This window comes from Pseudomonas sp. MWU12-3088 (assembly GCF_023242405.1).
In the GTDB taxonomy this organism is placed as follows: Bacteria; Pseudomonadota; Gammaproteobacteria; order Pseudomonadales; family Pseudomonadaceae; genus Aquipseudomonas; species Aquipseudomonas kribbensis.
In genome coordinates, this window is sequence record NZ_JALJEA010000013.1 from 1 (window position 1) to 113,946 (window position 113,946).

Below are 113,946 nucleotides of genomic sequence, written 5' to 3' on the forward strand. Positions count from 1 at the left end.
AAAGCTATATCAAGGACCGTGCCAGGTTTTCCAAAGTCTCCGTGATACGGGGGTGAAACTGCTGTTTAGTGCATGTTTCAAGATGTTTCATGCCAAATTAAGCCCAAAAGTGCGCAACTTCTTGCGCAGTGGTGTGCAAGAAGTTGCGCACTTGGCTACAGGCGACGGAACCCGGGGGCTGTAGCGAAATCAGGCGGCGATTTTGCGAAACAAGTGCGCAAGAAGTTGCGCACCATGGCACATGGCTATGTCGGTGCCAGACCTCTCCGTTGCAGAAATGGCCAATCCATCGCCCCTTTTTGCCATTGCGCCACTGGCACGTTGCCCCGCGATTCCTTGAAAGTCCTTATCCAGAGCCCGTCACGTTTACGCTCGGGCGGCGCGAGCGCGGCAAACCGTCTTATAAATGAAACACCGCCCTCAGCTATACTCCCCCGCAATTTCGATCTGGCCCCGAGGACTGACTGTGAAGAACTGGACGTTGCGCCAACGCATTTTGGCGAGCTTTGCGGTGATTATCGCCATCATGCTGTTGATGGTGGTCGTCTCGTATTCACGGTTGTTGAAGATCGAAGCCGGCGAGCAGAGCGTGCGTCAGGACGCGGTGCCGGGTGTGTATTTCAGCTCGATGATTCGCAGTGCCTGGGTCGACAGCTATCTGCAGACTCAAGAGTTGCTGGGCCTGAAAAAAGGCCAGGGCATCAGTGCCGAAGACGCTGCGGACTTCAAGTCTTTCGAGGCGCGTCTCAACGAGCAGATGGGCAACTACGAAAGCACCGTCACCACTGCAGAAGACCGGGCCGAGTACACCGTGTTCAAGCAGGACGTGCTCAACTACAACAAGATTCAGGCGCAGGTGCTCGACCTGCATGTGCGCAACCAGGAGGACGCGGCCGCGAAGTTGTTCAATGAACAGCTGACCCCGGCCTGGACCGCCGGCCGCATGAAACTCAACGACATCATTCGTGAGAACAAGGCCGTTGCCGATGAAGCCATGAACAACATCGACGACGCGGTCGCGGCGGCGAAAGTCAGCATGGGCATCTCCCTGCTGGTGGCCGTGCTGGCCGCCGGCCTGTGCGGTCTTCTGCTGATGCGCGCGATCATGGCCCCGATGAACCTGCTCGTGCGGATTCTCGACACCATGCGCACCGGCGATCTGAGTTCGCGCCTGAACCTGGGCCGCAAGGACGAATTCAACGCCGTGGAAACCGGCTTCAACGACATGATGACCGAGCTCACCTCGCTGGTGTCCCAGGCCCAGCGCTCGTCGGTGCAGGTCACCACCTCGGTGACCGAGATTGCCGCTACCTCCAAACAACAGCAGGCCACCGCCACCGAAACTGCCGCCACCACCACTGAAATCGGCGCGACGTCCCGAGAGATTGCGGCGACCTCCCGTGACCTCGTACGCACCATGACCGAAGTTTCCACCGCCGCCGATCAGGCCTCGGTGCTGGCCGGTTCCGGGCAACAAGGCCTGGCGCGCATGGAAGACACCATGCACTCGGTGATGGGCGCAGCGGATCTGGTCAACGCCAAACTGGCGATCCTCAACGAGAAGGCCGGCAACATCAATCAGGTCGTCGTGACCATCGTCAAGGTCGCCGACCAGACCAACCTGCTGTCCCTGAACGCGGCGATCGAAGCGGAGAAGGCCGGGGAGTACGGTCGCGGTTTTGCCGTGGTCGCCACCGAAGTGCGGCGTCTGGCGGATCAGACCGCTGTCGCCACTTACGACATCGAACAGATGGTCCGCGAGATTCAGTCGGCGGTGTCCGCCGGGGTGATGGGCATGGACAAGTTCTCCGAAGAAGTGCGTCGCGGCATGGCCGAAGTGCAGCAGGTCGGCGAGCAACTGTCGCAGATCATCCATCAGGTGCAGGCGCTGGCGCCGCGAGTGTTGATGGTCAACGAAGGCATGCAGGCCCAGGCCACCGGTGCCGAGCAGATCAACCACGCGCTGGTGCAACTGGGTGATGCCAGCAGCCAGACGGTCGAGTCGTTGCGTCAGGCCAGTTTCGCCATCGACGAACTGAGCCAGGTGGCCGTGGGCCTGCGCAGCGGCGTTTCGCGATTCAAAGTCTGATGAGCGAAATCATCGCCAAACGCAGCGCTGCACCGGCGGCGAAGCAGGCGTTGTTCCTGCTGTTTCGCATCGGCAGCGAACGCTACGCTCTGCGCGCTACGGAGGTGGCGGAAGTGCTGCCACGCCTGCCGCTGAAACCGATTGCCCGGGCGCCGCACTGGGTGGCGGGGGTGTTCGCCTATCGCGGTTCGGTGGTGCCGGTGATCGACCTCAGTGCCCTGACGTTCGGCCAGCCTGCCGAAGCGCGCACCAGCACACGACTGGTGCTGGTGCATTACCGTGCCGACGACTCGCAACCCTCGCAATGGCTCGGGCTGATCCTCGAACAGGCCACCGACACCCTGCGTTGCAACCCGGAAGAATTCCAGCCTTACGGCCTCGACAATCGTCAGGCGCCGTACCTTGGGCCAGTGCGCGAAGACGCTCGCGGGCTGGTGCAATGGGTTCGGGTCAATGACCTGCTGGACGAAACGGTGCGCCCGCTGTTGTTCCCGACGCCGCCGCTGGACCCGGCGCGGCTTGAGGAGCAGCCATGAGCAGCGACCAGCGCTTCTTCGATTTCCTCAAGGAACGCATCGGGCTCGACGTCGCTTCGGTAGGGCCGGCAATCATCGAGCGGGCGGTGCGCCAGCGGATCATCCTGGCGCAAATGGTCACGGCCGATGAATATTGGCAAACGCTGCAAGGCTCACGGGACGAACAGCAGGCGCTGATCGAGGCGGTGATCGTCCCCGAAACCTGGTTTTTCCGTTACCCGGAATCCTTCGCCACCCTCGGGAAACTGGCGCGCAAACGCCTGGCCGAGCTGAACAACATGCGGGCGCTGCGCATCCTCAGCCTGCCGTGTTCCACCGGTGAAGAACCCTATTCGATTGCCATGGCGTTGCTCGATGCGGGCCTCAAGCCCCATCAGTTCAAGGTCGACGGCATGGACGTCAGCCCTTTGTCGGTGGAGAAGGCGCGGCGGGCGTTGTACGGCAAGAACTCGTTTCGCGGCCAGGAGCTGGACTTTCGCGAGCGGCATTTTTTCGCCGAGAACGAGGGTTATCGGGTGAATGAAATCGTCCGCGAGCAGGTGCGTCTGCAGGTCGGCAACGTGCTCGATCCCGCGTTGCTGGTCAACGAGCCGCCGTTCGATTTCGTGTTCTGCCGCAACCTGTTGATCTATTTCGATCAGCCGACCCAGCAGCAGGTGTTCGCCGTGCTCAAGCGCCTGACCCATGTCGACGGCGTGCTGTTCATCGGCCCGGCTGAGGGCAGTCTGCTCGGAAGGCTGGGCATGCGTTCGATCGGGATTCCGCAGTCTTTCGCGTTCAGTCGCCACAGCGATCCGCAGCCCGAACCGCTGCCGATGCCGGTCGCTCTCCCGACCCCGTTGCCCGTGCGCCAACCGGTGCGCAGCACGCCACCGCCGCCGGTGCGCAATCGCCCGTTTGCCGCTGTGACGCCGTTGCCCGCCACTGCCAAAAGCCCGAATCCCGACGCGGCGACCCTGCTGGCCAACATCGCCGCCCTGGCCAACGAAGGCAAAAGCGCCGAGGCCCGTGCCGCGTGCGAACAGTATTTGCGCAGTCATGAACCGGTGGCCCAGGTGTTTTACTGGCTCGGGCTGCTCAGTGATGTCGCCGGCTCTGCTCTCGAAGCCCAGAGCTACTATCGCAAAGCCTTGTACCTCGAACCGCAACACCCCGAAGCCTTGATGCACCTGGCCGCACTGCTGCAGGCCCAGGGCGACACGGCCGGTGCCAGACGATTGCAGGAGCGCGCCGCCCGCAGCGGCCGCATCGCCGACAGTGAGCGTAAACGATGATCCCGTCCGACACCTTGAACGTCACCCACGAAGACGCCCGGGCCATCGACGATTGCTGGAACCGCATCGGCATCCACGGCGACAAGTCTTGCCCGCTGCTGGAAGAACACATTCATTGCCGCAATTGCTCGGTGTATTCCGCCGCTGCCACGCGCCTGCTCGACCGTTATGCGTTGCAGCAGGACGAGCGCGACCCGGTGGCGACCCAGGCCGAAGCCGAGCTGAAAACCCGTTCGCTGCTGATGTTCCGTCTTGGCGAAGAATGGCTCGGCCTGGCCACCCGCAGTCTGGTGGAGGTCGCACCGTTGCAGGCGATTCACTCCTTGCCGCACCAGCGCTCCCGGGCCTTGCTCGGCGTGGCGAACGTGCGCGGAGCGCTGGTGGCGTGCCTGTCGCTGGTCGAACTGCTCGATCTCGACGGTAACGCCGCCCCGGCGACCGGCGCGCGGATCATGCCGCGCATGCTGATCATCGCGGCCAAGGGCGGGCCGGTGGTGGTGCCGGTGGACGAAGTCGACGGGATTCACGCCATCGACGAACGAATTCTCGATGCCGCGTCGCGTTCCGGGGCGCAGGCCAGTGTCAAATACACCCGAGGCGTGTTGCCATTCAAAGGTCGCAGCCTGCGTTGGCTGGATGAAGAACAGCTGTTGTCCGCCGTGTCCCGGAGCCTTACATGACCCCCGAGCAAATGCGCGACGCCTCCCTGCTGGAGCTGTTCAGCCTTGAAGCCGAAGCCCAGACCCAGGTCCTGAGTGCCGGGCTGCTGGCGCTGGAACGCAATCCGACCCAGGCCGATCAGCTTGAGTCGTGCATGCGGGCGGCGCACTCGTTGAAAGGCGCGGCGCGGATCGTCGGCATCGACAGCGGCGTCAGCGTTGCCCACGTGATGGAAGATTGTCTGGTCAGTGCGCAGGAAGGGCGGCTGTTCCTGCGCCCCGAGCATATCGACGCGTTGTTGCAGGGCACCGATTTGCTGATGCGAATCGCCACCCCGGCCAATGGCCCGCAACCGGCGGATATCGAGGCTTACGTGGCGTTGATGGGTGGTTTGCTCGATCCGGCGGCGCCGGCCGTGGTGGCCACCGCTCCGAGCGCGCCACCGATGGCCGAGTTGCAGCTTCAGCCACCGCCAGTGGTTGAGCCGGCACCCGTTGAAACCCCCGTCGAGGTGGCCGAGCCGGAGCCTGCGCCGCGCAAGAGCAAACGCACCACCGAAGGTGGCGAGCGGGTGCTGCGGGTCACCGCCGAGCGCCTGAACAGCCTGCTCGATCTGTCGAGCAAATCCCTGGTGGAAACCCAGCGTCTCAAACCGCACCTGGCCACCATGCAGCGCCTCAAGCGCATGCAGAACAACGGTCTACGGGCGCTGGAAAGTCTCAATGTGCATCTCAAGGAACATGCCCTGAGCCTCGAAGCTCAAGAAGCGCTGGAAGATGCGCGGCGCCTGCTCGCGGAATCCCAACAATTGCTGGCGGAGAAAAACGCCGAACTCGACGAGTTTGCCTGGCAAGCGAGTCAGCGTGCGCAGGTGCTCTATGACACCGCTCTGGCCTGCCGCATGCGGCCGTTCGCCGACGTGCTGTCCGGTCAGGTGCGGATGGTGCGCGACCTCGGTCGCAGCCTCGGCAAGCAGGTGCGACTGGAGGTCGAGGGCGAGAAAACCCAGGTCGACCGCGATGTGCTGGAAAAGCTCGAAGCACCGCTAACGCACCTGCTGCGTAACGCGGTCGATCACGGCATCGAAACGCCGGAAGAGCGCCTGCTCAAAGGCAAGCCCGAAGAAGGTCTGATCCGTCTGCGCGCTTCACACCAGGCTGGATTGCTGGTGCTTGAGTTGAGCGATGACGGCAATGGCGTGGATCTGGAAAAAGTCCGCCGCAGCATTGTCGAGCGCCAATTGTCGCCAGCGGAAACCGCCGCGCAATTGAGTGAAGAAGAACTGCTGACGTTCCTGTTCCTGCCGGGTTTCAGCCTGCGAGACAAAGTTACTGAAGTCTCCGGTCGCGGTGTCGGCCTTGATGCGGTGCAGCACATGGTGCGTCAGCTGCGCGGCGCAGTGGTGCTGGAGCAGACGGCAGGCGAGGGCAGCCGCTTCCATCTCGAAGTGCCGCTGACCCTGTCGGTGGTGCGCAGTCTGGTGGTGGAAGTCGGCGACGAGGCCTACGCCTTCCCGCTGGCGCACATCGAGCGCATGTGCGATCTGGCGCCGGAGGACATCGTGCAGGTCGAAGGCCGCCAGCACTTCTGGCACGAGGGCCGGCATGTCGGTCTGGTTGCGGCCAGCCAATTGCTGCAGCGCCCGGCGAGCCAGAACAGCGGCGACACGCTCAAGGTCGTGGTGATCCGCGAGCGCGATGCGATTTACGGCGTGGCGGTCGAACGCTTCATCGGCGAGCGCACGCTGGTGGTGTTGCCGCTGGACGAGCGGCTGGGCAAGGTGCAGGACATTTCTGCCGGGGCTTTGCTCGACGACGGTTCGGTGGTGTTGATCGTCGACGTCGAAGACATGCTGCGCTCGGTGGACAAGTTGCTGAACACCGGGCGTCTGGAACGCATCGCCCGCCATGGCAATCAGGCCGCAGAAGCCGCGCGCAAACGGATTCTGGTGGTCGATGACTCGCTCACCGTGCGCGAGCTGCAACGCAAGTTGCTGCTCAATCGCGGCTACGACGTCGCCGTCGCGGTTGACGGCATGGACGGCTGGAACGCGTTGCGCTCCGAGGATTTCGATCTATTGATCACCGACATCGACATGCCGCGCATGGACGGCATCGAACTGGTGACGCTGTTGCGCCGCGACAATCGCCTGCAATCGCTGCCGGTGATGGTGGTGTCCTACAAGGATCGCGAAGAAGATCGTCGCCGTGGACTGGATGCCGGGGCGGACTATTATCTGGCCAAGGCCAGTTTTCATGACGATGCCCTGCTCGACGCAGTGGTTGAGCTCATCGGAGGAGCGCGGGCATGAAGATCGCAATCGTCAACGACATGCCCCTGGCGGTGGAGGCCCTGCGCCGGGCGCTGGCCTTCGAGCCGGCGCATCAGGTGGTATGGGTCGCCAACAACGGCGCTGAAGCGGTGCGCCTGTGCGCGGAGAACACCCCGGACCTGATCCTGATGGACCTGATCATGCCGGTGATGGATGGCGTCGAGGCCACCCGCCGAATCATGGCCGAGAGCCCCTGCGCCATCGTCATCGTCACGGTCGACCGCCAGCAGAACGTGCACCGCGTGTTCGAAGCCATGGGCCACGGCGCGCTGGACGTGGTCGACACTCCGGCCCTTGGCGCCGGCAATGCCCAGCAGGCGGCCGCGCCACTGTTGCGCAAGATTCTGAATATCGGCTGGCTGATTGGCGAGAAAACCGCTCGCGCCCGCCCGGCCCAGACAACGCCGCGCAGTTCGGCGTCGTGCCAGCGGCTGGTGGCGATCGGCTCGTCAGCGGGTGGTCCGGCGGCGCTGGAGGTTTTGCTCAAAGGCCTGCCACGCAACTTTTCTGCGGCCATCGTGCTGGTGCAGCATGTCGATCAGGTGTTCGCCGCCGGCATGGCCGAATGGCTCGCCAGCGCCAGTGGCCTCGATGTGCGTCTGGCCCGGGAAGGCGAGCCGCCGCAGGCCGGCGCGGTGTTGCTGGCCGGCACCAATCATCACATTCGATTACTCAAGAACGGCACGCTGGCCTACACCGCCGAGCCGGTCAACGAGATCTACCGCCCCTCGATCGACGTGTTTTTCGAAAGCGTCGCCAATTACTGGAACGGTGACGCGGTAGGGGTTTTATTGACCGGGATGGGACGCGACGGGGCGCAAGGGCTTAAGCTCATGCGCCAACAGGGTTACCTGACCATCGCGCAGGATCAGCAAAGCAGTGCGGTGTACGGCATGCCCAAGGCCGCCGCGGCCATCGATGCAGCCGTAGAAATCCGTCCACTGGAAAAGATAGCGCCACGATTGCTGGAGATTTTCCCCAAATGAACGCATTACTCCGCAATCCAGGCCCCCGCAGCACTCAGGTGACCGCCCATGAATGACTTACAGATCGATGACATCAAAACCGACGAGAACGCCGCCATGGTGTTGTTGGTGGACGATCAGGCGATGATCGGCGAAGCCGTGCGCCGCGGGCTGTCGAATGAAGAGAACATCGACTTTCACTTCTGCTCCGACCCGCATCAGGCCGTGGCCCACGCCGTGCGGATCAAGCCGACGGTGATCCTGCAGGATCTGGTGATGCCCGGCCTCGACGGCCTGAGCCTGGTGCGCGAATACCGCAATCATCCGGCGACCAAGGACATTCCGATCATCGTCCTCTCGACCAAGGAAGACCCGCTGATCAAGAGCGCGGCGTTCTCGGCCGGGGCCAACGATTACCTGGTGAAACTGCCGGACAACATCGAACTGGTGGCGCGCATCCGTTATCACTCGCGCTCCTACATGACCCTGCTGCAACGGGACGCGGCCTATCGCGCGTTGCGGGTCAGCCAGCAGCAATTGCTCGACACCAATCTCGTCCTGCAGCGGCTGATGAACTCCGATGGCCTGACCGGGCTGTCCAATCGCCGGCACTTCGACGAGTACCTGGAACTGGAATGGCGCCGCTCGCTGCGTGACCAGAGCCAGTTGTCGTTGCTGATGATCGACGTCGATTACTTCAAGTCCTACAACGACACCTTCGGTCACGTCGAAGGCGACGAGGCCCTGCGCAAGGTCGCCACGGCGATCCGCGAGGCCAGCGCCCGACCGTCCGACCTGCCGGCGCGTTATGGCGGCGAAGAATTTGCGCTGGTGCTGCCCAACACCTCGCCGGGCGGTGCGCGGCTGGTGGCGGAGAAGCTGCGCCAGACGGTTGCGGCGCTGAAGATTCCGCACAATGCTCCGGCCGAAGGGGCGAGCCTGACCATCAGCATCGGCCTGGCAACCATGGTGCCGGAGGCGGGCAGCGACTGCCGGTTGCTGATCTCGGCGGCGGACCGTGGCCTGTATCTGGCGAAGAACAACGGGCGCAACCAGGTGGGAATCGAGTGAACCATCGGGTTCATTCGCCTCAAGAGCCGCCAGACGGGCTGCCGTGACAGCTTGATTACGTTATACTCGCCGGCTTTCAAAAGTTCGCCAACGAGTGCTGCCCGTCATGGAAATCAACCCGATCCTGAACACCATCAAGGACCTGTCCGAGCGCTCCGAATCTATTCGGGGGTATCTTTGACTACGATCAAAAGCATGAGCGTCTGATCGAGGTCAATCGCGAGCTTGAAGATCCTGCAGTCTGGAACAAACCTGAATACGCCCAGGAACTGGGCCGCGAGCGCTCGGCGCTGGCGCAGATCGTCGACACTCTGGACGAGCTGGCCACCGGCCTGGCCGACTCCCGCGAGCTGCTCGACATGGCCGTCGAAGAGAACGATGAAGGCGCCGTGAACGACGTCGTCGAAGTCCTTCAAGGTCTCGAAGAGTCCCTGGCCAAACTGGAATTCCGTCGCATGTTCAGCGGCGAGATGGACCCGAACAACGCCTACCTGGACATCCAGGCCGGTTCCGGCGGCACCGAAGCCCAGGACTGGGCCAACATCCTGCTGCGCATGTACCTGCGCTGGGCCGACAAACGCGGTTTCGATGCGACCATCATGGAACTGTCGGCCGGTGAAGTCGCCGGTATCAAGGGCGCGACCGTGCACATCAAGGGCGAATACGCCTTTGGCTGGCTGCGCACCGAGATCGGCGTGCACCGTCTGGTGCGCAAGAGCCCGTTCGACTCCGGCAACCGTCGCCACACCTCGTTCTCCGCTGTTTTCGTCTCGCCAGAGATCGACGACAAGGTGGAAATCGAAATCAACCCGGCAGACCTGCGGATCGACACCTATCGTTCCTCCGGTGCCGGTGGTCAGCACGTAAACACCACCGACTCGGCCGTACGTATCACCCACGTACCGACCAACACCGTGGTGAGCTGCCAGAACGAACGTTCCCAGCACGCCAACAAGGACACCGCCATGAAAATGCTGCGGGCCAAGTTGTACGAGCAGGAAATGCAGAAGCGCAACGCGGCGTCCCAGGCGCTGGAAGACACCAAGTCGGATATCGGCTGGGGTCACCAGATCCGTTCGTACGTGCTCGATGCCTCGCGGATCAAGGATCTGCGTACCAACATCGAACGCAGCGACTGCGACAAGGTGCTCGACGGCGACATCGACGAATACCTGGAAGCCAGCCTGAAATCGGGGCTGTAAGCTTTCACCCGACCTCAAGTCCCCCGCCATCGGCGGGGGCAACGAACCTGTGATGGAATATTTAAAGACATGAGCGACCAACAACTCGACCCGCAAGCCCTGCAACAGGAAGAAAACTCCCTGATCGCCCTGCGCAAGGAAAAGCTTGCTGCCGAGCGCGCCAAGGGCAATGCCTTCCCGAACGACTTCCGCCGCGACAACTACTGCGAAGCACTGCAGAAACAGTACGCGGATAAGACCAAGGAAGAGCTGGCAGAGGCTGCGATCCCGGTCAAGGTTGCAGGTCGCATCATGCTCAACCGTGGCTCGTTCATGGTGATCCAGGACATGACCGGTCGCATCCAGGTCTACGTCAACCGCAAGACCCTGTCCGAAGAAACCCTGGCCGCGGTGAAAACCTGGGACATGGGCGACATCATCGCCGCCGAAGGTACCCTGGCCCGTTCCGGCAAGGGCGACCTGTACGTCGAGATGACCAGCGTGCGCCTGCTGACCAAATCCCTGCGCCCGCTGCCGGACAAGCACCACGGCCTGACCGACACCGAACAGCGCTACCGTCAGCGTTACGTTGACCTGATCGTCAACGAAGACGTGCGTCAGACCTTCCGCGTGCGTTCGCAAGTGATCGCGCACATCCGCAGCTTCCTGATGAAGCGCGACTTCCTCGAAGTCGAAACGCCGATGCTGCAGACCATTCCTGGCGGCGCCGCAGCCAAGCCGTTCGAAACCCACCACAACGCGCTGGACATGGAAATGTTCCTGCGTATCGCCCCGGAGCTGTACCTCAAGCGTCTGGTGGTTGGCGGCTTCGAAAAAGTGTTCGAGATCAACCGCAACTTCCGTAACGAAGGCGTTTCGACTCGTCACAACCCTGAATTCACCATGTTGGAGTTCTACCAGGCTTACGCCGACTACGAAGACAACATGGATCTGACCGAAGAACTGTTCCGTGAACTGGCGCAGCTGGTTCTGGGCAGCACCGACGTGCCGTACGGCGACAAGGTGTTCCACTTCGGCGAGCCGTTCGTGCGCCTGTCGGTGTTCGACTCGATCCTCAAGTACAACCCTGAGCTGACCGCCGATGACCTGAACGACATCGACAAGGCGCGCGACATCGCCAAGAAGGCCGGCGCCAAGGTGCTGGGCTTCGAAGGCCTGGGCAAGCTGCAGGTGATGATTTTCGAAGAGCTGGTCGAACACAAGCTGGAACAGCCGCACTTCATCACTCAGTACCCGTTCGAAGTGTCGCCGCTGGCCCGTCGCAACGACGACAACCCGAACGTCACCGACCGCTTCGAGCTGTTCATCGGCGGCCGTGAAATCGCCAACGCCTACTCCGAGCTGAACGACGCTGAAGACCAGGCCGAGCGCTTCATGGCCCAGGTGGCCGACAAGGACGCCGGCGACGACGAAGCCATGCACTACGACGCCGACTTCGTTCGCGCGCTGGAGTACGGCATGCCGCCAACGGCCGGTGAAGGTATCGGTATCGACCGTCTGGTGATGTTGCTGACCAACTCGCCGTCGATCCGCGACGTGATCCTGTTCCCGCACATGCGGCCGCAAGCGTAAGTGTTTCAATAAAAAAGCCGCCTGAAATGGGCGGCTTTTTATTGCCTGTCTGGTACAAACGTATCAAATGGTTACTTTTGAAAAAAACAACAGAGGAAGTCCTGTCGTGATCGGTGCAATGGCTCAAGAGGGTGCAGCGGGTATCGCCACTGCGGTCGCTGAAAGTGTTCAGTACCAGGGCCGCAAGGCCAGCCGACAGGGCAGCGAGCAGCGTCGGCAGGACATTCTCGATGCGGCGATGCGCATTGTCGTGCGCGACGGCGTGCGCGCGGTGCGCCACCGGGCTGTGGCGGCCGAGGCCGGTGTGCCGTTGTCGGCCACCACTTATTACTTCAAGGACATCGATGACCTGCTCACCGATACCTTCGCCCAATACGTCGAACGCAGCGCGGCCTACATGGCCAAGTTGTGGATCAACAACGAAGGCCTGCTGCGGGAAATGGTGGTCAGCGGCGACGGCAGCCCGGAATCTCGCTCGCAACTGGCCGACGATATCGCCCGGCTGATGGCCGACTACGTGCACCGGCAACTGGTCAACCGCCGCGAGCATTTGATGGCCGAACAGGCGTTCCGCCAGGAAGCGCTGCTCAACCCGCGTCTGGCGGAACTGGTGCGTTCCCACCAGCAGATTCTGTTGCAGGGCACCTGCCAGTTGTTCCAGGTGCTGGGCTCCCGCGAGCCGCAGCAGGATGCCAAGGTGTTGACGGCGATTATCGGACGGATGGAATATCAGGGCCTGCTCAACGACGCCGAGCCTTTGGCCGAAGAGGACATGCTCGGCATTCTGACGCGTTATATGCATCTGGTACTTGCGTCGGTGTAACACCAAACCCTGTGGGAGCGAGCCTGCTCGCGAATGCGGTCTGGCATTCAACATCTTTGTTGCCTGACACCCCGCTTTCGCGAGCAGGCTCGCTCCCACAAGGGATCATGGCGATTTTCAGGGCCGTGTATTCATAGGGAGTGTTGAATGAAAGCCTGGCGTGGCGCGTTGATCGCGCTGTCGTTCCTGCTGCTCAGCGGTTGTCTGGTGACCTTCAAGGATCCGCTGCCCGCCCGTGAGCCGGCGCCCAGGGGCTTGCTCGGCGAATGGGCGAGCACCAATGCCTGGGGCGAGCCGATGAACCTGGAACTCACGCGCCTGGGCAATGACCGCTATCAGGCGGTCACTTGGTTCAAGGCCCATCCCCATGAGCGGGAAGCTTATCCGTTCACCGTGTCGCGCCACGGCAACCGCTGGTATCTGTCGGCGAAGGTGCCGGCGCAGTATGGCGGGCACTTCACTATCGCCGGTTTCGAGATCACCGATAAGCACGAACTGGTGATCTACAACCTCGATCTCGAACAGATCAACCAGGCCATCGCCCAGAAAAGCCTCGACGGCCAGGGCTTCCCGACCGATGACGGTCAGGGCGTGCAGGTCGACAGTCCGCTGGATAAGGTCTTTGCTTACCTCGACGACCCGGCCAACTCAGACGTTTTCGTCGAAGCGGCGCGCTACCAGCATCAGGCCAAGGCCAAGGCCAAATAATCCAGTACGTCATGTTTTCTACAGGAGTTTCGGGTGGACGATTACCAGCAGACGATACGCACGCTGTCCGATCGCATTGTGCTGGCGCAGACGCCGATTCGCGTGCTCGATGCGGTCAAGTGGGACGAGAACATCCGCAAGGGGTTCCTCAAGGCCAAGGGCAAGGAATTGCCGGCGGTGGATCGCGACTACTACCTCAACCGGCCGCTGTCCTTCGATTCGAGCAAGGTCAAGCTGGAGTTCCAGAACATCGAACGGGACATCACCCGCCAGCTCGGCCAGTTCAACCCGGTCGGCCAGATCATGCGGCGCATGTGCAAGGAATACCGGATGGTGGTGCGCATGCTCGAAGCGCGCGGCACCGAGGATTTCGGCCTGATTTCTCAGGAACTGTACGGCGCCGCGTCCGACGCGTTTCACGCCGGTGACCCGACGCTGGCCGACCTCGGCCTGATGATGTCGGACTACCTGAACAACATCGACGGCCGTGGCGACCTGAAGGATGAACCGAAGATCCTCACCGCCAAGGATGCCGTGCACCTGCTGCAAACCCGTCTGAACAAGGTGTTCGGCGAGGCCGAGGAAACCATCCGCGTGTTCGAGTCCGACGGCATCGTCGCCGACGCGGCAGCGGGCGCCGACTACATCAAGATCCGCACCGACGCGATGTTCAACGACCGCGACGTGCGCGCGCTGGAAGTCCACGAAGGCCTGGTGCACGTCGGCACCACGCTCAACGGTCTGAACCAGCCTATCTGCACTTTCCTGTCCAAGGGCCCGCCCTCGTCGACGGTGACTCAGGAAGGTCTGGCGATCCTGATGGAAATCATCACCTTCGCCTCCTACCCGAGCCGCCTGCGCAAACTGACCAACCGCACCCGCGCCATTCATATGGTGGAGGAGGGCGCGGACTTCCTGCAGATTTTCGAGTTCTTCCGCGAGCAGGGCTTCGAAATGGCGGAAAGCTACGGCAACGCCAGTCGGGTTTTCCGTGGATCGACGCCGACCGGTCTGCCATTCACCAAAGACTTGTCCTACCTCAAGGGCTTCATCATGGTTTACAACTACATTCAGTTGGCCGTGCGCAAGGGCAAGCTCGAGCAGGTCCCGCTGTTGTTCTGCGGCAAGACCACGCTGGAGGACATGCGAACCCTGCGGCAGCTGGTGGATGAAGGCCTGGTGGTGCCGCCGAAGTATCTGCCGGACCAGTTTCGTGACATGAACGCGTTGTCGGCGTGGATGTGCTTCTCCAACTTCCTCAATCACTTGAGCCTGGACCGGATCGAGGCCGATTACTCCAACATCCTGTAGGCCCATTGATCATTCCCGCGCTGAGCGCGGGAATCCGAACCTTGCGAGGTTTCACCGGATGAGAATCCTCGGCATCCTCTGCCTGCTCCTGACCCTCGGCGGTTGCAGCTCTTTGCTGTTCTATCCAGAGCCGGGCCAGATATTCACCCCGGAAAAGGCCAAACTTGAATACCGCACCGTCACCCTGACCACCGCCGATGGCCTCAAGTTGAACGCCTGGTGGCTGCCGGCCAAACCCGGGGTCGAGGTCAAGGGCACGGTGCTGCACCTGCACGGCAACGGCGGCAACCTGCCGATGCACTTGGGCGGCAGCTGGTGGTTGCCGAAAAACGGCTATCAGGTGCTGCTGGTGGACTATCGCGGTTACGGCCTGTCCGAAGGCAAGCCGAGCCTGCCGGCGATCTATCAGGACATCGACGCCGCATTTGCCTGGCTGGACAAGGCGCCGGAAGTCAAAGGCAAACCGCTGATCCTGCTCGGCCAGAGTCTCGGCGGCTCGATGGCGGTGCATTGGCTGGTGCAACATCCGGAAAGACAAAAACAGCTCAAGGCCTTTGTGCTCGACGGGGTTCCGGCCAGTTACCGCAGCGTCGGCCAATATGCCCTCAGCACATCGTGGATGACCTGGCCATTCCAAGTGCCGCTGTCGTGGCTGGTGCCCGACAGCGACAGTGCGATCAACTCGATGCCGCAGCTCAAAGGCGTGCCGAAACTGATCTTCCACAGCATCGACGATCCGCTGGTGCCCCTTTCCAACGGCATCCGCCTGTATCAAGCTGCGCCGCCACCGCGCGTGCTGCAACTGACTCGCGGCGGCCATGTGCAGACCTTCGGCGATCCGGTGTGGCGTCAGGTCATGCTGCGTTACCTTGACGATCCCGAGCATTTCAATGGTCTGCGCCGCCTCGGCGAAGTCCCGAATTACCCGCCACCTCCGAATTCTGAAAACGAGAGTCCGCAATGAGTGAAGAACGCAACGCCATCCCGCTGATCATCACCGGTATCTGCAGCATCCTCGGCACCGTCGGCGCCCTGTGGTACTACGGCTACCTGCACTTCGCCAAACCCGAGGATGCGCTGCTGCTCAACGAATTCACCATGCTCAAGACCATTCCCGGCGAAGACTACAAGGTCTCCCTGGACCCGGCGCCGCAAGTGGCGCAGTGCATCGATGGCGTGCTGGTACTGTTCGACACCGAACAGAAAGGCCTGACCGGGGTGCTGATCAACGCGCAGAAAAAGGCTGTGCGCTGCATGGGGCAGGAGACGCCGCAGAAGCTGGAAGAGTAAACCTGCGACAAACAAAAGCCCCGCCTGATCAAATCAGGCGGGGCTTTTTCGTTAACGCGTGAAGCTTAGTTCGAGCTGACTGCCGAACGTGGCATCACCGGCTGGTTGTCGTTGGAAATGGTCACTTCCACCCGACGGTTCATCGCACGGCCCGAGACGCTGCCGTTATCCGCGACCGGGTATTCCTTGCCATAACCCTGTACCACGATGCGCGACGGATCGACGCCCATCTTGATCAGCGCAACCTGCACCGAGGTCGCACGACGCTCGGACAGCGACTGGTTGTACGAAGCGGCGCCGGTGCTGTCGGTGTAGCCCTCGACGATCACCTTGCGGTCCGGGTTTTCCTGGAGGAACTGCGCCAGTTTGTTGATGTTCACCAGACCGCTGGATTTCAGGTCGGCCTTGTTGGTGGCGAACAGCACGTCACCGAAGGTCACCAGGGTACCGCGATCGGTCTGCTTGGCATTGAGGCTGTCCTGCAGCTGTTTGATCTGTTGATCGCGGGCATCCAGACGGGCCTGGGCACGTTGGGCAGCGGCGTTCTTCAGGTTGTTTTCAGCGGTGCGCAGGGCGATGGTCTGCTTGGCCACTTCCACACGCTGGTTGGTCAGGTACGCCAATTGATCGACTTTGGACGCGTTTTCCTTGTCCAGATAGGCCTTGTCAGCCTTGTCCAGGTAATCGCTGGCGTCCTTTGTTTCCAATGCTGCAACCTTGCTCGCCTGCGGGTTGGCCTGCAGGCCGGCGTAGTTGGTGCGCGCCTGTTCCAGGTTCGGGTTCGGCGGCGTCGAGCAGGCAGCCAGGGCAACGCTTGCGGCCAGGAGAGCGGGGATCATCAGTTGTTTACGCATAATCGTTCGTCCTTTCTATCGATAAGAGATTCAGCCTTGCGGTCGGGATGCGCGCTTATTGCACGGTGCGCTGACTTTCCTGACGCAGTTCCTGAACACCTTTCTGGGAATCCTTCACAGCCTGTTCGGCCTTCATCGCCTGAGCCTTGCGTTCGGCAACGCGGGCGTCCCACTCGGCTTGCTCGGCGAGCGTGCGAGCCTCGTCATACTTTTTGTCGTGCATGGCGATTTCGGCTTGTTTGAGCTTGTCCTGCGCCTGCTTCATTTCCACGGCGGCGAACTCGGTACCGCCGGCGCTGACCGCGCTGTTGACGGCCGATTGAGTCACCGCGTATTGCTCGGTCGGTGGATTGCCGGCACAACCGGCCAGCACGAAGCTGGTGCCGATGGCCAGGGCGGCCAGTTTCAGACCGCGCAGGTGGGAGAACGAGGTTTGGGTCTTCATGGTCTTCAACTCCATTGGTTAACTCCTTGGAAGCTTCGAAATCCATCCTGGTAGCGGAGCCGCAACCGTCATGTGCAAGTGCGTTTTGAAACGCTCGTTCCAGGCGTGGTTACCTGTTCCGACCGAAGGCTTTTTTTAAAAGTTCAGAAAAGATGGCTCATCGCCAAAAAATATTCTGACCGAATGGACAGGGCTCTAAACCGGGAACTTTGGCGGGGGAGAGTGGTACGCGCGGGGGTAATAAGGCGTGTGATTTTTGAATTTGAATACAGTCAATGTGGGAGCGAGCTTGCTCGCGATAGCGTCGGATCAGTCACCACTACAGTGCCTGACAAACCGCTTTCGCGAGCAAGCTCGCTCCCACGTTTCGATTTATGTTGTGTCAGTGTTTTTGCTTGCCGGCAGCCGTCGACAGGTCCTGCAGATGCCGACGCGACAACGCGAGAAAACGCGGCGTCGGGCCAACGTCTTCATACAGCGGATCACCTTCTTCATCGGTGGCAACCACGGTCGAACCTTTCACATACGGCAGGCTCGCCTCGAACTCTTCAAGCGCCGCGCCGATCAATTCGCCGAGCAGTTCTTCGGCATGCCGTTTGGGGTACATCTCGGCAATCGCCGCAAGGCGCGCGGCAGCTTCCACATCCAGATGAATCGTGTAGCCGGTATCGGTCAGGCGACCCTTGGCGGTTTCTTCCCAATGCTGGGCGAGTTCACGGATTTTCATGATGACCTCATGTCGTACCTGCTCGTGGCAGGTCTGGGTGAGTGTCCGCCGTCAGCCGGCGGCAAGCCGTTGTGGGGCTTACTGTTGAGACTAGCTTCAGGGCGCAAGGTTTAAAGTCCCTTCGTCGTCTGCTTGTAAGAAGCGTTGCAGAGCGGCACTCTCTGTTCATCCACTCACTTGCGATCCGTTACCGATTACTGCTGGAGAGATGCTGATGACCGATATTGATGCACGCTTGCGCGAAGACGTTCACCTGCTCGGTGAGCTGTTGGGCAACACCATCCGTGACCAGTACGGCGAGGCGTTTCTCGACAAGATCGAGCAGATCCGCAAGGGCGCCAAGGCCGACCGACGCGGCTCGATGGACGCCGAACTCAGCGCCAGCCTCAATCAGTTGAGCGAAGACGAATTGCTCCCGGTGGCGCGTGCGTTCAACCAATTTCTCAACCTGGCGAACATCGCCGAGCAGTACCAGCTCATTCATCGCCGCGAAGAGTCGCAAGCCGCGCCGTTCGAATCCCGCGTGCTGCCGGAATTGCTCGCCCGTTTGCGCGAGGAAGGGCACAGCGCCGACTCCCTCGCCCGGCAGTTATCACGACTGGAAATCGAACTGGTGTTGACCGCGCACCCGACCGAAGTGGCCCGGCGCACGCTGATCCAGAAGTACGACGCGATCGCCGCGCAACTGGCGGCCCAGGATCACCGCGACCTGACCAGCGCCGAGCGCGAGCAGATCCACAACACCCTGCAACGCTTGATCGCCGAAGCCTGGCACACCGAAGAAATCCGCCGCACCCGCCCGACCCCGGTGGACGAAGCCAAGTGGGGTTTTGCGGTGATCGAACATTCGCTGTGGCAGGCGATTCCCAACCATATGCGCAAAGCCGATCAGGCACTGTTCGCCGCCACCGGTTTGCGCGTGCCACTGGAAGCCGCACCGATCCGCTTCGCTTCGTGGATGGGCGGCGACCGCGACGGCAACCCGAACGTGACCGCTGCCGTGACCCGCGAAGTGCTGTTGCTGGCGCGCTGGATGGCGGCAGATCTGTACCTGCGGGATGTCGATCACCTGGCCGCCGAACTGTCGATGCAGCAGGCCAGCGAGGCGCTCAAGGCCAAGGCCGGCGACAGCGCCGAACCCTATCGCGCGGTGCTCAAGCAATTGCGTGAACGCCTGCGCGCCACGCGCAACTGGGCTCATGCTTCCTTGACCGCAACCACCCCGGCACCGGCCGATGTGTTGCACAACAACCGTGATCTGCTTGATCCGCTGGAGCTGTGCTACCACTCGCTGCACGAGTGCGGCATGGGCGTGATCGCCGACGGACCGTTGCTCGATTGCCTGCGTCGTGCCGTGACCTTCGGCCTGTTCCTGGTGCGCCTCGATGTGCGTCAGGACTCGTCGCGGCACACCGCCGCCATGACCGAAATCACCGACTACCTCGGCCTCGGTCGTTATGAAGACTGGGACGAAGAACAGCGCATCAGCTTCCTGACTCGCGAACTGCAAAACCGCCGGCCGTTGCTGCCGGCGCATTTCAAGCCATCGGCCGACACCGCCGAAGTGCTCGCCACCTGCAAGGAAATCGCCGCCGCGCCGGGGGCTTCGCTGGGTTCCTATGTGATCTCCATGGCCGGTGCCGCCTCCGATGTCCTCGCGGTGCAACTGCTGTTGAAGGACTCTGGTGTGCTGCGGCCGATGCGCGTAGTGCCGCTGTTCGAAACCCTGGCCGACCTCGACAACGCCGGCCCGGTGATCGAGCGCCTGTTGCTGCTGCCGGGTTACCGCGCACGTCTGCAAGGCCCGCAGGAAGTGATGATCGGTTATTCCGACTCGGCCAAGGACGCGGGCACCACGGCGGCGGCCTGGGCGCAATACCGGGCTCAGGAGCGGCTGGTGGAAATCTGCCGCGAGCAGCAAGTCGAACTGCTGCTGTTCCATGGTCGCGGTGGCACCGTGGGCCGTGGCGGCGGCCCGGCTCACGCGGCGATCCTGTCGCAGCCGCCGGGTTCGGTGGCCGGACGCTTCCGCACCACCGAGCAGGGGGAAATGATTCGATTCAAATTCGGCCTGCCGGACATCGCCGAGCAAAACCTCAATCTCTATCTCGCTGCCGTGCTCGAAGCGACCCTGCTGCCACCGCCGCCACCGACGCCGGAGTGGCGGCATCTGATGGACGAACTGGCCGCCGACGGTGTGGCTGCTTACCGCGCCGTGGTGCGGGAAAATCCGCAGTTCGTCGAGTATTTCCGCCAGTCGACACCCGAGCAGGAGCTGGGACGTTTGCCGTTGGGCAGCCGTCCAGCCAAGCGTCGCGCCGGTGGCATAGAAAGTCTGCGGGCGATTCCATGGATCTTCGGCTGGACCCAGACGCGTTTGATGCTGCCGGCCTGGCTCGGCTGGGAAACTGCACTGAGCAAGGCGCTGGAGCGCGGCGAAGGCGAGCTGCTGGGGCAGATGCGCGAGCAGTGGCCGTTCTTCCGCACCCGCATCGACATGCTGGAAATGGTCCTGGCCAAGGCCGACGCCGACATTGCGCTGTCCTACGATGAGCGACTGGTTGAGTCGGACTTGTTACCTTTGGGTGTGCACTTACGCGACCTATTGTCGCAGGCATGTTCCGTGGTCCTCGGCCTGACCGGTCAGTCGCAACTGCTGGCACATAGCCCGGACACCCTGGAATTCATCCGTCTGCGCAACACCTATCTCGACCCGCTGCATCTATTGCAGGCCGAACTGCTGGCGCGTTCGCGACAGCCGAACGTCGAGCAGGACAGCCCGGTAGAACAGGCGTTGCTGGTGTCTGTGGCGGGGATTGCCGCCGGTTTGCGAAATACCGGCTAAGGTTTTCTGCGTGGGGCGGGGCACCCGGGGCAAACGTCGGGTGCCGTTTATCGAGCGTGGGAAAAATGCGGGCAAGCGACAGTTAATGATGGGGTTGCGACTTGGGGAACCGCGTCGCAAGGTCGCGGCAGGCGCCGGTTTCTCCGACTTTTGGCGTCTTGTGTGGGCGCAGCCTGCTGTGTATCTTGGTCAGCCTCTGGCCGTTTGGGCGGTCACGACCCTATTTCCAGGATTTCGCCCCATGAGGCGAATCCGTTGTTTTGCAAAAGCTTTTTATAAAAAAATTGAGGAGCACATCTAATGCGCGTCATTCTGCTGGGAGCTCCCGGGGCCGGTAAAGGTACTCAGGCTAAGTTCATCACCGAGAAATTCGGCATTCCGCAAATCTCCACCGGCGACATGCTGCGTGCTGCGGTCAAGGCCGGCACCGAACTGGGCATCAAGGCCAAGAGCATCATGGATGCCGGCGGCCTGGTGTCGGATGACCTGATCATCGCACTGGTAAAAGACCGCATCGCTCAGGCTGACTGCGCCAACGGTTTTCTGTTCGACGGTTTCCCGCGCACCATTCCTCAGGCTGAAGCGCTGGTGACTGCCGGTGTCGAGCTGGATGCCGTGGTTGAAATCGCCGTTGAAGACGAAGAAATCGTTCAGCGTATCGCTGGCCGTCGCGTTCACGAGGCCAGCGGCCGCGTGTACCACATCGTCTACAACCCGCCGAAAATTGCCGGCAAAGACGACATCACCGGTGAAGAGCTGGTGCAGCGCAAGGACGACACCGAAGAAACCGTGCGTCATCGCCTGTCGGTCTACCACTCGCAGACCAAGCCGCTGGTGGATTTCTACCAGAAGCTGTCGGCTGCCAACGGCAAGCCGAAGTACAGCCACATCCCGGGTGTCGGTTCGGTTGAAGCGATCACCGCCAAGGTTCTTGAAGCGCTGAGCTGAAAAACCTGATCCGCTGCATCATCCACGGCCCGCTTGCGGGCCGTAGTTGTTTATACTGGCGCACTTTTCCCCACCTGATTTACGGACACATCGATGAGCACCTTGCTGGCCCTGGACACCGCGACTGAAGCTTGCTCCGTTGCCTTGCTGCATGACGGCAAGGTCACGAGCCATTACGAGGTGATCCCGCGCCTGCATGCGCAGAAGCTGCTGCCGATGATCCAGCAACTGCTGGCCGACGCCGGCACCACGCTGCAAGCGGTGGACGCGATTGCCTTCGGTCGCGGCCCGGGTGCTTTCACCGGTGTGCGCATCGCCATCGGCGTGGTGCAAGGCCTGGCGTTCGCGCTGGATCGTCCGGTATTGCCGGTGTCGAACCTGGCGGTGCTGGCGCAACGCGCTTATCGCGAACACGGCGTGAGCCAGGTCGCGGCGGCCATCGATGCGCGCATGGATGAAGTGTATTGGGGCTGCTATCGCGAGACGGCCGGGGAGATGCGTCTGGTCGGCACCGAGGCGGTGTTGCCGCCGGAAGTCGCTGCGCTGCCGGACGACGCGTCTGGCGACTGGTTCGGTGCCGGCACCGGTTGGGGCTACGGCGAGCGCATCGCTGTCAACCTGAGCGGTTCCGACGCAGGCATGCTGCCCCACGCCGAAGATCTGCTGACGCTGGCGCGATTCGCCTGGGAACGTGGCGAGTCGATTCCGGCCGACGATGCCCAGCCGGTTTACCTGCGCGATAAAGTCGCCACGCCGAAAGTCCGCTGAAGACAATCACCCTGTGGCATCCGCCACAGGGTCCCGCCAGTTCCTGCCAATCGTCAGTTTCCAACGCCCCGCTTTAAACCTTTTGTCTTTTATGTGTTCTAGTTATCACTCGGCGATTTGCTAAGTCGGTCAGGTGCCGCTAAATTGCCATCATCGATACCGAGCATGACTTTATGCGTATAGACGGCGTTTCCACTCATTCCTACCCCATCAAGCGCAAGCCTCGCAAAGGCAATCCGGCGCTGGATGAATCCGTCGAGGATATTGAAGGCGAGCTGGAATTCCCCACCGAAGCGCAACTGGCTGCCCGCGCCGCCAAGGCCTCCGCGCAACGCCTGAGCAATCTGCCCGCCCGCCAACAAGACATGATTTATCACCGTGCGATGAAGAAAAGCGTGGCCATGGCCCTGGCCAGCTACCTGAGCACCGCCGGTTTTGTCGATTGGGACGCAGACGTGCTGGGCCTCGACCTGTACATCTGATGGATCTGCCTTACTACCTCGGTTGCCCGTCCTGGAGTGAAAACGCCTGGCGCGAGTATCTGTATCCGGTAGACGCCAAGACCTCCGATTTCCTCGGTCTGTATTCGCAAGTGTTCAACGCGGTGGAAGGCAACACCACTTTCTACGCCAGCCCGTCGCCGGCCACCGTGCAGCGTTGGGCCGAGGTCATGCCCGAGCACTTTCGTTTCACCGCCAAATTCCCCGGCGACATCAGCCACGGCGGTGACCTGCGCGATCAACTGACCGCCGCCGAAACCTTCATCCAGTTGCTTGGCCCGCTCGGCGAACGCGTATCGCCACTGTGGCTGCAACTGTCGAAAAGCTTCACTCCGCAACGTTTGCCAGAGCTCGCAGCCTTCATCGACGCGTTTGATCGCCCGCTGGCGGTGGAAGTGCGCCATGAGCAGTTCTTCGCCAAGGGCGAGAGTGAACGCCTGCTCAATCGCCTGTTGTTGGATCGCGGTGTGGAGCGCATCTGCCTCGACCCGCGCGCGTTGTTCAGTTGCCTGTCCACCGAGTCTTCGGTGATTCACGCGCAATCGAAAAAGCCCCGGGTGCCAACCCGCCCGGCAGCGTTCACCCAATTCCCGCAGGTGCGTTTCATCGGCCATCCCGAGCTTGAGGCCAACGATCCGTTTCTGGTGCCGTGGGTGGCGAAGATTGCCGAGTGGATCGAAGAGGGCCGCACGCCGTACATCTTCCTGCACACCGCCGATAACATTCTCGCGGCGAAGCTGGCGCAACGTTTTCACGCACAACTGATGCAACGTTTGCCTGGCCTGCCATCGCTGCCTGAGCTATACAGAGAACCCGCCGCCGAGCAACTTGGCTTGCTCTGAGGCGGTTTTTTTCTGCCCAGGAGCCTGCCGATGGACGCCCAAGCCCGCAAAGAACAAGTCCGTAAAGCCGAAGTCTTCAAAGCCTTGCATGAGCGTCCCGGGATTTTCGTGATTCCCAATCCGTGGGATGCCGGTTCCGCGAAGATGCTTGCCAGCCTGGGTTATCAGGCGCTGGCGACCACCAGTGCCGGTTATGCGTTTTCCCAAGGCACGCCCGATGGCGCGCTTGGCCTCGAAGAAACCTTGAACAATGTTCGGGCAATTGCTGCAGCCACGGACTTGCCGGTGGCGGTGGATCTGGAAAACGGTTTTGCCGACGCTCCGGCCGAGTCGGCGCAAAGCCTGCTGCGCGCCGCCGAAGCGGGCGCCGTGGGTGGCTCGATCGAAGATGCCACTGGCCGTCCGGACGCGCCGATCTACTGTTTCGAACATGCCGTGGCACGGATCGAAGCCGCCGTTGCCGCTGTTCGAACCTTATCGTTTCCCTTCACCCTGACGGCCCGCGCGGAAAACTACCTGCACGGCAATCCGGATATCAACGACACCATCCGCCGCCTGCAGGCGTTCGCCGAAGCGGGCGCAGACGTGCTCTATGCTCCGGGCCTGAGGACGGCTGAAGAGGTGTTGGCGGTGGTGCGAGCGGTGGCGCCGAAACCGGTCAACGTGTTGATGTCCGGTGGCCTGAAACTGACCGTGCAGCAACTGGAAGAAATGGGTGTGAAGCGCATCAGTACCGGCTCGGCACTGGCGCTGGCGGCGTTTGGCGAGTTCTTTCGGGCTGCCGAGGAAATCCAGCAATCGGGCACGTTCGGTTTCACCACGCGTTCGATGCCGTACGCGAAGGCCAATCAGTTTTTCAAGGGCTGAAGCAGGGCGGAATCAGGCGGCGATGCGCAGGTTCTGCTGGACGATCGGGCGCACCCAGCCGTTATCGAAGTCCAGGGCTTTCTGCTGTTCGACGATCTCTTCCGGCGGGAACGGCGGGTAAGGCTGCAGCAGATCCAGGTCGAACTCGGCGATCGGCAGGTACAGCGGCTTTTTCTGCGGAGCAGGGCCCGGTTCCGGAATCGGCTGGCCGTTGTTGATCACGACAGGACGAACCCAGCTGCTGTCGAAATCCTGCTGTTTTTGCTGAGTCTTGATGTCTTCCGGCGGGAACGGTGGGTACGGCTCGGCCAGGTTCATGTCGATTTCGGCAATCGGCAGGAACAGCGGTTCGGGTGGGCGTACCTGGGTTTCCACTACATCGCATTCGCGCTGGTCGATGATGTGCGCGTGCAGCTCGCTGCCGATAGTCGGCTCTTCAGGGCTTTCCAGATCGACCGGTGGAAAAGTGCCACAGGCCGGCACCACATCACTCGATTGTTCGGCCAGTGCCTGGGCGAAGAAATCCTGCCACAGGTGGCTGACGCCGCCCAATGCTTGAGTGTTATGACGGCTGAAATCGCCTGTGGGCGAAATGTAGCCAATCGATGTGGGAAGAATGCCTGACATTTTTTTCGGTCGACGCTCAGCTCTGGCAAAATGCGCGTTGATTGGGTTATCGGCGGTTTTTGCCGATCCTTAACTTTTTTGAGCGTGTTTTCCATGATTGATCAACCTGCGGCCTGCCGCATCCATGTCGAAGCCCTCGGCCCGACGTTCGAAGCGCAGGCCGAGCAGTGGGCGCAGCGCCTGAATCTGCCGTTGCAGGTGGCCGACGGCGAGTTTGCCTTGCAAGTCGGCGAGCAGGGCTTGCAACTGCAACAACTGGGGCCGGATGCGCCGGGGCCGGTGCGGGTCGACTTCGTCGAGGGCGGCGCGGCCCACCGTCGGTTGTACGGCGGTGGCAGCGGACAGATGATCGCCAAGGCGGTCGGTATCGCCCAAGGCGTGCGTCCGCGGGTGCTGGATGCCACGGCGGGGCTCGGGAAGGATGCGTTCGTGCTGGCGAGCCTGGGCTGCGAGATGAGCCTGATCGAGCGTCAACCGCTGATCGGCGCGTTGCTGGAGGATGGTCTGGCCCGGGCGGCGGAAGATTTCGAGGTGGCACCGATCGTGGCGCGGATGACCCTGCTCAAGGGCAACTCCATTGAGGTGATGCGCAGCTGGGAAGGCGAGCCGCCGCAGGTGATCTACCTCGACCCGATGTTCCCGCACCGTGAGAAAACCGCCCTGGTGAAGAAGGAAATGCGCCTGTTCCGCCCGCTGGTGGGCGATGATCCGGATGCACCGGCCTTGCTGGAAGCGGCGTTGGCGCTGGCCACGCACCGGGTGGTGGTCAAGCGCCCGCGCAAGGCGCCGTGCATCGAAGGGCCGAAGCCGAGCCATGCGCTGGATGGCAAATCCAGCCGCTACGACATCTACCCGAAGAAAGCGCTCAAGCCCTGAGCCGGCTCATAAGAAAATCCCACGCATGGCGTGGGATTTTTGTTTTCAGGGGCGATAGGCACGCATGAACAGCCCGACCACTTCCTGCACATGGCTTTCCGCCGCCTCGCCGGTCAGTGGTTCGCCGCAGCCATACAGCAACCGGAAATTCCCCGCGCCCTTGATCAGGCAGAAGAAGTGTTCGGCGGCGTTGTGCGGGTTGTCGATGCGCAGCGCGCCAGTCTCATCGACCCGCCGCAAAAGCCGCTCCATGCCTTGCACCATGCGCTGCGGGCCGGCCTCGAAGAAGATCAGCGACAGCTTCGGGTCCTGACTGCCCAGCGCCATGATCAGGCGATGCAGATTCACCGACTCATCGCTGTTGATCAGGTGATGAAAGCCTCTGGCAATGTTCAGCAACACATTTTCCACCGCGATGCCGTCCGGCAATTCGAAGAACAGCGGTGGCAATTGCTCCTCGCATTTGGCCACCACGGCGGCCGAAAACAACGTCTCCTTGTCATTGAAATGGCTGTAGACCGTCAGCTTCGACACGCCAGCCTCGGCGGCCACCGCGTCCATGCTGGTGTTGGCATAGCCGTGACTCAGGAACAGGATTTTCGCCGCTTCGAGAATGGCCTGGCGCTTGGCCGGATCCTTCGGGCGGCCGGGGCCGTTTGGAGCTGAATGATTGTTCGACATTCTTCGCTTTTAATACTGGACTGGTGAGTTTGCTATTAATAACATACCGGCCAGTATAAATATTCCAAGCCTCCTTAGCGAAAGGTCCTTAACCATGTTCCGCCATGCGTTGTCCTTTGCGGTGCCAGTCACTCTGGCGTTTTTATTGTCGGCATGTGGCAAGGAAGAGGTGACGCCAGTCAGCGTGCGACCGGCCATGGTGGTGCAGCCAGAGCCTTCGGCGCAGGCGATGGAAAGTTATCCGGGCGAGGTTCGCGCCCGCTACGAACCGGATCTGGCGTTCCGCATTGGCGGCAAAGTCAGCCGACGACTGGTCGAGGAGGGCCAGCGCGTGAAGGCCGATCAACCCCTGGCGGAACTCGACCCGCAGGACGTACGCCTGCAACTGGAAGCCACCCGCGCCCAGGTCACCGCCGCCGAAGCCAATCTGAATCTGGTGCGCGCCGAGCGTGACCGCTACAAGACCCTGATGGAGCGGCAGATGGTCAGCCGCTCGGCCTACGACAATGCCGAAAACCTCTACCGCTCCGGTGAGGCGCGCCTCAAGCAGATCAAAGCCGAATTTAACGTCTCGACCAACCAGGCCAGTTACGCCGTGTTGCGCGCGCCTCAGGACGGTGTAGTAGCCAAGCGTTCGGTTGAGGTCGGGCAAGTGGTCGCCGCCGGACAGACCGTATTCACCCTCGCCACCGATGGCGAGCGCGAAGTGTCGATCAGCCTGCCGGAGCAAAGCTTCGGCCGGTTCAAGGTCGGCCAGCCTGTGTCCGTGGAGCTGTGGACGCAACCGAACCAGCGCTTCGCCGGCAAAATCCGTGAACTGTCGCCAGCGGCCGATCCGAAATCCCGCACCTTCGCCGCCCGCATTGCCTTCACCGCCGGCAACGTGCCTGTCGAACTCGGCCAGAGCGCCCGGGTGTTCGTGCAGACCGCCGACGTGATTCCGCTGTCGGTGCCGCTCTCGGCCCTGACCGCCGAAAACGGCGCGACCTACGTCTGGGTCGTCAGCGCCAACAACACCTTGAAAAAGACGCCCGTGCGCATCGGCCCGTTCGGCGAGAAAACCGTGCCGGTGCTCGAAGGCCTCAACGCCAGCGACTGGGTCGTTGCCGCCGGCGTGCATGTGCTGCTGGAAGGGCAACAGGTGCGTCCCGTGGATCGCTCCAACCGTGTGGTCAATCTGGCGGACAAGGAGTAAGTCCCGATGCGCTTCAACCTTTCCGAATGGGCGTTGCGTAATCGCCAGATCGTACTGTTCCTGATGCTTCTGCTGGCCATCGTCGGCGCCTTGTCCTACACCAAGCTCGGCCAGAGTGAAGACCCGCCGTTCACCTTCAAGGCCATGGTCATCCAGACCCGCTGGCCCGGCGCCACGGCGCAGGAAGTCTCGCGTCAGGTCACCGAGCGCATCGAAAAGAAACTGATGGAAACCGGCGAGTACGAACGCATCGTTTCGTTCTCCCGTCCCGGCGAATCCCAGGTCACCTTCATCGCCCGCGACTCGATGCATTCGGTGGAGATTCCGGACCTCTGGTATCAGGTGCGCAAGAAGGTCGGTGATATCCGCCAGACCCTGCCACCGGGCATTCAGGGCCCCTTTTTCAACGATGAATTCGGCACCACGTTCGGCAATATCTACGCCCTGACCGGCGACGGTTTCGACTACGCCGTGCTCAAGGATTACGCCGACCGCATCCAGATCCAGCTGCAACGGGTCAAGGACGTGGGCAAGGTCGACTTGCTCGGGCTGCAGGACGAGAAGATCTGGGTCGAGCTGTCCAACGTCAAACTCGCCACCCTCGGCTTGCCGCTGGCGGCCGTCCAGCAGGCGCTGGAAGAGCAGAACGCGGTGTCCACCGCCGGCTTCTTCGAAACCGGCAGTGAGCGATTGCAGCTACGGGTTTCGGGGAATTTTCAGACAGTCGACGAGATCAGAAACTTCCCGATCCGGGTCGGTGATCGTACGTTCCGCATCTCGGATGTCGCCGATGTCCGGCGCGGTTTCAATGACCCGCCGGCGCCGCGCATGCGCTTCATGGGTGAAGACGCGATCGGACTTGCGGTAGCGATGAAGGACGGCGGCGACATTCTGGTGCTGGGCAAGGCCCTGGAAGTCGAATTCTCCCGCCTCCAGAAAAACCTCCCGGCCGGCATGCAACTGCGCAAGGTCTCCGATCAGCCAGCGGCGGTGAAAAGTGGCGTCGGCGAGTTCGTCCAGGTCCTGGTCGAAGCGCTGGCCATCGTGTTGCTGGTGAGCTTCTTCTCCCTCGGCGTGCGCACCGGCATGGTGGTGGCGCTGACCATTCCGCTGGTGCTGGCGATGACGTTCGCCTGCATGTATTACCTCGGGATCGGCCTGCACAAGATTTCCCTCGGCGCGCTGGTGCTGGCGCTGGGCTTGCTGGTGGACGACGCGATCATCGCCGTGGAAATGATGGCGATCAAAATGGAGCAGGGCTTTGACCGGATCAAGGCGGCCAGTTACGCCTGGACCAGCACCGCGTTCCCGATGCTCACCGGTACGCTGATCACCGCAGCAGGTTTCCTGCCGATCGCCACGGCGCAGTCCGGCACCGGTGAATACACCCGCTCGATCTTTCAGGTCGTCACCATCGCGTTGCTCGCTTCGTGGGTGGCGGCGGTGATGTTTGTGCCGTACCTCGGTGAAAAACTCCTGCCGGATCTGGCGAAAATTCACGCGGCCAAACACGGCAGTGGTGACGGTCAGCCGGATCCTTATGCCACACCGTTTTACCAGCGGGTTCGACGCCTGGTGGAGTGGTGCGTGCGTCGGCGTAAAACGGTGATCGTGCTGACGGTGGGGCTGTTCGTCGCCTCGGTGATGCTGTTCAAGTTCGTCCCGCAGCAGTTCTTCCCGGCCTCCAACCGGCTGGAGCTGATGGTCGATTTGAAACTGGCGGAAGGCGCTTCTCTGGCTAACACCACCGCCGAGGTCAAGCGACTGGAAGCGATGCTCAAGGATCATGCCGGCATCGACAATTACGTGGCCTACGTCGGCACCGGCTCGCCGCGTTTCTATCTGCCGCTGGATCAACAACTGCCGGCGGCGAGCTTTGCCCAGTTCGTGGTGTTGGCGAAAACCATCGAGGAACGCGAAGCCCTGCGCACCTGGCTGATCGATACCCTCAACGAACAATTCCCGGCCCTGCGCTCGCGGGTCACGCGTCTGGAGAACGGCCCGCCGGTTGGCTATCCGGTGCAGTTCCGCGTCACCGGTGAACACATCGAGGAAGTCCGTGCGCTTGCCCGGAAAGTCGCGGCCAAGGTGCGTGAGAACCCGCATGTGGTGAACGTGCATCTGGACTGGGAAGAACCGAGCAAGGTCGTGTACCTGAACATCGATCAGGACCGCGCCCGGGCGCTGGGGGTGAGCACGGCGAATCTGGCGAAATTCCTTCAGAGTTCGCTGACCGGTTCCAGTGTCAGCCAGTACCGCGAAGACAACGAGCTGATCGAAATCCTCCTGCGCGGCACCGTGCATGAGCGCACCGAACTGTCGCTGCTGCCGAGTCTGGCGGTGCCGACCGACAACGGTCGCAGCGTTGCGTTGTCGCAGATTGCCACGCTGGAATATGGCTTCGAGGAAGGCATCATCTGGCATCGCAACCGACTGCCGACCGTGACGGTGCGGGCCGATATCTATGGCAAGGAGCAACCGGCAACGCTGGTGAAACAGATTCAGCCGACCCTCGATCCGATCCGTGCCGAATTGCCTGACGGTTATCTGCTGGACGTCGGCGGCACCGTAGAAGATTCCGAGCGCGGGCAGAAGTCGGTGAACGCCGGCGTGCCGATGTTCATTGTTGTAGTGCTGACGTTACTGATGGTGCAGCTGCGCAGTTTCTCGCGCACGGCGATGGTGTTTCTGACGGCGCCACTGGGGTTGATCGGCGTGACGCTGTTTCTGCTGGTGTTCCGTCAACCGTTCGGGTTTGTGGCGATGCTCGGGACGATTGCGCTGTCGGGGATGATCATGCGCAACTCGGTGATTCTGGTGGATCAGATCGAGCAGGATATTGCGGCGGGGCTCAAGCCCTGGCAGGCGATCATCGAGGCGACTGTGCGCCGGTTCCGGCCGATTGTGTTGACGGCGCTGGCGGCGGTGCTGGCGATGATTCCGCTTTCACGCAGTGTGTTTTTCGGGCCGATGGCGGTGGCGATCATGGGGGGGTTGATTGTGGCGACGGCGCTGACGCTTTTGTTTTTGCCGGCGTTGTATGCGGCCTGGTTCCGGGTGCGTAAGGAGGCTTGATTGGGTTTGGTGAGCGTGGCGGCCTTCGGGCCGGCCAGGCTCCTGGGGTTTGGGTGAATATCCGTTTTTGCGGGTGCTGCGGCTGGCGGTTCCGCTCTTACAGCGGGTCACTTTTGACAAACGCCTCAAAAGTAACCAAAAAGTCTTGCCCCAACGTTCGGCGCCTCGCTGTGGCTCGGCGTCCCTTCGCTCCGGGATTCATCCGGGGGCATCGCCTACGGTTTGCTTCGCTGCACCTCCTCTCGATGTGTTTGGCTTCGCCAAACGGCGCTTCGCGCCCACCCCCGGATAAATCCCTCCACTCAGCCTCTCAACGGGGCCGGTACGTCAAAAGCTTTACTCGAGCTAACGCTCATCGTGTTTTATGGGTTATGGGTTATGCGTTATGGGCTGTGGTGTCTCCTACAGCTTTTTCAGAATTCTCTGATATTGAGGCTGTCTGGTCTGGAGTGTTGTACTCGGTTCTCTGTTTTTATGAGTGATCGAGAGGTTTTTGTGAAGAAGCCGCCAGTGTTGAAAGGACGGTCCGATCCGGTGTTCGACTTGTTGGCGCGGGCGCCGCACAAGCAGCATCTGGAGGATTATCTGGCGCTGCTCAAGCCTCTCGATGATCGGGGGCGTTATTTGCCTTTTGAGGATTTGCGCTATCGCTGGGCGCCGGGGCTGGATGCTCGTTTGTGTTGGGCGCTGGTGAAGAGGGCGAGGGCTGCGCAGTACATCAATCTCCTGCCATTGGGGGAGCCGCCGCAGTGGGGCAAGTATTTGCTGACACCCTCGGCACGGAAAACCCTTTCGGCCGTCGATCTGCAGACGACTTCCGCTTCGCTGGAATGCATGACCGGGCAGATCGGCGAACGGTCGCATTTCAGTTATTTGCTCAATGATCTGATCGAAGACGAAGTGATCGCCAGCAGCCAGTTGGAAGGTGCGGCAACGACCACGCGAGTTGCCAAGGACATGCTCAAATATCAACGGCAGCCGCGCACGCCGGATGAGCGCATGGTCATGGGCAATTACAGGATGATGAATTTCGCCTGGGAAAACCGTTACCAACCCTTGAGCGTCGACTTGATCGCGGCAATGCATCGGGTGGGCGTCGAGGGGATCGATGACGCGCAATATAGTCCCGGTTTGTTCAGGACGAACGATGAAGTGGTGGTACAGGATGGCGAGGGCAACACGGTGCATACACCGCCGCCCGCTGTCGGGCTGGTAATGCGTTTGCAGAGGCTCGTGCGCTGGATCAATCAGCCACTCGGTTCACCTCAGGAAAAGGACTACCTGCACCCGTTGATCAAGGCGATCACGCTGCATTTTTCTCTGGGCTACGAACATCCGTTTCGCGATGGCAACGGACGGGTTGCGAGGGCGTTGTTCTACTGGTTCATGTTCAAGCACGAGTTTTCGGCATTTCGCTACATTGCGATCAGTCCTTTGCTGCGCAATGCGCCGGTGAAGTACGGGCGGTCGTATTTGCATAGCGAGGCCGATGAACTGGATCTGACGTATTTCATCGAGTTTCAGTGTTCGGTGATTCAGCGTGCGGTCAGTCGCTTCACGGATGTCTACCGCAAAAGCCTGGCGTACGTGGAAGACTTTGAGCGCTGGCTGATGGCGTCGGGTTTTTTCGAGCGGCTGACGCAAAGGCAGCGGGCGCTGTATCAGGTGGCCAAGAGCGGAGTGGCGAAGGAGTTTACGGCGAGCAATGTGAGGGAACACTTGGGTTGTTCTTGCAGCACCGCGATGTCGGCCCTGAATGGACTGGTCGAGTTGCAGGTCTTCGAGAAAAGGAAAATGGGCAGCGGGTGGGTGTTCTTTTTACGCAGTCCAGCCAGTGTGTTGAAGGACGGGAGCGAGTTGCCTCGCTCCCGTGCAGCGTTGGCCTAGAGGCTGCCGAACACCTTCTTCGCCAGACTCGTCGCCGCAGCGGCCGGGTTCTTGCGGATGGTTTCTTCCTGTTTGCCAATCATCTCGAACAGGCCGTTCAGCGCTTGTTCGGTGACGTAGCTTTCGATGTTCGCGCTCTTCGCGTCGACCACGCCCAGTGTCGCAGCCTGGCCGGCGAACGAGTTGTACTTCTGCGCCACGCCTACCTTGTCGGTCGCCTGTTTGACGATTGGCAGGAACTTGGCGCGGATCTGTTCGCGGCTGGATTTGTCCAGGTATTGGGTGGCGGAGTCGCTGCCGCCGCTGAGGATGCCTTTGGCGTCGGCCACGCTCATTTTCTTCACGGCGTCGACCAGGATCGGCTGGGCCTGGGTCACGGCGGTTTCCGCGGCCTTGTTCATGGCGGTTTCCAGTTCATCGACCTGGGCGCCCATGCCGAACGCTTTCATCTTGCCGGCGACTTTGCCGAGTTTGCCCGGCAGTTCGATTTTTACGTCCGGGTTGTTGCTGAAACCACCCGGCGTGCCGAGTTGTTTGACGGCCAGTTGCGCACCCTGGGTCAGGGCATCCTTGAGGCCGCCGGTGGCGTCGCCTTGCGACAGGTCGCTGAGGGACAGGGCCATGGCGCTGGCGGAGATCATCAGGCCCGCGCACAGGCCGGCGAAGCGAAGAGTAGGGCGGAGCATCAAGGCTTCCTTGTTCATAAGAGCGTTAGCGGGCGGCGTCGACGCGGATCTTCAGCGGCTGGGGATCCTTGCCATCAAGCTGCACGGCATGGTTTTCGGTGGTGATGAACATCAGCTCGCCGTTGACCTCGATGCGTGCGCTGACCGAGTAGCGGTGGCCGGGTTTGACCTGGGCCGGATCGTAGCTCAAATGGAACGGCAGCGGCACTTGTCCCTTGATCGGGCCTTTCTGTTCATCGAGCACGACAGCCGGAGCATCGGCCAGCGAAACGTCCTGCAGGCTCACACTCAAGGTCGCGCTTGGTGGCAGGGCGATGCGTTGCAGGTAGAACACTTCGCCGTCGAGGCTCGCTTTACCGCTTGGTGTGGTGGACTGGCAGGCGCTCAACAGAGTGGCGGCGGCGAGAAGAGAAAGTTTTTTCATGGGGACCTCAAAAGACTTGGGCGCCAGAGGGGCGCCCAGAGAAATCTAGCGGATTTTGGAAAGTGAGTCAGTGAACAAACGTAACGGTTCATTCAGCCACTGATCGATTACCCGCAACAGGCGCGATCGAGGCAGACGGGTCGCTGGTACAAGTTCGATAGCTTCAGGGAATACAGAAAGCCGTTGGTGGTATCTGTTTTCTATACCGGTAAGTGCATAGCGTTTGCCCGGCACCACATGTTCCGGATCATATTCAAGATAAAAGGAAGTGGCCGTTTCCTCATCGTGAGAAACGCGCGCCAGTTCGACATCGGGACTTTCGTTTTCATGCAGGCTGATGGTGATTGCCTGTTCGGGGGGAATCATTTCGGGTTCCTGCACTTCAACGTACAAGTAACCGATCGGACTCAGATGCAGTGTCTGACGATGAGGCGCCTGATAAACAATGACGAAGTGATCCTGTTCCAGCAACAAGGGCTGCCCGTTATGAAACAGCTGGATGATGACGCGGTATTTGACGCTCACATCGCTATATCGATGGGGAAAACTGAAATTCCACTGGCCGTCGACAATGGAGGGATGTTTCCAGTGTTTGATGCTTAACGGTTGCCGGTTATTGATCACTTGAACGTCTACAACGGTTTCATTGTCTCCGTCGAGAGGGACACTGAATTCTGCTGGAAGGCTAAACGTTACGGTGATGTTTTGAAGAGACTCGTTTAACAGGCTCATCTCGATTTCCTTATCGATTAAAAAGAGCCCATTAATTCATAAAACAACTAACCGGAAAACAATCCGGTTTGCCGGTTAGTTGTCTTCAAGTTTCAGGAAGTCGGCGAGGTTGCAGTTTCCGCCGCATCCTCACTGCGATGTAGCGCCACCTGACGGATCGACAAACGGATCTCCGCCGGCAACACCCGTTTCGCTGCGCCTTCGGCCAGTTCTCCAAGCAGTTCGTGATAACTCAACTTGCCCGCTTCGTCGCGACGCAGCACGTCAAGATCGAGCATCGTCTGGATGAAGTGGCGGAACAGGCTCTTGTCGAAGAACTCCGGTGCGTTCAGGCCATGCAGGATCGACAGGCGCTGGGCCATGACTGTGCACAGGTCTTCCAGTTCTTCAGCGCTGATGGTGTTCTGGCCGGCGTTTAGCAGCAACGACACGGTCATGTAGAAGCGCTGCAGGGTCTGGGCGATGCTCTTCGACAGCAGGGTCAGCAGCACGAAATGCCGCGAACTCGGCGCCGGGCGCAGGTAGACGTCTTTCTCGAAACGCAGCAGGCCTTGTTCGACGAAAGCCTCCAGCCACTGATCGATCACCGCATCCAGTTCGTCCAGGCTCCAGCGGATGAACAGCTCCGCTTGCAGGTACGGATACAGCGCACGGGTGTAGCGCAGGATCTGCTCGCGGCTCATGCGCGAAGTGCTCTGGAAGAAACTCGCGAGCAACGCCGGCAGGGCGAAGATGTGCAGCACGTTGTTGCGGTAGTAGGTCATCAGGACGGCGTTCTGCTCGTCCAGATAGAGAATCTTGCCCAGTGCGTCGTTCTGCTCGGACAGCAGATCCATGTCCTTCACATGCTCGATCAACGCCCGGCCATCGCCTTCCGGCAATGTGGTGTGCGGCGAGTACGGGACTTTGCGCAACAGCGCCAGATACAGATCCAGCACCCGCGCCATGGCCCGGTCATCCAGTGCCAGACGAGTGGTCGACAGCAGCGCCAGCGCCACCAGGTTGACCGGGTTGATCGCCGCCGCTTCATTCAGGTGCTGCGCGACTTTCTCGCCGAGGCGATTGGTGGTTTCGTTGAGCCACGCCGGTTTGAACTGCGGGCCCAGCTCTTGCTGGCGCCAGCCCGGCTGCTCGCTGTCGAGGAATTCCGCCAGTTTGATCGGCTCGCCGAAGTTCACCGCCACCTGGCCGAAACGCTGTTTGAGCGCGCCGATGACTTTGAAGATGTCGAAGATCGACTCTTTCTTCTTGCTCGCGCCGCGCAGTTCGCCGAGGTAAGTCCGGCCTTCAAGCACGCGCTCGTAACCGATGTACACCGGCACGAACACGATCGGCATCCGCGAGGAACGCAAGAAGCTGCGCATCGTAATCGCGAGCATCCCGGTTTTCGGTTGCAGCATGCGCCCGGTACGCGAGCGGCCGCCTTCGACGAAGTATTCGACCGGGAAACCTTTGGTGAACAGGGTGTGCAGGTATTCGTTGAACACCGAGGTGTACAGCGGATTGCCCTTGAACGTGCGGCGCATGAAGAACGCGCCGCCACGGCGCAGCAGACTGCCGATCACCGGCATGTTGAGGTTGATCCCGGCGGCAATGTGCGGCGGGGTCAGGCCGTTGCGGAACAGCAGATACGACAGCAGCAGATAGTCGATGTGGCTGCGGTGGCACGGCACGTAGATCACTTCGTGACCCTGGGCGACCTTTTGCACGCCTTCGATGTGGTTGACCTTGATCCCGTCGTAGATCTTGTTCCAGAACCAGCTCAGCACCACTTCCAGAAAACGGATCGCGGTGTAGGTGTAGTCCGAGGCGATCTCGTTGCCGTAGCGCAGCGCCTGAGCCTTGGCTTTTTCCGGGGAAATATTTTCGCGCTCGGCTTCGTCGAGGATCGCCTGCCTGACCAGCGGCTGGTTGAGCAGACCTTTGACCAGGTTGCGTCGGTGGGAGATGTCCGGGCCGATCACCGCAGCCTTGAGGTTGCGGAAGTGCACCCGCAGGATTCGCTGGGCCATGCGCACGGTACGCTCGTGGCCCTTGTTGTGCTCGATCAGTTCGCGCAGGTGGATCGGCGCGGAGAACTGCACGCGGGTCTTGCGCCCCAGAATCATGATGCTCAGCAGGCGACGCAGGCGTCCGGTGACGGCCCAGCTGTCGGCGAACAGCAGTTTCCACGGGCTGTTTTCGCTGTCCGGCGACTGGCCCCAGAACACGCTGACCGGAATGATCTGCGCGTCTTCGGCGGCGTTCTGGCTCAGGGCGCTGACCAGTCGGGTCAGGGTCGGCGGTGCGCCGCGCTTGTCCTGGCGGCCGAGCCAGTCCGGGTCCGGCGTCAGATAAAAGAACGCCGCCGGTTCGATCAGCGAACCCACGGACACCGGCAGCACCGGGCGCGGCAGACCGGCCTTGGTGCACTCGGTGTCGACCACCGCCAGATCAGTCAGCGATGGGTTTTGCAGGACGTAGAACACCGGACGACTGCGGTCGAGGTTGAGGGTGAACGACGACTGGTTGATCGTCTCGGAGCGAACCCAGAGATACAACAGTCGGCGCAGGGTGCCAAACACAAGACGGCGGAACGGGGAACGGGTCATACGGCTTCTGCGTGAGTGGATAAACCGAGCGTTTGCTCGGGCGGTCGATAGTGTGCCGGATTCGTGGAAAATCGGCAAAAAAGCGGCGAAGTAATCTCCTGTTGAGAGTTTTGCCGCCTGTCATATACTCGGCGGTCTGTCGCCGGGGCCCTTTTATGGACGTCGGACGCAGGCTGACGTTCCGCAAAGGCTTTCCTGCGAAAAGCCTGTTCAATAATAAAAAAGGAGTATGAACAGATGGCAACACGTGAAACCGGCAACGTGAAGTGGTTCAACGACGCCAAGGGCTACGGCTTCATTCAGCGCGAAGACGGGGTGGACGTGTTCGTGCACTACCGCGCGATCCGCGGCGAAGGCCACCGTTCGCTGACCGAGGGTCAGCAGGTTGAATATGCGGTGGTGGAAGGGCAGAAGGGGTTGCAGGCGGAGGATGTTGTAGGCCTGTAACGCAAATCTTCAGAACACCAAAAACACTGTGGGAGCGAGCTTGCTCGCGATGGGGCCCTTTCAGTCAACATTGATGTTGAATGTCCGACCGCAATCGCGAGCAAGCTCGCTCCCACAGGATTTGTGCATTGTCTGTTACGCAGTTTTCCAGGTGATCTCTTCTTCACCATCGGCGCTGATGCGAATCCAGCGATCGGCCGTTTCCTCACCTTCCTCTTCGACCCACGTCCCCGGCGCGCAGCGCACTTCGACGTTCAGCGCGGCAAACGCTGCGCGGGCGCAGGCGATGTCGTCGTCCCATGGGGTCTGGTCGCTTTCCAGGTACAGGCTGTTCCACTTGCCCACGGCTTTCGGCAGCCAGGTCACCGGGATGTTGCCGGCCTTGCATTTGTAGGTCTGACCTTTCTGTACCCAGTCGCTGCAAGGGCCGAGGGCTGCGCCCAGCCAGGCGGAAATGGCCTTGTGGTCGACGTCGGCGTCTTTCAGGTAAATCTCGATGTCCGGTTGGCGCATGGATATCCTCACTGCGGGTCTGAAAAATCCATTCGCGGATTTAGCCGGCCCCGGGCTGCTTGCCCGAGTCCAAAAGTTATTGAAGAACGAAATAATCGTAGCGCATCGACACGGTGGTCACGAACGGTTCGGCCTGCTCGATCACCGCCGCACGGCGCTCGGCACTGGCGCGCCAGCCGTGAGGTGTCATCGCCAACAGGTTGGCGCGATCCTCGGGCTTGTCCAGCGTCAGTTTGAATTCCAGCGTTTCGCTGTGGGCCAGCGCCATGCCTCCCGGCACCAGGGCCAGGTGCTTGTCGTCGGTGTACTCACGCACTTCGTCGTACAGGCGTTCGCGCAGTTCCATCAGATGGCCGCTGGTCGGACCGACTTTCATCAGACCGCCGCCGACGCTGAGCAGGCGCTTGGCTTCTTCCCAGTCCAGCGGACTGAAGACACTGGCCAGAAACTGGCAACTGCCGGAGGCCAGCGGCACCCGGGCCATGCTGGCGATCAACCACGTCAGCGCCGGATTACGTTTGCAGGCGCGTTTGACCGCTTCCTTCGAGATATCCAGCGCGTAACCGTCAGCATCGGGCAAAGCCTCGGCGATCTGCGCGGTGTAGTAGCCCTCGCCGCATCCGATATCGACCCAACGGGCCGGCGCATAACTGGCCGCCAGTTCCGCCAGACGCTTGGCCACCGGCGCGTAATGGCCGGCGTTCAGGAAGTCGCGGCGGGCCTCGACCATCGCCTGATTGTCGCCGGGATCGCGGCTGTTCTTGTGCTGCACCGGCAGCAGGTTCAGGTAACCCTGACGCGCACGGTCGAAGCGGTGGCCGGCAGGGCAGACCACACCGTTGTCCACCGCGTTCAGCGGTTCACTGCAGATCGGGCACGCAAGCATCAGGCGAGCAACTTGATCAGGGTCTGGTAGTAGATCTCGGTCAGCACGTCGAGATCGGCCGCCAGCACGCGCTCGTTGACCTGGTGGATAGTCGCGTTGACCGGGCCCAGTTCAACAACCTGCGTGCCCATGGTCGCGATGAAACGGCCATCGGAGGTGCCGCCGCTGGTGGACGCCTTGGTCTCGCGGCCGGTGATCTGCTTGATGCTCGACGACACCGCGTCGAGCAGCGCGCCCGGCTCGGTGAGGAACGGCAGACCAGACAATGCCCAGTCGATGTGCCAGTCCAGACCGTGCTTGTCGAGGATGTCGGCGACGCGCTTCTGCAGGCCTTCGACGGTCGATTCGGTGGAGAAACGGAAGTTGAACAACGCCACCAGATCGCCCGGAATCACGTTGGTCGCGCCGGTGCCGGAATTGACGTTGGAAATCTGGAAACTGGTCGGCGGGAAGAAGTCGTTGCCGTGATCCCAATGCTCGGCGGCCAGCTCGGCCAGGGCCGGGGCAGCGAGGTGAATCGGGTTCTTCGCCAGGTGCGGATAAGCCACGTGGCCCTGCACGCCGCGCACGGTCAGTTTGGCGCCGAGGGACCCGCGACGACCGTTCTTCACCACGTCGCCCACCAGCGTGGTGCTCGACGGTTCGCCGACGATGCACCAGTCCAGACGCTCGTTACGGGCTGCCAGACGCTCGACCACAGCCTTGGTGCCGTGATGCGCCGGGCCTTCTTCGTCGCTGGTGATCAGGAACGCGACCTTGCCCTTGTGATCCGGGTAGTCGGCGACGAAGCGCTCGGCTGCCACAGTCATCGAGGCCAGGCTGCCTTTCATGTCCGCCGCACCACGGCCGCAGAGCATGCCGTGCTCGTCGATCACCGCGTTGAACGGGTCGATCTGCCAGGCGGTCACCGGGCCGGTCGGCACCACGTCGGTGTGGCCGGCGAAGCACAGCACCGGGCCGTCGTTTTTGCCGTGAGTCGCCCAGAAGTTATCCACATCTTCGATGCGCATCGGCTCGAGGGTGAAACCGGCATCGCCCAGGCGCTGCATCATCTGCTTCTGGCAATCGGCGTCGACCGGCGTCACGGACGGACGGCGGATCAGGTCGATGGCAAGTTGGAGGGTCGGCGAAAGGTCGGCGTGGGCCGTCATGGAAAACTCCGGATGCTGTAAATGTGGGAGCGAGCTTGCTCGCGATAACGATGTCCTGTTCAACATAAGTGTTGAATGTGACGGACTCATCGCGAGCAAGCTCGCTCCCACAGGTCTGGTGGCAGGCCATCGGGGCCTTGGCCCTGCAAAATGGCGGTTATCTTAAAGCAAAACGGCGACCATTGGCCGCCGTTTAGTGCTTCGTCGAGGAATTAGACGACAGGTGCCGGTTCAGGCGCGGCCGAAGGTTTCGGCAGCGACGACAGGAACGCCATGATCAGCGCCGCCACATATGGCAGCGACTGCACCAGCAGCATTGCCACCCAGAAGCGCATATCGTTGCTCGGAATGCCCTGCACCAGGAAGATTCCCAGCGCCGCGCCCCACAACAGCAGCATGATGAACAGCTCTTCCCGTGCCTCGGAAATCGCCACCCAGAAGCCGTGGTTGTCGGCGTTTTTCGGGGTGCGGAAGAACGGAATGCTGCTGGTAAAGAAGCCGTACAGCACCGCTTTGGCGATGGTGTGCGACAACGCCAGGCCGGCCAGTGCCGCGCAGAACGCATCCTTGAGGTTCACGCCCACGGCGCGACGGTACAGGAAGATGATCTTGCCGACCTTGAACACGAACAGCGCCAGCGGCGGGATCGCGAAGATCAGCAGCGGCGGATCGACCCGCTGCGGCACGATGATCATCGCCGCCGACCACAACAGCGCGCCGACAGTGAAGAAGATGTTCATGCCGTCCGCCACCCACGGCAGCCAGCCCGCGAGGAAGTGGTAACGCTGGCCGCGAGTCAGCTCGGTGTCCTTGCCGCGCAGCAGGCTGCGGGTGTGACGCTTGATGATCTGGATCGCGCCGTAGGCCCAGCGGAAACGCTGCTTCTTGAAGTCGATGAAGGTGTCCGGCATCAGACCCTTGCCGTAACTGTCGTGGTAATACGCCGCCGACAGGCCTTTCTCGAATACGCGCAGACCGAGTTCGGCGTCTTCACAGATACACCAGTCGGCCCAGCCCAGTTCTTCCAGAACCGAGCGACGGGTCATGGTCATGGTGCCGTGCTGGATGATCGCGTCGCGGTCGTTGCGGGTGACCATACCAATGTGGAAGAAGCCTTTGTATTCGGCGTAGCAGAGCTTCTTGAAGGTGCTTTCGTTCTGGTCGCGGTAGTCCTGCGGCGACTGCACCACAGCGATTTTCGGGTCGGCGAAGTGCGGCACCATGTGCTTGAGCCAGTTCGGGTGCACGCAGTAGTCGGAGTCGATGACTGCGATGACTTCGGCGTCCTTGGCGGTGTGCGGGATCAGGTAATTCAGCGCGCCGCCCTTGAAGCCGGCCAGGGGCGAAACGTGGAAGAACTTGAAGCGCGGGCCGAGGGTTTCGCAGTAGTCGCGCACCGGTTCCCAGACCGCCGGATCCTTGGTGTTGTTGTCGATGATCAGGACTTCGAAGTCCGGATAGTCGAGGTTGGCCAGGGCGTTGAGGGTCTGTTTGACCATCTCCGGCGGCTCGTTGTAGCAGGGCACGTGGATCGAGACTTTCGGGCGGTAGTCCGAGTCGCCGACCACCGGCAGGAATTCACGGCGACGCTTGTGAATCCACACGGCTTCGGCCAGTTCGTGGGCCTCGGTCAGCAACACGATGAACACCCCGAGCGCACCGAGCGCCAGCAGGAAGCCCACTGTCAGGCTGAACCACGTGCTGTATTGCTGGCTGTAGTCGTAACCGATCCACACCAGCACCGAACCGCACAGGAACGCGATAAAGGTCAGGAAGGTACGGCCACGCTGGCGCAGGGCCGAGCCGTCGATCATCAGCAGGGTCAGCGACAACAGCGCCAGCACCACCGAACCGATGGCCAGCACGCGCCATTGCGGGATCGCCACCACCGGGCCTTCGAAGTTGAATTTCTGCTGGCGCGCAGCGTTGAACACGCCCCAGTAAGCGCCGACCGAGCCTTCGTCGCTGGCCTTCCACGGCTGGTCAAACGCTTCGATCACGAAGTAGTTGAAGCCCTGGCGGTTGAGTTTGTTGACCAGCGTGCGCAGGTAGATAGCCTGATCCGCCGGCGACGCATCGGCGCCACCGCGCATGCGGCCGTTGCTCGGCCAGCCCACTTCAGACAGCAGCAGCGGCTTTTTCGGGAACATCTTTTTCAGGTCGCGGGCACGGTCGAAAACGAACTGCCCGGCCTTGTCCACCGGAATGAATTCCCAGTAAGGCAGAACGTGCGCGGCGATCAGGTCGACGTGCTTGGCCAGCTCCGGGTGTTCTTCCCAGACGTGCCACTGTTCGGAGGTGGTCACCGGCACTTTCACCGCAGCACGCACGCGGTCGAGCAGCACGCTGAGTTCTTTGGCGGTGATTTCCTTGCGGAAGATCGCTTCGTTACCGACCACCACGCGAACCACGCTGCGTGAGGTGTTGGCCAGTTCGATGGCGCGGGTGATTTCCCGTTCGTTGCGTTCCTGGTCGGGGCTGATCCAGATCCCCAGGGTCACGCGCAGGCCGAACTCTTCAGCCAGTTTCGGGATGTCTTGCAGGGAACCGTCGACCGAGTAGATGCGGATGTTGTCCGTCAGTTTGCTCATGATCTCCAGGTCGCGGCGCATTTCGTCGTCAGTCGGATACTGATCCTTCTGCGGGAACTGTCCTTGCTGGAACGGTGAATAGGAGAAACCGGAGATCTGCTCCGGCCAGTTCGGCGCAGAGACGGGGCGGTTGATCAGCGCCCAGAAACCGGTGAACAGGGCGGCGATTGCCAGAACCACCACCAGGTTGAGTCCAAATTTACGCGATGACATAGCTGTGTCGGGTTCCAAGGTCTGTGGAACGAAGGGTCGGCTGGTTGACGCCTGAGGGCGCGCATCCTACAACGGCAGTTCGCCGAGTCCTACAACAGACAGGGAAATGCCGGACGTTGGGCAATCCAACCCGACTTAAGTTCTTTCGTTTCAGCATGTAAGGCAAATCTTTGTTACGTGCAGCTTTAATTAAAGCAGGCAGGTTCGCCGTTCATAGCGCAAAGGTGCTCTTGGCCGCCGACGGCCCTATAATGCGCGCCGGTTTTTGGGGTAATGGTCATGAGTACAGAAGATCCGCGGTTTGCAGGCATCGCCCGTTTGTATGGCATTGAAGGGATGGAGCGTCTGCGCGCCGCCCACGTGGCGATTGTCGGCGTTGGCGGCGTCGGTTCCTGGGCGGCGGAAGCCATGGCCCGATGCGGGGTGGGCGAGATTTCGCTGTTCGACCTCGACGATGTCTGCGTCAGCAACGCCAACCGCCAGTTGCATGCGCTGGACAGCACGGTCGGCAAACCCAAGGTCGAGGTGATGGCCGAGCGTCTGCGCGGGATCAACCCGGACTGCAAGGTGCACGCCGTGGCGGACTTCGTCACCCGCGACACCATGGCCGAATACATCACGCCGAACATCGACTGCGTGATCGACTGCATCGATGCGGTCAACGCCAAGGCTGCGCTGATCGCCTGGTGCAAGCGCCGCAAGATCCAGATCATCACCACCGGCGGCGCCGGTGGGCAGATCGATCCGACGCTGATTCAGGTCTGCGACCTCAACCGCACCTTCAACGATCCACTGGCCTCGAAAGTACGCTCGACACTGCGCCGCGATTACGGCTTCTCGCGCACTGTGACCCGTCATTACAGCGTGCCGTGCGTGTTCTCCACCGAACAGCTGCGCTATCCGAAACCGGACGGCAGCATTTGCCTGCAGAAGAGTTTTGTCGGCGACGGCGTGAAGCTGGACTGCGCCGGCGGGTTTGGCGCGGTGATGATGGTGACGGCGACGTTCGGCATGGTCGCGGCGACCAAGGCTGTGGACAAGATTGTCGCGGGCGTCCGGCGCCCGGCGGATCGGGTCAAGCCTCAGGCTTGATGTGGCGCCTTAAGGCCTCTTCGCGAGCAGGCTCGCTCCCACATTGGAATGCATTCACATGTGGGAGCGAGCCTGCTCGCGAAAGCGATTAACCAGCCAGCTCGTTCATCCGCTTGAGCACGGCATTCAGGCCATTGCTGCGCGATGGCGACAGCTGCCGCGACAACCCCAGTTGATTGAACCAGTCCGGCAGATCCACCTGCTGCAATTCTTCAGCATTCAAGCCGTTGACCCGTAACAGCAACAACGCCACCAACCCGCGAATCATCCGCGCATCGCTGCTCGCTGCGAACTGCCAGTGGCCGTCGCGCAACTCACCGACCAGCCACACCTGACTTTCACAGCCGTGCACCCGATTGGCCTCGCACTTGTCCCCATCGCTCAACGGCGGCAGGCGATCACCAAACTGCATCAGCAGCCGCGCCCGTTGTTCCCAACCGACGGCGTTCTGAAAGGTTTGCAGGGCTTCGGCGGCCTCGACCGGCAGGCTCATCGCAACAACTCCAGCGCCTGATCCAGCGCTTCAAAGAAACGCTCGAGATCTTCGGAGTCGTTGTATAGCGCCAGCGACACACGAATCGCTCCGGCCAGTTCGAAACGCTTGAGCAACGGCATCGCGCAGTGGTGACCGGCACGCACGGCGATGCCTTGTTCGGTCAGCAAGTGTGCGAGATCGGCGTTATGCACACCTTCGACGACAAAACTGGCCAGCGCCAGTTGCGGCTTGCCCAGCAGGCGAATGCCATTGCGAGCGGCGAGGCCACGCAACAGGTAATCGTGCAGCGCCGCTTCGTGGGCGGACACGGCGTCCAGATCCAGACCGGCGAGGTAGTCGAGGGTCGCGCCGAGGCCGATCACGCTGGCAATCGGCGGCGTTCCTGCTTCGAAGCCCAGCGGAGCAGGGCGGAAACGGGATTCGTGATAGTTGGCTTCCAGTACCATTTCGCCGCCGAACTGCCACGGCCGCAGTCGCTCGAGCGCTTCGTTGCGCCCGAAGAGCACGCCGAGGCCATCGGGGCCGTACAGCTTGTGGCTGGAAAACACATAAAAGTCGCAACCCAGGGCCTGCACATCATGGCGGCCGTGGACCACGCCTTGGGCGCCATCAACTACCGTCAGCGCGTTTTGCGCCTTGGCCATCGCCAGCAGGGCCGGCAAGGGTTGCCAGGCACCGAGCACGTTGGATAATTGGCTGACCGCCAGCAGACGGGTGCGCGGACCTATCAGGTGAACGGCGGCCGCGAGGTCAATCACGCCGTCATCGTCCAGCGGCAGGATCACCAGTTTCAGGTCGCGACGTTGCGCCAGTTGCTGCCACGGCAGCAGATTGGCGTGATGCTCCAGGGCGCTGATGACAATTTCATCGCCCGGATGGAAAAGATGCTCCAGGCCATAAGCCAGGAGATTCAGCGCACTGGTGGCGCCGTGGGTGAAGATGATCTGCCCGCTGTCACCGGCATTCAGCCACTGGGCGACCTTCAGGCGACTGTCCTCGAACGCTTGCGTGGCGTGAGCGCCGGGCAAGTGCTGCGCACGGTGCACGTTGGCCGCGCCGTTGGCGTAGTAATGCGCCAGTGCGTCGAGCAGGGCCTGGGGTTTTTGCGTGGTGGCGGCGTTGTCCAGATAGGTCTGGTCTTGCCGTTGCAGGGCGGCGATGGCCGGGAAATCGGCGCGCCAGGGGGAGGGAATCATCATGCTTTCGAGCCCTGGTGAACTTGGGCGGGTGTACGCCAAATCCTGTTAGGAGCGAGCAGGCCCGCTCCCACAGAAGGATTACGCGGCGCTTAGTTGTGAGCGTGCAGCGCTTCGTTCAGTTCGATCGCCGATTTGTGGGTCTTGCATTCCACGGCACCGGTTTCCGAATTGCGACGGAACAGCAGGTCGGTCTGACCGGCCAGTTCACGGGCCTTGACCACTTTGACCAGATTGTTGTGCTCGTCCAGCAGCGCCACCTTGGTGCCGGCGGTCACGTACAGACCCGACTCGACGGTGTTGCGGTCGCCCAACGGGATACCGATACCGGCGTTGGCGCCGATCAGGCAGCCTTCGCCGACCTTGATCACGATGTTGCCGCCGCCCGACAGGGTGCCCATGGTCGAGCAGCCGCCGCCCAGGTCCGAACCCTTGCCGACGAATACGCCAGCGGAAACGCGGCCTTCGATCATGCCCGGGCCTTCGGTGCCGGCGTTGAAGTTGATGAAACCTTCGTGCATCACGGTGGTGCCTTCACCCACGTAGGCGCCCAGACGCAGACGTGCAGCGTCAGCGATACGCACGCCGGCCGGTACCACGTAGTCGGTCATTTTCGGGAACTTGTCCACCGAGAACACCTCCAGCAGCTCGCCGCGCAGACGGGCTTCGAGTTGCAGCTCGGCCAGTTCGCTCAGGTCGATGGCGCCCTGGCTGGTCCAGGCAACATTCGGCAGCAGCGGGAAGATCCCGGCCAGGCTCACGCCGTGCGGCTTGACCAGACGATGGGACAGCAGGTGCAGCTTCAGATACGCCTCAGGTGTGGAGGTCAGCTGAGCGTCTTCGGCCAGCAGGGTAGCGACCAGCGGCTTGTGGCTTTCGGCCAGACGGGTCAGCAGCTTGCCTTGTACCGCGTCGATGCCTTTCACGGCTTCAGCCAGTTGTGCGGCTTGTGCAGTGGTGAAGGTGATGGCCTGGTTGCCTTCGGTGTAGCCGAGGATCGGCGCAACAGCGGCGACCAGTTCGGCCGAAGGGTTGAGCAGCGGCTGGGCGTAGAACACTTCCAGCCATGCGCCTTGACGGTTCTGGGTGCCGACGCCGAAGGCGATACTGAACAGAGAGTTGGACATGTGAATACCTCTACAAAAAGTGACGGGCTGCTTACTTGAGCGCGGCCGCGTAGATATCTGGCTTGAAGCCAATCAGGGTTCGGTCACCGAGATCGAGCACCGGGCGCTTGATCATCGAGGGTTGAGCGAGCATCAGTTCGATGGCTTTCGACTGGTCGAGATCGGCTTTGCGTTCGTCGTCGAGCTTGCGAAAGGTCGTGCCTGCGCGGTTCAACACCGTTTGCCAGCCGTGTTCGTCACACCATTGGGTCAGGTGTTCACGGTCGATGCCGGCGGTTTTGTAGTCGTGGAAGTCGTAGCTGACAGCGTGTTCATCGAGCCAGGTGCGCGCCTTCTTCATGGTGTCGCAGGCTTTGATGCCGAAAAGGTGCAACGTTTTGCTTGAAACGGTCAAGGAATCGCCCCCTTTACAGGTTGCCGGAAAGAAAAGGTGACGGATTATGCCACGACCGGACGGTTTCGGCGTCGCCGCTGGCCGGGGTTTGTCCCATTGTCACTGGCCGCCGTCCACCGATGTGCGACATAGGTGCAACGGTCAGCCACAGCCTAAGCGGCTAATATGGCAGTTCAACGCTGTCGATTGTCCGGGATTTCCGCTTTATGCAAACCGCTTATACCGTCCTGATCCTGCTGATGCTGGTCAGCGTTTCGCGTCTGGTCGGACGGGTCATCCCGTTGCCGCTGCCACTGGTGCAGATTGCCGCCGGGGCCTTGCTGGCCTGGCCGACTCTTGGCCTGCATGTGGCGCTCGATCCCGAGCTGTTCCTGTTTCTGTTCCTGCCGCCGCTGTTGTTCTCCGATGGCTGGCGCATGCCCAAGCGCGAATTGTGGCGCCTGCGCGGGCCGGTGCTGACGCTGGCGGTCGGGTTGGTGCTGTTTACCGTGGTCGGGGCTGGCTACTTCATTCACTGGTTGTTGCCGACGATTCCATTGCCTGTGGCGTTCGCGCTGGCGGCGGTGCTGTCGCCGACCGACGCCGTGGCGGTGTCGGCGATTTCGCAGAACCGCTTGCCGACGCCGCTGATGCACATGCTGCAAGGCGAAGCGTTGATGAATGATGCTTCGGGCCTGGTGACCTTCAAGTTCGCCCTGGCGGCGGCGGTTACCGGTGCGTTTTCTTTGGCCAACGCCAGTCTGACGTTCGTGCTGGTGGCGGTTGGCGGGCTGGCGGTCGGTGTTGCGCTGAGCTGGCTGGTGGGCCGCTTGCGCGCATGGATGATCGCCCGGGGCTGGGACGATCCGGCGACCCACGTGGTGTTCATGTTGCTGCTGCCGTTTGCCGCTTACGTGCTGGCCGAACGGCTTGGCGCCTCGGGCATTCTCTCAGCGGTGGCGGCGGGGATGATGCAGAGCTGGCTCGACCTGCTGCCGCGCCAGACCAGCACCCGCTTGCTCAATCGCAGTGTCTGGTCGTTGCTGGAGTTTGCCTTCAATGGTTTGATCTTTCTGCTGCTCGGCCTGCAATTGCCGGACATCATCAAGGCTGTCGTCAGCCACGAAACCTCATTGTGGCCGACCCTGTTCTACCGCTGTCTCGACGTGGTGGCGATATTCCTTGCCTTGGTGCTGCTGCGCTTCATCTGGGTGCAAAGCATCTGGCGTCTGTCCGTGCTGCTGCGCCGTTTGCGCGGCAAGGGTGAATTGACTCAAGTGCCGACCGCCCGATCCTGCTGGCTGTTGACGGTCGGCGGGGTGCGCGGTGCGGTGACCCTGGCGGGCGTGATGTCGGTGCCGATGCTGATGGGCAGCGAGGCCTTTCCCGAACGTGATCTGCTGATCTTCATCGCCGCCGGGGTGATCCTGATGTCGCTGGTGGCAGCCTGCATCGCCTTGCCGTTGCTGCTGCGCGGAATCCAGAAAAGCCCCGACGACAAGCGTCGCCAGGAAGTCCGCGATGCCTGGCGCAAGACCGCTGAAGCGGCGATCCACGCGCTGGAGATCGAAGAGGTCAATCCGCAGGATGCAGCGCAAGCGGCACTGTCGGCAGAGCTCAAGGCGCGGATCATGTCCGAGTATCGCCATCAACTGGAGGTGTTCAACGATTCGGCGGAAGCCCAGGCGCTGGCATTCCAGATGGACCTGCTTGAACGCCGCCTGCGTCTCAAGGCGCTGCGCGCGCAACGCCTTGAGTTATACAGCCTGAGCCGTCAGCACCAGATTGGCGATGACGTGTTGCGTGAGGTGTTGGGCGAGCTGGATCTGAGTGAGGCGAATCTGGGGCAGGTCAAATAGAAAAAACGCTACTTGGGATAGAGCAATCGCATCAGTCGTTTGTCTTTCCTGCTGATCTTGCGGTTGATCGGTACCTCCCAGTTGCCCACCGTCAATGTGTTTGCCACCGGATGATGCATGATCGATTTCCGGTCGTAGGAGGTGTAGATCGCGTCCAGCGTGTCGAAAGACGCGAACAGGTTCCTGTCGACCTGCTCCTCGGTGAGCGGGTTCATTTCGCGGTTTTTGTAAAATTCATACACCTTAGGCTTGTCCCACGGAATATTGGCCCTGGGGTGCTGATGTTCGTGCATCGCGCCCAATGCGTGGCCGAATTCGTGAATCACGATTACCTCAAAGTCTTCGTGTTCCGGCTTCACTCCAAGATTCATGGTGGGGTGGTCGGGGTGAATCAATAAAGCGTCGGTGCCCAGCATCGAACTGTTGTTATTGTTTTTTGTTGCAATCCGGATGTCGCCTTTCAAGTCGTCGACAAATTCAAACTTCAGGTTGATGTACGGCAGCCATTGGCTGGCGGCGGCAATTATCTTGTTCTTGTGGTCGATCTCGGGTGCGTCCATGAAAGCCACTTTCAAGGTTCGGCCATTAGCCCATAACTTTGAATAATTAAGAATTGAGCGTTTGCGTCGAGTGCCGGTAGTTTTACCGACATTGGCGGGGTTTTCATTGATGGCTGCCGTATAAGCGGCTTGATCATCGGGCCATTGAATGAGTTGGCAATCCAGCAGATCGTTCATTTGCACTTCTTCCTTGAAGTTTAAGTTTTGAGTTTGTTTGTGCGCAGGGACAGGCGCGGCTCAAGACTAACGTCTGGCCGGAAGGCAGGTGAGATAAATAGTTGGAGGATCTGTAACCCGATGTATGAGGCGCCCGTGCCGGATTGCCCGGCACGGGCGTTCAGGCGTTACTTGTGGCGCAGGACGAAATCGCGGACGCGTTCGGCCGCTTCGACGCATTCAGCCAGCGGCGCAACCAGTGCCATGCGCACGCGGCCGGCCCCCGGGTTGACGCCATCGACATCCCGGGACAGGTACGAGCCCGGCACCACGGTCACGTGCTCTTCGGCAAACAGATCCCGGCAGAACGCGGCGTCGTCACCTTGCACGTTCGGCCACAGGTAGAAGCTGCCATCCGGACGCTGCACATCCATCACTGGGCTCAGGATGGCCAGCACGGCGTCGAACTTCTCGCGATACAGCGCACGGTTGGCGCGCACATGCACTTCATCGTTCCACGCGGCAACGCTGGCCAGTTGTGTCTGAACCGGCATCGCGCAGCCGTGGTAGGTGCGGTACAGCAGGAAGCCCTTGAGGATGTCGGCATCACCGGCAACGAAGCCGGAACGCAGGCCCGGCAGGTTCGAGCGCTTGGACAGACTGTGGAACACCACGCAACGCTTGAAGTCCTTGCGACCCAGTTCGGCGCAGGCGCTGAGCAGGCCTGGCGGTGGCGTCTGTTCGTCGAAGTACAGCTCGCTGTAGCACTCATCGGCGGCGATCACGAAGTCGTACTCGTCGGCCAGGGCGATCAGTTTTTTCAGCACGTCGACCGGAATCAGCGCGCCGGTCGGGTTGCCCGGCGAGCACAGGAACAGGATCTGGCAGCGCTTCCAGATGTCCGGCGATACCGCGTCGAAGTCCGGGTTGAAGCCGTTTTCATCCAGGCATGGCAGGTAGTGCGGCTTGGCGCCGGCGAGGAACGCCGCGCCTTCGTAGATCTGATAGAACGGGTTCGGGCTGACCACCAGTGCGTCGTCGCCACGGTTGACCACGGTCTGGGTAAACGCGAACAGTGCTTCGCGGGTGCCGTTGACCGGCAGCACGTTGCGCGCCGGATCGATCCAGCCGCTCGGCACGTTGAAACGACGCTCGCACCAGGCGGCGATGGCTTCGCGAAGGGCAGGGATGCCGAGAGTGGTCGGGTACACCGCCATCTGATCCAGATTGTTGGCCAGCGCTTCGGCGACAAAGCTTGGCGAACGGTGTTTCGGTTCGCCGATGGACAGCGCAATCGGGCGCTTGTCCGGGTTCGGCGTGACGCTGCCGAGCAGGGCGCGGAGCTTTTCGAACGGGTAGGGCTGCAACTGGGTCAGAGCGTTGTTCATCGGTGCGGGTTCTCGTGCAAAGCGATTTAATCGGGGCGCTCAGTCAGATGCTGATGCGCGACAGTTTGATATCGGGTTCCTGATTGACGCTGAGCTGCTCGACAATGGCATCCTGCAAACGGCTGCACAGCAGCGGATCGGACAGCGGCTGATTGTGGGCGTCGGTGATGAAGAACACGTCTTCCACCCGCTCGCCCAGGGTGGCGATCTTGGCGTTCTGCAGCGACAGATCGAACTCCAGGAAAATCCCGCCGATCCGTGCCAGCAGGCCGGGCCGGTCGGGTGCGGTGAGCTCCAGAACCGTTACCGGACGCTGGGCGTCGTTGTGGATCGTCACCTGTGGTGCGAACGCAAAGTGTTTGAGCTGGCGCGGCACTCGACGCTGGATGATGGTCGGGTAGTCGTCCGGGTTGCGCAGGGCTTCGGTCAGACCGTCGCGGATCTGCTTGATCCGCAGCGGATTGTCGCCGATCGAATCGCCGTCGGTGTCGAGCACGATATAGGTGTCGAGGGTGAACTGGCTGCTGGACGTGATGACCCGGGCGTCGTGAATGTTCAGGTTGAGCTGGTCCATCGCGGCCACGGTCACGGCGAAGAAATCATGCTGGTCCGGGGCATAGATGAAGATCTGCGTGCCGCCTTCGAATTCGCGCTGGGTGGTTTCCTTGATCAGCACCAGCGGGCCGCCGTCGGCCGGCTGCTGGAGAATCGCATCACTGTGCCAGGCCACGTCGCCAGCGGTGTGGCGAAGGAAGTAGTCATCGCCCAGTTGCGCCCACAATTGCTCGACGTCGTCCGGATCGGTGCCACCGCGCACCAGAATGTCCAGCGCTGCACTCTGGGTCTGGCGGATCTGTTCTTCGCGGTCCACCGGGTTTTCCAGGCCGCGACGCAGGGCGCGCTTGGTCTCGGTGTAGAGCTGGCGCAGCAGGCTGGCGCGCCAGGAGTTCCACAGGGTCGGGTTGGTTGCGTTGATGTCGGCCACGGTCAGCACGTACAGGTAGTCGAGGCGGGTTTCGTCGCCGACGATCTGGGCAAAGTCATGGATTACCTGCGGGTCGGACAAGTCCTTGCGCTGGGCGGTGGTCGACATCACCAGATGGTTCTGCACCAGCCAGACGATCAGGCGGCTGTCCCACACCGGCAGTTGATGGCGCTGGCAGAACGCCTCGGCATCCACCGCGCCGATATCCGAGTGGTCGCCGTGCCGGCCCTTGCCGATGTCGTGATACAGGCCCGCCATATAGATCAGTTCGGGTTTCGGCAGCTTGGCCATGAGCTTGGCGGCCAGCGGGAATTTTTCCGACACCTGCGAGTACTGTAACTTGCGCAGGTGTTTGATCAGGTTCAGCGTGTGGGCATCGACCGTATAGATGTGGAACAGGTCGTGCTGCATCTGTCCGACGATGAAACCGAATTCCGGCAGGTAGCGCCCGAGAATGCCGTAGCGGTTCATTCGTCGCAGGTTGCGGTGGATGCCGATCTTGCACTTGAACAGTTCGATGAACAGGCTGGTGTTGCGGATGTCGTTGCGGAAGTTGTCGTCGATCAGGTGACGGTTTTCCCGCAGCAGGCGAATGGTGTCGGCGCGTACGCCTTTGATTTCCGGCTGCTGGGCCATCAGTACGAAGATCTCGAGCATGGCGAACGGCGTGCGGCGGAACACATTGTCGTTGCGGGCTTCGATATAACCGTCGTGCAGCTGGAAGCGCGAGTTGATCGGTTGCGGGGGCGCTTCGTCTTCCGGGGCGAGGATGACTTCCTCGAAGTGCTGGATGATCAGGTCGCTGAGCTGGGCGATGCTCATCACCACGCGGAAGTACTGCTGCATGAAGTTTTCGACGGCCTGCTTGGCGTCGTCACCTTCAAAACCCAGCAGCCCCGCGATGGTGCGCTGGTGATCGAACAGCAGGCGGTCTTCGGAGCGGCCGGCCAGCATGTGCAACGCGTAGCGCACTTTCCACAGGAACTCCTGGGATGACGCCAGCAGGGCGTTTTCGCTCTCGACCAGAAAGCCTTCGCCGGCCAGGGCGCGCAGGTTCAGGGTGCCGTACTGGCGACGGGCGACCCACAAAATCGTCTGAATATCCCGTAGTCCGCCGGGCGAGCCTTTGACGTTGGGCTCCAGGTTGTATTCGGTGTCGTTGTACTTATGGTGGCGGGCCTTCTGCTCGGAGCGTTTTGCCAGGAAGAATTCCTTGCTCGGCCACATGTGGGCGGTGCTGGTGACATCGAGCATGCGCTGGCGCAAACGCTCGGGACCGCAGATGGTGCGGCTTTCCATCAGGTTGGTAACCACCGTCAGGTCGGCGCGGGCCTCTTCGGCACATTCATCCACCGAGCGAACGCTCTGGCCGACCTCCAGGCCGATGTCCCACAACAGCGTCAGAAAACGCTCGATGGAATCACGGAAAATTTCGTGGTCGGCGCTGTCCAGCAGGATCAGCAGGTCGATATCGGAATAGGGGTGCAACTCACCGCGACCGTAGCCGCCGACCGCGACCAGCGCGATGTCGGCGTCTTCGCTCCAGTTGAACTGGTCCCAGGCCTTTTGCAGGATGTTGTCGACGAACCAGGCGCGATCCTCGATCAGTCGCCGGATGTCGCGGCCGCTGCGAAAGCGTGCATCGAGCACTTCGCGGGCCTGGCGGATCGCCTTCTTGAACGCGGCGATGGGACTCGCTTTCAGGGCCAGTTCAGCCTGGAACTGGCCGCGGTCGAAGAGTTCGGGATCCACCTGCGGCATCGATTGGCTTTCCTTCTATAGGCTGGGAACGGTGTCTGGATCAGGCCGAGATGCGCGGGATGGTGTCGTCGCTGCGCAGGGTGAAGATCTCGTAGCCGGTGTCGGTGACAAGCAAAGTATGTTCCCACTGTGCCGACAGCTTGCGGTCCTTGGTGATCGCGGTCCAGCCGTCGCCCAGTACCTTGGTGTCGGCCTTGCCCTGGTTGATCATCGGTTCGATGGTGAAGGTCATGCCGGCCTTCAGTTCCATTCCGGTGCCGGCGCGGCCGTAGTGCAGGATCTGCGGCTCTTCGTGGAACACCTTGCCGATGCCGTGACCGCAGAATTCGCGCACCACGGAGAAACCGTTCTTTTCAGCGTGCTTCTGGATGATCTCGCCGATGTCGCCGAGACGGCAGCCGGGTTTGACGATCTCGATCGCCTTGTACATGCATTCCTGGGTGACCTGGGACAGACGCTCGGCCCAGACCGGCACGGTGCCGACGTGGAACATGCGGCTGGTGTCGCCGTGGTAGCCGTCCTTGATCACCGTGACGTCGATGTTCAGGGTGTCGCCGTTTTTCAGCGGCTTGTCGTTCGGGATGCCGTGGCAGACCACGTGGTTGATCGAGGTGCAGATCGACTTCGGGTAGCCCTTGTAGTTGAGCGGGGCAGGGATGGCTTTCTGCACGTCGACGATATAGTCGTGGCAGATCTGGTTCAGCTCATCGGTGGTTACGCCCGGCTTGACGTGTTCGGCAATCATTTCCAGCACATCGGCGGCCAGTTTGCCGGCGACACGCATGCCAGCGATGTCCTCGGGAGTTTTGAGGGTGACGGTCATACAGGCTCTCTCTGCGCTCGGCGGCGCTTGCTGATACGGACAGGGCGGCGGTTTTCGCCAGATGGCCCTGAAAAACGCGATTCTAACAGACCAAAGGCGCAAATCCGCGCCGGCGTGCATCGCTTCTCTCTATACAATAGTGCGCGCAAGGCCGATTCCAAGGGGCCGGCATCCATGTCCCTGAAGGGATTAAAGATTCCGGGTTCCGTTTGCAGCCTTGCTGTGGTATAAAATGCGCCGCTTTCCGGGGATAGCTCCGGGAGCATTAACCCACACACGTGTCGACACGATGGCCTGGGTGCCTTTGATCCTCGGATCAGGGGTTGGTCATTGGGATACGTGGAGGCCCAACCCGACTTATCAAGGAACTATCATGTCCCAAGTCAATATGCGCGATATGCTGAAGGCCGGTGTGCACTTCGGTCACCAAACCCGTTACTGGAATCCGAAAATGGGTAAATACATTTTCGGCGCGCGTAACAAGATTCACATCATCAACCTTGAAAAAACCCTGCCAATGTTCAACGAAGCTCTGACTTTCGTAGAGCGTCTGGCCCAGGGCAAAAACAAGATTCTGTTCGTCGGCACCAAGCGTTCCGCTGGCAAGATCGTTGCTGAAGAAGCAGCACGTTGCGGTTCGCCGTACGTCGATCACCGCTGGTTGGGCGGCATGCTGACCAACTTCAAGACCATCCGTGCTTCCATCAAGCGTCTGCGTGACCTTGAAGTACAAGCCGAAGACGGTACTTTCGCCAAGCTGACCAAGAAAGAAGCGCTGATGCGCTCCCGTGATCTTGAGAAGCTGGATCGCTCCCTGGGCGGCATCAAGGACATGGGCGGTCTGCCAGACGCACTGTTCGTGATCGACGTTGACCACGAGCGCATCGCGATCACTGAAGCCAACAAGCTGGGCATCCCGGTCATCGGCGTTGTCGATACCAACAGCAGCCCGGAAGGCGTTGACTACATCATCCCAGGCAACGATGACGCAATCCGCGCTATCCAGCTGTACATGGGTTCGATGGCTGACGCAGTTATCCGTGGTCGCAACAATGTTGCTGGCGGTACTGTTGAATTCGCAGCTGAAGAAACTCAGGCTGCAGCTGAGTAATTGACGCCCTGGCGTTGACTCAGTAAGCAAAAAGGGGGCTTGGCCCCCTTTTTGCCACCTCGAAAACCATCTGTCGGCAGCGCAGCTACAGCATCTGTAACGTGCAGCGGCTACAAGGTGGTTCGGGAAGAATTGAACGCCCGTTCGATCGGGTGGAATGGTTGAAAACCTATCCAAGAGGAATTTGAAAATGGCAGCAATTACTGCAGCGTTGGTCAAAGAACTGCGCGAGCGTACCGGCGAAGGCATGATGGATTGCAAGAAAGCCCTGGAAAAGGCTGGCGGCGACATCGAAAAAGCCATTGATGACATGCGTGCTTCGGGCGCGATCAAGGCTGCCAAGAAAGCCGGCAACGTTGCCGCTGAAGGCGCTATCGCTGTCAAGGCTGACGGCAAGTCCGCCGTTCTGCTGGAAGTGAACTCGCAGACCGACTTCCTGGCCCTGCAGGACGACTTCAAGAACTTCGTCAGCGAAAGCCTCGAAGAAGCCTTCGCTCAGAAGCTGACCGACGCGGCTCCGCTGATCGCTTCGCGTGAAGCTGCTCGTGAAGCTCTGGTTGCCAAGTGTGGCGAAAACGTCAACATCCGTCGTCTGGCGCGTGTTGAGGGTGACGTTGTAGGCGCTTACCTGCACGGCAACAAGATTGGTGCAGTGGTTGTTCTGAAGGGCGGCGACGTCGACCTGGCCAAGAACATCGCCATGCACGTTGCAGCTTCGAACCCGGAGTTCCTGGACGCGTCGGAAATCTCCGCCGAGGCCATCGAGCGCGAGAAGAACGTATTCCTGCAGCTGAATGCCGACAAGATCGCCGGCAAGCCGGAAAACATCGTTGAGAACATGATCAACGGTCGTATCACCAAGTTCAAAGCCGAAGCTTCGCTGAAAGAGCAAGCCTTTGTCATGAACCCTGAAGTCAAGGTTGGCGAGCTGGCCAAGAAAGCCGGTGCCGAAATCGTTTCCTTCACCTACTTCAAAGTAGGCGAAGGCATCGAGAAGCCAGTTGATGACTTCGCTGCCGAAGTTGCCGCTCAAGTGGCTGCCGCCAAGCAGTAAGACGGTTTTTCAACTGTCGCCCGAAAGAGGCTGCCCGCTAACGCGCGCAGCCTCTTTTCAGATAGGGTTACCAATTTTTAATTGGTTTCCCCTTGGAACTGACTTACAAAGCCATGTTCCGATGGCGCTGAAGCAGCGCCACGCTAGAGTGAACGCAGCTGCAAACAGCTCGCAAAGAATTTTTAAATACGCCGCAGGAGAGATTCGCAATGGCTCAGCAGGGCAGTGGTTATCAGGCTCGCTATAAACGCATTCTACTCAAGCTTAGCGGCGAGGCCCTGATGGGCTCGGAAGAGTTCGGGATCGATCCGAAAGTGCTGGATCGCATGGCGCTGGAAGTCGGCCAGCTGGTCGGCATCGGCGTTCAGGTCGGTCTGGTGATCGGCGGCGGCAACCTGTTCCGCGGTGAAGCGCTGAGCAAGGCCGGCATGGATCGGGTCACCGGCGACCACATGGGCATGCTGGCCACTGTGATGAACGCCCTGGCCATGCGCGATGCGCTGGAACGTGCCAATATCTCGGCCATCGTGATGTCGGCCATTTCCATGGTCGGTGTGACCGATCACTATGATCGTCGCAAGGCCATGCGCCACCTGAACTCCAAGGACGTGGTGATTTTCGCGGCCGGTACCGGCAATCCGTTCTTTACCACGGATTCGGCAGCCTGCCTGCGTGCCATCGAGATCGACGCGGACGTCGTACTCAAGGCAACCAAGGTCGATGGCGTCTACACCGCCGACCCGTTCAAAGACCCGCATGCCGAGAAGTTCGATCATCTGACTTACGATGAAGTACTGGATCGCAAGCTGGGCGTAATGGATCTGACGGCCATCTGCCTGTGCCGCGACCACAAGATGCCATTGCGCGTATTCAACATGAACAAGCCCGGCGCCCTGCTGAACATCGTGCACGGCGGCGCTGAAGGAACCCTGATCGAGGAAGTTCAACAATGATCAACGAAATCAAGAAAGACGCCCAAGAGCGCATGAAGAAATCGATCGAGTCGCTGAGTCATGCATTCGGCCAGATTCGTACCGGCAAGGCTCACCCAAGCATTCTGGGTAGCGTGATGGTGCCTTACTACGGTGCTGATACCCCTTTGAGTGGTGTCGCGAACGTTACGGTGAAAGACTCCCGGACCCTGCAGGTCGTGCCGTTCGAGCGCAACATGCTCACGGCGGTCGACAAGGCGATCATGAACGCCGGTCTGAACCTCAATCCGACCAACCTTGGCGAGCTGCTGCTGGTTTCCATGCCGGCGCTGACCGAAGAAACCCGTAAGGGCTTCACCAAGCAGGCGCGCGCAGCGGCTGAAGATGCTCGCGTTGCCGTGCGCAACATTCGCCGCGATGCGCTGGGCGACTTGAAGAAGCTGGTCAAGGACAAGGAAATCAGCGAAGACGAAGAGCGCCGTGCGGCGGCTGATATCCAGAAGCTGACCGACAAGGCTGAAGCCGATATCGACGCGGCTACCAAGGAAAAAGAAGCGGATCTGATGGCCGTATAAGGGTCGAGCTTTAAATGGAAAAGACCAAGCAGACTGCGCCGTCCGCGGTGCCGCGCCATGTCGCGATCATCATGGATGGCAACAATCGCTGGGCGAAAAAACGCTTTATGCCGGGTGTTGCCGGGCATAAAGCGGGTGTAGATGCTGTGCGGGCGGTGATCGAGGTGTGTGCCGAGGCCGGTGTCGAGGTGTTGACGCTGTTCGCCTTCTCCAGTGAGAACTGGCAGCGCCCGGCCGATGAGGTCAGTGCCCTGATGGATCTGTTCTTCAAGGCGTTGCGTCGTGAGGCCAAGCGCCTCAATGACAACAACATCAGCCTGCGCATCATTGGTGACCGTTCGCGTTTCCATCCTGAGCTTCAGGCGGCCATGCGTGAAGCTGAAGCGATGACTGCGGGTGCCAATCGCTTCATCCTGCAAATTGCCGCCAACTACGGCGGTCAGTGGGATATCGCGCAAGCTGCGCAGCGCCTGGCTCGTGAAGTTCAGGCCGGGCACCTGCGGCCGGAAGACATCACCCCGGGTCTGCTGCAAACCTGTCTGGCAACCGGCGACCTGCCATTGCCGGACTTGTGCATCCGTACGGGCGGCGAGCACCGCATCAGCAACTTCCTGCTGTGGCAACTGGCCTATGCCGAGTTGTACTTCTCCGACCTGTTCTGGCCGGACTTCAAACACGATGCCATGCGTAATGCACTGGCCGATTTCGCTTCGCGTCAGCGTCGCTTCGGTAAAACGAGCGAGCAGATCGAAGCTGGAGCCCGGGTTTAATGCTTAAACAACGAATCATCACTGCGCTGATCCTGCTGCCGATCGCCCTGGGCGGGTTTTTCCTGCTCGAGGGTTCCGGTTTTGCGCTGTTCATCGGCCTGGTGGTCAGTCTGGGTGCATGGGAATGGGCGCGCCTGGCCGGTTTCACTGCGCAATCGTTTCGCGTTGGTTATGCGGCAGTCGTCGCGCTGATGCTGTTCGTCATGTACATCCTGCCGGGGCTGGCGCCCTGGGTGCTCGGTGCTTCGGTGATCTGGTGGGCAGTAGCGACCTGGCTGGTGCTGACCTATCCGCGCTCCAGCGAGCGCTGGGCCAGTGCCGCCAGCAAGCTGGTGATCGGTCTGCTGATCCTCCTGCCGGCCTGGCAAGGGCTGGTTCAGATCAAGCAATATCCGCTGGGTAACTGGCTGATCATGGCGGTGATGGTGCTGGTCTGGGGCGCCGATATCGGTGCCTACTTTTCCGGTCGTGCATTCGGCAAGCGCAAGCTGGCCCCGCAAGTCAGTCCGGGCAAAAGCTGGGAAGGTGTGTATGGCGGTCTGGCGCTGAGTCTCGTTATCACCACATTGGTCGCTCTGTTTCGTGACTGGACAGTGGCGCAATTGTTCAAAGGCCTGATTGGTGCTGCGCTGATCGTGTTCATCTCGGTGGTGGGCGATCTGACTGAAAGCATGTTCAAGCGTCAGTCCGGTATCAAGGACAGCAGCAATCTGCTGCCGGGTCATGGCGGCATACTGGATCGCATTGACAGCCTGACGGCTGCGATCCCGGTATTCGCCGTGCTGTTGTGGATGGCTGCACCGTGAGCCGGCCGCAACAGATTACCGTTCTGGGGGCAACCGGCTCGATCGGTCTGAGCACTCTGGATGTCATCGCTCGTCACCCTGACCGTTATAAGGTGTTTGCGCTCAGTGGCTTTACGCGTCTGAGCGAGCTGTTTGCCTTGTGCGTACGCCATGTGCCGCAGTTTGCTGTGGTGCCGGAAGTCGCGGCAGCCCGTGGTTTGCAAGACGATTTGCGTGCTGCCGGCCTGTCGACCCGGGTGCTGGTAGGTGAGGAGGGTTTGTGTCAGGTTGCAGCAGCCCCTGAGGTGGATGCCGTGATGGCGGCCATCGTCGGCGCCGCCGGTCTGCGCCCGACCCTCGCCGCTGTCGAGGCGGGCAAGAAAATTCTCCTGGCGAACAAGGAGGCGCTGGTCATGTCCGGCGCCTTGTTCATGGAGGCTGTGCGCAAGAGCGGTTCGGTCCTGCTGCCCATCGACAGTGAGCACAACGCGATTTTCCAGTGCATGCCGCAGGATTTCGCTCGTGGATTGAGCAATGTCGGCGTGCGTCGGATTTTGCTGACGGCCTCGGGTGGTCCTTTCCGGCAGACGCCGATGACCGAACTGGCGCATGTTTCTCCTGATCAGGCCTGTGCCCATCCTAACTGGTCCATGGGTCGCAAGATTTCCGTGGATTCGGCCAGCATGATGAACAAGGGGCTTGAGCTGATCGAAGCCTGCTGGCTGTTCGATGCCCGGCCGTCACAAGTCGAAGTGGTGATTCATCCACAGAGCGTGATTCACTCTCTGGTCGACTACGTAGATGGCTCGGTACTGGCGCAGCTGGGTAACCCCGACATGCGTACGCCGATCGCCAATGCGCTGGCCTGGCCTGAACGCATTGATTCTGGCGTGGCGCCACTGGACCTGTTTGCCATCGCGCGCCTGGACTTCGAGGCGCCCGATGAGGAACGCTTCCCGTGTCTGCGGCTTGCCCGTCAGGCCGCCGAGGCCGGCAACAGTGCACCTGCCATGCTCAATGCCGCGAATGAAGTCGCGGTGGCGGCGTTTCTCGACGGGCGGGTTCGCTATCTCGAAATCGCGAGTATCATCGAGGAAGTGTTGAACCTCGAGCCGGTGGTTGCTCTGAATGATCTCGATGCGGTGTTCACGGCGGACGCGGCAGCACGTGCGCTCGCCGGGCAGTGGCTGACTCGCCACGGTCGATAGACCCTGCGGTACAAGGCTTCACGCGGCATAGAACAGGATTGCGGAGAAAGTAGATGAGCGCGCTCTATATGATTGCCGGCACCCTGATCGCCCTGGGTGTGCTGGTCACCTTTCACGAATTCGGCCACTTCTGGGTCGCGCGTCGCTGTGGCGTCAAGGTTCTGCGCTTTTCCGTGGGCTTCGGCATGCCGTTGCTGCGCTGGCACGACAAGCAGGGGACCGAGTTTGTCGTCGCTGCCATTCCGTTGGGTGGCTACGTCAAGATGCTCGATGAGCGTGAAGGTGAAGTGCCCGCTGATCAGCTTCATTTGTCTTTCAATCGCAAGTCCGTTCGCCAGCGTATTGCTATCGTCGCTGCCGGCCCCGTCGCCAACTTCCTGCTGGCCATGGTGTTTTTCTGGGTACTGGCCATGCTCGGCAGCGAGCAGGTGCGTCCGGTCATCGGTGCTGTCGAGTCCGGCAGTATTGCTGCGAAAGCCGGTCTGAATGCAGGTCAGGAAATCGTCGCCATCGACGGTGAGCCGACTTCGGGCTGGGCGGCGGTCAATCTGCAACTGGTACGTCGCCTGGGGGAAAGCGGTTCCCTGCAGGTATTGGTGCGTGAGCAGGGCTCTACGGCTGATTCGCCGCGTGAGCTTGCGCTGGATCACTGGCTCAAAGGTGCTGACGAGCCGGATCCGATTCGCTCTCTGGGTATTCGCCCATGGCGTCCGGCTCTGCCGCCGATTCTCGCTGAACTCGATCCGAAAGGCCCGGCTCAGGCGGCTGGTCTGAAAACCGGCGACCGTCTGCTGGCGCTGGATGGCAAGGCGCTGGATGACTGGCAGCAAGTGGTCGACACCGTTCGTACGCGTCCTGATACCAAAATCATGCTGCACGTCGAGCGCGACGGTGCTCAAATCGACGTTCCCGTGACGTTGGCCGCGCGCGGTGAAAGCAAGTCGCCAAGTGGTTATCTGGGTGCGGGAGTGAAAGCTGTCGACTGGCCACCGGAGATGATCCGCGAGGTCAGTTATGGTCCTTTGGCCGCGATTGGCGAGGGCGCCCGTCGTACCTGGACCATGAGCGTGCTGACGCTGGATTCACTGAAGAAAATGCTGTTCGGCGAGCTCTCGGTAAAAAACTTGAGTGGACCGATAACCATTGCTAAAGTGGCGGGCGCTTCTGCCCAGTCGGGCGTTGCTGATTTCCTGAATTTCCTTGCTTATCTGAGTATTAGCCTGGGGGTTCTGAATTTGCTGCCTATTCCTGTACTGGATGGGGGGCATTTGTTGTTTTATCTGATCGAGTGGGCGCGTGGTCGTCCCTTGTCGGATCGGGTGCAAGGTTGGGGGATACAGATCGGTATCAGTTTGGTGGTCGGGGTGATGTTGCTTGCTCTGGTCAACGATCTGGGTCGACTGTAACGCTTCGCTGAATTGCGAATCTGCCGCATTTTGCGGCAGTTTGTTTATTGCCAGTTGGAATAAGAAAGGACTTCATGAAACGTCTGCTGCTAACTGCGGTTCTCACCGTATTGATGATCGCCGAAGTTCACGCCGAGTCCTTCACTATCTCTGATATTCGCGTCAATGGCCTCCAGCGGGTCTCCGCGGGTAGCGTCTTTGGTGCCTTGCCGTTGAACGTCGGCGAGCAGGCGGATGATCGTCGCCTGGTGGAATCCACTCGTGCGTTGTTCAAAACCGGTTTCTTTCAAGATATCCAGCTGGGCCGCGAAGGCAACGTTCTGGTGATCACGGTCGTCGAACGTCCATCGGTCGCGAGCATCGAGATCGAAGGCAACAAGGCGATCTCCACCGAAGACCTGATGAAGGGCCTCAAGCAATCCGGTCTGGCCGAAGGCGAGATCTTCCAGCGTGCGACTCTCGAAGGCGTGCGTAACGAGCTGCAACGCCAGTACGTTGCGCAAGGTCGTTACTCGGCCACCGTCGATACCGAAGTGGTATCGCAGCCGCGTAACCGTGTCGGCCTGAAAGTGAAGATCAACGAAGGCACCGTCGCTGCCATTCAGCACATCAACGTGGTGGGCAACACGGTTTTCCCTGAGGAAGACCTGACCGACCTGTTCGAACTGAAGACCACCAACTGGCTGTCGTTCTTCAAGAACGACGACAAGTACGCCCGTGAAAAGCTTTCCGGTGACCTGGAGCGTCTGCGTTCCTACTACCTGGACCGCGGCTATATCAACATGGATATCGCTTCGACCCAGGTGTCCATCACCCCGGACAAGAAGCACGTCTATATCACTGTCAACGTCAACGAAGGCGAGAAGTACACCGTTCGTGACGTCAAGCTCAGCGGTGACCTGAAAGTCCCTGAAGACCAGGTCAAGTCGCTGCTGCTGGTGCAAAAAGGCCAGGTGTTCTCGCGCAAGCTGATGACCACCACCTCGGAACTGATCACCCGTCGTCTGGGTAACGAGGGCTACACCTTCGCCAACGTCAATGGCGTTCCGCAGCCGCACGATGACGACCACACCGTAGACATCCTGTTTGCTGTCGATCCGGGCAAGCGTGCCTATGTCAACCGAATCAACTTCCGTGGCAACACCAAGTCCGAAGACGAAGTGCTGCGCCGTGAAATGCGTCAGATGGAAGGTGGCTGGGCTTCGACCTACCTGATCGACCAGTCCAAGACCCGTCTTGAGCGTCTGGGCTTCTTCAAGGAAGTGAACGTCGAGACTCCGGCTGTTCCGGGCGTCGACGACCAGGTTGACGTGAACTATGCGGTTGAAGAGCAGGCTTCCGGTTCGATCACTGCCAGCGTCGGTTTCGCCCAGAGTGCCGGTCTGATCCTCGGTGGCTCGATCACCCAGAACAACTTCCTCGGTACCGGTAACCGCGTCAGCGTCGGCCTGACCCGTAGCCAATACCAGAGCCGTTACAACTTCGGCTACGTTGACCCCTACTGGACCGCCGATGGTGTGAGCCTGGGCTACAACGCGTTCTATCGCACCACCGACTACAAAGACCTCGACGTCGACGTAGCAAGCTATGCGGTAGACAGCCTGGGCGCTGGTGTGAACGTCGGTTACCCGATCAGCGAGACTTCGCGCCTGACCTTCGGCCTTTCCGCTCAACAGGACAAGATCAAGACCGGTACCTACACCGTTGACGAGATTTTCGACTTCGTTAAGCGCGAAGGCGACCAGTACCTGAACTTCAAGGCATCGGCCGGCTGGTCCGAGTCCACTCTGAACAAAGGCGTGCTGCCAACCCGCGGCCGTTCGCAGAGCCTGACCCTGGAAACGACGATTCCTGGCAGTGACCTGTCGTTCTACAAACTGGATTACCGTGGCCAGCTGTTCCAGCCACTGACCGAAAACTACACCCTGCGTCTGCACACCGAGCTGGGTTATGGCGACGGTTACGGTTCGACGGACGGCTTGCCGTTCTATGAAAACTACTATGCTGGTGGTTTCAACTCGGTACGTGGTTTCAAAGACAGTACCCTGGGTCCGCGCAGTACGCCGAGCCGCGGTCAGGCGGTCACCGGTAATGCCGGTACGCTTGCCGACCCGGATCAGGATCCGCTGCCATTCGGTGGTAACGTGTTGATCCAGGGTGGTGTCGAGGTGCTGTTCCCGCTGCCGTTCGTGAAGGATCAGCGTTCGTTGCGTACATCGGTATTCTGGGACGTCGGTAACGTGTTCGACTCGACTTGCAAGTCGACCACAAACGCCGATGGCTCCAAGGCCAATACACAGTGCAACGACATCAGCCTGAGCAACATGGCCAGTTCCGTCGGTGTCGGCGTGACCTGGGTTACCGCACTGGGTCCTTTGAGCTTCGCGTTGGCCACACCGATCAAGAAACCGGATAACGCTGAAACTCAAGTGTTCCAATTCTCCCTCGGCCAGACGTTCTAAGCGTCTGACCCAAGATAACGACAATGGATTTTGTAGGAGTGCATCGTGCGTAAGTTGACTCAATTGGTTCTCCTGGCCTCCGTACTGGTGGCAGGCCCGGCATTTGCCGACATGAAAATCGCTGTTCTGAACTATCAGATGGCTCTGCTGGAGTCCGATGCGGCCAAGAAGTACGCCGTGGATGCCGAGAAGAAGTTCGGTCCTCAACTGACCAAACTGAAGACGCTGGAAAGCAGCGCCAAGGGTATCCAGGATCGTCTGATGGCTGGCGGCGACAAGATGCAGCAGGGCGAGCGTGAGCGTCTGGAGCTGGAATTCAAGCAAAAGGCCCGTGACTTCCAGTTCCAGTCCAAGGAACTGAATGAAGCCAAAGCTGTTGCTGACCGTGAAATGCTCAAGCAGCTCAAGCCGAAACTGGATAGCGCAGTGGAAGAAGTCATCAAGAAAGGTGGTTTTGACCTGGTGTTCGAGCGTGGCGCAGTGATCGATGTCAAACCTCAGTACGACATCACGCGCCAGGTTATCGAGCGCATGAATCAGCTGAAGTAACCCATGACCGTGACTATCAAACTCGGCCAGTTGGCCGAGTTCCTCGGTGCCACCCTGAGTGGCGATCCCGAGAAGCAAATTACTGGGCTAGCCACCTTGCAGGAGGCTGGCCCAGCTCAGTTGAGCTTTCTGGCAAACCCTCAATACCGCAAATACCTGGCCGGCTCGCAAGCGGCGGCATTGCTGCTCAAGGCGGCTGATGCCGAAGGTTATGCCGGGAATGCGTTGGTGGTGCCGGATCCTTATCTGGCTTACGCACGCATTTCTCACCTGTTCGATCCGAAGCCGAAAGCTGCAGCCGGTATCCATCCGTCGGCAGTGATCGCTCCGGATGCCGTGGTCGATCCGACTGCCAGCATCGGTCCCTTTGTGGTGGTCGAGGCGCAAGCACGGGTCGGTGCGGGCGTGACGCTCGGCGCACATTGCGTTGTCGGTGCCCGCAGCGAAATCGGCGAGGGCGGCTGGCTGGCTCCGCGTGTCACGCTGTATCACGATGTACGCATCGGCAAGCGGGTGGTGATTCAGTCAGGTGCAGTACTTGGTGGTGAGGGCTTCGGCTTTGCCAACGAGAAAGGTATCTGGCAGAAAATCGCCCAGATCGGAGGCGTGACCATCGGCGACGATGTGGAGATTGGCGTGAATACCGCCATCGACCGCGGTGCGTTGGCCGATACCGTGATCGGTAACGGCGTCAAGCTGGACAACCAGATTCAGATCGCCCACAACGTTCAGGTCGGCGATCACACCGCCATGGCCGCGTGCGTGGGGATTTCCGGCAGCACCAAGATCGGCAAGCACTGCATGCTCGCCGGTGGTGTCGGCCTGGTAGGGCACATCGATATTTGCGACAACGTATTCCTGACCGGGATGACCATGGTGACTCACTCGATTACCGAGCCGGGCGCCTATTCTTCCGGTACGGCCATGCAGCCGGCTGCCGAGTGGCGCAAAAGCGCGGCACGCATCCGTCAGCTCGATGACATCGCGCGACGCTTGCGACAGCTGGAAAAGCAGGCAGGGGAAGTGACCCCTGGCGGTAACGCTTCATCTGAAGGCTGATACCATTTCCATATCAAGTGTGCACAGCCTCTGGACTGCCTCCTTGATTTGCTAGAGGAGTGCGCGTCAGTCGCGCTCCCAATCTTTACATAGGCTTCCCCCCGAAATGATGGACATCAACGAGATTCGCGAATACCTGCCTCACCGTTACCCGTTCCTGCTGGTGGACCGGGTGGTGGAACTGGATACGGAAGGCAAGCGCATTCGCGCCTACAAGAATGTCAGCATCAACGAACCGTTCTTCAATGGCCACTTCCCTGCGCACCCGATCATGCCGGGCGTGTTGATCATCGAAGCGATGGCTCAGGCTGCCGGGATCCTCGGTTTCAAGATGCTCGATGTGAAACCGGCCGATGGCACCCTCTACTATTTCGTCGGTTCCGACAAACTGCGTTTCCGTCAGCCAGTGCTGCCGGGTGACCAGTTGATCCTCGAAGCCAAGTTCATCAGCTGCAAGCGTCAGATCTGGAAGTTCGAATGCCAGGCTTCGGTCGATGGCAAGCCGGTCTGCTCCGCTGAAATCATCTGTGCGGAACGCAAGCTATGAGTTTGATTGACCCTCGCGCAATCATCGATCCTTCGGCCGTACTGGCCGAAGGTGTCGAGGTCGGCCCGTGGTCGATCATCGGCGCAGGTGTGGAAATCGGCGAGGGAACAGTGATCGGGCCCCACGTGATCCTCAAAGGTCCGACCCGAATCGGCAAGCACAACCGCATCTATCAGTTTTCCTCGGTAGGCGAAGACACGCCGGATCTCAAGTACAAGGGTGAAGAAACCCGTCTGGTGATCGGTGACCATAACGTTATCCGTGAAGGCGTGACGATTCACCGTGGCACCGTTCAGGATCGCTCGGAAACCACCCTGGGTGATCACAACCTGATCATGGCTTACGCCCACATCGGTCACGACAGTGTCATCGGCAACCACTGCATCCTGGTCAACAACACGGCACTGGCCGGCCACGTACATGTTGAAGATTGGGCGATCCTGTCCGGTTTCACCCTGGTGCACCAGTATTGCCACATCGGCGCCCACAGCTTTTCCGGCATGGGAACGGCCATCGGCAAGGACGTCCCGGCGTTCGTCACGGTGTTCGGCAACCCGGCTGAAGCGCGCAGCATGAATTTTGAAGGCATGCGTCGTCGCGGTTTCAGCGAGGATGCGATTCACGCCCTGCGCCGCGCCTACAAAACCGTTTATCGTCAGGGGCTGACTGTCGAGCAAGCGCTGGCCGAACTGGCCGAGCCTGCCGCCCAGTTCCCGGAAGTCGCGGTGTTCCGTGACTCCATCCAGTCGTCGTCTCGCGGCATCACTCGCTGATCATGGCCAATCTGCGTATTGCGCTGGTGGCGGGTGAGGCCTCCGGCGATATTCTGGGCGCCGGTCTGATGCGTGCCCTCAAGGCACAGCATCCGGCGGTCGAGTTTATCGGCGTCGGCGGCCCCCTGATGCAGGCCGAGGGCCTGAATTCCTACTTCCCCATGGAGCGCTTATCGGTCATGGGGCTGGTGGAGGTTCTCGGTCGGCTGCGTGAGCTGCTCAAGCGCCGCAAGGACCTGATCGCCGCCCTGATCGCCCAGAAGCCGGACGTGTTTATCGGCATCGATGCGCCGGATTTCAACCTCAACATCGAACTCAAGCTGCGTCAGGCCGGGATCAAGACCGTGCACTACGTCAGCCCTTCGGTATGGGCATGGCGGCAGAAGCGGGTGCTGAAGATCCGCGAAGGCTGCGACCTGATGCTCACGCTGCTGCCGTTCGAAGCAAAGTTTTACGAAGAGAAGGGCGTACCGGTGCGATTCGTCGGCCATACGCTGGCCGATACCATTCCACTGGAAGCCGATCGCGCCGCTGCGCGAGCCGAACTGGGTTTGCCTGACGGTCCGCTGGTGGCTTTGATGCCGGGCAGCCGGGGCGGCGAAGTCAGTCGTCTGGGCGCGCTTTTTCTCGATACCGCTGAACGCCTGCGCGCCATGCGTCCGGGTTTGCGCTTCGTCATTCCATGTGCCAACCCGGAGCGTCGAGCCCAGCTTGAAGAGCTGTTGGTCGGCCGTGACCTGCCGGTGACCTTGCTCAATGGCCAGTCCCATCTGGCGCTGGCAGCGTGCAACGCGGTCCTGATCGCGTCGGGCACGGCGACCCTTGAGGCGCTGCTCTACAAGCGCCCGATGGTCGTGGCCTACCGTCTTGCGCCGCTGACGTTCTGGATTCTCAAGCGCATGGTAAAGAGTCCGTACGTCTCCCTGCCGAACCTGCTGGCCCAGCGGTTGCTGGTGCCGGAATTGTTGCAGGATGATGCGACGGTCGAGGCGCTGGCCCAGACCCTGTCGCCGCTGATCGACGGCGGTGAAGAGCAGACTCGCGGCTTCGATGAAATCCACCGCACCCTGCGCCTGGACGCCTCCAATCAGGCGGCTGATGCCGTTCTGAACCTGATCGGTCAAACTCGATGAGCAAGACAAACATGCAAATGGGCCTGGATTTCACCCTGGTCGCCGAAGTCGAAGAGCTGGTGGCTGGCGTAGATGAAGTCGGTCGCGGCCCGTTGTGCGGCGCGGTCGTTACGGCGGCGGTGATCCTCGATCCGAACCGGCCGATTCTTGGTCTCAACGACTCGAAAAAACTCACCGAAGCCAAGCGTGAAAAGCTCTACGACGAAATCTGCGAGAAGGCATTGAGCTGGTGTATCGCCCGCGCCGAAGTCGAAGAGATCGACGAACTGAACATCCTTCACGCCACCATGCTGGCCATGCAGCGCGCCGTCGCGGGTCTGCATATCCAGCCGAAACTGGCGATGATCGACGGCAACCGCTGCCCGAAACTGCCGATGCGTTCCGAAGCGGTGGTCAAGGGTGATAGCAAGGTCCCGGCCATCGCCGCCGCGTCGATTCTGGCCAAGGTCAGTCGCGACCGCGAGATGGCGGCGTTCGAGTTGATCTACCCGGGTTACGGCATCGGCGGTCATAAAGGCTATCCGACGCCCGTTCATCTGGAAGCGCTGGTACGCCTCGGGCCGACGCCGATTCACCGGCGTTCGTTTGCCCCGGTGCGGCAGGCTTACGAGGCGCTGGAAGGTCTCACGCAGGTTTAGCGGCGAGGCTGATGTTTTACTCGGGGCCCGGTACAATCCGGGCCTTGTTGTCTCTATGTAACTGGACAGGATCACTATGCCGGCTTCATTCGTTCATCTACGCCTGCACACTGAATACTCCCTGGTCGACGGGCTGGTGCGGATCAAGCCGCTGGTCAAGGCCTTGACCGGCATGGGCATGCCGGCCGTTGCGGTTACCGACCAGAACAACATGTGTTCGCTGGTCAAATTCTATAAAAACACCATGGGCGCGGGGATCAAGCCGATCTGCGGCGCCGACCTGTGGCTGTCGAACAAGGACCCGGATGGTCCGCTGAGCCGGATCAGCCTGCTGGTCATGAACGCCCTGGGCTATCGCAACCTGACCGAGCTGATTTCCCGTGGCTTCATCGACGGTCAGCGCAACGGCATGATCATCATCGAGCGCGAGTGGGTGGCCGAGGCCAACGAAGGCTTGATCATGTTGTCCGCCGCGAAAGAAGGCGAGATCGGCATGGCCATGATCGGCGGCAATCCTGCCGAGGCCGAAGTCCTGACCCGTGAGTGGATGTCGGTGTTCCCGGATCGTTTCTATCTGGAGATCCAGCGCACCAACCGCCCGAACGACGAAGAACAATTGCACGGCGCCGTGGCCCTGGCCGAGAAGCTTGGCGCGCCGCTGGTCGCCACCAACGATGTGCGCTTCATCAAGCAGGAAGACTTCGCCGCCCACGAAACCCGCGTCTGCATCGGTGAGGGCCGGGCCCTCGACGATCCGCGTCGTTCGAAGAATTACAGCGATCAGCAGTACCTGAAAAGCGCCGAGGAAATGGCCGAGCTGTTCAGTGACCTGCCGGATGCCGTGGAAAACACCGTCGAAATCGCCAAGCGCTGCAACATCGACGTGAAGCTGGGCAAGCACTTCCTGCCGGACTATCCGATTCCCGATGGCATGACCATCGACGAGTATTTCCGCAAAGTGTCGTTCGATGGTCTGGACGAGCGTCTCAGCGTACTGCTGCCCAAGGACACCACCGAGGACTACGAGGCCAAGCGTCAGGTCTATGTCGACCGGCTGAATTTCGAGCTGGATATCATCATCCAGATGGGATTCCCCGGTTACTTCCTGATCGTGATGGACTTTATCCAGTGGGCCAAGAACAACGGCGTGCCGGTGGGCCCGGGCCGGGGGTCGGGTGCCGGATCGCTGGTGGCCTATGTGCAGAAGATCACCGACCTTGATCCGCTGGAATACGACCTTCTTTTCGAACGCTTCCTCAACCCGGAACGGGTATCCATGCCCGACTTCGACGTCGACTTCTGCATGGACGGCCGCGACCGGGTAATCGATTACGTGGCCGAAAAGTACGGCCGCAACGCCGTAAGCCAGATCATCACCTTCGGTTCCATGGCGGCCAAGGCTGTGGTGCGGGACGTGGCGCGGGCCCAGGGCAAGTCGTTCGGTCTGGCGGATCGTCTGTCGAAGATGATTCCGTTCGAAGTCGGGATGACCCTGGAAAAAGCCTACGAGCAGGAAGAAATCCTGCGCGACTTCATCAAGGTCGATGAAGAAGCGGCAGAAATCTGGGAGATGGCGCGCAAACTTGAAGGCGTGGTGCGTAACGTCGGTAAACACGCCGGTGGTGTGGTGATTGCGCCGACCAAGCTGACCGACTTCTCGCCGATCTATTGCGACGAGGCTGGCGACGGTCTGGTAACCCAGTTCGACAAGGATGACGTGGAAGCGGCCGGTCTGGTGAAGTTCGACTTCCTCGGCCTGCGGACCCTGACGATCATCGACTGGGCGCTGAAAACCATCAACCGCGACCGCGCCAAGGTCAACGAGCCGCCGCTGGACATCGCGTTCATCCCGCTGGATGACAAGCCGACCTATCAGCTGCTGCAAAAAGCTGAAACCACTGCGGTGTTCCAGCTTGAATCCCGTGGCATGAAAGAGCTGATCAAAAAGCTCAAGCCCGACTGCCTCGAAGACCTTATTGCACTGGTGGCCCTGTTCCGTCCGGGCCCGTTGCAGTCCGGCATGGTGGATGACTTCATCAACCGCAAGCACGGTCGCGCTGAACTGGCGTATCCGCACCCGGATTACCAGTACGAAGGCTTGCAGCCGGTGCTGGCACCGACGTACGGCATCATCCTGTATCAGGAACAGGTGATGCAGATCGCCCAGGTCATGGCCGGTTACACCCTCGGTGGTGCGGACATGCTGCGTCGGGCGATGGGTAAGAAGAAACCCGAGGAAATGGCCAAGCAGCGCGGCGGTTTCATCGAGGGTTGTGCGTCGAACAATATCGACGCGGATCTGGCCGGTAACATTTTCGACCTGGTAGAGAAATTCGCCGGTTACGGCTTCAACAAATCCCACTCCGCCGCCTACGGCCTGGTGTCGTACCAGACTGCCTGGCTGAAGGCTCACTACCCGGCGCCGTTCATGGCCGCGGTACTGTCGGCGGATATGCACAACACCGACAAGGTCGTGACCTTGATCGAGGAAGTGCGCACGATGAAGCTGCGCCTCGACGCGCCGGACGTGAACACTTCGGAGTTCAAGTTCACGGTGAACGACGAGGGCCGCATCGTGTACGGCCTTGGCGCGATCAAAGGCGTCGGCGAAGGCCCGGTGGAAGCGATCACCGAAGCGCGTCAGGCCGGTCCGTTCAAGGATCTGTTCGACTTCTGCGCCCGGGTCGACCTCAAGCGCATCAACAAGCGTACGCTGGACGGTCTGATCCGCAGCGGCGCGCTGGATCGCCTCGGCCCGTACTTCCATGACGAGCAAAAGGCGTATCAGGCCAACATTGACCGCAACCGCGCCGTGCTGCTGGCGGCGATGGAAGAGGCGATCAAGTCGGCCGAACAGACTGCACGCACCCGCGACAGTGGTCACGCCGATCTGTTCGGCGGGTTGTTTGTTGAGGAGGACGCAGACGTTTACGCGCTGCATCGCAAGGCCAAGGAGCTGACGCTCAAGGAACGCCTGAAGGGTGAAAAAGACACCCTCGGCCTGTACCTGACCGGCCACCCGATCGACGAATACGAAGGCGAAATCCGCCGTTTCGCCCGCCAGCGCATCATCGACCTGAAACCGGCCCGGGACACCCAGACCGTGGCGGGGATGATCATTGCCCTGCGGGTGATGAAGAACAAAAAGGGCGACAAGATGGGTTTCATCACCCTTGACGACCGCTCCGGGCGGATCGAGGCGTCGCTGTTCGCCGATGCGTTCCACTCTGCGCAATCGCTGCTGCAGACCGATGCGATGGTGGTGGTCGAAGGCGAGGTCAGCAACGATGACTTCTCCGGCGGCCTGCGCCTGCGGGTAAAGCGGGTGATGAGCATGGAAGATGCGCGAACCAACCTGGCCGAGAGCCTGCGCCTGAAGCTGCAGACCCAGGACCTGAAAGGTGATCAGCTACGCTGGTTGGGGGATTTGCTCAAGCGTCATCGCGGGGCGTGCCCGATCACCATGGAATACACCAGCCCGGATGCGAAGACCTTGCTGCAGTTTGGCGAGACCTGGCGGATCGACCCGGCGGATGCCTTGATTCAAGCCCTGCGTGACCAGTTCGGGCGAGACAACGTCTTCCTCCAATACCGTTGACCGGCAGGTGAGACCGAACCGCCTGCCCACAACCTGAATTTTTAATCTCGACCTCAGCGCGCCTCTCCCTTAAGGTAGGGCGCGAATAGACAACCGGCCGGCCCCAAGCTCACTTGGGACACGACCCAAGACGGACGCCTATGAACCCGAATTTCCTGGATTTCGAACAGCCGATCGCCGACCTGCAAGCCAAGATCGAAGAGTTGCGCTTGGTCGGTAATGACAATTCGCTGAATATCGGCGATGAGATCTCCCGCCTGCAGGACAAGAGCAAGACGCTCACCGAAGACATCTTCGGCAAACTGACCAGCTGGCAGATCGCACGTCTGGCACGTCACCCGAAACGTCCATACACCCTGGACTACATCGAGCACATCTTCACCGAGTTCGACGAACTGCACGGTGATCGTCACTTCTCCGACGACGCGGCCATTGTGGGCGGCGTGGCACGTCTGGAAGACCAGCCAGTGATGGTGATCGGTCACCAGAAGGGCCGTGAAGTGCGCGAAAAGGTACGCCGCAACTTCGGCATGCCGCGCCCGGAAGGCTATCGCAAGGCCTGCCGCCTGATGGAAATGGCCGAACGTTTCAAGATGCCGATCCTGACCTTCATCGACACCCCGGGTGCCTACCCTGGCATCGACGCCGAAGAGCGCAACCAGAGCGAAGCGATTGCCTGGAACCTGCGCGTCATGGCCCGCCTGAAAACCCCGATCATCGCCACCGTAATTGGTGAGGGTGGTTCCGGCGGTGCGCTGGCGATCGGTGTCTGCGACCAGTTGAACATGCTGCAATACTCGACCTACGCGGTGATCTCGCCGGAAGGTTGCGCTTCGATTCTGTGGAAAACCGCAGAGAAAGCGCCGGATGCTGCTGAAGCGATGGGCATCACCGCCGAGCGTCTGAAAGGCCTGGGCATCGTCGACAAAGTGATCGGCGAGCCTCTGGGCGGCGCCCACCGCGATCCGGCGGCGGCTGCTGCGTCGATCCGTGCAGAGCTGAGCTCGCAACTGGCGATGCTGAAGAAGCTCGACAACGAAGCGCTGCTCAAACGTCGTTACGATCGTCTGATGAGCTACGGTCTCTAAGTCGACTGCGCAATACCCAATGTGGGAGCGAGCCTGCTCGCGATGAGGGGTAACATTCAACCAATGAGTTGGCTGTTGCACCGCTATCGCGAGCAGACTCGCTCCCACATTTGATTTGTGCCAAGGAAAAAAATGGATCAGTCGACGATTGATTTGCCTTCCAGGCTTCTGCGCAATCTCAAGCCCTGGCTCGATGCGGCTCATTGGCGTATCGCTTTGTCGGGCGGCCTCGACTCCACCGTCCTGCTACACCTTCTGGCAACGCTCGCCAAATCCGAATCCCTTCCGGCGTTAAGCGCCATCCATGTCCATCACGGTCTTCAGGTTGCGGCTGACGTGTGGGCGGTGCATTGCCAGGCTGTCTGTGACGCCTTGGGCATTCCATTGCAGATCGTTCACGTGACTGTGCAAAAGGGCGCCAGCCTTGAGCGTGCGGCGCGGGATGCGCGTTACGCGGCATTCACTTCGACGACCCGGATCAATGATGTCTTGATGACGGGCCAGCACCGCGACGACCAGGCAGAAACCCTGTTGTTCCGCTTGCTGCGAGGCGCCGGGGTGCGCGGTCTGTCCGGCATGCCGGCGCAGCGAACGTTGGGGCAGGGCAGTCTGTTTCGGCCGTTGCTCGACATCTCGCGTGCCGAACTGGAAGCCTATGCGCGGGATCATGATCTGCGTTGGGTCGAGGATCCGTCGAATCAGGACCGACAGTTTTCGCGCAACTACCTGCGTCATCAGGTCATGCCGTTGCTGACCGGTCGCTGGCCGCAGGCACACGCCAGCATGGCCCGCAGTGCGGCGCATTTGCGTGAGGCGCAAGGTTTGCTTGATGAGCTGGCGCAGATTGATCTGAGTCAAGCGAGCTTGCCCAGTGAGTTCGAATGGTCGGGATTGCCATCGCTGGAGTTCGCGGCCATCGCCGGGTTGTCCGATGCGCGCCAGCGCAATGCACTCAGTCACTGGCTTGAACCGCTCACCCGACTGCCGGATACCGACCATTGGTCGGGTTGGGTCGATCTGCGCGATGCCGGTAACGATGCCGCTCCGGTCTGGCGTCTGGCGGATGGCGAGTTGCACCGCAGCGCCGGTCGCCTGTGGTGGCTCAGCGGCCATTGGCTGCGTACGCCGGTTGTCAGCGGTGACTGGCGCGAGACGTCGCTGGCGCTACGCTTGCCCGATAACGGGCGTGTCATGTTCAGCGGTCAGACTCCCGCAGGGCCGCTGCAGATCCGCTATCGACAGGGCGGCGAGGTGATGCATCTGGCGGATCGCGGACATCGCGATCTCAAGCGCCTGCTCAATGAGCGCGCGGTGCCGGCCTTTGTGCGTGGCAGATTGCCGCTGCTGTTTCGCGGTGAAGAATTGCTCGCCGTGGCGAACCTGCCGGGGCTCGACAGCAATGCACCGGAAGGCTGGCGATTGCATTGGCAGCCTTCTGACGAAGATCAAGGTTTGAGATGAAGGGGGCATTCCGGTAGACTACGCTCCCTTCTTGATACAACTTCTGTGGATTCGCCTGAATTGCAGGAGTTGCCGATTACCAAGCAGTCTTTGCTGGGCGATTCCAAAAAATGTGTAGCGAGCAACGTACCGGTGTTTTCACTTCCGGTCTGTCCCAACGCGGCGGTTTTTTTGAAAGGTGCACTGTGATTAATGCAGGTGATCGGGGGCTTCGGCCTTCCTTCGCTTTCCCCGGCGGCTCGGACCGCTTTAACGCAGACTTCTAGGGTTTTTCATGACGCGCTACATATTCGTCACGGGCGGTGTTGTTTCTTCTTTGGGGAAAGGCATTGCATCGGCTTCATTGGCGGCCATCCTGGAGGCGCGGGGGCTTAAGGTCACCATGCTGAAGCTGGATCCGTACATCAACGTCGACCCGGGCACCATGAGCCCGTTCCAGCACGGTGAAGTGTTCGTCACCCACGACGGCGCCGAGACTGACCTGGACCTGGGCCACTACGAGCGGTTCATCCGCACGACCATGACCCAGAACAACAACTTCACCACCGGCCGTGTCTACGAGCACGTGCTGCGCAAAGAGCGCCGTGGTGACTACCTGGGTGCAACCATCCAGGTGATTCCGCACATCACCGACGAAATCAAGCGTCGCATCATCAAGGGCGCCGGCGATGCCGACGTGGCCCTGGTGGAAATCGGCGGTACCGTTGGCGACATCGAATCGCAACCGTTCCTCGAAGCCATCCGCCAGCTGCGTGTGGAAGTCGGTTCCAAGCGCGCGATGCTGATGCACCTGACCCTGGTTCCGTACATCGCCACCGCTGGCGAAACCAAGACCAAACCGACTCAGCACTCCGTAAAAGAGCTGCGTTCGATCGGCCTGCAGCCAGACGTGCTGATCTGCCGCTCCGACCATCCGGTGGATGTGTCGTCGCGTCGCAAGATCGCGCTGTTCACCAACGTTGAAGAGCGTGCGGTGATCTCCCTGGAAGACGTCGACACCATCTACAAGATCCCGGCCGTGCTGCACGCCCAGGGTCTGGACGATTTCGTCGTCGAGCGTTTCGGCCTGCAATGCAATGGCGCCGACCTGTCCGAGTGGGAAAAGGTCGTCGATGCCAAGCTGAACCCTGAGCACGAAGTCACCATCGCGATGGTCGGCAAGTACATGGAGCTGCTGGACGCCTACAAGTCGCTGATCGAAGCGATGAGTCACGCCGGCATCACCAACCGCACCAAGGTCAACCTGCGCTACATCGATTCCGAAGACATCGAGAACCAGGGCACCGCGCTGCTGGAAGGTGTCGACGCGATCCTCGTACCGGGTGGCTTCGGTCTGCGTGGCGTGGAAGGCAAGATCACTGCCGTTCAATACGCTCGCGAAAACAAGGTTCCGTACCTGGGTATCTGCCTGGGCATGCAAGTGGCGGTCATCGAGTTCGCCCGTAACGTGCTGGGCTGGAAAGACGCCAACTCCACCGAGTTCGATCGTGCCAGCGGCCATCCGGTTGTCGGTCTGATCACCGAGTGGGAAGACGCCACCGGCGCCGTTGAAGTGCGTACCGAAGCGTCCGACCTGGGCGGCACCATGCGCCTCGGCGCTCAGGAATGCCTGCTCGAAGCCGGCTCCAAGGTGCACGACTGCTACGGCAAGGATGTGATTGTCGAGCGTCACCGTCACCGTTACGAAGTGAACAACAACCTGCTGCCGCAGATCATCGAAGCCGGCCTGAAGATTTCCGGTCGTTCTTCCGATGCTGCGCTGGTCGAAGTGGTCGAAGCCCCGGATCATCCATGGTTCGTCGCTTGCCAGTTCCACCCGGAATTCACCTCGACTCCGCGTGACGGTCACCCGCTGTTCAGCGGTTTCGTGAAAGCAGCGTTGGCTCAACACCAGAAGAAGGCGTAACCCCGATGGCACAGAAGATCATCCGCGTCGGCGACATCGAGATTGCCAACGACAAACCCATGGTGCTGTTCGGCGGCATGAACGTGCTGGAAAGCCGTGACATGGCCATGCAGGTTTGCGAAGAGTACGTGAAGGTCACCGAAAAACTCGGTATCCCTTACGTGTTCAAGGCCAGCTTCGACAAGGCCAACCGTTCTTCTGTGACCTCCTATCGCGGTCCTGGCCTGGAAGAGGGCATGCGCATCTTCCAGGACATCAAACAAGCCTTCGGCGTACCGATCATCACCGACGTCCACGAGCCTGACCAGGCCGCGGTCGTCGCTGAGGTCTGCGACATCATCCAGTTGCCGGCTTTCCTGTCGCGCCAGACCGATCTGGTCGTCGCGATGGCCAAGACCAACGCTGTGATCAACATCAAGAAAGCCCAGTTCCTCGCGCCTCAGGAAATGAAACACATCCTGAACAAGTGCGTGGAAGCGGGTAACGATCAATTGATCCTCTGCGAGCGCGGTTCGAGCTTCGGCTACAACAACCTCGTGGTGGACATGCTCGGCTTCGGCATCATGAAGCAGTTCGAGTACCCGGTATTCTTCGACGTGACCCATTCGCTGCAAATGCCTGGCGGTCGTTCCGACTCCGCCGGCGGTCGCCGCGCCCAGGTCACCGACCTGGCCAAGGCGGGCATGAGCCAGTCGCTGGCGGGTCTGTTCCTCGAAGCGCACCCGGACCCGGACAACGCCAAATGCGACGGCCCTTGCGCCTTGCGTCTGGACAAACTGGAGCCATTCCTGGCCCAGCTCAAAGCCCTGGACGAACTGGTGAAGAGTTTTCCGACGGTAGAAACCGCGTAAACCTCAATTCTCCGGTAAAGTACCGCACGATTTGTCGCTCATGCCCTCGGGTATGAGCGTTGTCGTCTGCAAGCTGCCCGCTGTACACCACTTGCCGACGGTCAAAAGATTTCCTCTAGCTGCGTCGTTTTCGTCAACTTTGGAGTGTTTACAACAATGGCAAAAATCGTCGACATCAAAGGTCGTGAAGTTCTCGACTCCCGTGGCAATCCCACCGTGGAAGCGGACGTGCTTCTCGACAACGGCATCATCGGCAGCGCTTGCGCGCCGTCCGGTGCATCCACTGGCTCGCGTGAAGCGCTCGAGCTGCGTGATGGCGACAAGAGCCGTTACCTGGGCAAGGGCGTGCTCAAGGCGGTAGCCAACATCAACGGTCCGATCCGCGATCTGCTGCTGGGCACCGACCCGAGCGACCAGAAAGCCCTGGATCACGCGATGATCAAGCTCGACGGTACCGAAAACAAGGCAACCCTGGGCGCCAACGCCATCCTCGCCGTTTCCCTGGCTGCGGCCAAGGCGGCTGCACAGGATCAGGACCTGCCGCTGTACGCACACATCGCCAACCTGAACGGCACCCCGGGTGTTTACTCGATGCCGGTTCCGATGATGAACATCATCAACGGTGGCGAACACGCCGACAACAACGTCGACATCCAGGAATTCATGGTTCAGCCGGTTGGCGCCAAGTCTTTCTCGGAAGGTCTGCGCATGGGCACCGAGATTTTCCATCACCTGAAAGCCGTGCTGAAGGCCCGTGGCCTGAGCACTGCTGTCGGTGACGAAGGCGGTTTCGCGCCAAACCTGGCGTCCAACGAAGACGCACTGAAAGTGATCTCCGAAGCCGTTGCCAACGCCGGTTACAAACTGGGCACCGACGTGACCCTGGCTCTGGACTGCGCGGCCAGCGAATTCTTCGAAGACGGCAAGTACAACCTGTCCGGCGAAGGCCAGGTGTTCACCGCTGAAGGTTTCGCCGACTACCTGAAAGGTCTGACCGAGCGTTACCCGATCATCTCGATCGAAGACGGTCTGGACGAGTCCGACTGGGCTGGCTGGAAGATCCTCACCGACAAGATCGGCGAGAAGACCCAACTGGTCGGCGACGACCTGTTCGTGACCAACACCAAGATCCTGAAAGAAGGCATCGATAAAAAGATCGCCAACTCGATCCTGATCAAGTTCAACCAGATCGGCACCCTGACCGAAACCCTGGAAGCCATCCAGATGGCCAAGGCTGGCGGTTACACTGCCGTGATCTCGCACCGTTCGGGCGAAACCGAAGATTCGACCATTGCCGACCTGGCCGTGGGCACTTCGGCTGGCCAGATCAAGACCGGCTCGCTGTGCCGTTCCGACCGCGTTTCCAAGTACAACCAACTGCTGCGTATCGAAGAGCAGTTGAATGGCAAAGCCAAGTACAACGGTCGCTCCGAGTTCCGCGGCTGATCGCTACATGTTAAAAAGACACCGGATTGTGTCGGAAAAGTCGTGACAGCGATGGATTTGCCACTAATCTGATGCCTTATATGCACAAGCCTGGATATTCCAGGCTTCGTGCTATCAGATGCTTCAAAGTTTTTGCGTGGCTGTCTTTTTTCACTGGATACCTGATATTCGATGCGCAGTCCTTACTGGTTGTTTCTCGTCTTGCTCTTGCTGCTGGCCGGTCTGCAGTACCGCCTGTGGGTGGGTAATGGCAGTCTGGCGCAGGTTGCCGAACTGAATCAGCAGATCGCTGATCAACACGCCGAGAACGAAGCCCTGCTGGAGCGCAACCGGGTGATGGACGCTGAAGTCAGCGAGTTGAAGAAAGGCATGGAGACCGTTGAAGAGCGGGCTCGTCACGAACTGGGCATGGTCAAGGACGGCGAAACCCTTTACCAGTTGGCCCAATGATCGATTCCCTGCCGGCCTTCTGGGCCGTGATTCCTGCCGCGGGCGTCGGTGCCCGTATGGCTGCGGACCGTCCCAAGCAATACCTGCAACTGGGCGGGCGCACAATTCTCGAACACAGCCTCGGCTGTTTCCTCGATCACCCGAGCCTCAAGGGGTTGGTGGTCAGTCTTGCTGTCGATGATCCTTATTGGCCGACCCTGGCCAGCGCCAGCGATCCGCGAATTCAACGGGTCGATGGCGGCGCCGAGCGTTCTGGTTCGGTGCTCAACGCCTTGCTGCATTTGCACGCGCAAGGTGCCGACGATGAGGATTGGGTGCTGGTGCACGATGCGGCACGGCCCAATCTGAGCCGTGACGATCTCGATAAGTTACTTTCAGAACTTGCCGACGATTCAGTGGGCGGCCTGCTGGCCGTGCCGGCGCGCGACACCCTGAAGCGGGTCGACAAGCACGGTCGTGTGGTCGAAACCGTGGATCGCAGCGTGATCTGGCAGGCCTATACGCCGCAGATGTTTCGCCTCGGTGCACTGCACCGCGCGCTGGCGGACAGTCTGGTGGCTGATGCGGTGATCACCGATGAAGCCTCGGCGATGGAGTGGGCCGGTATGGCGCCGCGTCTGATCGAGGGCCGTGCGGATAACCTGAAAGTCACCCGCCCGGAAGATTTGGAATGGTTGCGCCAGCGCTGGGCCAACCGTCGTTAAATCCGGTACTCGGGCCGCTCGGCCAGACCTTCCTTAAGAAAATCCACCAGTTTGCGCACCTTCGGCGAAAGGTGCCGTTGCTGTGGATACAGCGCCCACACCGCCGTATTTGGCGGATGATGCGCTTCCAGCAGTGAGATCAATGCACCGCTGTGCAGGTGCTCCAGCACGTAATAGTCCGGCAACTGACACAAACCCACGCCCTGCAGCGCTGCATCCAGCACCGCTTGCCCACTGTTGCAGCGCCAGTTTCCCTGCACCCGCTGGGAAAATTCCCGCCCATTTTGCTCAAGCTGCCAGATGTCCGAGCTGCCGATCAGGCAATTGTGCCGGCTCAGTTCCGACAAACTGTGTGGCCGACCGTACCGTTCGAGGTAGGACGGCGATGCGCAGAGGTACATGCGCCGTGGGGCCAGACGAGTCGCCACCAGCCGGGAATCCTGAAGACGCCCGAGGCGGATCGCCAGGTCCAGGCCTTCGTGGACCAGATCGAGTTGCCGGTTGGTCAGTTCGATATCGATGCGCAGTTGTGGATAGTGCCCCATGAACCGGGTCACCAGCGGCACGATGAAGCGCTCGCCGTAGGCTACGGCGCAGGTCATGCGCAGCATGCCTTTGGGCTCGCTGGTCAGATCACCGACCGCACGCAACGCTTCTTCGCGACCGTCCTGCAGTCGTTGGCAATGTTGCAGGAAGGTCTGGCCGGCTTCTGTCAGCGTGACGCGCCGGGTGCTGCGGTAGAGCAGTCGTGTCTGCAAACGTTCTTCCAGTCGTACGATTTGTCGACTGATGTGCGAGGAAGAAACGCCCAAGCGTTCGGCAGCAGCGGTGAACTGGCTGCATTCGGCAACGGCGACGAACTCGTCGATGCCTTCCCAGCGGTTTTCGGACATCAGGATTATCCCTGTATGGCAATAATGTTTTGCTTTTGTCCGGATTATTCATCAATCAGCGCTGGACTACACTGCCAGTCTGTTTTTTTATTCAATGGATTCACTGGAGAGTCAGCATGATCAAGTCGCGCGCCGCCGTTGCCTTTGAGGCCAAGAAGCCGCTGGAAATCGTAGAAGTCGATGTCGCCATGCCCAAGGCCGGTGAAGTGTTGCTGCGCGTGGTGGCTTCCGGGGTTTGCCACACTGACGCCTACACTCTGTCCGGTGCTGATCCGGAAGGTATCTTCCCGTCGATCCTCGGTCACGAAGGTGGTGCCATCGTTGAAGCGATCGGCGAAGGCGTGACCTCGGTGGCCGTCGGCGACCACGTGATCCCGCTGTACACCCCGGAGTGCGGCCAGTGCAAATTCTGCAAGTCGGGCAAGACCAACCTGTGTCAGGCGATTCGCGCCACCCAGGGCAAGGGCCTGATGCCGGACGGCACTTCGCGCTTTTCCTACAAGGGCCAAACGATTTTCCACTACATGGGTACCTCGACCTTCTCCGAGTACACCGTGCTGCCGGAAATCTCCGTGGCCAAGATCTCCAAGGATGCACCGCTGGAAAAGGTCTGCCTGCTCGGTTGCGGCGTGACCACCGGTATCGGTGCGGTGATCAACACCGCCAAGGTCAAACCGGGTGACACCGTGGCCATTTTCGGTCTGGGCGGTATCGGTCTGTCGGCGGTGATTGGTGCGGTGAAGGCCAAGGCCGCTCGCATCATCGCCATCGACATCAACCCGGCCAAGTTCGAAATCGCCAAGCAACTGGGCGCTACCGACTGCGTGAACCCGAAAGACTTCGATCGTCCGATCCAGGAAGTGATCGTCGACATGACCGATGGCGGCGTCGATTTCTCCTTCGAATGCATCGGCAACGTGCAACTGATGCGCGCAGCCCTTGAGTGCTGCCATAAAGGTTGGGGCGAGTCGGTCATCATCGGCGTGGCCGGTGCCGGTCAGGAAATCGCTACCCGTCCGTTCCAGCTGGTGACCGGTCGCGTCTGGCGCGGTTCGGCGTTCGGCGGCGTGCGTGGTCGTACAGAGTTGCCAAGCTATGTCGACATGGCTCAGAGCGGCGAAATCCCGCTGGATACCTTCATCACCCACACCATGGGCCTGGAAGACATCAACAAGGCCTTCGACCTGATGCACGAAGGCAAGAGCATCCGTACCGTCATTCATTTCTGATCAATCGCGATGCCACGGCTGCCAATGTGCAGCCGTGGCTGCGTAGGAGTCCTACATGAGTCTGGAAAACATCTCCTGTCAGAAGAGTTTCGGCGGCTGGCACAAGCGCTATCGCCATCGCTCCGAAGTGCTGGGCTGCGACATGGTGTTCGCCGTGTACCTGCCGCCGCAGGCAGAGCAGGGCGGCAAGCTGCCGGTGCTGTACTGGCTGTCGGGCCTGACCTGCACGGACGAGAACTTCATGCAGAAGGCCGGAGCCATGCGCATGGCAGCCGAACTGGGGTTGATCATTGTGGCGCCGGACACCAGCCCTCGTGGCGCGGATGTACCGGGTGACCCTGATGGAGCGTGGGATTTCGGCCTGGGTGCCGGGTACTACCTGAACGCCACGCAGGAGCCATGGTCGCGACACTATCGGATGCATGACTACGTCGTGCAGGAATTGCCTTCACTGGTTGAGGCGCATTTCCCGGCGTCGGACAAGCGCAGCATCAGCGGCCACTCCATGGGCGGTCACGGTGCATTGGTCTGTGCGTTGCGCAATCCGGGGCGTTACCAGTCGGTTTCTGCGTTTTCACCGATCAACAACCCGATGGATTGCCCGTGGGGTCAGAAGGCGTTCTCCCGTTATCTGGGCGAAGACCGTTCGAAATGGCGCGAGTGGGATGCCTGCGCACTGATCGCCGAGGCGCACGAGAAACTGCCATTGCTGGTCGATCAGGGTGACCGTGACGATTTCCTCGCCACCCAGCTCAAGCCGGAAGCGCTGCAACAAGCGGCAAAACAGGCGGGGCATCCGCTGACGTTGCGCCTGCAACCGGGCTACGACCACAGCTATTTCTTCATCGCCAGCTTCATAGACGACCACTTGCAGCATCACGCACGCGCTCTAAAGGGCTAATGCAGGTAGAATCACGCCCTGACAAAATTCGGGGCGTTTTTTTATGCGTATTGGCCACGGCTATGATGTGCACCGTTTCGCTGAAGGCGATTTCATTACTCTGGGCGGCGTGCGAATCGCACACGGCTTCGGGCTGCTCGCTCACTCCGACGGTGACGTCCTGCTGCATGCCTTGAGCGATGCCTTGCTCGGTGCGGCGGCGCTGGGTGATATCGGCAAGCACTTCCCGGACACCGACCCGCAATTCAAGGGCGCCGACAGCCGTGTGCTGTTGCGTCACGTGGTCAGCCTGATCCACGCCAAAGGCTGGAAAATCGGCAACGTCGACAACACCATCGTTGCCCAGGCCCCGAAAATGGCCCCCCATATCGAATCGATGCGCGCGCTGATTGCCGCGGATCTGCAAGTAGAACTGGATCAAGTGAACGTGAAAGCCACCACCACCGAGAAGCTCGGCTTCGTCGGTCGCGAAGAAGGCATTGCCGTGCATTCCGTTGCCTTGTTGCTGCGCGCATGAACGAACTGCAACTGCTCGGCCCGCGGGCCTATGGCGACGCCCTCGGCACCGCGGTACTGAAAGCCATCGCCGAAGATTTCCAGGTCGACGAAGTCCTCGACATTCCGTTCAGCGGTGACGGCGAGCACCTGTGGATCTGGGTAGAAAAGCGCGGTCTGAACACCGAAGAAGCGGCACGACGCATTGCCAAGGCGGCCGGCGTGCCGTTGCGCACGGTCAGCTATGCCGGCCTTAAAGACCGTCAGGCGCTGACCCGCCAGTGGTTCAGTGTGCAACTGCCGGGCAAGGCTGACCCGGACCTGTCGGCGGCGGAAAACGATACGCTGAAGATCCTCAAGACCACCCGCCACAAGCGCAAGCTGCAACGCGGCGCGCATTCGGCCAACGGTTTTACCTTGCGCCTGACTCAGTTCAATGGCGACAAAGCCGCCATCGACGAGCGCCTGCAACAGATTGCCAAGCAAGGTATTCCGAACTACTTCGGTGCCCAGCGTTTCGGTCATGACGGTGGCAACGTCGTCGATGCCCGTTCATGGGCGGCGCGGAAGGCTTTGCCGGAGCAGCGCAATGTGCGCTCGCGCCTGCTGTCGACCGCACGCAGTTTTCTGTTCAACCAAGTGCTGGCGGCACGTGTTGCCGATGGTACCTGGCAGCGCGCCCAGGTCGGCGATCTGCTGGCCTTCACCGACAGCCGCAGCTTTTTCCCGGCGGGTGTTGCCGAGTGCAGCGACCCGCGCCTGGCGATTCTCGATCTGCATCCGACCGGTCCGCAGTGGGGCGAAGGTGACTCACCGGCCGCCGGCGCTGTCCATGATCTGGAGCAGGCAATCGCCGCACGCGAGGCGGATCTGCGCGATTGGTTGATTAATGCCGGTATGAGCCACGAACGTCGTATCCTGCGGCTGCCCATTGGCGGGTTGACGTGGCATTATCCCGAGCCTGACATTCTGCAACTGGAATTCGTCCTCCCGGCCGGATGCTTCGCCACCGTATTGGTGCGCGAACTCGTTGATCTGGTGCCGGTGGGGCAGACGGACAGCCCATGCGTATTCTGATTTCTAACGACGATGGGGTGACTGCGCCCGGTCTTGCCGCGCTCTATGCTGCGCTGGCGGATTACACCGAATGCGTGGTTATCGCCCCGGAACAGGACAAGAGCGGTGCCAGCAGTTCGCTGACGCTGGATCGTCCGCTGCACCCGCAATACCTGGCCAACGGTTTCATCAGTCTCAACGGCACGCCGACCGACTGCGTGCACCTGGGGCTCAACGGTTTGCTGGAACGCGAACCGGACATGGTGGTCTCGGGCATCAACCTCGGAGCCAACCTGGGTGACGACGTGTTGTATTCCGGGACAGTGGCGGCGGCCCTTGAAGGCCGCTTTCTTGAGCGCCCATCGTTTGCCTTCTCGCTGGCTTCCCGGCAGGTGGACAATCTGCCCACCGCCGCCTACTTTGCGCGCAAACTGGTCGAAGCCCACGCCGGGCTCGATCTGCCACCGCGCACGGTACTGAATGTGAACATTCCCAATCTGCCGCTTGATCACATTCGCGGCATTCAGCTGACGCGCCTGGGCCATCGCGCTCGTGCGGCAGCGCCGATGAAAGTGGTCGATCCCCGTGGCAAGGCCGGTTACTGGATTGCTGCCGCCGGCGATGCCGAGGACGGCGGTCCGGGCACCGATTTCCATGCGGTGATGCAGGGCTACGTTTCCATCACTCCGTTGCAGCTCGATCGCACCTTCAATGATGCTTTCAGAAGTCTCGACGGCTGGCTGGAGGGGCTCAACTGATGGCTCGTGAACAAGACGACCGGTTGCGCAGCGGCATCGGGATGACCTCCCAGCGCACCCGTGAACGCCTGATTCAGCGTCTGTATGAAGAAGGGCTGTCTAACGCCAACGTGCTGGAAGTGATCCGCCGTACGCCGCGTCATCTCTTCGTCGACGAAGCGCTGGCGCACCGTGCCTATGAAGACACCGCGCTGCCGATCGGCCACAACCAGACCATCTCCCAGCCTTATATGGTCGCGCGCATGAGCGAGTTGCTGCTCGAGGCGGGGCCGCTGGACAAGGTGCTGGAAATCGGCACCGGTTCCGGTTATCAGACGGCGGTGTTGTCGCAACTGGTCGAGCGGGTGTTCTCCGTCGAGCGGATCAAGGTGCTGCAGGACCGGGCCAAGGAACGCCTGGTCGAGCTCAACCTGCGCAACGTGGTGTTCCGCTGGGGCGATGGCTGGGAAGGCTGGCCGGCGCTGGCGCCGTACAACGGCATCATCGTCACGGCCGTGGCGACCGATGTGCCCCAGGCGCTGCTCGATCAGCTGGCACCGGGCGGGCGGATGGTCATCCCGGTCGGCTCAGGCGAAGTTCAGCAATTGATGTTGATCGTGCGCGAAGAAAACGGCTTCTCCCGACACGTTCTCGGGGCGGTGCGTTTCGTGCCATTGCTCAACGGGCCGCTGGCCTGAGCATTTGTTTTTCGGCGCTGAATTCCTTGCGAGTGCACCTGTCTTACAGCGGCACCGTTTGTTTAAACAGAATTCATCGTCCATGAGCAAACGTGTGCGCCGAGCGATAACGCTTCATTAAAGGTAAAGCCGGATTTGCCCGTTATACTTGCGAAGCTACACGCCGAAATCGGCATTCCACATTTTTTCAGCCACCACAAAGGGAGCGGCGGGTGAGTCTCACAGTCATTGCGCAGCGTATGGGTAACACGAGCTTTCAGCGCCTGGTGACTGGCCTTGTCTTGAGCACCTTGCTGGTTGGTTGCTCCAGCACCAAATCGAACAACGTTCGGGTCGTCGATCGCAACAATGCGGTCGCCCAGCGTCCTACAGTGACGACCGGACAGTATGTAGTCCGTCCGGGCGACACGATGTTTTCCATCGCGTTTCGCTATGGCTGGGACTACAAAGCCCTCGCTGCCCGGAACAATATTCCTACGCCGTACACGATCCATCCGGGTCAGACGATTCGCTTTGACGGGCGCCCGGGTTCAACGTCGACTGCCGTGGCCAGCAGCAGTGGTTCGGCGCCGTCTTCGTCGAGCAGAACCACGATAATCCGGCGCCAGGCAAATGGCACGACCACCACCACAACCACCGGTTCCGGGGCCCCTTCGACGACCGTTGTACCGTCCGTCGCCAACAAGCCGGCACCGGCTCCATTGCCTCCACCGGGCCCGGCCCCGACCGGCTGGGGATGGCCATCTAATGGCATTCTGATTGGTAAATTCTCTTCAAACGGTAGTTTGAATAAAGGAATTGATATCGCCGGAGATTTGGGACAGCCTGTTTTAGCTGCGTCTGATGGGACGGTGGTTTACGCCGGGAGTGGCTTAAGGGGCTACGGCGAATTGGTCATCATCAAACACAGCGAAACCTACGTCAGTGCTTACGGACACAACCGTCGGCTGTTGGTACGGGAGGGGCAGCAGGTCAAAGTCGGACAGACAATTGCCGAAATGGGGTCAACGGGTACAGACCGGGTGAAACTGCATTTTGAGATTCGCCGACAAGGTAAACCTGTAGATCCGCTGCAGTTCCTGCCAAGACGTTGATTTGCAGACCAGCCTGTTTCTTCACGTAGAGGGGACAGGCTCCAGCGTTGCCAAGGATAAAGGCGTCGCTTGAGCTTGGGGTCGAACTCACCAAAGGACTATAACAATGGCTCTCAGTAAAGAAGTGCCGGAGTTTGACATCGACGATGAGGTTCTCCTGATGGAGACCGGCATCGATTCGGATTCGATGTCGAATGATGAAGGGGCTGCTCCACCTTCCGTTCGTGCCAAATCCAAACACTCCGCTTCACTTAAGCAACACAAGTACATCGACTACACCCGGGCACTCGATGCCACGCAGCTGTACCTCAACGAAATCGGCTTTTCCCCATTGCTCTCCCCGGAGGAAGAAGTTCATTTTGCGCGTCTGTCGCAAAGTGGCGATCCCGCCGGGCGCAAGCGCATGATTGAAAGTAACCTGCGGCTGGTGGTCAAAATCGCCCGGCGTTACGTCAATCGGGGGCTGTCGCTGCTGGATCTGATCGAAGAGGGCAACCTCGGACTGATCCGCGCGGTGGAAAAGTTCGATCCCGAGCGCGGCTTCCGCTTCTCGACCTACGCGACCTGGTGGATCCGTCAGACCATCGAGCGCGCGATCATGAATCAGACCCGGACCATCCGGCTGCCGATCCATGTGGTCAAAGAGCTCAACGTGTACCTGCGGGCCGCACGGGAGCTGACGCAAAAGCTCGATCACGAACCTTCACCCGAAGAAATCGCCAACCTGCTGGAAAAACCGGTGGGCGAGGTCAAGCGCATGCTGGGCCTGAACGAGCGGGTTTCTTCGGTCGACGTCTCGCTGGGTCCGGATTCGGATAAAACCCTGTTGGACACCCTCACGGATGACCGTCCGACCGATCCTTGCGAACTGCTGCAGGACGACGATCTGTCGCAGAGCATCGATCAATGGCTCTCGGAGCTGACCGACAAGCAACGCGAGGTAGTCGTGCGCCGCTTCGGCCTGCGCGGTCATGAGAGCAGCACGCTGGAAGATGTAGGCCTGGAGATCGGCCTGACCCGGGAACGGGTGAGACAGATCCAGGTGGAAGGCCTCAAGCGCCTGCGTGAGATCCTCGAGAAAAACGGCCTGTCGAGCGAGTCGCTGTTTCAGTAAGCGTCCTGCATGATCGCCCGCAAAAAGCCCCGACTGGTTCGGGGCTTTTTGTTGTCCGGCTTTGGCGTGCGGCCTGGAACCTGACGACCGGTCGTCATTTCCCGGGTTTGTAGTCTCGCGGTGTAAGCCCTGGCTTACTCTTTCGTAAGTGTTCGTTATTTTTACACTGCGGAAGACATCCATTGGGCTGTGAGGTAATGTGTAAGCTTTTGATTTATATGAATATTTATAAATATTTAATGCTTATGACACAAGGTTTTACCGGAACGGACCGGTTGCCCGAACCGGGGAACTCTTTAGTATCTGGGTTGTGTCGACGGATAGACACGCCCTTCAAGGAGGAAGGGAATGGACATCGCAGGACGCGATTCATCAGGACGATGAAAAGGAACACAGGGAATAGGGAAAAAATGTGGGCGGGTCAAACCGCCCCTTTTTTTTGCCCGAAGAAAAGCAAAACCCGGAAAAACAAAAAGGCCCGCAAGGGGCCTTTTCTTCAAACGCGGGACAGATCAACGTTCGAGGTCTTTGATCTTGCCTTTGACGCCATCCCACTCTTCGGCGTCCGGCAGCGATTCTTTCTTCTCGGTGATGTTTGGCCAGATCTCGGCCAGCTCAACGTTCAGTTGAATGAACTCCTGCATTTCTTCCGGAACTTCGTCCTCGGAGAAAATGGCGACGGCCGGGCATTCCGGTTCGCACAGGGCGCAGTCGATGCACTCATCCGGGTGAATCACCAGGAAGTTCGGGCCTTCGTAAAAGCAGTCCACCGGACAGACTTCTACGCAGTCGGTGTACTTGCACTTGATGCAGTTGTCGGTGACGACGAAGGTCATTTCTAATTTTCTCCTCAGGCGGCGGCAGCGTTGCCCCTTCACGGTTGGGGTCGCCAGGTTCGGGAGCGATGTCTGCCAGCCAGGCTAATAGCCAGCAGCATCCCGAACCGCGCGAGATTCTAACAGCTTGAAGCCGTTTGCGTTATATCCGGTTCTTCGGTGCTTAGATCCGGTTCTTAAGTGCATATAACATTTCGAGTGCCCGACGCGGCGTCACGTCATCGAGATCCAGTTTGGCCAGTTCATCCAGTACCGGGTGCGGCAGGCTGGCAAACATGTCGCTTTGCTGCGGCGTAGCCGGTTTGCCTTTGGCGGCAGGCTTCGGCGCCTCATGGGGCAGCGCGGTGTCTTCCAGTCGGCTCAGATGCTCGCGCGCGCGCACGATCACTTCGCTCGGTACACCGGCCAGTTGTGCCACCGCCAAGCCATAGCTCTGGCTGGCCGGCCCCGGCAACACATGGTGCAGGAACACGATGCGTTCGTTGTGCTCGGTGGCGTTGAGGTGCACGTTGGCCACCAGAGGCTCGGCTTCCGGCAACACGGTCAGTTCGAAATAGTGCGTTGCAAATAGAGTATAGGCACGCAAATGTGCCAGTCGCTCAGCCGCCGCCCATGCCAGCGACAAACCGTCGAAGGTGCTGGTGCCGCGGCCGACCTCGTCCATCAGCACCAAGCTGCGCTCGGTGGCGTTGTGCAGGATGTTGGCGGTTTCGCTCATTTCCACCATGAAGGTCGAGCGCCCGCCGGCCAGGTCGTCGCTGGAGCCGATCCGGGTGAAAATCCGGTCTACCAGCGACAGCTCGCAACTGGCCGCCGGCACGAAGCTGCCGATGTGAGCCAGCAGCACGATCAATGCAGTCTGACGCATATAGGTGGATTTACCGCCCATGTTCGGGCCGGTAATCACCAGCATCCGGGTGTTGTCGTCCAGGCTCAGATCGTTGGCCACGAACGGTGTGGTCAGCACTTGCTCGACCACCGGGTGGCGACCCTGGGTAATGCGCATGCACGGCTCGCTGACGAAGGTCGGGCAATTCAGGTCGAGATTCAGTGCTCGCTCGGCGAGGTTGCTCAGCACATCCAGTTCAGCCAGCGCACCAGCGGTGTCCTGCAATGGCGGCAACTGGCTGATCAGATCTTCCAGCAGCGCTTCGTACAGCATCTTCTCGCGAGCCAGGGCACGGCTCTTGGCCGACAGCGCCTTGTCTTCGAATTCTTTCAGTTCCGGAGTGATGAAGCGCTCGGCACCCTTGAGGGTCTGACGGCGAATGTAGTCTGCCGGTGCCGATTCAGCCTGCTTGCTCGGCAGTTCGATGAAGTAGCCGTGGATACGGTTGTAGCCGACTTTCAGGTTGGCCAGGCCGGTACGGGCCTTTTCCCGGGCTTCCAGATCGATCAGGAACTGACCGGCGTTTTCGCTCAGCGATTGCAGCTCGTCGAGCTCGCTGTCGTAGCCGGTTTTCAGTACGCCACCGTCACGGATCACTGCCGGTGGGTTGTCGATAATGGCTTTTTCCAGCAGCGCCGCCAGTTCCGGGTAAGTGCTGGTGGTGGTCGCCAGACGTTGCAGATGCGGCGCTTCCAGGTCGGTCATCGCCACTTGCAGTTCAGGCAGGGCACCGAGTGCATCACGCAGGCGGGCGAGGTCGCGAGGGCGGGCATTGCGCAGACCGATCCGCGCCAGAATCCGCTCGATGTCGCCGATTTCCTTGAGCTGCGGTTGCAGGCTTTCAAAACGATAGCGGTCGAGCAGGCAAGTGATCGAGCTTTGGCGCGCCAGCAGCACGGTCAGGTCGCGCAACGGGCGATTGAGCCAGCGGGTCAGCAAGCGGCTGCCCATGGCCGTCTGGCAACGGTCGACCACCGATTGCAGGGTGTTGTCGCGGCCACCGGCCAGGTTGGTGTCGAGTTCCAGGTTGCGACGGCTGGCGCCGTCCAGCACCACGGTATCGTCCAGCCGCTCATGACGCAGGCTGCGCAGGTGGGGCAGGGCGGTACGCTGGGTTTCCTTGGCGTAGGCCAGCAGGCAACCGGCAGCGCCGATGGCCAGGGTCAACGTCTCGCAGCCGAAGCCTTTGAGGTCCTGGGTTGAAAACTGCTGGCAAAGACTTTTCAGCGCCGAATCGCGCTCGAAATCCCACGGCGCACGGCGACGAACGCCACGGCGTTTTTCCGCCGGCAGGTCCTTTGGCCAGTCATCCGGGATCAGCAACTCGACCGGGTTGACCCGCTCAAGCTCCGCCAGCAGGTTTTCCCAGCCCTTGATCTCCAGCACGGTGAAGTTGCCGCTGGTGATGTCCAGCACCGCCAGACCGAACAGGCGCTCGTCCCCCAGCACCGCCGCGATCAGGTTGTCGCGACGCTCATCAAGCAGTGCCTCATCGCTGACCGTGCCCGGGGTGATGATCCGTACCACCTGACGCTCCACCGGGCCCTTGCTGGTGGCCGGGTCGCCGACCTGTTCGCAGATCACGACCGACTCGCCGAGCTTGACCAGCTTTGCCAGATAACCTTCAGCCGCGTGATACGGAATCCCGCACATCGGAATCGCCTGTCCCGCCGACTGCCCGCGAGCGGTCAGGGTGATGTCCAGCAACTTGGCCGCCTTCTTTGCGTCTTCGTAGAAGATCTCGTAGAAGTCGCCCATGCGGTAGAACATCAGCTGGTCCGGGTGCTGATTCTTCAGGCGCCAGTACTGCTGCATCATCGGGGTGTGGCTGGAAAGGTCGATATTCAAAGGCTTTGGCTCGGTCTGTCTATTTGACAATGGTCAAACGGCGAATTCTACAGGGATTTTTCGGTGTTGTTGGCCGCTCTGCAAAATCGATTTCACGTCACCGCAGATAACGTGCCGTTATCTTGGAATCGGTATGCCCGCCAAAGATCCGTGTGTGATTACGTTTACGCATTGAGCTCTGCGGTTTCCTTTCAAGCACGCCGACCATCCTTTATAAAGATCCGCAATCGTATGAAAATTATGCAAAAATGCGAAATTTCAGCGCGAGCAAAAGAAATGGATAATCAAAACTCTCTGCTTTCATTCTACGTCTGCCCTTCAAACGGCTCATCGCTTGAGACCTCTGGAAACGGGCTGAAAGGAGCGCAACAGAGCTATCCGTTTTTACGGGAAGTTGATGGGGACATTCCTGATTTTCGGGCTGACGATAATTTTTCCAACGGAGGCCTGGCATCTCTCGATATGTATGACTTCGATGGCGCCAGGACCGTTTACAGAAACTTTCTTTCCTGGATGTTTCGAACATTTGCTGTTGATGAGGATGCATTTCGACTCGACTTGGTCAGCCGGCTTAATCTCAAGCCGAATTCACGCGTTCTTATTACAGGATGCGGGATAGGTGATGATGTATTTGCCGTGCAAAATTGTCTCGGGCCGGAAGGGGCTATCTTTGCATCAGATTTGGCGCCAGAGATGGTGATGTCAACGTACGACACTTTGACCAAACAAGCCGGTGCAGGGCGCTGCCAAATAAGTTTAAGCGTTGCTAACGCGTGCAACTTACCTTTCGAGGATGGATTTTTTGATGCCGCTTTCCATTTCGGTGGCATCAATTTGTTTGATGATGTGAAAGGGGCGATAGCGGAGATGGCCCGTGTTACAAAAAATGGCGGCCGTGTCGTATTTGGAGACGAGGGGGTAGCTCCGTGGTTGCGTGAAACCGATTATGGACGCATGGTAATCGCCAATAATTACCTGTGGGCGCATGAGGCACCACTCGGATTACTGCCATTCTCGGCCATTAACCCTTCCGTAAGTTGGGTCCTCGGGAACTGCTTTTATGTAGTCCAGTTCGACAAGAGTGCGGAAGGCCCCTATATCAATCCAGATATTCCTCATGTTGGTCGGCGCGGCGGTACTATGCGGACTCGGCATCTTGGGCAGCTGGAAGGTGTGGATCTCAAGCTCAAAGAAGAGGTCGTCAAGTCTGCGGCGGCGCAGGGTATAAGCGTCGCGGAGTGGCTTGAGAAAGCAATTGAAAATACGCTCGGTTCGAAGCCGTGATCCAGGTTGATCAACTTTGCCGCGCATTAAGTCGTGTCGACTGTTAATGCGCGGCTGATCGTTATGAATTGATAGGGTTTGGTGTGGCAGCCTTTATGAGCTGACCAGCTCGGCTACGGCAAACCCTTCTTTTCCGAAACCATTGCCATTGTAGAAACACCATGTCTTACCGTGAGCAGAAATGGCGGCGGCATACATGATGCCTTCCGAGTCAAAGGATCCAGGTGTTACGTCAAGCCCAAGTTCCCTGTCTTTTCGCGACCATTGTCTGCCGTCGGAAGACGTTGCGTATCCCATTCTGTACGCTCGCAACGAACGACTTCTCACCGAATAGAAAAGCGAATAGCTGCCGTCTTCCTGTTGTGTGACCCATGGTCGTCCAAACCCGTGCTCATCTGGCTCGGTGATTGGCAAGACAGTTTCGCCCCTCGGACCCCAGTCAACGCCATTGGATGATTCCAGGTATCGAAGTTCATAGACGGGCATCTGCTTTCCGTCGATTTCTTCCCACTCCGATCCGGCGACGTACCACATCTTGAAAATGCCACTTTCAAAGATGACGAATGGACCTCCACGGAAATATCTCTCATCTTCGCTACGCTCCAGTGCAGCCGTTTCGCGGACGCGGCGAAAAGTTTCTCCGTTGTCGTCGCTGACAGCCACTCCGGTCAACAACCTGTAGCGGATAGTTTGACAGAGTTCAAAACCGGCGTAGTAAAGAAATAGCCGTCCATTTGGGCCCCGCGTTACGCTGCAAGTGATCAGCCCGTGATCGTCGAAATTGCCGGGGGCACCGACCTCAAGCAGAGGGGATTCTTCAATGCGAAGAATGCGCAATGGGTTTCTCGCGTCGACATCAACGAATCCTGGGCGACCGATCATGTCGGCGTCGCAGAGCGTTACAAAAACCCGAATCGTATCGTCATCGAGTAAGAAAGGCGTGGGAACCATTGCATGGGTCTGTGCCGACATCAGCTTGCCGGTCGGTGCATAAACGATCCCAAGTTTTTCCCACAACATGTACATCTCCTCACCCTTATGCTGATTTGGTGCGTAGTGTACCAAAGGAAATCCCTAGGCCTATCAGCCATCAGCTGTTGTTACAGATACTCCCGAACGTCGGCGCCGAGGCCGATGTTTTTGCATACGTGTAGCGTGTTGCCGAGTTTTTTGAAGGATCGTGCATGAGTCCAATTTGCCGTGGTGGGTTCACGAAGCCGGACGTATGTCTTGCCATCATCGCAGACGGCGACCGCGGATTGATCGCATGGCAAAACCCTGCTTTATGCAAATCAGCATTTGTCTTCCCGAAAAACTTCAAGCACTATGCGCGTTATGCAAAAACGCAACGTATCCTCCGTCTTAAGAGCACTGCTCGATCAGCACGGGATCTCCCCCACGGAGCTCCACCGTCGCACCGGCGTGCCTCAATCCACTCTCTCGCGGATTCTTAGCGGGAAGATCGTCGATCCTTCGGATAAGCACATCTCGAAGATCGCCGAGTACTTCGCCGTGAGTACCGATCAGTTGCGCGGGCGCGCGGATGTTGCGCCGGTCGCGGGCGGCGGCCGCGAGGAGTTGCATTCCGAACTCAAGGACATAAGCCTGTGGGACGATGACACGCCCGTCGATGACGACGAGGTGTCGGTGCCCTTCCTTCGCGAGGTTGAATTGGCTGCTGGATCAGGAAGATTCGTCATCGAAGAGAGCGAACGCTCCAGCCTGCGCTTCGGCAAGCGCAGCCTGCGCCATAACGGCGTTCAGTTCGACCAGGCCAAATGCGTGACCGTACGGGGCAACAGTATGTTGCCGGTACTGCGTGACGGCGCCACCGTCGGTGTCAACGCGGGCAAGTGCGGGATCGGTGACATCATTGATGGCGACCTTTATGCGATCAACCACAACGGCCAATTGCGGGTGAAGCAACTCTATCGCCTGCCTACCGGCATCCGTCTGCGCAGCTTCAATCGCGATGAGCACCCGGACGAGGACTATAGCTTCCAGGATATGCAGGAAGAGCAGATCGTCATCCTCGGTCACGTCTTCTGGTGGGGCATGTACGCCCGGTAACGATCCCTCTCTCAGATAAAACCCGCCCACGGCGGGTTTTTTTTCGCCTGAAGAAAACCGGGCAACCCTTGATTGGCGGGGCTTTCATGCACTCGCGCATTTCGCGCGCATAAATAAATGCATTTACGCATTGACTGTATATGCATCCATGCATATCCTTGCCACCAAGCCGCTCGACAAAGCGGCTGGCAACAACAGCTCTTTAGTTCCACAAGAACAGGCAGCGATGAACCGGCCTCAACGGTTCAGAGGGTTGGCAACTGACCCGGGTGTGCAGCGTAAAGCACCAGAAGCAGTTATCCGGCGGGCAGGGACCGCGGTCGGAAAAAACAATTTGAATGGACTCGTACCGCGCCAGTAGCGCCGAAAAGTCAGCTTCCTTCACGTACACAGGATTGAAGGAAGGCGAAGGAGCGCATTACTGAAAAGCCCGGTCAATGACCGGGCTTTTTGGAATGCCTGCCAACGCAGTAATCGCAGAGAAAAACGTAATCGCTCGTTGTACCTGGCTGTAAGCCCATGTTCAGGACAATCAAACCAGAAGGGAAACACATGAAACGATATGTACTTGTAAACGCAGCCTACGCAACCACTTTTATGCTGGTTGAGCAAGTGTTGGATACCGATGAAGGCAAGCCGGCCAACTCGGACGCGGGGCTATGGATCGATGTCACAGGCGACACGACAGCTCAGGTGGGGTGGAAGGCCAAATCGTACTTTAACGGGTCGTCGGACTCGTGGGTCTTCACCGAACTGACGGCTGAAGAGCGGATTCAAATGGTGACCGGACAGTGCGAGAAACGCTATGACGAAGCCGCTCGCTGGTTGAAGTTCAACCCCTTGCAATACAAGGTCCTTCTGGGTGTTGCCTCACCTGCCGAACAATCTGCATGGGTTGCCTACCAGGAGTACTACGTCGCTGTCAGCGAAGTGAAGAGTCAATCCGGTTATCCGACCACCATCAACTGGCCGGTAGCTCCCTTCTAGTTCAAGACGCGGGAGCGCATTACTGAAAAGCCCGGCCACCGAGCCGGGCTTTTTGGAATGCCTGCCTGATATTTACTCCGCTCTAGACAATGGAGCGTACGTTCAGGAGAGCAAAACCAAGGGCGATATTCGCCAGTAAAGATTAAAGGGAGAAGTAGATGAATCGCTATGCGTTGGTTAAAACCGATTATTCGAAGCCGTTCAACAAAGTCACGCAGATTGTGGACGCTGAAGTAGCCCCAACGGACGGGGATGGTTTGTGGGTTGAGATCACCGCAAACACCGCTGTTCAGGTGGGATGGAAAGCGACAACTACAAATTATGTTGACTGGGTCTTCAGTGAGCCAACCGTCCAGGACCTCGAAAAAGATGTGGCCCAGACCGCTCTGGAATTGCTGACGGCTGCCAGCAAGTGGCTGTTGGTACATCCGCTGCAATACAAAGTCGACCTCAGCGTTGCCACACCTGAAGACCAGACTCAGTTGCTGGCTTACAAGCAGTACTGCATTGATCTGGGCGATATGTCGAAACAGTCCGGCTATCCGTACACAGTTACCTGGCCGGTGGCACCGTTCTGATCCGGTCGCATCGGCCAGCCGTTGCATCAGGAGCGCACTACTGAAAAGCCCGGCTTCAGCGCCGGGCTTTTTGGAATGCCCGCCTCGAGAGAAACCGTTTGAACTCAATACACAACACTCATCAATCACCTACGGAGGCGTGACATGACAAACGAGCAACAAGCGTTGGCGGACATGCCGATCTGGTTGGTCATCCTCCTTGCCGTGGCCGGCGGGGTCTCCGGCGAAATGTGGCGCGCCGACAAGGACGGTGCCCGTGGCTGGCCACTGCTGCGCCGGCTGGCCTTGCGCTCCGGCGCCTGCATGATCTGCGGCGTCTCGGCGATCATGCTGCTGTACGCCGCCGGCATGTCGATCTGGGCCGCCGGCGCCTTCGGCTGCCTGACTGCCATGGCCGGCGCCGACGTGGCCATCGGTCTGTACGAACGCTGGGCCGCCAAGCGCATCGGCGTCTGCGAAGTTCCGCCACCGCGCGATCCACAGTAACCCACCCCTTTCTTGCCTCGCTGCACGCCGTGCGGCGGGACTGCGCGTGGATATTTGAAAAGGAGGTCATGCATGCCCGCACCGATCCGGCAGCCTTCGCAGCTGTTCACGGCGATGGCGACAGCCTTGCGCAACAACGCCGACCTGAACGTGCAGGTCGGCAATCACGACGACTTCACGGCACCCGGCGACAAGGCCTGGGTGCTGATCGACATCGAACGCAATGCACCGGGAGAGCGCGCCGCCAATGGGCGCATTGCCCACGTATTGACGCTGTCCCTTCAGGTTATTCCGGCCATTTCCGCCACCGCGTTTGCCGCGTGTGACCTGATCGCCGCCCTGAAGAACCTGATCACCGACAACCGCTGGGGCCTGCCCGGCGATCAATGCGATCTGCCGATGAATCTCGATGGTTTGCCGTCACTGGCGATTCGCGCCTATCAGCCCAACAAGGCCTGGACCCTGACTTTCAACCAGACCCTCTACCTCGGTCCGACCTTGCTTGACGACCCGCTCGGCACCCCGAAATTCGCCCGCACCTGGGAAGTCAGCGACATCGACGACCCCGACCAATACACCTCGCTGGAGGCCTGACCGATGTTTGACGCGTTACTGCGCATGCAACTGGGCCCGATCATCGAGCGCCTGGCCGAGATGGAAGCAGAGATCGAAGACCTGCACCGACGCGCCGAAAGCTATTGCCGCATCGGCATTTGTCAGGAAGTCGACGCTGCGAGCAACACCTGCAAGGTCAGCCACGGTGGATTGCTCACCCCGGCCATCAAGTTCTTCAACCCGAGCGCCGGCGCGCAGAGCGAGTCGCGGATTCCCAGCGTGGGCGAACAGTGTCTGTTGCTCAACTACGGCAGCGGCGAAAGCGGTGCGCAAAGCGTGGCGTTGTTCGGCTTGAACAGTGATCGCTTTCCACCCGTTGCGACCATCCCCACGTTGACGCGACGGGTGCATGCCGATGGCAGCGAAAGCGGCTACGACGACGCCACGCACACCCTGCACTGGCAAAACGGCCCGGCAGCCTTCAGCGGTTCTCGCGAATCCCTTGAACTGAGCATCGGCCCGGCGCGGCTGGCGATGACGCCGCAAGCGATCAACCTGCAACTGGGCGCCACCGGGCTGACCATCGACGCCTCGGGCGTGCACTTCAGCGGCCCGTTGGTGGATCACCAGGGTCGCGTCATCAGCCCCTGAATCAAGAGCCTCCCATGATCGGAATCGATAGAGACATCGGGGCCACGGTCGACGACTGGCTGCAATTCGTGCAGCGCGCGACACGAGCCCTGACCACGCCGCTGGGCACCCGGCAAAAAAGGCCCCTTTATGGTTCATTGATCCCCACGCTGCTGGGGCAAAACCTCGGCGATGACGTCCTGCTTCTGGCCCAGAGCCACGCCGCGCAGGCGTTCTACAACCCGCAGAACGGCATCGGCGATTTCCAGCCCGGCGTGATCGTCGCCACCCGACAGGGCGCCGGCCTGCTGCTGCGTTTCGCCGGCACCTGGAAAAACCGCCAACAGACTTTCGAGGTCGTGACATGAGCATGTTGATCCCTGGCCAGAACCAGTTGGCCGAACCTTCGCTGATCAAGGTCGAGGCCTTCGAGGATTTGCTGGCCGAGTTCAAGACCTTCGTCCTGGAATACGTCGGTACCCGTTCGCCGCAGAGTGCTGCGAAACTCAAGACCAGCCTGGAAAACGAAAGCGAACTGCTGACCATGGCGCTCGAAGCGTTTTGCGTGCGCCTGCAGACCCACGAACGCAAATACAACGCCCGCATCAAGCAGATGCTGGCGTGGTGGGCCACCGGTAGCAACCTCGATGCGCGGCTGGCGGACATGGGCCTGGAGCGGCAGTTGCTCGATCCCGGCGATCCCGCGGCGTTCCCGCCGGTACCCGCGATCTACGAAAGTGACGATGACGCCCGGTTGCGCTACTACCTGGCGCCCCATGCGCCGGCGGCGGGTTCGCGGATGCAATACCGCCGCGAAGTGTTCACCCTCGGCGAGCGGCCGTTGGTGAAAGTCGAATCCACCGATGCCGGCGTCGTCGACGTCACCTACACCTTCGCCCCGGACGGCCTAGCCGCACAGGTCAAGGATGGCAATGGTCGCCGCACCGCACCCGGAGAAGTGCAGGTGACTGTGCTGTCCCGCGATGCCGACGGCACACCGTCCGCTGCATTGCTCGACGGCGTGCGCCAACACTTCGCCCGTCCCGATGTCTGCCCGGAAACCGACAAGGTCACGGTCAAGGGCGCCGAGATTCAGCGCTACAAGATTCGCGTCGTGGCGAAGATCAATTCCGGCCCGGATTCGGGCCTGACCAAAGTTGCCGCCGAGCAGCATCTGCAAGCCTACGCCGACAGTTGTCATCGCCTGGAAGGCCGGGTCGACCCGAGCTGGATCGACTACACGCTGCACAGCGCCGGCGCCGTGCAACTACAGATTCTTGAACCGCTGACACCTATCGTGTGCACTGCGTTTCAAGCGCCTTACTGCGCGGCGGTCGAAGTCGAGGTGCAGACGCTATGACGGACCAGACACCGCGTCCGACCCTGCTGCCGGCCAACAGCTCGGCGCTGGAACGGGCGCTCGATATCGGCTTCGGCACCTTGCTTGACCGCATCGTGCCGCCGTTTCCCGAACTGATGAACCCGAGCGAAACACCGGCCGCGTTCCTGCCGTATCTCGCGGCGGATCGCGGAGTGGCCGAATGGAGCACCGACGCACCGGAGGCGGAAAAGCGCCTGACCGTCGAACTGGCGTGGCCCACTGCGCGCCAGGCCGGCACTCGCAAGGCACTGGAGAACGCCGCCAAGGGTTTGCAGCTGAGGCCTGAAGTCCGGGCCTGGTACGAACAGACTCCGCCCGGCGAACCCTACAGTTTTTCCGTGCGGGCCTTCAGCGAACAACCCTATAGCGAAGAAATCGACGCCCGTCTCGACCGACGCCTGGCCGATGCCAAGAGCGAACGGGACGTGCTGTCGGTGTCGGTCGGCCTCAGCGCCTTCGGCTCTCATGTGATCGGCGCCGCAACCTTCTGCGGTGAACTGACCACGGTCTATCCGGTGTTCCTCGAAGGCCTCGAAACCTCCGGTGAAGCCTTCATGGCGGCCGGTCTCTACACCGTCGAAACATCCACTATTTATCCTCAGGGGGCCTGAATGGCTGACTATTACACCCTGCTCACCAACGCAGGGATTGCCTACGAAACCGCCTGCAAGGCAGCGGGCGTGCCGATCAAGCTGACGCAGATTTCCGTCGGCGATGGCGGCGGCGCGGTCTACAACCCGGCCGCGACAGCTACGGCGCTGAAGCGCGAAGTCTGGCGCGGACCGCTCAACGCGCTGTTCCAGGACGAGAAAAATCCGAGCTGGCTGCTCGCCGAAGTCACCATCCCGCCGGACGTCGGCGGCTGGTACGTGCGTGAAGCCGGGCTGTGGACCGACACCGGCATTCTCTACGCCATCGTCAAATACCCGGAGTCGTTCAAACCGGTGCTGGCCACGTCCGGCTCGGGCAAAGAGTTCTACATCCGCTCGATTTTCGAGACCAGCAATGCCTCGCTGGTGACGCTGCTGATCGACGACACCGTGGTCAAGGCCACTCGTGCGTGGGTCATGAGTTACCTCGCCGAAGAACTCGGCAAACTCGATGGCAAGCAATCGGTGCGCGTCGCCGCCACCGCCAACGTGGTGTTGAACGGTGCGCAGCAGATCGACGGTGTGGCGGTGATTGCCGGCGACCGCGTATTGCTGCCGAACCAGACCCTGGCCAAGGACAACGGCCTGTGGATCGTCGCCAACGGCGACTGGGTTCGGGCCAACGATGCCAACGTCAGCGCCAAGGTCACACCGGGCCTGACGGTGATGGTGGAAGAGGGCACGCTCAACGGTGATTCGCTGTGGCACCTGACCACCAACGCGCCGATCACCCTCGGCACCACTGCGCTGACATTCAAGATGCTCGCGGGGCGCACCGGGATTGCTGCCGGGACCTACAAAAGTCTGAGCGTCGACGAGTATGGCCGCGCAACAGCCGGCTCGAATCCCGACACGCTGGCCGGCTTCGGCATCAAGGACTCCTACACCAAGGCTGAAGTCGAAGCGCTGATTGCCAAGGCCTCAGCGTTGCCGGTGGGGTCGATCGTGGCGTTTCCTGTCGATACGCCGCCGCCGGGTTTTCTGGAGCTGGACAACAGCGTCAAGAGCAGCGCGACCTACCCGGACTTGAGCGCTTATCTAGGTGGCAAGTTCAACAAAGGGGATGAGGGCGTTGGTAACTTCCGGTTGCCGGAAGCGCGTGGGGAATTTTTGCGCGGTTGGGATCATGGGCGTGGGGTGGATGCGGGGCGCGGTCTCGGCAGCTTTCAGGCAGACGATTTCAAGTCCCACAACCATCCTCCAAGTACCAATCGCCCTGGCTTCATGAGTAACGAATATCCTGTTATTCAGGCATACCACGGCACTAACTCTTCGGGTACGCCATCGTATTCCGGAGAAGGGCAACAGATGGCCGCTACCGGCGTACGCGGTGGTAGCGAAACTCGCCCACGCAACATCACCGTCATGTGGTGCATCAAAGCGTGGAATGCTCCGGTCAATCAGGGAAACATTGATGTAGCGGCACTGGTCAAGGAAGTTTCCCGTTTGGGATCTGCCGTTCCGGTGGGTGCTGTCATGGCGTTTCCGACGGGTATTGTGCCGCCCGGTTTTCTTGAGCTGGATGGCAGTGTGCAGAGCACTGCGACCTATCCGGATCTGGCCGCGAATCTTGGTACGAAATTCAACAAGGGTGATGAGGGGACCGGGAACTTCCGGTTGCCGGAGTCTCGCGGTGAGTTCCTGCGTGGCTGGGATCATGGGCGCGGCATCGACGCGGGACGCGGCATTGGCAGCTATCAACTAGGCCAGAACGAAAGCCACAATCACCGTTATTTTGACACTGCAAGGGCCAACATTGACCCCTATGGGGCATCAGCACTAGGCGTCGTCAACGGTGTCACTCAGCCAATCGCTGAAGGTGGCTTTCTGAGCTCTGCAGGTGCTGACAACGGCCAGTTGGTCGCTACTACTAACACAGTTAATTCTGGTGGAAGCGAAGCCCGCCCCCGCAACCTCGCCGTCATGTGGTGCATCAAGGCCTGGAACGCGCCGATCAATCAGGGAAGCATCGATGTAGCTGCGCTGGCCAAGGAAGTCTCGCAGCTTAAATCTTCTGTTCCGGTGGGTGCTGTTCTGTCGTTCCCAATGGGTGTCGTGCCTGCCGGCTATCTGGAACTGGATGGCAGTGTGCAGAGCATTGCGACCTATCCGGATTTGGCGGCTTATCTCGGAACAAAATTCAACAAGGGGGACGAAGGCGCGGGTAATTTCCGCCTGCCAGAGTCTCGCGGTGAGTTTCTGCGTGGTTGGGATCATGGACGGGGCGTGGATGCTGGACGGGAGCTGGGAAGTTTCCAGAAAGCAACGCTGCTAGCGTGTGACGCAATTACTCCTGACCTTCTAGCAAAACAAGACACCACCGTAGCATTCAAACTTGGCACAACTCTTTCCGAGAATAGCCATTCGTACATTGGTGGAGATGTTGTCAGCAAGACTGCTTATCCTGAAACAGGAATCACCATCAGCACGAGCGATAACTCTGGAACGCAGTATCTGGATACGCCGGCTATTTTTGATCGTGGCAATCTGGTTGGCACCCGTCCGCGCAACCTGGCGGTCATCTGGTGCATCAAAGCCTGGAACGCGCCGGTCAATCAGGGAAGCATCGATGTCGCAGCGTTGGCACCTCTGGCCCAACAAGCGACCGAAAACAAACAAGGGACGGCCAAAGTGGCCACCCAGGAGCAGGCCGATACCGGGGCTGACGACACGACAATCGTGACGCCGAAAAAACTTCGTTGGGGGTTCCAGATCCTCAAGGCCATCAACGGTTACATCATTTTCCCCTCTTGGCTGGGTGGCCTGATCATTCAGTGGGGCAGGGTTTCCGGAAATGGTGGTACGGACATCGCCACCGCATTCCCGATCGCGTTTCCCAATGCCATGTACAGCCTGAACGCGACATTGAACTACACCCCAGGGTCGGCAGTGAACGGGTATGTGGATGTCGGTGTGTTAAATCTCACTGCGTTTTATGGAAAACATACCTTTCCCGGAGTCACGGTCTTTCATTGGGTCGCGGTGGGTAGTTAAGGAGAACTCATGAAATATGCACTGTTTGACGAGAATTCGAACTTGCAAACCTGCCTGATTGAAGGGGTTCACCCGATCCCCGCGTCAGCAGTCAAAGTCGATGAAAAGCTGTTTATCAGGTTGACCCAGGAAGCCGATGGTATCTGGCGTCGAGTAGGCGATGAAATTGTCAAAACGCCTTTCCCGCAAGTGACCCCTGACTATGCGCAACGGGTCGCCGACGAGCGCTATGAGCGGGAGGGTGCGGTCGTTTCCGTGGAAGGTCTCACGGTTTCAACCTCGCGTGACAGCGCGGGGATGATCTATGGCGCTGGCATCTCGGCGATCCTCGATCCTGATTACCGCTGCAACTTCAAAACGCTCGAAGGTTTCGTCGAGATAGGCGCGCAGCAGATTCTCGCGATTGCCAAAGCTGTCAGGGCGCACGTGCAGGCTTGTTTCGACCGCGAACTGGAGTTGCTCCAGGCAATCGAGGACGGCACTTACTCCGATGAAATGCTCAAGGAAGGCTGGCCTGATTCCATGCCGGCTACGCCACCCTCCGAGCCTTAATAAAACGCCCCGCACCCCGGGGCGTTTTATTGTCCCCAAACAAACACTCAACACCCGCCAAGCCCCTCCCCACGAGGGGCTTTCCCGTTTATGGAGAAACGAAAAATGGCAACCCGCCAAACCTACACCGTGCTTGTTCCATTCCCCACCGGCGGTGGGCACTGGTCGAGTGTCGGCCAGGAACTCGATCTGCTCGATGTCGAGGCCAGTGCGTTGCACGGCGCCGGTCGACTGGAGCTGAAAACACCTACCACCAAGGCCGTGAAGGCCGCTGCCAAGAAGGCTGACTGAATATGGCTGAGGTTCTGAACTTCGAGCACAACGGCATTACCGTCAATGCCACCGAATCCCCCGAGGCCATGGGTGGCCTGGGTGACAACGTCATCGGTCTGGTCGGCACCGCGCCGAAAGCCGATCCGCTGATTCCGCGCAACGCACCGTTTCGCATCAACAGCTTCACCACCCACGCGCTGCTCGATCCGACCGGCTCGGAAGAGGGCACCCTGTACCACGCCGTTTACCAGATCCTCAAAGTGGTCAAGGTGCCGGTGTACGTGGTGATCGTCGAAGCGGGCGCGACCCCGGCCGACACCGTCAATGCAGTGATCGGCGGCATTGAGCCTGCCACCGGTCGCAAGCTCGGTCTGGCGGCACTGGGCAGCGTCCCGGAAGACCTGACCATCATCGGCGCGCCGGGCTTCACCGGCACCAAGGCAGTGGCCAGCGAGTTCGCCTCGTTCGGCAAGCGCATCAAGGCCCGCGTGGTGCTGGACGGCAAGGACGCTTCGGTCGCTGACCAGGTGACTTACAGCCAGGAACTGGGCGGCGCCGACCTCGGTTTCGACCGTTGCCTGGTGGTGCACAACATGCCCGCCGTGTACTCGAAAGCGGCGAAGAAAAACGTCTTCCTCGCACCATCCAGCCTGGCAATCGCCGCGCTGGCCAAGGTCAAGCAATGGGAAAGCCCGGGCAACCAGGTGACCTACGCCGAAGACGTGTCGCGAGTCGTTGAGTACAACATCCTCGACACCTCCACCGAAGGCGATCTGCTCAACCGCTACGGCGTCAGCTACTACGCCCGTACCGTGCTGGGCGGCTTCTCGCTGCTGGGCAACCGCTCGATCACCGGCAAGTTCATCAGCTACGTCGGTCTGGAAGACGCCATCAGCCGCAAGCTGGTGAAGGCCGGTCAGAAGGCCATGGCCAAGAACCTGACCAAGTCGTTCATGGATCAGGAAGTCAAACGCATCAACGACTGGCTGCAGACCCTGGTCGCCGACGAAACCATTCCCGGCGGCAGCGTTTATCTGCACCCGGAACTCAACAGCGTCGAGAAGTACAAGAACGGCACCTGGTACGTGGTCATCGACTACGGCCGCTACGCGCCGAACGAACACATGGTTTATCAACTCAACGCCCGCGATGAAATCATCGAGCAGTTCCTGGAGGACGTTCTCTAATGTTTACCAACCGCGTAAGACAGGCCATCGCGGCCACCCTGCAAGGCCTGCCGCTGTCGGCGACCGTGGAGGAATTCACTCCGCCGAAGATCGATTTCGACATGGAAAGCATGACGGGCGGGCGCTTCATCGTCGAGGAAATGGCCAAGAGCGCCAAGCCGCTCAATGCCACGCTCAAGCTGCAAGGCACCGGCGCTGAAGTGCTGCTGGCGATGGGCGTGAAACTGGGCGACGACATCCTGCTGAACGTGCGTGAAGCCGGTCAGGATCAGGACGGCAACACCTGGTTCACCTATCACACCATTGGCGGCAAGCTCAAAACCCTGGGTGAAGAAGCAATCAAAATGGGTAGCAAAGCCCTGACGACTCTTGAGTTCTCCTGCCGCACCTACAACCGTCTGGAAAACGGCATCCCGGTGATCGACATCGACGTGCGCACCCAGAAGTTCGTGCTCAACGGCGTCGACATCCTCGGTGATGCCCGTCGTGCGGTGCTGATGCCGTAAGCCTCGGCTAAAGGCAATCACAAAACCCTGTGGGAGCGGCGGTGCGCCGCTTCCACAAGGGACTGCAACACCCCTCAAGAATCACCAAGGAATTCCTTTCATGTCGTGGATGCCACCCAAGCATGACCTGCTGTCGCCGATCACTGGCGACGACGGCTCGCAGATCGAATCGATCCAGCTCAAGCCCCTGTTCTACGCCGCCCAGAAAGAAGCGCTGGAACGCGCCGGCGATGACGAAGACGATCAGTTCTTCGAACTGGCGCTGCTGGCCACCGGGCTGTCGGTCAAGGAACTCGACCAGCTCAAGCGCCCGGACTACGTGACGATCGCGCAATACGTGCACGAGATGTCGACCCGTCCGGCGTCGTACTTTCTCGACCAGGTCGAAGACGCGGAAAAGTCCGACGATCCCGACCAGGTGCAACTGCTGCAACCGCTCGCCGTGACCGGCCGCACCGTGACCTCGCTGAACCTGGAAATGCCGGCGCTGCGGGCCACCAAAGTGATGAAAAAACTGAAAACGGCCAAGGAACGCGCCGAGTTCATCACCGCCCATTGCACCGGCCTGATGATCCCCGATCTGGCCCTGATGAGCGTCCCGGACTGGACGCAATTGCAGGTGCGCATCGACGATTTTTTAAACCAGCCGGCGGCCTTCTTTCAGAACGCGACATCGAAGTAATCCTCGATATCGTGCCGCTCATTTACCCGGTAAGTGAGGCGGAAATTCTGGAGTGGGACGCCGAAAAGGCGTTGCGCCGCTACGACATAGCGATCACTCGCCTTGGCGTGAAACAGGAGTAGAGCGGCATGGCAGACGGTAGCTATTCGCTGACATTCACCGAGGTCGACCAACAAGCCCGGGCGTTGAACACGGCCAGTAAAATGGCCAGCCTGATGTCCCCCGCATCGAGCATGCAGGGCGCCGATTCAGCATCGGCCAATATTGTGTCGGACTTGAGTCTTTCAGGCGCCTTCGCAGGCCTGGGTCTGGCACTGGCGGATTCCACCGCCGAGCTTCGCCGATTGACGAGCGAACAGGTTCAGCTCAGAGATGTGTTGAGCACGATCCACGGTGTGCTGGTATCGCAGCGCTCATTGCAACAAGCCATGAATGATCGACAGGCGCAGCCCGGCCCTGTTGCCGGTACGGGGGCTGGAGTGCCCTCAGCGAATCCTGACAAGGATCCGCTGAAGGATCTTCGGCCCGCCATCAACTTTGATATCGCGATGGCAAAGCTGGAAACGGTCGTCGGGTTCAAAGGCGATGAACGTCGAACATTTGGCATTGCGCTGGAGCAAATGGCCACCGAGTCGAAGGTGGCTGCCGGTGGCAGCACCATGCTTGATCTTGCAGGTGTCGGTTACACCGCTGTCAAGGCCGGGGTCGGCAATGATCATGTAAATGACAAAGGCGAACTGGATAACGGCGCCAGACAAAAAGATGTGCTGGAGTTCACCCGAGACACGGGCGTCACGGCGACAGCGTTTGGAATGAAGGCTGCAGATACGGCCGATCTATTGATCGGCTGGCGCACTTCGATGAGTCTCAATCGCGCGCAAACCCTCGATCTCGCCGATGCAACCAGCCTGCTCGGAAGCCGGTTGAGTGCCTCGGAGGCTGACATCGGCTCGATTCTCAGCAACTACGGTGCTTCTGCAAAAGGTGCCGGGATGACTCCCGAGCAGGCAGCGGCGTTTTCTGCGGCGTTGCTCAATGCGGGTGTCAACCGGGCGGATGCCGGTGTGGCCTTCGAGAAAATCTCCACGACGCTGGCGCTGGGAGACAAAGCTTCGCCCAGTCAACGAGCCGCAATCGTTGACCTGAAGCTGAACCCTCAAGCGCTTGCCGGGCAGATGAAAGTGGATGCCCCGGGCGCCATTCTCAAAGTGCTGGAGGCGTTGAAGAAACAATCGCCTGATCGGCAGTCCGAGTTGGCCATGACGCTGTTTTCGGTCGACCAGCCCGTGATCAAAATGCTGCAGAACACCGGGGATGTGAAACGCTCCTTCGATCTGGTGGCTGATAAAAAACAGTACGCCAGTTCCGAGCTTGGCGAAGGCGCCAGTGCGGTCAATGAGACTGCCCGTATTCAATCGCAGACATCGCAAGCGCACATCAACGGTTTCAATGCGCAAAAGGATCGCCTCTATACCTCCGCAGGCGATACGGTGTTGCCATCCTTCAATGCTGTTGCCGACACCGCAGCCAAGGCAGCCGGTGGTTTGAGCGGGCTGGCGGAACAGTATCCAACACTCACGGCGGCGCTGGTCCTGAGTATTGCCGGGATCAGGTCCATTGCACCGCTGGGCAAGATGTACGCCGGTGCTGCGGGCTGGGTGAAGGATACCGTTGGCACGCTACAGGGGGCGTACGGCAAAGCGGTCAGCGTAGCCGGCAGTATCCGAACGGGAGCCGGCACCCTGGCCGGCAGTATCAGAACGGGAGTTGGCACCCTGGCCACCAGGACCGAGCCGCTGAGAGCAGCGGCTGCCAGCCGGATCGGTTACATGAGATCCGCTGCCGGCCGCAGCATGATCAGTCGAGGTGCCCGATTCGGTCGGATCGCAGGTCCCCTGGCCATGCCTCTGACGATGCTCGAGGCCGGTATGAAAGTCGTCGAAGGCGTGGCCGAGAACGATACAAAAAAAGTCGCCGGAGGCGTAGGCATGGCGGCGGGAGGCCTGGCTGGCGGATATGCCGGCGCGAGCATCGGCGCCACGATCGGTACCTTCATCCTTCCCGGCGTCGGTACGCTGATTGGCGGTGCCCTGGGTGGTGCCATCGGGAGTTTTTACGGCAGTCAGGAAGGAGAGGCGCTGGGTGAAAAGCTTGCGACACCGGCCCCTGACAAGTTGGCACCCCCTGCAGAAGTCAGCGCAGGCCTGAGCAGTGTGCAAGCACAAAATCAATCCAGCGCGAATGTCACCTACGCCCCGGCGTTCCACTTCAGCGGCGGCGATCTGGCCAGCGTTGAAAAGGTGAGTGCCATGGTCGCGCAGGTCATGCAGACGCACTTCACCTCAGACTTCACACCGTTGATGAGTACCAATCCCCTCGGCACACGCCGTGACGCAGCCCTGACTGATGGAGTCGCCTGATGAAACAACAAATGGCACTGGGCAGTTTCATCTTTGGCCTGTCCCGCGGTTTTGCCTACAGCAGTTTTCTGCGCAAGTCCGACGGCGGCTGGACAGAACTGCAGATTCTCACCAGCAAACCCAAGTCCCACCAGACGGGGCAGAAGCCCGAAACCCTGACCATCACCGGCAAATCAATGTACGCGGTGGCCATGGATCGGCTGGATGAGCTGCGGGCACTGCAAGCCCTTCGCGTACCGCTGCCACTGATTGATGGTATCGGCCGAAACTGGGGACTGTGGCGAATCACCACGGTTCAGGAAACCCAGACCTGCATCATCGATGATGGTACGGCGATGGTGGTCGACTGGACCCTTGAGTTGGCGGAGTTCAACAATGCGTAAGGTACGAAGCGTGGCCGGTGATTCGGTGAATCTGCTGCTGTACCGCGAAACCGGTCGCAGCGATGACAGCGCCGAAGAAGCCCTGTGGATACTCAACCCGACCCTGGCCGAACACGGCCCGATTCTGTCGGCGGGTGTCTGGGTGACACTCCCGGAACTCGATAGCAGACCCGCCGCGATCAAACCGGTCCTGGCCTGGGATTAAGGAGGCAGCATGGCACAGGGATTTACGCCGGCGATCGAAATCTACGGCGCCAACAAGGACCTGCTGAACCAGCGCCTGATCAGTTGGGAGCACATCGATGCCGCCGGGATGGAGTCCGATCAACTGACGCTGGTGCTCGACCTGGAAGGCCTTGAAGGCTTGCCGACCCTGGGCGGAATCATCGGCCTGCGGGTGGGGTATCTGGAGACCGGGCTGGTCGAAAAAGGCCAGTTCCGGGTGACTCGATTGACACCGACGCTGTTCCCGCTGCGTCTGACGCTGGTCGCGACCGCCGCGCCTTTCAGCGGCAAGGACGAAACCCGATTCAAGGAACGGCGCACGGCCAGCCATGGCCCCACGACGCTTGGCGGGCTGTTTCGCAAACTGGTCGAGCCGCACGGATTCTCGCCGCGCGTCGATCCCGAACTGGCGCTGATCAGGATCGCTCATGTCGACCAGTCGAACGAAACCGACATGGGTTTCATCACGCGACTGGCGAAAAAGTACGACGCGGTGGCCAAACCGTTCAACGACCTCTACGTGCTGGCGAAACGGGCGCAGCTCAAAACCCTGTCGGGTCAGGTGATTCCGAATGTCAGGCTGTCGGTGACCCACAACAATCGGCCGGGCGATCACGCCTTCATCAGCGCCACGCTGGAAGAGACCGCCCGCACCCAGAATCAGGGTTGCAAGACCAGCTTCTGGGACGATGCTCTTGGCAAGCTGCGGGAGGTGATCACCGGTTCCGAGCCCTACAAGGTCATTCGCCAGAAACTGGCCAATGAGGAAGAAGCCAAAACTATCGGCGAAGCCGAAGTGCGCAAGATGCTGCGCGAGAAATACAAGTTGAAGGTCACCTGCCCGGGCGATCCGCTGCTGGTGGCCGAGGGCTTGTTGGTGCTGGATGACACCTGGCCTGACTTCATGCGCGGTCGCTGGTCGATTGAAAAAGTCACGGCCAGTGGCAAGCGCGAAGAAAGCTATCGCTGCCTGATCGAAGCGACCGGCCGGGATCCCGAGGCAAAAGCCAAGGACTGATCCATCCGGCCTCACCGCCACACACACCTCTGTGACCACTCACAATACCTGGAACGCTCCCCATGAAGATCTCCCCGATCCTCACGCAGCTGCGTGCGCAATGCCCAAGCCTTGCCGGCCATATCGCGACAGGTGTCGACCTGGCGCTGCTGCAAGGCAACCCGAATCTGCCGACCCCGTCGGCCCACGTTTTACCGCTGGCCGACCTGGCCAGTGCCAGCACCGCACAGAACTCCGCCAGCCAGCCGATCCGCGACCGCTTCGAAATCATCCTGGTGCTCGACGCCACGGATGCCACAAAAGCGCTGGATCTGTTGCACGACCTGCGCGCTGAAGTGTGGCGTGCGCTGGTGGGTTTCAAACCCGGTTCCGACTACAGCGCCATCGTTTATGACGGCGGCGAAACGGTCTCGATCAACAGCAGCCGCGCGTTCTACCGGCTGCGCTTTTTTGCCGAGTTCCAGCTGGGCCGCAATCTGCCAAGTCAGCCTGCGGAGAGTTGGCACGAACGCGAACTGGACGGTTTGTCGTCCTTTACCGGGGTCACCGTGCGGGTCGATGCGATCGACCCGGCCGACCCCAACCTGAAACACCCCGGCCCTGACGGGCGCGTGGAAATGACTTTCTCTGGAGACGTAACCCCATGAGCAACCGCATCACCGTAGTGCCGGCCGCCGGCCGTGCCGTGCCGGACCCGGAAGCAGGCGACCTGCTGCCACTGGAAGGCCGTGAAGTGCTGGACAGCGCCTGGTGGCGCCGGCGTCTGGCCGACGGCGATATCACCCTCAAAACCGCAACAGCTAAACAAAAGGGAGCCAAATAATGGCGATCGGATTCAGCAACATTCCTGCGGACATTCGTGTACCGCTGTTCTATGCCGAAATGGACAACTCGGCCGCCAATAGCGCGTCCTCGTCCATGCGCCGGCTGATCGTGGCGCAGGTCAACGACAACATCGCCCCGAGCGAAGTCGGCAAACTGGTGCTGGTTTCCAGCGTGGCACTGGCCAAGAGCATTGGCGGCCAGGGTTCGATGCTGGCGTCCATGTACGAGACCTTCCGCAAGGCCGACCCGACCGGCGAGATCTGGTGCCTGCCGCTGCACAACGCCACCGGCGCCATCGCCAAAGGCGTGCTGACCCTGACCGGCACCGCGACTCAGGCTGGCATTCTCAACCTGTATGTCGGCGGCGTCCGTGTGCAGGCCACCGTGGTCAACGGTGCCACCGCTGCTCAGGCGGCCACCGCCCTGGCACAGAAAATCAATGCCACCGCCGATCTGCCGGTGAGCGCTGCGGCTGCCGAAGGTGTTGTAACCCTGAACGCCAAATGGACCGGCGAGAGCGGCAACGACATCAGCCTGCAATTCAACCGCCTGGGCAAGAGCAACGGCGAAGAAACCCCGGCTGGCCTGACCACCGCCATCACCGCCATGACCGGCGGCGTCGGTGTACCGGATCAAGTGGCGGCCGTTGCCGCACTGGGTGACGAGCCGTTCGAATTCATCGCGCTGCCATGGTCCGACCTGGCCACCCTCAACACCTGGCAAGCGGTGATGGACGACAGCACCGGTCGCTGGTCCTGGGCCAAGCAACTGTTCGGTCACGTCTACAGCGCCAAGCGCGGCACCGTCGGCACTCTGGTGGCAGCCGGTCAGGCGCGCAACGACCAGCACATGACCATTCAGGCGCTGGAGCCGGGCGTTCCGCAACCGGTGTGGGTACAAGCCGCTGCACTGGCTGCGCGTACTTCGGTGTTCATCTCCGCCGA

General features: G+C 60.3%; 106 protein-coding genes (1 of these 106 only partly in view). 81 read left to right on the forward strand and 25 right to left on the reverse strand.

Annotation, left to right across the window (positions count from 1 at the left end):
* Positions 1-466: 466 nt before the first annotated feature.
* The 14 genes from M5B98_RS24755 to M5B98_RS24820 all read left to right on the forward strand — a co-directional run bounded on the left by M5B98_RS24755 (position 467) and on the right by M5B98_RS24820 (position 15,833).
* A complete protein-coding gene (locus M5B98_RS24755) occupies positions 467-2,089 on the forward strand; it encodes a methyl-accepting chemotaxis protein (protein ID WP_085712799.1) in 1,623 nt (540 codons plus the stop codon).
* Positions 2,089-2,625, forward strand: a complete 537-nt coding sequence (locus M5B98_RS24760) for a chemotaxis protein CheW (RefSeq protein ID WP_248744276.1) — start codon at positions 2,089-2,091, stop codon at positions 2,623-2,625. Before M5B98_RS24755 ends, M5B98_RS24760 begins: the two co-directional genes overlap by 1 nt.
* Positions 2,622-3,899 (forward strand): CheR family methyltransferase, encoded by a 1,278-nt coding sequence (locus tag M5B98_RS24765; protein WP_248744277.1) that lies wholly within the window; start codon positions 2,622-2,624, stop codon positions 3,897-3,899. The genes M5B98_RS24760 and M5B98_RS24765 overlap by 4 nt, the downstream gene beginning before the upstream one ends.
* Complete coding sequence (locus tag M5B98_RS24770; RefSeq protein ID WP_248744278.1) at positions 3,896-4,579, forward strand: chemotaxis protein CheW; 684 nt, start codon at positions 3,896-3,898, stop codon at positions 4,577-4,579. The genes M5B98_RS24765 and M5B98_RS24770 overlap by 4 nt, the downstream gene beginning before the upstream one ends.
* On the forward strand, positions 4,576-6,870 hold the full coding sequence (locus M5B98_RS24775; RefSeq protein WP_248744279.1) for a hybrid sensor histidine kinase/response regulator: 2,295 nt from the start codon (positions 4,576-4,578) through the stop codon (positions 6,868-6,870). Before M5B98_RS24770 ends, M5B98_RS24775 begins: the two co-directional genes overlap by 4 nt.
* Entirely contained in the window at positions 6,867-7,877 is a 1,011-nt protein-coding gene (locus M5B98_RS24780; protein ID WP_114881546.1) for a chemotaxis response regulator protein-glutamate methylesterase, read from the forward strand. Before M5B98_RS24775 ends, M5B98_RS24780 begins: the two co-directional genes overlap by 4 nt.
* 48 nt (positions 7,878-7,925) lie before the next feature.
* The gene (locus M5B98_RS24785; RefSeq protein ID WP_085712805.1) at positions 7,926-8,927 is read left to right on the forward strand and encodes a response regulator; all 1,002 of its coding nucleotides are present in this window, start codon (positions 7,926-7,928) and stop codon (positions 8,925-8,927) included.
* A gap of 106 nt (positions 8,928-9,033) precedes the next feature.
* Positions 9,034-10,129, forward strand: a protein-coding gene (gene prfB, locus M5B98_RS24790) for a peptide chain release factor 2 (protein WP_114881547.1) whose coding sequence is annotated in 2 segments (ribosomal slippage) — positions 9,034-9,105 and positions 9,107-10,129 — 1,095 coding nt in all. Because the reading frame shifts where the segments join, the coding sequence is not laid out codon by codon here.
* Between the two features lie 69 nt (positions 10,130-10,198).
* Positions 10,199-11,701, forward strand: a complete 1,503-nt coding sequence (gene lysS, locus M5B98_RS24795; protein ID WP_085712806.1) for a lysine--tRNA ligase — start codon at positions 10,199-10,201, stop codon at positions 11,699-11,701.
* Positions 11,702-11,819: 118 nt separating this feature from the next.
* On the forward strand, positions 11,820-12,524 hold the full coding sequence (locus M5B98_RS24800; protein ID WP_011332647.1) for a TetR/AcrR family transcriptional regulator: 705 nt from the start codon (positions 11,820-11,822) through the stop codon (positions 12,522-12,524).
* 147 nt (positions 12,525-12,671) lie between these two features.
* Complete coding sequence (locus M5B98_RS24805; RefSeq protein WP_248744280.1) at positions 12,672-13,232, forward strand: hypothetical protein; 561 nt, start codon at positions 12,672-12,674, stop codon at positions 13,230-13,232.
* Positions 13,233-13,265: 33 nt separating this feature from the next.
* Positions 13,266-14,543 (forward strand): flavohemoglobin expression-modulating QEGLA motif protein, encoded by a 1,278-nt coding sequence (locus tag M5B98_RS24810; RefSeq protein ID WP_085712808.1) that lies wholly within the window; start codon positions 13,266-13,268, stop codon positions 14,541-14,543.
* Between the two features lie 58 nt (positions 14,544-14,601).
* Positions 14,602-15,507 carry an alpha/beta hydrolase gene (locus M5B98_RS24815; protein WP_248744281.1) on the forward strand — a complete coding sequence of 302 codons (906 nt, stop codon included), beginning with the start codon at positions 14,602-14,604 and terminating at the stop codon, positions 15,505-15,507.
* A complete protein-coding gene (locus tag M5B98_RS24820; RefSeq protein WP_119427141.1) occupies positions 15,504-15,833 on the forward strand; it encodes a hypothetical protein in 330 nt (109 codons plus the stop codon). The genes M5B98_RS24815 and M5B98_RS24820 overlap by 4 nt, the downstream gene beginning before the upstream one ends.
* A gap of 65 nt (positions 15,834-15,898) precedes the next feature.
* On the opposite strand, the gene M5B98_RS24825 is transcribed toward M5B98_RS24820, so the two are convergent.
* From M5B98_RS24825 to M5B98_RS24835, 3 genes are all read right to left on the reverse strand, one after another.
* Positions 15,899-16,687 carry an OmpA family protein gene (locus tag M5B98_RS24825; protein WP_248744282.1) on the reverse strand — a complete coding sequence of 263 codons (789 nt, stop codon included), beginning with the start codon at positions 16,685-16,687 and terminating at the stop codon, positions 15,899-15,901.
* Between the two features lie 55 nt (positions 16,688-16,742).
* On the reverse strand, positions 16,743-17,147 hold the full coding sequence (locus M5B98_RS24830; protein WP_085697302.1) for a DUF4398 domain-containing protein: 405 nt from the start codon (positions 17,145-17,147) through the stop codon (positions 16,743-16,745).
* Positions 17,148-17,514: 367 nt separating this feature from the next.
* On the reverse strand, positions 17,515-17,859 hold the full coding sequence (locus M5B98_RS24835; protein WP_085729780.1) for a pilin assembly protein: 345 nt from the start codon (positions 17,857-17,859) through the stop codon (positions 17,515-17,517).
* 214 nt (positions 17,860-18,073) lie between these two features.
* On the opposite strand from M5B98_RS24835, the gene ppc reads away from it, so the two are divergent.
* From ppc to M5B98_RS24865, 6 genes are all read left to right on the forward strand, one after another.
* Positions 18,074-20,704, forward strand: a complete 2,631-nt coding sequence (ppc, locus tag M5B98_RS24840) for a phosphoenolpyruvate carboxylase (RefSeq protein WP_248744283.1) — start codon at positions 18,074-18,076, stop codon at positions 20,702-20,704.
* 300 nt (positions 20,705-21,004) lie between these two features.
* Positions 21,005-21,652, forward strand: coding sequence for an adenylate kinase (adk, locus tag M5B98_RS24845; RefSeq protein ID WP_085712812.1), 648 nt, complete (start codon positions 21,005-21,007; stop codon positions 21,650-21,652).
* 93 nt (positions 21,653-21,745) lie between these two features.
* Positions 21,746-22,420: a tRNA (adenosine(37)-N6)-threonylcarbamoyltransferase complex dimerization subunit type 1 TsaB gene (gene tsaB / locus M5B98_RS24850; protein ID WP_248744284.1), complete on the forward strand. Its 675-nt coding sequence runs from the start codon at positions 21,746-21,748 to the stop codon at positions 22,418-22,420.
* A 173-nt stretch (positions 22,421-22,593) separates the two neighbouring features.
* Positions 22,594-22,902: a hypothetical protein gene (locus tag M5B98_RS24855; protein WP_085712814.1), complete on the forward strand. Its 309-nt coding sequence runs from the start codon at positions 22,594-22,596 to the stop codon at positions 22,900-22,902.
* Complete coding sequence (locus M5B98_RS24860) at positions 22,902-23,762, forward strand: DUF72 domain-containing protein (protein WP_248744285.1); 861 nt, start codon at positions 22,902-22,904, stop codon at positions 23,760-23,762. Before M5B98_RS24855 ends, M5B98_RS24860 begins: the two co-directional genes overlap by 1 nt.
* 30 nt (positions 23,763-23,792) lie before the next feature.
* The gene (locus M5B98_RS24865) at positions 23,793-24,629 is read left to right on the forward strand and encodes an isocitrate lyase/PEP mutase family protein (protein ID WP_248744286.1); all 837 of its coding nucleotides are present in this window, start codon (positions 23,793-23,795) and stop codon (positions 24,627-24,629) included.
* Between the two features lie 12 nt (positions 24,630-24,641).
* Here the strand turns inward: M5B98_RS24865 and M5B98_RS24870 are convergent, their stop codons facing one another.
* The gene (locus M5B98_RS24870; RefSeq protein WP_085712817.1) at positions 24,642-25,256 is read right to left on the reverse strand and encodes an energy transducer TonB; all 615 of its coding nucleotides are present in this window, start codon (positions 25,254-25,256) and stop codon (positions 24,642-24,644) included.
* Between the two features lie 93 nt (positions 25,257-25,349).
* Between M5B98_RS24870 and M5B98_RS24875 the strand changes: the two genes are divergently transcribed.
* Complete coding sequence (locus tag M5B98_RS24875) at positions 25,350-26,132, forward strand: class I SAM-dependent methyltransferase (RefSeq protein WP_248744287.1); 783 nt, start codon at positions 25,350-25,352, stop codon at positions 26,130-26,132.
* Between the two features lie 45 nt (positions 26,133-26,177).
* Here M5B98_RS24875 and M5B98_RS24880 read toward each other — a convergent pair whose 3' ends face one another.
* The gene (locus M5B98_RS24880) at positions 26,178-26,813 is read right to left on the reverse strand and encodes a TetR/AcrR family transcriptional regulator (RefSeq protein ID WP_248744288.1); all 636 of its coding nucleotides are present in this window, start codon (positions 26,811-26,813) and stop codon (positions 26,178-26,180) included.
* Between the two features lie 94 nt (positions 26,814-26,907).
* On the opposite strand from M5B98_RS24880, the gene M5B98_RS24885 reads away from it, so the two are divergent.
* The 3 genes from M5B98_RS24885 to M5B98_RS24895 all read left to right on the forward strand — a co-directional run bounded on the left by M5B98_RS24885 (position 26,908) and on the right by M5B98_RS24895 (position 32,970).
* Positions 26,908-28,008: an efflux RND transporter periplasmic adaptor subunit gene (locus tag M5B98_RS24885; RefSeq protein WP_085712820.1), complete on the forward strand. Its 1,101-nt coding sequence runs from the start codon at positions 26,908-26,910 to the stop codon at positions 28,006-28,008.
* A 6-nt stretch (positions 28,009-28,014) separates the two neighbouring features.
* Positions 28,015-31,083 carry an efflux RND transporter permease subunit gene (locus tag M5B98_RS24890; protein ID WP_248744289.1) on the forward strand — a complete coding sequence of 1,023 codons (3,069 nt, stop codon included), beginning with the start codon at positions 28,015-28,017 and terminating at the stop codon, positions 31,081-31,083.
* A gap of 495 nt (positions 31,084-31,578) precedes the next feature.
* On the forward strand, positions 31,579-32,970 hold the full coding sequence (locus M5B98_RS24895) for a Fic family protein (RefSeq protein ID WP_248744290.1): 1,392 nt from the start codon (positions 31,579-31,581) through the stop codon (positions 32,968-32,970).
* Here M5B98_RS24895 and M5B98_RS24900 read toward each other — a convergent pair.
* From M5B98_RS24900 to plsB, 4 genes are all read right to left on the reverse strand, one after another.
* Positions 32,967-33,656, reverse strand: coding sequence for a DUF4197 domain-containing protein (locus M5B98_RS24900; RefSeq protein ID WP_248744291.1), 690 nt, complete (start codon positions 33,654-33,656; stop codon positions 32,967-32,969). The two genes, M5B98_RS24895 and M5B98_RS24900, sit on opposite strands and share 4 nt — an antisense overlap.
* A 25-nt stretch (positions 33,657-33,681) precedes the next feature.
* Entirely contained in the window at positions 33,682-34,080 is a 399-nt protein-coding gene (locus M5B98_RS24905; RefSeq protein ID WP_085697316.1) for a YbaY family lipoprotein, read from the reverse strand.
* Between the two features lie 45 nt (positions 34,081-34,125).
* Entirely contained in the window at positions 34,126-34,812 is a 687-nt protein-coding gene (locus M5B98_RS24910) for a hypothetical protein (RefSeq protein WP_248744292.1), read from the reverse strand.
* A gap of 92 nt (positions 34,813-34,904) precedes the next feature.
* Entirely contained in the window at positions 34,905-37,403 is a 2,499-nt protein-coding gene (gene plsB / locus M5B98_RS24915) for a glycerol-3-phosphate 1-O-acyltransferase PlsB (protein ID WP_248744293.1), read from the reverse strand.
* 237 nt (positions 37,404-37,640) lie between these two features.
* Here plsB and M5B98_RS24920 point away from each other — a divergent pair, with 237 nt between their 5' ends.
* Positions 37,641-37,850: a cold shock domain-containing protein gene (locus M5B98_RS24920; protein WP_007954750.1), complete on the forward strand. Its 210-nt coding sequence runs from the start codon at positions 37,641-37,643 to the stop codon at positions 37,848-37,850.
* Positions 37,851-37,985: 135 nt separating this feature from the next.
* On the opposite strand, the gene M5B98_RS24925 is transcribed toward M5B98_RS24920, so the two are convergent.
* From M5B98_RS24925 to M5B98_RS24940, 4 genes are all read right to left on the reverse strand, one after another.
* Positions 37,986-38,363: a hypothetical protein gene (locus tag M5B98_RS24925; RefSeq protein ID WP_007954752.1), complete on the reverse strand. Its 378-nt coding sequence runs from the start codon at positions 38,361-38,363 to the stop codon at positions 37,986-37,988.
* Positions 38,364-38,439: 76 nt separating this feature from the next.
* A complete protein-coding gene (locus M5B98_RS24930; RefSeq protein WP_248744294.1) occupies positions 38,440-39,249 on the reverse strand; it encodes a putative RNA methyltransferase in 810 nt (269 codons plus the stop codon).
* Complete coding sequence (gene dapE, locus M5B98_RS24935) at positions 39,249-40,400, reverse strand: succinyl-diaminopimelate desuccinylase (protein ID WP_114881565.1); 1,152 nt, start codon at positions 40,398-40,400, stop codon at positions 39,249-39,251. The genes M5B98_RS24930 and dapE overlap by 1 nt, the downstream gene beginning before the upstream one ends.
* A gap of 212 nt (positions 40,401-40,612) precedes the next feature.
* The gene (locus tag M5B98_RS24940) at positions 40,613-43,204 is read right to left on the reverse strand and encodes a glycosyltransferase (RefSeq protein ID WP_085729797.1); all 2,592 of its coding nucleotides are present in this window, start codon (positions 43,202-43,204) and stop codon (positions 40,613-40,615) included.
* A 273-nt stretch (positions 43,205-43,477) separates the two neighbouring features.
* Here M5B98_RS24940 and tcdA point away from each other — a divergent pair, with 273 nt between their 5' ends.
* The gene (tcdA, locus tag M5B98_RS24945) at positions 43,478-44,296 is read left to right on the forward strand and encodes a tRNA cyclic N6-threonylcarbamoyladenosine(37) synthase TcdA (RefSeq protein WP_085702578.1); all 819 of its coding nucleotides are present in this window, start codon (positions 43,478-43,480) and stop codon (positions 44,294-44,296) included.
* 88 nt (positions 44,297-44,384) lie between these two features.
* On the opposite strand, the gene M5B98_RS24950 is transcribed toward tcdA, so the two are convergent.
* The 4 genes from M5B98_RS24950 to M5B98_RS24965 all read right to left on the reverse strand — a co-directional run bounded on the left by M5B98_RS24950 (position 44,385) and on the right by M5B98_RS24965 (position 47,455).
* On the reverse strand, positions 44,385-44,789 hold the full coding sequence (locus M5B98_RS24950; RefSeq protein ID WP_248744295.1) for a SufE family protein: 405 nt from the start codon (positions 44,787-44,789) through the stop codon (positions 44,385-44,387).
* Positions 44,786-45,991 (reverse strand): aminotransferase class V-fold PLP-dependent enzyme, encoded by a 1,206-nt coding sequence (locus M5B98_RS24955; RefSeq protein ID WP_248744296.1) that lies wholly within the window; start codon positions 45,989-45,991, stop codon positions 44,786-44,788. The genes M5B98_RS24950 and M5B98_RS24955 overlap by 4 nt, the downstream gene beginning before the upstream one ends.
* Positions 45,992-46,080: 89 nt before the next feature.
* Complete coding sequence (gene dapD, locus M5B98_RS24960) at positions 46,081-47,115, reverse strand: 2,3,4,5-tetrahydropyridine-2,6-dicarboxylate N-succinyltransferase (protein WP_007954762.1); 1,035 nt, start codon at positions 47,113-47,115, stop codon at positions 46,081-46,083.
* Between the two features lie 31 nt (positions 47,116-47,146).
* The gene (locus M5B98_RS24965; RefSeq protein WP_042607053.1) at positions 47,147-47,455 is read right to left on the reverse strand and encodes an arsenate reductase; all 309 of its coding nucleotides are present in this window, start codon (positions 47,453-47,455) and stop codon (positions 47,147-47,149) included.
* Between the two features lie 260 nt (positions 47,456-47,715).
* On the opposite strand from M5B98_RS24965, the gene M5B98_RS24970 reads away from it, so the two are divergent.
* Complete coding sequence (locus M5B98_RS24970; protein WP_134825636.1) at positions 47,716-49,347, forward strand: Na+/H+ antiporter; 1,632 nt, start codon at positions 47,716-47,718, stop codon at positions 49,345-49,347.
* A gap of 8 nt (positions 49,348-49,355) precedes the next feature.
* On the opposite strand, the gene M5B98_RS24975 is transcribed toward M5B98_RS24970, so the two are convergent.
* The 4 genes from M5B98_RS24975 to map form a co-directional block, all read right to left on the reverse strand.
* Positions 49,356-50,084 (reverse strand): M12 family metallopeptidase, encoded by a 729-nt coding sequence (locus M5B98_RS24975; protein ID WP_248744297.1) that lies wholly within the window; start codon positions 50,082-50,084, stop codon positions 49,356-49,358.
* A 167-nt stretch (positions 50,085-50,251) separates the two neighbouring features.
* Positions 50,252-51,451 carry a succinyldiaminopimelate transaminase gene (gene dapC, locus M5B98_RS24980; protein ID WP_248744298.1) on the reverse strand — a complete coding sequence of 400 codons (1,200 nt, stop codon included), beginning with the start codon at positions 51,449-51,451 and terminating at the stop codon, positions 50,252-50,254.
* Between the two features lie 43 nt (positions 51,452-51,494).
* Positions 51,495-54,197 carry a [protein-PII] uridylyltransferase gene (locus M5B98_RS24985; RefSeq protein WP_085712837.1) on the reverse strand — a complete coding sequence of 901 codons (2,703 nt, stop codon included), beginning with the start codon at positions 54,195-54,197 and terminating at the stop codon, positions 51,495-51,497.
* A 40-nt stretch (positions 54,198-54,237) separates the two neighbouring features.
* Positions 54,238-55,020: a type I methionyl aminopeptidase gene (gene map, locus M5B98_RS24990; RefSeq protein ID WP_011332681.1), complete on the reverse strand. Its 783-nt coding sequence runs from the start codon at positions 55,018-55,020 to the stop codon at positions 54,238-54,240.
* A 373-nt stretch (positions 55,021-55,393) separates the two neighbouring features.
* On the opposite strand from map, the gene rpsB reads away from it, so the two are divergent.
* The 23 genes from rpsB to ispD all read left to right on the forward strand — a co-directional run bounded on the left by rpsB (position 55,394) and on the right by ispD (position 81,526).
* Positions 55,394-56,131 (forward strand): 30S ribosomal protein S2, encoded by a 738-nt coding sequence (rpsB, locus tag M5B98_RS24995; protein WP_003222119.1) that lies wholly within the window; start codon positions 55,394-55,396, stop codon positions 56,129-56,131.
* A 190-nt stretch (positions 56,132-56,321) separates the two neighbouring features.
* The gene (gene tsf / locus M5B98_RS25000; protein WP_085712838.1) at positions 56,322-57,185 is read left to right on the forward strand and encodes a translation elongation factor Ts; all 864 of its coding nucleotides are present in this window, start codon (positions 56,322-56,324) and stop codon (positions 57,183-57,185) included.
* Positions 57,186-57,394: 209 nt separating this feature from the next.
* The gene (pyrH, locus tag M5B98_RS25005) at positions 57,395-58,138 is read left to right on the forward strand and encodes a UMP kinase (RefSeq protein WP_011332683.1); all 744 of its coding nucleotides are present in this window, start codon (positions 57,395-57,397) and stop codon (positions 58,136-58,138) included.
* Positions 58,135-58,692, forward strand: coding sequence for a ribosome recycling factor (frr, locus tag M5B98_RS25010; RefSeq protein ID WP_085688727.1), 558 nt, complete (start codon positions 58,135-58,137; stop codon positions 58,690-58,692). Before pyrH ends, frr begins: the two co-directional genes overlap by 4 nt.
* Positions 58,693-58,706: 14 nt before the next feature.
* Entirely contained in the window at positions 58,707-59,462 is a 756-nt protein-coding gene (uppS, locus tag M5B98_RS25015; RefSeq protein ID WP_248744299.1) for a polyprenyl diphosphate synthase, read from the forward strand.
* Entirely contained in the window at positions 59,462-60,268 is an 807-nt protein-coding gene (locus M5B98_RS25020; RefSeq protein WP_085712840.1) for a phosphatidate cytidylyltransferase, read from the forward strand. Before uppS ends, M5B98_RS25020 begins: the two co-directional genes overlap by 1 nt.
* Entirely contained in the window at positions 60,265-61,455 is a 1,191-nt protein-coding gene (gene ispC, locus M5B98_RS25025) for a 1-deoxy-D-xylulose-5-phosphate reductoisomerase (protein ID WP_248744300.1), read from the forward strand. Before M5B98_RS25020 ends, ispC begins: the two co-directional genes overlap by 4 nt.
* Before the next feature lie 53 nt (positions 61,456-61,508).
* Entirely contained in the window at positions 61,509-62,861 is a 1,353-nt protein-coding gene (gene rseP, locus M5B98_RS25030) for a sigma E protease regulator RseP (RefSeq protein ID WP_085729810.1), read from the forward strand.
* Between the two features lie 74 nt (positions 62,862-62,935).
* On the forward strand, positions 62,936-65,323 hold the full coding sequence (gene bamA / locus M5B98_RS25035; RefSeq protein ID WP_114881640.1) for an outer membrane protein assembly factor BamA: 2,388 nt from the start codon (positions 62,936-62,938) through the stop codon (positions 65,321-65,323).
* A 45-nt stretch (positions 65,324-65,368) separates the two neighbouring features.
* A complete protein-coding gene (locus tag M5B98_RS25040) occupies positions 65,369-65,872 on the forward strand; it encodes an OmpH family outer membrane protein (RefSeq protein WP_003222140.1) in 504 nt (167 codons plus the stop codon).
* 3 nt (positions 65,873-65,875) lie between these two features.
* Positions 65,876-66,931, forward strand: a complete 1,056-nt coding sequence (gene lpxD, locus M5B98_RS25045) for a UDP-3-O-(3-hydroxymyristoyl)glucosamine N-acyltransferase (RefSeq protein WP_248744301.1) — start codon at positions 65,876-65,878, stop codon at positions 66,929-66,931.
* Positions 66,932-67,037: 106 nt separating this feature from the next.
* Entirely contained in the window at positions 67,038-67,478 is a 441-nt protein-coding gene (fabZ, locus tag M5B98_RS25050) for a 3-hydroxyacyl-ACP dehydratase FabZ (protein WP_003222142.1), read from the forward strand.
* Positions 67,475-68,251, forward strand: a complete 777-nt coding sequence (gene lpxA, locus M5B98_RS25055) for an acyl-ACP--UDP-N-acetylglucosamine O-acyltransferase (RefSeq protein ID WP_085712845.1) — start codon at positions 67,475-67,477, stop codon at positions 68,249-68,251. Before fabZ ends, lpxA begins: the two co-directional genes overlap by 4 nt.
* Positions 68,252-68,253: 2 nt before the next feature.
* On the forward strand, positions 68,254-69,384 hold the full coding sequence (gene lpxB, locus M5B98_RS25060; RefSeq protein ID WP_248744302.1) for a lipid-A-disaccharide synthase: 1,131 nt from the start codon (positions 68,254-68,256) through the stop codon (positions 69,382-69,384).
* 11 nt (positions 69,385-69,395) lie between these two features.
* Complete coding sequence (rnhB, locus tag M5B98_RS25065) at positions 69,396-70,022, forward strand: ribonuclease HII (protein ID WP_085712847.1); 627 nt, start codon at positions 69,396-69,398, stop codon at positions 70,020-70,022.
* A gap of 76 nt (positions 70,023-70,098) precedes the next feature.
* Positions 70,099-73,620, forward strand: a complete 3,522-nt coding sequence (dnaE, locus tag M5B98_RS25070; RefSeq protein ID WP_085712848.1) for a DNA polymerase III subunit alpha — start codon at positions 70,099-70,101, stop codon at positions 73,618-73,620.
* A 140-nt stretch (positions 73,621-73,760) separates the two neighbouring features.
* Positions 73,761-74,708, forward strand: a complete 948-nt coding sequence (locus M5B98_RS25075; RefSeq protein WP_085712849.1) for an acetyl-CoA carboxylase carboxyltransferase subunit alpha — start codon at positions 73,761-73,763, stop codon at positions 74,706-74,708.
* Between the two features lie 132 nt (positions 74,709-74,840).
* Positions 74,841-76,169 carry a tRNA lysidine(34) synthetase TilS gene (tilS, locus tag M5B98_RS25080; RefSeq protein WP_248744303.1) on the forward strand — a complete coding sequence of 443 codons (1,329 nt, stop codon included), beginning with the start codon at positions 74,841-74,843 and terminating at the stop codon, positions 76,167-76,169.
* A 274-nt stretch (positions 76,170-76,443) separates the two neighbouring features.
* Positions 76,444-78,075 carry a CTP synthase gene (locus M5B98_RS25085; RefSeq protein WP_011332696.1) on the forward strand — a complete coding sequence of 544 codons (1,632 nt, stop codon included), beginning with the start codon at positions 76,444-76,446 and terminating at the stop codon, positions 78,073-78,075.
* 5 nt (positions 78,076-78,080) lie between these two features.
* Positions 78,081-78,926: a 3-deoxy-8-phosphooctulonate synthase gene (gene kdsA, locus M5B98_RS25090; RefSeq protein ID WP_007954807.1), complete on the forward strand. Its 846-nt coding sequence runs from the start codon at positions 78,081-78,083 to the stop codon at positions 78,924-78,926.
* A gap of 156 nt (positions 78,927-79,082) precedes the next feature.
* On the forward strand, positions 79,083-80,372 hold the full coding sequence (gene eno / locus M5B98_RS25095; RefSeq protein ID WP_248744304.1) for a phosphopyruvate hydratase: 1,290 nt from the start codon (positions 79,083-79,085) through the stop codon (positions 80,370-80,372).
* Positions 80,373-80,543: 171 nt separating this feature from the next.
* Positions 80,544-80,822 (forward strand): cell division protein FtsB, encoded by a 279-nt coding sequence (ftsB, locus tag M5B98_RS25100; RefSeq protein ID WP_003222158.1) that lies wholly within the window; start codon positions 80,544-80,546, stop codon positions 80,820-80,822.
* Positions 80,819-81,526, forward strand: coding sequence for a 2-C-methyl-D-erythritol 4-phosphate cytidylyltransferase (ispD, locus tag M5B98_RS25105; protein ID WP_248744305.1), 708 nt, complete (start codon positions 80,819-80,821; stop codon positions 81,524-81,526). The genes ftsB and ispD overlap by 4 nt, the downstream gene beginning before the upstream one ends.
* Here ispD and M5B98_RS25110 read toward each other — a convergent pair.
* A complete protein-coding gene (locus M5B98_RS25110; protein ID WP_248744306.1) occupies positions 81,523-82,419 on the reverse strand; it encodes a LysR substrate-binding domain-containing protein in 897 nt (298 codons plus the stop codon). The genes ispD and M5B98_RS25110 overlap by 4 nt on opposite strands.
* Before the next feature lie 116 nt (positions 82,420-82,535).
* On the opposite strand from M5B98_RS25110, the gene M5B98_RS25115 reads away from it, so the two are divergent.
* From M5B98_RS25115 to rpoS, 8 genes are all read left to right on the forward strand, one after another.
* Entirely contained in the window at positions 82,536-83,648 is a 1,113-nt protein-coding gene (locus tag M5B98_RS25115) for an S-(hydroxymethyl)glutathione dehydrogenase/class III alcohol dehydrogenase (protein WP_115076730.1), read from the forward strand.
* Positions 83,649-83,703: 55 nt separating this feature from the next.
* Positions 83,704-84,549 (forward strand): S-formylglutathione hydrolase, encoded by an 846-nt coding sequence (fghA, locus tag M5B98_RS25120; protein WP_248744307.1) that lies wholly within the window; start codon positions 83,704-83,706, stop codon positions 84,547-84,549.
* 43 nt (positions 84,550-84,592) lie between these two features.
* A complete protein-coding gene (gene ispF, locus M5B98_RS25125; RefSeq protein WP_042606995.1) occupies positions 84,593-85,066 on the forward strand; it encodes a 2-C-methyl-D-erythritol 2,4-cyclodiphosphate synthase in 474 nt (157 codons plus the stop codon).
* A complete protein-coding gene (truD, locus tag M5B98_RS25130) occupies positions 85,063-86,121 on the forward strand; it encodes a tRNA pseudouridine(13) synthase TruD (RefSeq protein WP_134825650.1) in 1,059 nt (352 codons plus the stop codon). Before ispF ends, truD begins: the two co-directional genes overlap by 4 nt.
* Positions 86,109-86,858 carry a 5'/3'-nucleotidase SurE gene (surE, locus tag M5B98_RS25135; RefSeq protein WP_085712856.1) on the forward strand — a complete coding sequence of 250 codons (750 nt, stop codon included), beginning with the start codon at positions 86,109-86,111 and terminating at the stop codon, positions 86,856-86,858. Before truD ends, surE begins: the two co-directional genes overlap by 13 nt.
* Before the next feature lie 41 nt (positions 86,859-86,899).
* Positions 86,900-87,535: a protein-L-isoaspartate(D-aspartate) O-methyltransferase gene (locus M5B98_RS25140; protein ID WP_169432601.1), complete on the forward strand. Its 636-nt coding sequence runs from the start codon at positions 86,900-86,902 to the stop codon at positions 87,533-87,535.
* Between the two features lie 212 nt (positions 87,536-87,747).
* Complete coding sequence (locus tag M5B98_RS25145) at positions 87,748-88,629, forward strand: peptidoglycan DD-metalloendopeptidase family protein (protein ID WP_248744308.1); 882 nt, start codon at positions 87,748-87,750, stop codon at positions 88,627-88,629.
* A gap of 106 nt (positions 88,630-88,735) precedes the next feature.
* Positions 88,736-89,743: an RNA polymerase sigma factor RpoS gene (gene rpoS, locus M5B98_RS25150; RefSeq protein WP_007954831.1), complete on the forward strand. Its 1,008-nt coding sequence runs from the start codon at positions 88,736-88,738 to the stop codon at positions 89,741-89,743.
* A gap of 512 nt (positions 89,744-90,255) precedes the next feature.
* Here the strand turns inward: rpoS and fdxA are convergent.
* Positions 90,256-90,579 (reverse strand): ferredoxin FdxA, encoded by a 324-nt coding sequence (gene fdxA / locus M5B98_RS25155; protein ID WP_007908827.1) that lies wholly within the window; start codon positions 90,577-90,579, stop codon positions 90,256-90,258.
* Between the two features lie 163 nt (positions 90,580-90,742).
* A complete protein-coding gene (mutS, locus tag M5B98_RS25160) occupies positions 90,743-93,286 on the reverse strand; it encodes a DNA mismatch repair protein MutS (protein ID WP_248744354.1) in 2,544 nt (847 codons plus the stop codon).
* A 261-nt stretch (positions 93,287-93,547) separates the two neighbouring features.
* On the opposite strand from mutS, the gene M5B98_RS25165 reads away from it, so the two are divergent.
* Complete coding sequence (locus M5B98_RS25165; protein WP_248744309.1) at positions 93,548-94,600, forward strand: class I SAM-dependent methyltransferase; 1,053 nt, start codon at positions 93,548-93,550, stop codon at positions 94,598-94,600.
* 93 nt (positions 94,601-94,693) lie between these two features.
* Here M5B98_RS25165 and M5B98_RS25170 read toward each other — a convergent pair whose 3' ends face one another.
* Positions 94,694-95,620, reverse strand: a complete 927-nt coding sequence (locus M5B98_RS25170; protein WP_248744310.1) for a hypothetical protein — start codon at positions 95,618-95,620, stop codon at positions 94,694-94,696.
* A 315-nt stretch (positions 95,621-95,935) separates the two neighbouring features.
* On the opposite strand from M5B98_RS25170, the gene M5B98_RS25175 reads away from it, so the two are divergent.
* The 22 genes from M5B98_RS25175 to M5B98_RS25280 all read left to right on the forward strand — a co-directional run.
* Complete coding sequence (locus tag M5B98_RS25175) at positions 95,936-96,670, forward strand: helix-turn-helix transcriptional regulator (protein WP_085712860.1); 735 nt, start codon at positions 95,936-95,938, stop codon at positions 96,668-96,670.
* Positions 96,671-97,222: 552 nt separating this feature from the next.
* A complete protein-coding gene (locus M5B98_RS25180; RefSeq protein WP_248744311.1) occupies positions 97,223-97,657 on the forward strand; it encodes a tail fiber assembly protein in 435 nt (144 codons plus the stop codon).
* A gap of 158 nt (positions 97,658-97,815) precedes the next feature.
* Positions 97,816-98,235: a tail fiber assembly protein gene (locus M5B98_RS25185; protein WP_085697348.1), complete on the forward strand. Its 420-nt coding sequence runs from the start codon at positions 97,816-97,818 to the stop codon at positions 98,233-98,235.
* Positions 98,236-98,379: 144 nt separating this feature from the next.
* Positions 98,380-98,721 (forward strand): phage holin family protein, encoded by a 342-nt coding sequence (locus tag M5B98_RS25190; RefSeq protein ID WP_065259216.1) that lies wholly within the window; start codon positions 98,380-98,382, stop codon positions 98,719-98,721.
* 72 nt (positions 98,722-98,793) lie between these two features.
* Positions 98,794-99,315, forward strand: coding sequence for a hypothetical protein (locus M5B98_RS25195; protein ID WP_248744312.1), 522 nt, complete (start codon positions 98,794-98,796; stop codon positions 99,313-99,315).
* Between the two features lie 3 nt (positions 99,316-99,318).
* On the forward strand, positions 99,319-99,927 hold the full coding sequence (locus M5B98_RS25200; protein ID WP_248744313.1) for a phage baseplate assembly protein V: 609 nt from the start codon (positions 99,319-99,321) through the stop codon (positions 99,925-99,927).
* Positions 99,928-99,941: 14 nt separating this feature from the next.
* Entirely contained in the window at positions 99,942-100,274 is a 333-nt protein-coding gene (locus M5B98_RS25205; protein ID WP_248744314.1) for a phage baseplate protein, read from the forward strand.
* Complete coding sequence (locus M5B98_RS25210; RefSeq protein ID WP_248744315.1) at positions 100,271-101,266, forward strand: baseplate J/gp47 family protein; 996 nt, start codon at positions 100,271-100,273, stop codon at positions 101,264-101,266. The genes M5B98_RS25205 and M5B98_RS25210 overlap by 4 nt, the downstream gene beginning before the upstream one ends.
* Complete coding sequence (locus M5B98_RS25215) at positions 101,263-101,898, forward strand: phage tail protein I (RefSeq protein ID WP_248744316.1); 636 nt, start codon at positions 101,263-101,265, stop codon at positions 101,896-101,898. Before M5B98_RS25210 ends, M5B98_RS25215 begins: the two co-directional genes overlap by 4 nt.
* The gene (locus M5B98_RS25220) at positions 101,899-104,931 is read left to right on the forward strand and encodes a phage tail protein (RefSeq protein ID WP_248744317.1); all 3,033 of its coding nucleotides are present in this window, start codon (positions 101,899-101,901) and stop codon (positions 104,929-104,931) included.
* 9 nt (positions 104,932-104,940) lie between these two features.
* On the forward strand, positions 104,941-105,483 hold the full coding sequence (locus M5B98_RS25225; RefSeq protein WP_248744318.1) for a DUF4376 domain-containing protein: 543 nt from the start codon (positions 104,941-104,943) through the stop codon (positions 105,481-105,483).
* Positions 105,484-105,588: 105 nt separating this feature from the next.
* Positions 105,589-105,774, forward strand: coding sequence for a hypothetical protein (locus M5B98_RS25230; RefSeq protein ID WP_248744319.1), 186 nt, complete (start codon positions 105,589-105,591; stop codon positions 105,772-105,774).
* Positions 105,775-105,776: 2 nt separating this feature from the next.
* Positions 105,777-106,943: a phage tail protein gene (locus M5B98_RS25235; RefSeq protein ID WP_065259222.1), complete on the forward strand. Its 1,167-nt coding sequence runs from the start codon at positions 105,777-105,779 to the stop codon at positions 106,941-106,943.
* Positions 106,943-107,449, forward strand: coding sequence for a phage major tail tube protein (locus M5B98_RS25240; protein WP_248744320.1), 507 nt, complete (start codon positions 106,943-106,945; stop codon positions 107,447-107,449). Before M5B98_RS25235 ends, M5B98_RS25240 begins: the two co-directional genes overlap by 1 nt.
* Positions 107,450-107,549: 100 nt before the next feature.
* Positions 107,550-108,131 (forward strand): phage tail assembly protein, encoded by a 582-nt coding sequence (locus M5B98_RS25245; protein WP_248744321.1) that lies wholly within the window; start codon positions 107,550-107,552, stop codon positions 108,129-108,131.
* A gap of 128 nt (positions 108,132-108,259) precedes the next feature.
* Positions 108,260-110,551, forward strand: coding sequence for a phage tail tape measure protein (locus M5B98_RS25250; RefSeq protein ID WP_248744322.1), 2,292 nt, complete (start codon positions 108,260-108,262; stop codon positions 110,549-110,551).
* Entirely contained in the window at positions 110,551-110,934 is a 384-nt protein-coding gene (locus M5B98_RS25255) for a phage tail protein (RefSeq protein WP_114881662.1), read from the forward strand. Before M5B98_RS25250 ends, M5B98_RS25255 begins: the two co-directional genes overlap by 1 nt.
* Positions 110,927-111,139, forward strand: coding sequence for a tail protein X (locus M5B98_RS25260; RefSeq protein WP_248744323.1), 213 nt, complete (start codon positions 110,927-110,929; stop codon positions 111,137-111,139). The genes M5B98_RS25255 and M5B98_RS25260 overlap by 8 nt, the downstream gene beginning before the upstream one ends.
* A 9-nt stretch (positions 111,140-111,148) precedes the next feature.
* Positions 111,149-112,177: a phage late control D family protein gene (locus tag M5B98_RS25265; RefSeq protein WP_248744324.1), complete on the forward strand. Its 1,029-nt coding sequence runs from the start codon at positions 111,149-111,151 to the stop codon at positions 112,175-112,177.
* Between the two features lie 62 nt (positions 112,178-112,239).
* Complete coding sequence (locus M5B98_RS25270) at positions 112,240-112,824, forward strand: hypothetical protein (protein ID WP_102621403.1); 585 nt, start codon at positions 112,240-112,242, stop codon at positions 112,822-112,824.
* Positions 112,821-113,000, forward strand: a complete 180-nt coding sequence (locus M5B98_RS25275; protein WP_007954893.1) for a DUF2635 domain-containing protein — start codon at positions 112,821-112,823, stop codon at positions 112,998-113,000. Before M5B98_RS25270 ends, M5B98_RS25275 begins: the two co-directional genes overlap by 4 nt.
* On the forward strand, positions 113,000-113,946 hold the 5' portion of the coding sequence (locus tag M5B98_RS25280) for a phage tail sheath subtilisin-like domain-containing protein (protein WP_248744325.1). The gene runs 550 nt beyond the window's last position; 947 of the gene's 1,497 nt are visible here — the first part of the coding sequence; it begins with the start codon at positions 113,000-113,002; the stop codon falls past the right edge of the window. The genes M5B98_RS25275 and M5B98_RS25280 overlap by 1 nt, the downstream gene beginning before the upstream one ends.

What these genes read in the sequence shown, in the direction of transcription:
- dapE (WP_114881565.1), bottom strand. Translation starts at nt 40,400, where the DNA reads ATGACGGCCCACGCCGACCTTTCGCCGACCCTCCAACTTGCCATCGAC.
- M5B98_RS24780 (WP_114881546.1), top strand. Translation starts at nt 6,867, where the DNA reads ATGAAGATCGCAATCGTCAACGACATGCCCCTGGCGGTGGAGGCCCTG.
- fdxA (WP_007908827.1), bottom strand. Translation starts at nt 90,579, where the DNA reads ATGACCTTCGTCGTCACCGACAACTGCATCAAGTGCAAGTACACCGAC.
- M5B98_RS25195 (WP_248744312.1), top strand. Translation starts at nt 98,794, where the DNA reads ATGCCCGCACCGATCCGGCAGCCTTCGCAGCTGTTCACGGCGATGGCG.
- M5B98_RS24950 (WP_248744295.1), bottom strand. Translation starts at nt 44,789, where the DNA reads ATGAGCCTGCCGGTCGAGGCCGCCGAAGCCCTGCAAACCTTTCAGAAC.
- M5B98_RS24940 (WP_085729797.1), bottom strand. Translation starts at nt 43,204, where the DNA reads ATGTCATCGCGTAAATTTGGACTCAACCTGGTGGTGGTTCTGGCAATC.
- ispF (WP_042606995.1), top strand. Translation starts at nt 84,593, where the DNA reads ATGCGTATTGGCCACGGCTATGATGTGCACCGTTTCGCTGAAGGCGAT.
- eno (WP_248744304.1), top strand. Translation starts at nt 79,083, where the DNA reads ATGGCAAAAATCGTCGACATCAAAGGTCGTGAAGTTCTCGACTCCCGT.
- M5B98_RS25240 (WP_248744320.1), top strand. Translation starts at nt 106,943, where the DNA reads ATGTTTACCAACCGCGTAAGACAGGCCATCGCGGCCACCCTGCAAGGC.
- M5B98_RS24975 (WP_248744297.1), bottom strand. Translation starts at nt 50,084, where the DNA reads ATGAACGATCTGCTGGATTGCCAACTCATTCAATGGCCCGATGATCAA.
- M5B98_RS25245 (WP_248744321.1), top strand. Translation starts at nt 107,550, where the DNA reads ATGTCGTGGATGCCACCCAAGCATGACCTGCTGTCGCCGATCACTGGC.
- M5B98_RS25085 (WP_011332696.1), top strand. Translation starts at nt 76,444, where the DNA reads ATGACGCGCTACATATTCGTCACGGGCGGTGTTGTTTCTTCTTTGGGG.
- M5B98_RS24875 (WP_248744287.1), top strand. Translation starts at nt 25,350, where the DNA reads ATGATTGATCAACCTGCGGCCTGCCGCATCCATGTCGAAGCCCTCGGC.
- surE (WP_085712856.1), top strand. Translation starts at nt 86,109, where the DNA reads ATGCGTATTCTGATTTCTAACGACGATGGGGTGACTGCGCCCGGTCTT.
- M5B98_RS25210 (WP_248744315.1), top strand. Translation starts at nt 100,271, where the DNA reads ATGAGCATGTTGATCCCTGGCCAGAACCAGTTGGCCGAACCTTCGCTG.
- M5B98_RS25170 (WP_248744310.1), bottom strand. Translation starts at nt 95,620, where the DNA reads ATGTTGTGGGAAAAACTTGGGATCGTTTATGCACCGACCGGCAAGCTG.
- M5B98_RS24775 (WP_248744279.1), top strand. Translation starts at nt 4,576, where the DNA reads ATGACCCCCGAGCAAATGCGCGACGCCTCCCTGCTGGAGCTGTTCAGC.
- bamA (WP_114881640.1), top strand. Translation starts at nt 62,936, where the DNA reads ATGAAACGTCTGCTGCTAACTGCGGTTCTCACCGTATTGATGATCGCC.
- rpsB (WP_003222119.1), top strand. Translation starts at nt 55,394, where the DNA reads ATGTCCCAAGTCAATATGCGCGATATGCTGAAGGCCGGTGTGCACTTC.
- rnhB (WP_085712847.1), top strand. Translation starts at nt 69,396, where the DNA reads ATGCAAATGGGCCTGGATTTCACCCTGGTCGCCGAAGTCGAAGAGCTG.
- M5B98_RS24800 (WP_011332647.1), top strand. Translation starts at nt 11,820, where the DNA reads ATGGCTCAAGAGGGTGCAGCGGGTATCGCCACTGCGGTCGCTGAAAGT.
- kdsA (WP_007954807.1), top strand. Translation starts at nt 78,081, where the DNA reads ATGGCACAGAAGATCATCCGCGTCGGCGACATCGAGATTGCCAACGAC.
- M5B98_RS24885 (WP_085712820.1), top strand. Translation starts at nt 26,908, where the DNA reads ATGTTCCGCCATGCGTTGTCCTTTGCGGTGCCAGTCACTCTGGCGTTT.
- ftsB (WP_003222158.1), top strand. Translation starts at nt 80,544, where the DNA reads ATGCGCAGTCCTTACTGGTTGTTTCTCGTCTTGCTCTTGCTGCTGGCC.
- dapC (WP_248744298.1), bottom strand. Translation starts at nt 51,451, where the DNA reads ATGAACAACGCTCTGACCCAGTTGCAGCCCTACCCGTTCGAAAAGCTC.
- M5B98_RS24930 (WP_248744294.1), bottom strand. Translation starts at nt 39,249, where the DNA reads ATGCTTGCGTGCCCGATCTGCAGTGAACCGCTGAACGCGGTGGACAAC.
- M5B98_RS25220 (WP_248744317.1), top strand. Translation starts at nt 101,899, where the DNA reads ATGGCTGACTATTACACCCTGCTCACCAACGCAGGGATTGCCTACGAA.
- M5B98_RS24865 (WP_248744286.1), top strand. Translation starts at nt 23,793, where the DNA reads ATGGACGCCCAAGCCCGCAAAGAACAAGTCCGTAAAGCCGAAGTCTTC.
- M5B98_RS25115 (WP_115076730.1), top strand. Translation starts at nt 82,536, where the DNA reads ATGATCAAGTCGCGCGCCGCCGTTGCCTTTGAGGCCAAGAAGCCGCTG.
- M5B98_RS24805 (WP_248744280.1), top strand. Translation starts at nt 12,672, where the DNA reads ATGAAAGCCTGGCGTGGCGCGTTGATCGCGCTGTCGTTCCTGCTGCTC.
- M5B98_RS24760 (WP_248744276.1), top strand. Translation starts at nt 2,089, where the DNA reads ATGAGCGAAATCATCGCCAAACGCAGCGCTGCACCGGCGGCGAAGCAG.
- map (WP_011332681.1), bottom strand. Translation starts at nt 55,020, where the DNA reads ATGACCGTCACCCTCAAAACTCCCGAGGACATCGCTGGCATGCGTGTC.
- M5B98_RS24905 (WP_085697316.1), bottom strand. Translation starts at nt 34,080, where the DNA reads ATGAAAAAACTTTCTCTTCTCGCCGCCGCCACTCTGTTGAGCGCCTGC.
- pyrH (WP_011332683.1), top strand. Translation starts at nt 57,395, where the DNA reads ATGGCTCAGCAGGGCAGTGGTTATCAGGCTCGCTATAAACGCATTCTA.
- adk (WP_085712812.1), top strand. Translation starts at nt 21,005, where the DNA reads ATGCGCGTCATTCTGCTGGGAGCTCCCGGGGCCGGTAAAGGTACTCAG.
- M5B98_RS24860 (WP_248744285.1), top strand. Translation starts at nt 22,902, where the DNA reads ATGGATCTGCCTTACTACCTCGGTTGCCCGTCCTGGAGTGAAAACGCC.
- M5B98_RS24770 (WP_248744278.1), top strand. Translation starts at nt 3,896, where the DNA reads ATGATCCCGTCCGACACCTTGAACGTCACCCACGAAGACGCCCGGGCC.
- lpxB (WP_248744302.1), top strand. Translation starts at nt 68,254, where the DNA reads ATGGCCAATCTGCGTATTGCGCTGGTGGCGGGTGAGGCCTCCGGCGAT.
- M5B98_RS25190 (WP_065259216.1), top strand. Translation starts at nt 98,380, where the DNA reads ATGACAAACGAGCAACAAGCGTTGGCGGACATGCCGATCTGGTTGGTC.
- frr (WP_085688727.1), top strand. Translation starts at nt 58,135, where the DNA reads ATGATCAACGAAATCAAGAAAGACGCCCAAGAGCGCATGAAGAAATCG.
- truD (WP_134825650.1), top strand. Translation starts at nt 85,063, where the DNA reads ATGAACGAACTGCAACTGCTCGGCCCGCGGGCCTATGGCGACGCCCTC.
- tsf (WP_085712838.1), top strand. Translation starts at nt 56,322, where the DNA reads ATGGCAGCAATTACTGCAGCGTTGGTCAAAGAACTGCGCGAGCGTACC.
- rseP (WP_085729810.1), top strand. Translation starts at nt 61,509, where the DNA reads ATGAGCGCGCTCTATATGATTGCCGGCACCCTGATCGCCCTGGGTGTG.
- M5B98_RS24855 (WP_085712814.1), top strand. Translation starts at nt 22,594, where the DNA reads ATGCGTATAGACGGCGTTTCCACTCATTCCTACCCCATCAAGCGCAAG.
- M5B98_RS25205 (WP_248744314.1), top strand. Translation starts at nt 99,942, where the DNA reads ATGATCGGAATCGATAGAGACATCGGGGCCACGGTCGACGACTGGCTG.
- M5B98_RS25185 (WP_085697348.1), top strand. Translation starts at nt 97,816, where the DNA reads ATGAATCGCTATGCGTTGGTTAAAACCGATTATTCGAAGCCGTTCAAC.
- M5B98_RS25235 (WP_065259222.1), top strand. Translation starts at nt 105,777, where the DNA reads ATGGCTGAGGTTCTGAACTTCGAGCACAACGGCATTACCGTCAATGCC.
- M5B98_RS25180 (WP_248744311.1), top strand. Translation starts at nt 97,223, where the DNA reads ATGAAACGATATGTACTTGTAAACGCAGCCTACGCAACCACTTTTATG.
- M5B98_RS24870 (WP_085712817.1), bottom strand. Translation starts at nt 25,256, where the DNA reads ATGTCAGGCATTCTTCCCACATCGATTGGCTACATTTCGCCCACAGGC.
- M5B98_RS24965 (WP_042607053.1), bottom strand. Translation starts at nt 47,455, where the DNA reads ATGAAGAAGGCGCGCACCTGGCTCGATGAACACGCTGTCAGCTACGAC.
- ppc (WP_248744283.1), top strand. Translation starts at nt 18,074, where the DNA reads ATGACCGATATTGATGCACGCTTGCGCGAAGACGTTCACCTGCTCGGT.
- M5B98_RS25140 (WP_169432601.1), top strand. Translation starts at nt 86,900, where the DNA reads ATGACCTCCCAGCGCACCCGTGAACGCCTGATTCAGCGTCTGTATGAA.
- lpxD (WP_248744301.1), top strand. Translation starts at nt 65,876, where the DNA reads ATGACCGTGACTATCAAACTCGGCCAGTTGGCCGAGTTCCTCGGTGCC.
- ispD (WP_248744305.1), top strand. Translation starts at nt 80,819, where the DNA reads ATGATCGATTCCCTGCCGGCCTTCTGGGCCGTGATTCCTGCCGCGGGC.
- M5B98_RS25200 (WP_248744313.1), top strand. Translation starts at nt 99,319, where the DNA reads ATGTTTGACGCGTTACTGCGCATGCAACTGGGCCCGATCATCGAGCGC.
- M5B98_RS25265 (WP_248744324.1), top strand. Translation starts at nt 111,149, where the DNA reads ATGGCACAGGGATTTACGCCGGCGATCGAAATCTACGGCGCCAACAAG.
- M5B98_RS24815 (WP_248744281.1), top strand. Translation starts at nt 14,602, where the DNA reads ATGAGAATCCTCGGCATCCTCTGCCTGCTCCTGACCCTCGGCGGTTGC.
- M5B98_RS24830 (WP_085697302.1), bottom strand. Translation starts at nt 17,147, where the DNA reads ATGGAGTTGAAGACCATGAAGACCCAAACCTCGTTCTCCCACCTGCGC.
- M5B98_RS24925 (WP_007954752.1), bottom strand. Translation starts at nt 38,363, where the DNA reads ATGCGCCAACCGGACATCGAGATTTACCTGAAAGACGCCGACGTCGAC.
- M5B98_RS24955 (WP_248744296.1), bottom strand. Translation starts at nt 45,991, where the DNA reads ATGATGATTCCCTCCCCCTGGCGCGCCGATTTCCCGGCCATCGCCGCC.
- M5B98_RS24985 (WP_085712837.1), bottom strand. Translation starts at nt 54,197, where the DNA reads ATGCCGCAGGTGGATCCCGAACTCTTCGACCGCGGCCAGTTCCAGGCT.
- M5B98_RS24970 (WP_134825636.1), top strand. Translation starts at nt 47,716, where the DNA reads ATGCAAACCGCTTATACCGTCCTGATCCTGCTGATGCTGGTCAGCGTT.
- plsB (WP_248744293.1), bottom strand. Translation starts at nt 37,403, where the DNA reads ATGACCCGTTCCCCGTTCCGCCGTCTTGTGTTTGGCACCCTGCGCCGA.
- M5B98_RS24820 (WP_119427141.1), top strand. Translation starts at nt 15,504, where the DNA reads ATGAGTGAAGAACGCAACGCCATCCCGCTGATCATCACCGGTATCTGC.
- M5B98_RS25230 (WP_248744319.1), top strand. Translation starts at nt 105,589, where the DNA reads ATGGCAACCCGCCAAACCTACACCGTGCTTGTTCCATTCCCCACCGGC.
- M5B98_RS24890 (WP_248744289.1), top strand. Translation starts at nt 28,015, where the DNA reads ATGCGCTTCAACCTTTCCGAATGGGCGTTGCGTAATCGCCAGATCGTA.
- M5B98_RS24900 (WP_248744291.1), bottom strand. Translation starts at nt 33,656, where the DNA reads ATGCTCCGCCCTACTCTTCGCTTCGCCGGCCTGTGCGCGGGCCTGATG.
- M5B98_RS25215 (WP_248744316.1), top strand. Translation starts at nt 101,263, where the DNA reads ATGACGGACCAGACACCGCGTCCGACCCTGCTGCCGGCCAACAGCTCG.
- dapD (WP_007954762.1), bottom strand. Translation starts at nt 47,115, where the DNA reads ATGTCCAACTCTCTGTTCAGTATCGCCTTCGGCGTCGGCACCCAGAAC.
- M5B98_RS24920 (WP_007954750.1), top strand. Translation starts at nt 37,641, where the DNA reads ATGGCAACACGTGAAACCGGCAACGTGAAGTGGTTCAACGACGCCAAG.
- mutS (WP_248744354.1), bottom strand. Translation starts at nt 93,286, where the DNA reads ATGATGCAGCAGTACTGGCGCCTGAAGAATCAGCACCCGGACCAGCTG.
- fabZ (WP_003222142.1), top strand. Translation starts at nt 67,038, where the DNA reads ATGATGGACATCAACGAGATTCGCGAATACCTGCCTCACCGTTACCCG.
- M5B98_RS24825 (WP_248744282.1), bottom strand. Translation starts at nt 16,687, where the DNA reads ATGCGTAAACAACTGATGATCCCCGCTCTCCTGGCCGCAAGCGTTGCC.
- M5B98_RS24765 (WP_248744277.1), top strand. Translation starts at nt 2,622, where the DNA reads ATGAGCAGCGACCAGCGCTTCTTCGATTTCCTCAAGGAACGCATCGGG.
- lysS (WP_085712806.1), top strand. Translation starts at nt 10,199, where the DNA reads ATGAGCGACCAACAACTCGACCCGCAAGCCCTGCAACAGGAAGAAAAC.
- M5B98_RS25075 (WP_085712849.1), top strand. Translation starts at nt 73,761, where the DNA reads ATGAACCCGAATTTCCTGGATTTCGAACAGCCGATCGCCGACCTGCAA.
- M5B98_RS25250 (WP_248744322.1), top strand. Translation starts at nt 108,260, where the DNA reads ATGGCAGACGGTAGCTATTCGCTGACATTCACCGAGGTCGACCAACAA.
- rpoS (WP_007954831.1), top strand. Translation starts at nt 88,736, where the DNA reads ATGGCTCTCAGTAAAGAAGTGCCGGAGTTTGACATCGACGATGAGGTT.
- dnaE (WP_085712848.1), top strand. Translation starts at nt 70,099, where the DNA reads ATGCCGGCTTCATTCGTTCATCTACGCCTGCACACTGAATACTCCCTG.
- M5B98_RS25175 (WP_085712860.1), top strand. Translation starts at nt 95,936, where the DNA reads ATGCAAAAACGCAACGTATCCTCCGTCTTAAGAGCACTGCTCGATCAG.
- M5B98_RS24880 (WP_248744288.1), bottom strand. Translation starts at nt 26,813, where the DNA reads ATGTCGAACAATCATTCAGCTCCAAACGGCCCCGGCCGCCCGAAGGAT.
- M5B98_RS24835 (WP_085729780.1), bottom strand. Translation starts at nt 17,859, where the DNA reads ATGAAAATCCGTGAACTCGCCCAGCATTGGGAAGAAACCGCCAAGGGT.
- M5B98_RS25270 (WP_102621403.1), top strand. Translation starts at nt 112,240, where the DNA reads ATGAAGATCTCCCCGATCCTCACGCAGCTGCGTGCGCAATGCCCAAGC.
- tsaB (WP_248744284.1), top strand. Translation starts at nt 21,746, where the DNA reads ATGAGCACCTTGCTGGCCCTGGACACCGCGACTGAAGCTTGCTCCGTT.
- M5B98_RS25165 (WP_248744309.1), top strand. Translation starts at nt 93,548, where the DNA reads ATGAAAATTATGCAAAAATGCGAAATTTCAGCGCGAGCAAAAGAAATG.
- M5B98_RS25110 (WP_248744306.1), bottom strand. Translation starts at nt 82,419, where the DNA reads ATGTCCGAAAACCGCTGGGAAGGCATCGACGAGTTCGTCGCCGTTGCC.
- M5B98_RS24910 (WP_248744292.1), bottom strand. Translation starts at nt 34,812, where the DNA reads ATGAGCCTGTTAAACGAGTCTCTTCAAAACATCACCGTAACGTTTAGC.
- M5B98_RS25275 (WP_007954893.1), top strand. Translation starts at nt 112,821, where the DNA reads ATGAGCAACCGCATCACCGTAGTGCCGGCCGCCGGCCGTGCCGTGCCG.
- lpxA (WP_085712845.1), top strand. Translation starts at nt 67,475, where the DNA reads ATGAGTTTGATTGACCCTCGCGCAATCATCGATCCTTCGGCCGTACTG.
- M5B98_RS24785 (WP_085712805.1), top strand. Translation starts at nt 7,926, where the DNA reads ATGAATGACTTACAGATCGATGACATCAAAACCGACGAGAACGCCGCC.
- tilS (WP_248744303.1), top strand. Translation starts at nt 74,841, where the DNA reads ATGGATCAGTCGACGATTGATTTGCCTTCCAGGCTTCTGCGCAATCTC.
- M5B98_RS25020 (WP_085712840.1), top strand. Translation starts at nt 59,462, where the DNA reads ATGCTTAAACAACGAATCATCACTGCGCTGATCCTGCTGCCGATCGCC.
- M5B98_RS25225 (WP_248744318.1), top strand. Translation starts at nt 104,941, where the DNA reads ATGAAATATGCACTGTTTGACGAGAATTCGAACTTGCAAACCTGCCTG.
- M5B98_RS25255 (WP_114881662.1), top strand. Translation starts at nt 110,551, where the DNA reads ATGAAACAACAAATGGCACTGGGCAGTTTCATCTTTGGCCTGTCCCGC.
- tcdA (WP_085702578.1), top strand. Translation starts at nt 43,478, where the DNA reads ATGGTCATGAGTACAGAAGATCCGCGGTTTGCAGGCATCGCCCGTTTG.
- fghA (WP_248744307.1), top strand. Translation starts at nt 83,704, where the DNA reads ATGAGTCTGGAAAACATCTCCTGTCAGAAGAGTTTCGGCGGCTGGCAC.
- uppS (WP_248744299.1), top strand. Translation starts at nt 58,707, where the DNA reads ATGGAAAAGACCAAGCAGACTGCGCCGTCCGCGGTGCCGCGCCATGTC.
- M5B98_RS25260 (WP_248744323.1), top strand. Translation starts at nt 110,927, where the DNA reads ATGCGTAAGGTACGAAGCGTGGCCGGTGATTCGGTGAATCTGCTGCTG.